Annotated in this window: 115 protein-coding genes, 8 tRNA genes and 1 pseudogene (2 of these 124 running past the window's edge); 71 read left to right on the top strand and 53 right to left on the bottom strand. The window is 39.5% G+C overall.

The genetic code is table 11. The annotated features are described in order from the left end of the window. On the top strand, positions 1 to 513 hold the final stretch of the coding sequence (locus F936_RS01500; protein ID WP_005044222.1) for a GGDEF domain-containing protein. It extends 1197 nt beyond the left edge of the window; only the last 513 of its 1710 coding nucleotides appear in the window; the start codon falls outside the window, past its left edge; the stop codon is at positions 511 to 513. A gap of 39 nt (positions 514 to 552) precedes the next feature. Here the strand turns inward: F936_RS01500 and uvrA are convergent, their stop codons facing one another. Beyond that, positions 553 to 3384 (bottom strand): excinuclease ABC subunit UvrA, encoded by a 2832-nt coding sequence (gene uvrA / locus F936_RS01495; protein ID WP_005044220.1) that lies wholly within the window; start codon positions 3382 to 3384, stop codon positions 553 to 555. A gap of 295 nt (positions 3385 to 3679) precedes the next feature. Here uvrA and F936_RS01490 point away from each other — a divergent pair, with 295 nt between their 5' ends. The 4 genes from F936_RS01490 (at position 3680) to F936_RS01475 (ending at position 6076) form a co-directional block, all read left to right on the top strand. After that, on the top strand, positions 3680 to 4282 hold the full coding sequence (locus tag F936_RS01490; protein WP_003654020.1) for a TetR/AcrR family transcriptional regulator: 603 nt from the start codon (positions 3680 to 3682) through the stop codon (positions 4280 to 4282). Between the two features lie 3 nt (positions 4283 to 4285). Then, a complete protein-coding gene (locus F936_RS01485; protein WP_005044218.1) occupies positions 4286 to 5263 on the top strand; it encodes a zinc-binding dehydrogenase in 978 nt (325 codons plus the stop codon). 65 nt (positions 5264 to 5328) lie between these two features. Beyond that, positions 5329 to 5682 carry a DUF1304 domain-containing protein gene (locus F936_RS01480; RefSeq protein ID WP_005044215.1) on the top strand — a complete coding sequence of 118 codons (354 nt, stop codon included), beginning with the start codon at positions 5329 to 5331 and terminating at the stop codon, positions 5680 to 5682. A 52-nt stretch (positions 5683 to 5734) separates the two neighbouring features. Then, on the top strand, positions 5735 to 6076 hold the full coding sequence (locus F936_RS01475) for a GlpM family protein (protein ID WP_003654014.1): 342 nt from the start codon (positions 5735 to 5737) through the stop codon (positions 6074 to 6076). Between the two features lie 42 nt (positions 6077 to 6118). Here the strand turns inward: F936_RS01475 and F936_RS01470 are convergent, their stop codons facing one another. The 3 genes from F936_RS01470 to tenA form a co-directional block, all read right to left on the bottom strand. Beyond that, positions 6119 to 6925: an SDR family NAD(P)-dependent oxidoreductase gene (locus F936_RS01470; protein WP_005044212.1), complete on the bottom strand. Its 807-nt coding sequence runs from the start codon at positions 6923 to 6925 to the stop codon at positions 6119 to 6121. A gap of 102 nt (positions 6926 to 7027) precedes the next feature. Beyond that, on the bottom strand, positions 7028 to 7399 hold the full coding sequence (locus tag F936_RS01465; protein ID WP_005044210.1) for a MerR family transcriptional regulator: 372 nt from the start codon (positions 7397 to 7399) through the stop codon (positions 7028 to 7030). Between the two features lie 66 nt (positions 7400 to 7465). Then, positions 7466 to 8140, bottom strand: coding sequence for a thiaminase II (gene tenA / locus F936_RS01460; RefSeq protein ID WP_005044207.1), 675 nt, complete (start codon positions 8138 to 8140; stop codon positions 7466 to 7468). A gap of 264 nt (positions 8141 to 8404) precedes the next feature. On the opposite strand from tenA, the gene F936_RS01455 reads away from it, so the two are divergent. The 3 genes from F936_RS01455 (at position 8405) to ssb (ending at position 11644) form a co-directional block, all read left to right on the top strand. Further along, a complete protein-coding gene (locus F936_RS01455) occupies positions 8405 to 9487 on the top strand; it encodes a DUF475 domain-containing protein (RefSeq protein ID WP_003654009.1) in 1083 nt (360 codons plus the stop codon). 147 nt (positions 9488 to 9634) lie between these two features. After that, a complete protein-coding gene (locus F936_RS01450) occupies positions 9635 to 10999 on the top strand; it encodes an MFS transporter (RefSeq protein ID WP_003654007.1) in 1365 nt (454 codons plus the stop codon). A 51-nt stretch (positions 11000 to 11050) separates the two neighbouring features. Then, positions 11051 to 11644 carry a single-stranded DNA-binding protein gene (ssb, locus tag F936_RS01445; RefSeq protein WP_004639902.1) on the top strand — a complete coding sequence of 198 codons (594 nt, stop codon included), beginning with the start codon at positions 11051 to 11053 and terminating at the stop codon, positions 11642 to 11644. 40 nt (positions 11645 to 11684) lie between these two features. Here the strand turns inward: ssb and F936_RS01440 are convergent, their stop codons facing one another. Continuing rightward, positions 11685 to 12008 (bottom strand): AzlD domain-containing protein, encoded by a 324-nt coding sequence (locus tag F936_RS01440; RefSeq protein WP_005044203.1) that lies wholly within the window; start codon positions 12006 to 12008, stop codon positions 11685 to 11687. After that, positions 12005 to 12700: an AzlC family ABC transporter permease gene (locus tag F936_RS01435; RefSeq protein ID WP_005044201.1), complete on the bottom strand. Its 696-nt coding sequence runs from the start codon at positions 12698 to 12700 to the stop codon at positions 12005 to 12007. Before F936_RS01435 ends, F936_RS01440 begins: the two co-directional genes overlap by 4 nt. A 68-nt stretch (positions 12701 to 12768) precedes the next feature. Between F936_RS01435 and F936_RS01430 the strand changes: the two genes are divergently transcribed. Then, the gene (locus F936_RS01430) at positions 12769 to 13317 is read left to right on the top strand and encodes a helix-turn-helix domain-containing protein (RefSeq protein ID WP_005044199.1); all 549 of its coding nucleotides are present in this window, start codon (positions 12769 to 12771) and stop codon (positions 13315 to 13317) included. 326 nt (positions 13318 to 13643) lie between these two features. Continuing rightward, on the top strand, positions 13644 to 15086 hold the full coding sequence (locus F936_RS01425) for an amino acid permease (RefSeq protein ID WP_005044197.1): 1443 nt from the start codon (positions 13644 to 13646) through the stop codon (positions 15084 to 15086). Between the two features lie 66 nt (positions 15087 to 15152). Here the strand turns inward: F936_RS01425 and pdxR are convergent, their stop codons facing one another. Further along, positions 15153 to 16652, bottom strand: coding sequence for a MocR-like pyridoxine biosynthesis transcription factor PdxR (gene pdxR, locus F936_RS01420; RefSeq protein WP_005044195.1), 1500 nt, complete (start codon positions 16650 to 16652; stop codon positions 15153 to 15155). Between the two features lie 155 nt (positions 16653 to 16807). Here pdxR and gabT point away from each other — a divergent pair, with 155 nt between their 5' ends. Together gabT and F936_RS01410 are read left to right on the top strand one after the other, a co-directional pair. Beyond that, complete coding sequence (gene gabT / locus F936_RS01415; RefSeq protein ID WP_005044194.1) at positions 16808 to 18100, top strand: 4-aminobutyrate--2-oxoglutarate transaminase; 1293 nt, start codon at positions 16808 to 16810, stop codon at positions 18098 to 18100. Then, entirely contained in the window at positions 18097 to 19545 is a 1449-nt protein-coding gene (locus F936_RS01410) for an NAD-dependent succinate-semialdehyde dehydrogenase (protein WP_004639889.1), read from the top strand. The genes gabT and F936_RS01410 overlap by 4 nt, the downstream gene beginning before the upstream one ends. A gap of 116 nt (positions 19546 to 19661) precedes the next feature. On the opposite strand, the gene F936_RS01405 is transcribed toward F936_RS01410, so the two are convergent. Then, on the bottom strand, positions 19662 to 20339 hold the full coding sequence (locus tag F936_RS01405; RefSeq protein ID WP_003653987.1) for an isochorismatase family protein: 678 nt from the start codon (positions 20337 to 20339) through the stop codon (positions 19662 to 19664). Positions 20340 to 20508: 169 nt separating this feature from the next. Here F936_RS01405 and F936_RS01400 point away from each other — a divergent pair, with 169 nt between their 5' ends. After that, positions 20509 to 21429, top strand: a complete 921-nt coding sequence (locus F936_RS01400) for a LysR substrate-binding domain-containing protein (RefSeq protein ID WP_005044190.1) — start codon at positions 20509 to 20511, stop codon at positions 21427 to 21429. Between the two features lie 17 nt (positions 21430 to 21446). On the opposite strand, the gene F936_RS01395 is transcribed toward F936_RS01400, so the two are convergent. Together F936_RS01395 and ycaC are read right to left on the bottom strand one after the other, a co-directional pair. Continuing rightward, positions 21447 to 22421: a LysR substrate-binding domain-containing protein gene (locus F936_RS01395; protein WP_003653983.1), complete on the bottom strand. Its 975-nt coding sequence runs from the start codon at positions 22419 to 22421 to the stop codon at positions 21447 to 21449. A gap of 19 nt (positions 22422 to 22440) precedes the next feature. Further along, complete coding sequence (ycaC, locus tag F936_RS01390; protein ID WP_003653981.1) at positions 22441 to 23067, bottom strand: isochorismate family cysteine hydrolase YcaC; 627 nt, start codon at positions 23065 to 23067, stop codon at positions 22441 to 22443. Between the two features lie 277 nt (positions 23068 to 23344). Here ycaC and F936_RS01385 point away from each other — a divergent pair, with 277 nt between their 5' ends. The 4 genes from F936_RS01385 (at position 23345) to F936_RS01370 (ending at position 27213) form a co-directional block, all read left to right on the top strand. Then, positions 23345 to 24217 (top strand): pirin family protein, encoded by an 873-nt coding sequence (locus F936_RS01385; protein WP_005044186.1) that lies wholly within the window; start codon positions 23345 to 23347, stop codon positions 24215 to 24217. A gap of 431 nt (positions 24218 to 24648) precedes the next feature. Beyond that, the gene (locus tag F936_RS01380) at positions 24649 to 25947 is read left to right on the top strand and encodes an FAD-dependent oxidoreductase (RefSeq protein ID WP_044425777.1); all 1299 of its coding nucleotides are present in this window, start codon (positions 24649 to 24651) and stop codon (positions 25945 to 25947) included. A 4-nt stretch (positions 25948 to 25951) separates the two neighbouring features. Continuing rightward, on the top strand, positions 25952 to 26779 hold the full coding sequence (locus tag F936_RS01375) for an SAM-dependent methyltransferase (RefSeq protein ID WP_016801923.1): 828 nt from the start codon (positions 25952 to 25954) through the stop codon (positions 26777 to 26779). A gap of 8 nt (positions 26780 to 26787) precedes the next feature. Then, positions 26788 to 27213: a GFA family protein gene (locus F936_RS01370; RefSeq protein ID WP_005044182.1), complete on the top strand. Its 426-nt coding sequence runs from the start codon at positions 26788 to 26790 to the stop codon at positions 27211 to 27213. A gap of 228 nt (positions 27214 to 27441) precedes the next feature. Here F936_RS01370 and F936_RS01365 read toward each other — a convergent pair whose 3' ends face one another. The 3 genes from F936_RS01365 to F936_RS01355 all read right to left on the bottom strand — a co-directional run bounded on the left by F936_RS01365 (position 27442) and on the right by F936_RS01355 (position 29370). After that, entirely contained in the window at positions 27442 to 27819 is a 378-nt protein-coding gene (locus F936_RS01365) for a hypothetical protein (protein WP_003653970.1), read from the bottom strand. 468 nt (positions 27820 to 28287) lie between these two features. Then, positions 28288 to 28363: transfer RNA gene (locus tag F936_RS01360), tRNA-Thr, on the bottom strand. Between the two features lie 92 nt (positions 28364 to 28455). Then, complete coding sequence (locus tag F936_RS01355; RefSeq protein WP_004639868.1) at positions 28456 to 29370, bottom strand: LysR family transcriptional regulator; 915 nt, start codon at positions 29368 to 29370, stop codon at positions 28456 to 28458. A gap of 101 nt (positions 29371 to 29471) precedes the next feature. On the opposite strand from F936_RS01355, the gene F936_RS01350 reads away from it, so the two are divergent. Together F936_RS01350 and F936_RS01345 are read left to right on the top strand one after the other, a co-directional pair. After that, entirely contained in the window at positions 29472 to 29804 is a 333-nt protein-coding gene (locus F936_RS01350) for a nuclear transport factor 2 family protein (RefSeq protein ID WP_003653967.1), read from the top strand. Then, the gene (locus tag F936_RS01345; protein WP_005044180.1) at positions 29801 to 30583 is read left to right on the top strand and encodes an SDR family oxidoreductase; all 783 of its coding nucleotides are present in this window, start codon (positions 29801 to 29803) and stop codon (positions 30581 to 30583) included. Before F936_RS01350 ends, F936_RS01345 begins: the two co-directional genes overlap by 4 nt. Before the next feature lie 51 nt (positions 30584 to 30634). Here F936_RS01345 and F936_RS01340 read toward each other — a convergent pair whose 3' ends face one another. Both F936_RS01340 and sxtP read right to left on the bottom strand, forming a co-directional pair. Further along, on the bottom strand, positions 30635 to 30964 hold the full coding sequence (locus F936_RS01340; RefSeq protein WP_005044178.1) for a gamma-glutamylcyclotransferase family protein: 330 nt from the start codon (positions 30962 to 30964) through the stop codon (positions 30635 to 30637). A 23-nt stretch (positions 30965 to 30987) separates the two neighbouring features. Next, the gene (gene sxtP / locus F936_RS01335; protein ID WP_005044176.1) at positions 30988 to 32232 is read right to left on the bottom strand and encodes a multidrug efflux MFS transporter SxtP; all 1245 of its coding nucleotides are present in this window, start codon (positions 32230 to 32232) and stop codon (positions 30988 to 30990) included. Positions 32233 to 32371: 139 nt separating this feature from the next. Between sxtP and sxtR the strand changes: the two genes are divergently transcribed. Beyond that, positions 32372 to 33283 carry a multidrug efflux pump transcriptional activator SxtR gene (gene sxtR / locus F936_RS01330; protein WP_005044175.1) on the top strand — a complete coding sequence of 304 codons (912 nt, stop codon included), beginning with the start codon at positions 32372 to 32374 and terminating at the stop codon, positions 33281 to 33283. Positions 33284 to 33294: 11 nt separating this feature from the next. On the opposite strand, the gene F936_RS01325 is transcribed toward sxtR, so the two are convergent. After that, complete coding sequence (locus F936_RS01325; RefSeq protein WP_005044173.1) at positions 33295 to 34179, bottom strand: DMT family transporter; 885 nt, start codon at positions 34177 to 34179, stop codon at positions 33295 to 33297. Positions 34180 to 34553: 374 nt separating this feature from the next. Between F936_RS01325 and F936_RS01320 the strand changes: the two genes are divergently transcribed. The 7 genes from F936_RS01320 (at position 34554) to F936_RS01290 (ending at position 40679) form a co-directional block, all read left to right on the top strand. After that, positions 34554 to 35234 (top strand): hypothetical protein, encoded by a 681-nt coding sequence (locus tag F936_RS01320; protein WP_003653956.1) that lies wholly within the window; start codon positions 34554 to 34556, stop codon positions 35232 to 35234. 15 nt (positions 35235 to 35249) lie between these two features. Continuing rightward, a complete protein-coding gene (locus tag F936_RS01315) occupies positions 35250 to 36140 on the top strand; it encodes an FAD-binding oxidoreductase (protein WP_003653954.1) in 891 nt (296 codons plus the stop codon). Between the two features lie 14 nt (positions 36141 to 36154). Continuing rightward, positions 36155 to 37366, top strand: a complete 1212-nt coding sequence (locus F936_RS01310) for an ATP-grasp domain-containing protein (RefSeq protein WP_005044170.1) — start codon at positions 36155 to 36157, stop codon at positions 37364 to 37366. Then, a complete protein-coding gene (locus F936_RS01305) occupies positions 37363 to 38559 on the top strand; it encodes an ATP-grasp domain-containing protein (RefSeq protein WP_005044168.1) in 1197 nt (398 codons plus the stop codon). The genes F936_RS01310 and F936_RS01305 overlap by 4 nt, the downstream gene beginning before the upstream one ends. A 181-nt stretch (positions 38560 to 38740) precedes the next feature. Further along, a complete protein-coding gene (locus F936_RS01300; RefSeq protein ID WP_005044166.1) occupies positions 38741 to 39484 on the top strand; it encodes a hypothetical protein in 744 nt (247 codons plus the stop codon). 286 nt (positions 39485 to 39770) lie between these two features. Further along, a complete protein-coding gene (locus tag F936_RS01295) occupies positions 39771 to 40190 on the top strand; it encodes a hypothetical protein (RefSeq protein WP_005044163.1) in 420 nt (139 codons plus the stop codon). 96 nt (positions 40191 to 40286) lie between these two features. After that, a complete protein-coding gene (locus F936_RS01290) occupies positions 40287 to 40679 on the top strand; it encodes a hypothetical protein (protein WP_005044160.1) in 393 nt (130 codons plus the stop codon). A gap of 46 nt (positions 40680 to 40725) precedes the next feature. Here F936_RS01290 and F936_RS01285 read toward each other — a convergent pair whose 3' ends face one another. From F936_RS01285 to F936_RS01275, 3 genes are all read right to left on the bottom strand, one after another. Next, positions 40726 to 41727: an aldo/keto reductase gene (locus tag F936_RS01285; protein ID WP_005044158.1), complete on the bottom strand. Its 1002-nt coding sequence runs from the start codon at positions 41725 to 41727 to the stop codon at positions 40726 to 40728. Between the two features lie 111 nt (positions 41728 to 41838). Further along, positions 41839 to 42741, bottom strand: coding sequence for a helix-turn-helix domain-containing protein (locus F936_RS01280; RefSeq protein ID WP_005044155.1), 903 nt, complete (start codon positions 42739 to 42741; stop codon positions 41839 to 41841). A 123-nt stretch (positions 42742 to 42864) separates the two neighbouring features. Then, complete coding sequence (locus F936_RS01275; protein ID WP_005044154.1) at positions 42865 to 43668, bottom strand: GNAT family N-acetyltransferase; 804 nt, start codon at positions 43666 to 43668, stop codon at positions 42865 to 42867. 704 nt (positions 43669 to 44372) lie between these two features. Here F936_RS01275 and F936_RS01270 point away from each other — a divergent pair. Both F936_RS01270 and F936_RS01265 read left to right on the top strand, forming a co-directional pair. Then, entirely contained in the window at positions 44373 to 44921 is a 549-nt protein-coding gene (locus F936_RS01270; protein ID WP_005044152.1) for a TetR/AcrR family transcriptional regulator, read from the top strand. Positions 44922 to 45052: 131 nt separating this feature from the next. Next, positions 45053 to 45499 carry a hypothetical protein gene (locus F936_RS01265; RefSeq protein ID WP_005044150.1) on the top strand — a complete coding sequence of 149 codons (447 nt, stop codon included), beginning with the start codon at positions 45053 to 45055 and terminating at the stop codon, positions 45497 to 45499. Between the two features lie 342 nt (positions 45500 to 45841). Here F936_RS01265 and F936_RS01260 read toward each other — a convergent pair whose 3' ends face one another. From F936_RS01260 to F936_RS01245, 4 genes are all read right to left on the bottom strand, one after another. Continuing rightward, complete coding sequence (locus F936_RS01260) at positions 45842 to 46612, bottom strand: DUF1828 domain-containing protein (RefSeq protein ID WP_005044147.1); 771 nt, start codon at positions 46610 to 46612, stop codon at positions 45842 to 45844. Next, positions 46605 to 47081: a DUF6978 family protein gene (locus F936_RS01255; protein ID WP_005044146.1), complete on the bottom strand. Its 477-nt coding sequence runs from the start codon at positions 47079 to 47081 to the stop codon at positions 46605 to 46607. The genes F936_RS01260 and F936_RS01255 overlap by 8 nt, the downstream gene beginning before the upstream one ends. 141 nt (positions 47082 to 47222) lie before the next feature. Beyond that, the gene (locus tag F936_RS01250) at positions 47223 to 47441 is read right to left on the bottom strand and encodes a DUF6500 family protein (RefSeq protein WP_005044144.1); all 219 of its coding nucleotides are present in this window, start codon (positions 47439 to 47441) and stop codon (positions 47223 to 47225) included. 27 nt (positions 47442 to 47468) lie between these two features. Next, entirely contained in the window at positions 47469 to 47804 is a 336-nt protein-coding gene (locus tag F936_RS01245; RefSeq protein WP_005044142.1) for a winged helix-turn-helix transcriptional regulator, read from the bottom strand. 116 nt (positions 47805 to 47920) lie between these two features. Here F936_RS01245 and F936_RS01240 point away from each other — a divergent pair, with 116 nt between their 5' ends. The 4 genes from F936_RS01240 (at position 47921) to F936_RS01225 (ending at position 50420) form a co-directional block, all read left to right on the top strand. Further along, positions 47921 to 48478 carry an NAD(P)H-dependent oxidoreductase gene (locus F936_RS01240; RefSeq protein WP_005044140.1) on the top strand — a complete coding sequence of 186 codons (558 nt, stop codon included), beginning with the start codon at positions 47921 to 47923 and terminating at the stop codon, positions 48476 to 48478. A 147-nt stretch (positions 48479 to 48625) separates the two neighbouring features. Continuing rightward, positions 48626 to 49405, top strand: coding sequence for a hypothetical protein (locus F936_RS01235; protein ID WP_005044138.1), 780 nt, complete (start codon positions 48626 to 48628; stop codon positions 49403 to 49405). Between the two features lie 133 nt (positions 49406 to 49538). After that, complete coding sequence (locus F936_RS01230; protein WP_005044135.1) at positions 49539 to 49997, top strand: hypothetical protein; 459 nt, start codon at positions 49539 to 49541, stop codon at positions 49995 to 49997. Positions 49998 to 50078: 81 nt separating this feature from the next. Continuing rightward, entirely contained in the window at positions 50079 to 50420 is a 342-nt protein-coding gene (locus F936_RS01225) for a DHCW motif cupin fold protein (RefSeq protein ID WP_005044133.1), read from the top strand. A gap of 65 nt (positions 50421 to 50485) precedes the next feature. Here F936_RS01225 and F936_RS01220 read toward each other — a convergent pair. Beyond that, a tRNA-Ser gene (locus F936_RS01220) sits at positions 50486 to 50575 on the bottom strand. Positions 50576 to 50693: 118 nt separating this feature from the next. Here F936_RS01220 and F936_RS01215 point away from each other — a divergent pair. Further along, complete coding sequence (locus F936_RS01215) at positions 50694 to 52571, top strand: potassium transporter Kup (protein ID WP_003653920.1); 1878 nt, start codon at positions 50694 to 50696, stop codon at positions 52569 to 52571. 54 nt (positions 52572 to 52625) lie between these two features. Here the strand turns inward: F936_RS01215 and F936_RS01210 are convergent, their stop codons facing one another. After that, positions 52626 to 53066 carry a hypothetical protein gene (locus F936_RS01210; RefSeq protein WP_005044131.1) on the bottom strand — a complete coding sequence of 147 codons (441 nt, stop codon included), beginning with the start codon at positions 53064 to 53066 and terminating at the stop codon, positions 52626 to 52628. A gap of 255 nt (positions 53067 to 53321) precedes the next feature. Between F936_RS01210 and F936_RS01205 the strand changes: the two genes are divergently transcribed. The 3 genes from F936_RS01205 (at position 53322) to F936_RS01195 (ending at position 55385) form a co-directional block, all read left to right on the top strand. Continuing rightward, the gene (locus tag F936_RS01205) at positions 53322 to 54401 is read left to right on the top strand and encodes a DNA/RNA non-specific endonuclease (RefSeq protein ID WP_003653916.1); all 1080 of its coding nucleotides are present in this window, start codon (positions 53322 to 53324) and stop codon (positions 54399 to 54401) included. 96 nt (positions 54402 to 54497) lie between these two features. Continuing rightward, on the top strand, positions 54498 to 55097 hold the full coding sequence (locus tag F936_RS01200; RefSeq protein ID WP_005044127.1) for a LysE family translocator: 600 nt from the start codon (positions 54498 to 54500) through the stop codon (positions 55095 to 55097). Between the two features lie 45 nt (positions 55098 to 55142). Beyond that, positions 55143 to 55385, top strand: a complete 243-nt coding sequence (locus tag F936_RS01195; protein ID WP_000476055.1) for a hypothetical protein — start codon at positions 55143 to 55145, stop codon at positions 55383 to 55385. 249 nt (positions 55386 to 55634) lie between these two features. Here F936_RS01195 and aqpZ read toward each other — a convergent pair whose 3' ends face one another. Beyond that, complete coding sequence (gene aqpZ, locus F936_RS01190) at positions 55635 to 56324, bottom strand: aquaporin Z (protein WP_004639814.1); 690 nt, start codon at positions 56322 to 56324, stop codon at positions 55635 to 55637. Between the two features lie 132 nt (positions 56325 to 56456). Next, positions 56457 to 57461 carry an AraC family transcriptional regulator gene (locus F936_RS01185; protein WP_005044123.1) on the bottom strand — a complete coding sequence of 335 codons (1005 nt, stop codon included), beginning with the start codon at positions 57459 to 57461 and terminating at the stop codon, positions 56457 to 56459. A gap of 109 nt (positions 57462 to 57570) precedes the next feature. On the opposite strand from F936_RS01185, the gene F936_RS01180 reads away from it, so the two are divergent. Then, the gene (locus F936_RS01180; protein ID WP_005044119.1) at positions 57571 to 58209 is read left to right on the top strand and encodes a hypothetical protein; all 639 of its coding nucleotides are present in this window, start codon (positions 57571 to 57573) and stop codon (positions 58207 to 58209) included. A gap of 41 nt (positions 58210 to 58250) precedes the next feature. On the opposite strand, the gene hisF is transcribed toward F936_RS01180, so the two are convergent. Continuing rightward, on the bottom strand, positions 58251 to 59009 hold the full coding sequence (hisF, locus tag F936_RS01175; RefSeq protein ID WP_005038191.1) for an imidazole glycerol phosphate synthase subunit HisF: 759 nt from the start codon (positions 59007 to 59009) through the stop codon (positions 58251 to 58253). Between the two features lie 112 nt (positions 59010 to 59121). Between hisF and F936_RS01170 the strand changes: the two genes are divergently transcribed. The 4 genes from F936_RS01170 to F936_RS01155 are packed head-to-tail and all read left to right on the top strand — an operon-like array spanning position 59122 to position 61449. Next, the gene (locus F936_RS01170) at positions 59122 to 60072 is read left to right on the top strand and encodes a homoserine kinase (protein ID WP_005044116.1); all 951 of its coding nucleotides are present in this window, start codon (positions 59122 to 59124) and stop codon (positions 60070 to 60072) included. 9 nt (positions 60073 to 60081) lie between these two features. Beyond that, positions 60082 to 60711: a DUF1294 domain-containing protein gene (locus F936_RS01165; protein ID WP_005044114.1), complete on the top strand. Its 630-nt coding sequence runs from the start codon at positions 60082 to 60084 to the stop codon at positions 60709 to 60711. A 36-nt stretch (positions 60712 to 60747) separates the two neighbouring features. Continuing rightward, the gene (locus tag F936_RS01160; RefSeq protein ID WP_005038196.1) at positions 60748 to 61140 is read left to right on the top strand and encodes a DUF4870 family protein; all 393 of its coding nucleotides are present in this window, start codon (positions 60748 to 60750) and stop codon (positions 61138 to 61140) included. Positions 61141 to 61143: 3 nt separating this feature from the next. Continuing rightward, positions 61144 to 61449: an antibiotic biosynthesis monooxygenase family protein gene (locus F936_RS01155; RefSeq protein ID WP_005038198.1), complete on the top strand. Its 306-nt coding sequence runs from the start codon at positions 61144 to 61146 to the stop codon at positions 61447 to 61449. A gap of 32 nt (positions 61450 to 61481) precedes the next feature. Here the strand turns inward: F936_RS01155 and F936_RS01150 are convergent, their stop codons facing one another. Then, positions 61482 to 62384, bottom strand: a complete 903-nt coding sequence (locus F936_RS01150; RefSeq protein WP_005044112.1) for a DMT family transporter — start codon at positions 62382 to 62384, stop codon at positions 61482 to 61484. Between the two features lie 96 nt (positions 62385 to 62480). Between F936_RS01150 and F936_RS01145 the strand changes: the two genes are divergently transcribed. Both F936_RS01145 and F936_RS01140 read left to right on the top strand, forming a co-directional pair. Continuing rightward, positions 62481 to 63032: an XRE family transcriptional regulator gene (locus tag F936_RS01145; protein ID WP_026055548.1), complete on the top strand. Its 552-nt coding sequence runs from the start codon at positions 62481 to 62483 to the stop codon at positions 63030 to 63032. A 30-nt stretch (positions 63033 to 63062) separates the two neighbouring features. After that, positions 63063 to 63764, top strand: coding sequence for a hypothetical protein (locus F936_RS01140; RefSeq protein WP_005044107.1), 702 nt, complete (start codon positions 63063 to 63065; stop codon positions 63762 to 63764). Between the two features lie 56 nt (positions 63765 to 63820). Here F936_RS01140 and hisA read toward each other — a convergent pair whose 3' ends face one another. The 5 genes from hisA to hisB form a co-directional block, all read right to left on the bottom strand. Further along, on the bottom strand, positions 63821 to 64552 hold the full coding sequence (hisA, locus tag F936_RS01135; RefSeq protein WP_004639792.1) for a 1-(5-phosphoribosyl)-5-[(5-phosphoribosylamino)methylideneamino]imidazole-4-carboxamide isomerase: 732 nt from the start codon (positions 64550 to 64552) through the stop codon (positions 63821 to 63823). A gap of 94 nt (positions 64553 to 64646) precedes the next feature. Beyond that, positions 64647 to 65288, bottom strand: coding sequence for a 3'-5' exonuclease (locus F936_RS01130; protein ID WP_005044105.1), 642 nt, complete (start codon positions 65286 to 65288; stop codon positions 64647 to 64649). 86 nt (positions 65289 to 65374) lie between these two features. After that, on the bottom strand, positions 65375 to 65923 hold the full coding sequence (locus tag F936_RS01125) for a DUF805 domain-containing protein (RefSeq protein WP_003653883.1): 549 nt from the start codon (positions 65921 to 65923) through the stop codon (positions 65375 to 65377). 152 nt (positions 65924 to 66075) lie between these two features. Further along, positions 66076 to 66693: an imidazole glycerol phosphate synthase subunit HisH gene (hisH, locus tag F936_RS01120; protein WP_003653881.1), complete on the bottom strand. Its 618-nt coding sequence runs from the start codon at positions 66691 to 66693 to the stop codon at positions 66076 to 66078. Continuing rightward, entirely contained in the window at positions 66693 to 67286 is a 594-nt protein-coding gene (gene hisB, locus F936_RS01115; protein WP_004639787.1) for an imidazoleglycerol-phosphate dehydratase HisB, read from the bottom strand. Before hisB ends, hisH begins: the two co-directional genes overlap by 1 nt. A gap of 102 nt (positions 67287 to 67388) precedes the next feature. Between hisB and F936_RS01110 the strand changes: the two genes are divergently transcribed. From F936_RS01110 to F936_RS01100, 3 genes are all read left to right on the top strand, one after another. Beyond that, entirely contained in the window at positions 67389 to 67772 is a 384-nt protein-coding gene (locus F936_RS01110) for a GNAT family N-acetyltransferase (protein ID WP_003653877.1), read from the top strand. A 105-nt stretch (positions 67773 to 67877) separates the two neighbouring features. Further along, positions 67878 to 67953 (top strand) — tRNA-Phe (locus F936_RS01105). Between the two features lie 126 nt (positions 67954 to 68079). Continuing rightward, positions 68080 to 68155 (top strand) — tRNA-Phe (locus F936_RS01100). A gap of 174 nt (positions 68156 to 68329) precedes the next feature. On the opposite strand, the gene F936_RS01095 is transcribed toward F936_RS01100, so the two are convergent. The 5 genes and pseudogenes from F936_RS01095 to ompR all read right to left on the bottom strand — a co-directional run bounded on the left by F936_RS01095 (position 68330) and on the right by ompR (position 72837). Then, on the bottom strand, positions 68330 to 68761 hold the full coding sequence (locus F936_RS01095; protein ID WP_004789884.1) for a GNAT family acetyltransferase: 432 nt from the start codon (positions 68759 to 68761) through the stop codon (positions 68330 to 68332). A gap of 130 nt (positions 68762 to 68891) precedes the next feature. Continuing rightward, complete coding sequence (locus F936_RS01090; protein WP_005044101.1) at positions 68892 to 70406, bottom strand: acetyl-CoA hydrolase/transferase family protein; 1515 nt, start codon at positions 70404 to 70406, stop codon at positions 68892 to 68894. 35 nt (positions 70407 to 70441) lie between these two features. Next, positions 70442 to 70570, bottom strand: a pseudogene (locus tag F936_RS18540) (hypothetical protein). A gap of 27 nt (positions 70571 to 70597) precedes the next feature. Next, positions 70598 to 72055, bottom strand: a complete 1458-nt coding sequence (locus F936_RS01085) for an ATP-binding protein (protein WP_005044098.1) — start codon at positions 72053 to 72055, stop codon at positions 70598 to 70600. 17 nt (positions 72056 to 72072) lie between these two features. Then, the gene (gene ompR / locus F936_RS01080; RefSeq protein WP_000060753.1) at positions 72073 to 72837 is read right to left on the bottom strand and encodes an osmolarity response regulator transcription factor OmpR; all 765 of its coding nucleotides are present in this window, start codon (positions 72835 to 72837) and stop codon (positions 72073 to 72075) included. A gap of 668 nt (positions 72838 to 73505) precedes the next feature. Between ompR and F936_RS01075 the strand changes: the two genes are divergently transcribed. Then, a complete protein-coding gene (locus F936_RS01075) occupies positions 73506 to 75854 on the top strand; it encodes a Tex family protein (RefSeq protein WP_005044096.1) in 2349 nt (782 codons plus the stop codon). Between the two features lie 298 nt (positions 75855 to 76152). Beyond that, positions 76153 to 78342 carry a SulP family inorganic anion transporter gene (locus F936_RS01070; protein WP_004639778.1) on the top strand — a complete coding sequence of 730 codons (2190 nt, stop codon included), beginning with the start codon at positions 76153 to 76155 and terminating at the stop codon, positions 78340 to 78342. Positions 78343 to 78412: 70 nt separating this feature from the next. On the opposite strand, the gene F936_RS01065 is transcribed toward F936_RS01070, so the two are convergent. Then, positions 78413 to 79303 carry an SDR family NAD(P)-dependent oxidoreductase gene (locus F936_RS01065; RefSeq protein ID WP_005044093.1) on the bottom strand — a complete coding sequence of 297 codons (891 nt, stop codon included), beginning with the start codon at positions 79301 to 79303 and terminating at the stop codon, positions 78413 to 78415. Between the two features lie 273 nt (positions 79304 to 79576). Continuing rightward, positions 79577 to 80854 (bottom strand): O-acetylhomoserine aminocarboxypropyltransferase/cysteine synthase family protein, encoded by a 1278-nt coding sequence (locus F936_RS01060; RefSeq protein ID WP_004639774.1) that lies wholly within the window; start codon positions 80852 to 80854, stop codon positions 79577 to 79579. A 296-nt stretch (positions 80855 to 81150) separates the two neighbouring features. Here F936_RS01060 and ettA point away from each other — a divergent pair, with 296 nt between their 5' ends. Next, complete coding sequence (gene ettA / locus F936_RS01055; RefSeq protein ID WP_003653862.1) at positions 81151 to 82812, top strand: energy-dependent translational throttle protein EttA; 1662 nt, start codon at positions 81151 to 81153, stop codon at positions 82810 to 82812. A 62-nt stretch (positions 82813 to 82874) separates the two neighbouring features. On the opposite strand, the gene F936_RS01050 is transcribed toward ettA, so the two are convergent. Beyond that, complete coding sequence (locus F936_RS01050; RefSeq protein WP_005044090.1) at positions 82875 to 83567, bottom strand: YidX family protein; 693 nt, start codon at positions 83565 to 83567, stop codon at positions 82875 to 82877. A gap of 158 nt (positions 83568 to 83725) precedes the next feature. On the opposite strand from F936_RS01050, the gene F936_RS01045 reads away from it, so the two are divergent. From F936_RS01045 to F936_RS01025, 5 genes are all read left to right on the top strand, one after another. After that, complete coding sequence (locus tag F936_RS01045; RefSeq protein WP_026055549.1) at positions 83726 to 84133, top strand: cation efflux protein, CzcI-like; 408 nt, start codon at positions 83726 to 83728, stop codon at positions 84131 to 84133. Between the two features lie 45 nt (positions 84134 to 84178). Continuing rightward, the gene (locus tag F936_RS01040) at positions 84179 to 85594 is read left to right on the top strand and encodes a TolC family protein (RefSeq protein ID WP_005044085.1); all 1416 of its coding nucleotides are present in this window, start codon (positions 84179 to 84181) and stop codon (positions 85592 to 85594) included. A 2-nt stretch (positions 85595 to 85596) separates the two neighbouring features. Further along, the gene (locus tag F936_RS01035) at positions 85597 to 86814 is read left to right on the top strand and encodes an efflux RND transporter periplasmic adaptor subunit (protein WP_005044083.1); all 1218 of its coding nucleotides are present in this window, start codon (positions 85597 to 85599) and stop codon (positions 86812 to 86814) included. After that, complete coding sequence (locus tag F936_RS01030) at positions 86804 to 89962, top strand: efflux RND transporter permease subunit (protein WP_005044079.1); 3159 nt, start codon at positions 86804 to 86806, stop codon at positions 89960 to 89962. Before F936_RS01035 ends, F936_RS01030 begins: the two co-directional genes overlap by 11 nt. Before the next feature lie 132 nt (positions 89963 to 90094). Then, positions 90095 to 91039 carry a cation diffusion facilitator family transporter gene (locus tag F936_RS01025; protein WP_005044075.1) on the top strand — a complete coding sequence of 315 codons (945 nt, stop codon included), beginning with the start codon at positions 90095 to 90097 and terminating at the stop codon, positions 91037 to 91039. An 18-nt stretch (positions 91040 to 91057) separates the two neighbouring features. Here F936_RS01025 and F936_RS01020 read toward each other — a convergent pair whose 3' ends face one another. Then, positions 91058 to 91396 (bottom strand): hypothetical protein, encoded by a 339-nt coding sequence (locus F936_RS01020; protein ID WP_004639758.1) that lies wholly within the window; start codon positions 91394 to 91396, stop codon positions 91058 to 91060. Positions 91397 to 91670: 274 nt separating this feature from the next. On the opposite strand from F936_RS01020, the gene F936_RS01015 reads away from it, so the two are divergent. Next, positions 91671 to 92618: a hypothetical protein gene (locus F936_RS01015; RefSeq protein ID WP_004639756.1), complete on the top strand. Its 948-nt coding sequence runs from the start codon at positions 91671 to 91673 to the stop codon at positions 92616 to 92618. Positions 92619 to 92708: 90 nt separating this feature from the next. Here the strand turns inward: F936_RS01015 and F936_RS01010 are convergent. From F936_RS01010 to F936_RS00975, 8 genes are all read right to left on the bottom strand, one after another. Beyond that, positions 92709 to 92784 (bottom strand) — tRNA-Glu (locus F936_RS01010). A 30-nt stretch (positions 92785 to 92814) separates the two neighbouring features. Continuing rightward, positions 92815 to 92890 (bottom strand) — tRNA-Glu (locus F936_RS01005). Positions 92891 to 93011: 121 nt separating this feature from the next. Beyond that, a complete protein-coding gene (locus F936_RS01000; protein WP_005044072.1) occupies positions 93012 to 93911 on the bottom strand; it encodes a hypothetical protein in 900 nt (299 codons plus the stop codon). A gap of 119 nt (positions 93912 to 94030) precedes the next feature. Continuing rightward, positions 94031 to 95452, bottom strand: coding sequence for an amino acid permease (locus F936_RS00995; RefSeq protein WP_005044070.1), 1422 nt, complete (start codon positions 95450 to 95452; stop codon positions 94031 to 94033). Between the two features lie 129 nt (positions 95453 to 95581). Then, positions 95582 to 95657: transfer RNA gene (locus tag F936_RS00990), tRNA-Glu, on the bottom strand. Positions 95658 to 95682: 25 nt separating this feature from the next. Further along, positions 95683 to 95758: transfer RNA gene (locus tag F936_RS00985), tRNA-Ala, on the bottom strand. A gap of 57 nt (positions 95759 to 95815) precedes the next feature. Next, positions 95816 to 97324, bottom strand: coding sequence for a glutamate--tRNA ligase (gene gltX, locus F936_RS00980; protein ID WP_005044067.1), 1509 nt, complete (start codon positions 97322 to 97324; stop codon positions 95816 to 95818). Between the two features lie 115 nt (positions 97325 to 97439). Next, positions 97440 to 97739: a hypothetical protein gene (locus tag F936_RS00975; RefSeq protein ID WP_003653839.1), complete on the bottom strand. Its 300-nt coding sequence runs from the start codon at positions 97737 to 97739 to the stop codon at positions 97440 to 97442. Positions 97740 to 98138: 399 nt separating this feature from the next. Here F936_RS00975 and F936_RS00970 point away from each other — a divergent pair, with 399 nt between their 5' ends. Continuing rightward, complete coding sequence (locus F936_RS00970) at positions 98139 to 99137, top strand: sulfate ABC transporter substrate-binding protein (protein WP_005044064.1); 999 nt, start codon at positions 98139 to 98141, stop codon at positions 99135 to 99137. Between the two features lie 88 nt (positions 99138 to 99225). Here F936_RS00970 and F936_RS00965 read toward each other — a convergent pair whose 3' ends face one another. Further along, positions 99226 to 99825, bottom strand: a complete 600-nt coding sequence (locus F936_RS00965) for a TetR/AcrR family transcriptional regulator (protein ID WP_005044062.1) — start codon at positions 99823 to 99825, stop codon at positions 99226 to 99228. Positions 99826 to 99947: 122 nt separating this feature from the next. On the opposite strand from F936_RS00965, the gene F936_RS00960 reads away from it, so the two are divergent. From F936_RS00960 to F936_RS00920, 9 genes are all read left to right on the top strand, one after another. Continuing rightward, positions 99948 to 100553: an NAD(P)H-dependent oxidoreductase gene (locus tag F936_RS00960; protein ID WP_003653833.1), complete on the top strand. Its 606-nt coding sequence runs from the start codon at positions 99948 to 99950 to the stop codon at positions 100551 to 100553. A 258-nt stretch (positions 100554 to 100811) separates the two neighbouring features. Then, positions 100812 to 101735: a 16S rRNA (cytosine(1402)-N(4))-methyltransferase RsmH gene (gene rsmH, locus F936_RS00955; protein WP_005044059.1), complete on the top strand. Its 924-nt coding sequence runs from the start codon at positions 100812 to 100814 to the stop codon at positions 101733 to 101735. Further along, positions 101735 to 102067, top strand: a complete 333-nt coding sequence (gene ftsL / locus F936_RS00950; protein WP_003653828.1) for a cell division protein FtsL — start codon at positions 101735 to 101737, stop codon at positions 102065 to 102067. Before rsmH ends, ftsL begins: the two co-directional genes overlap by 1 nt. 11 nt (positions 102068 to 102078) lie before the next feature. Then, positions 102079 to 103911: a penicillin-binding protein PBP3 gene (gene ftsI / locus F936_RS00945; protein WP_005044056.1), complete on the top strand. Its 1833-nt coding sequence runs from the start codon at positions 102079 to 102081 to the stop codon at positions 103909 to 103911. Between the two features lie 3 nt (positions 103912 to 103914). Further along, the gene (locus F936_RS00940; RefSeq protein ID WP_005044055.1) at positions 103915 to 105414 is read left to right on the top strand and encodes a UDP-N-acetylmuramoyl-L-alanyl-D-glutamate--2,6-diaminopimelate ligase; all 1500 of its coding nucleotides are present in this window, start codon (positions 103915 to 103917) and stop codon (positions 105412 to 105414) included. 8 nt (positions 105415 to 105422) lie between these two features. After that, entirely contained in the window at positions 105423 to 106823 is a 1401-nt protein-coding gene (locus tag F936_RS00935) for a UDP-N-acetylmuramoyl-tripeptide--D-alanyl-D-alanine ligase (protein WP_005044053.1), read from the top strand. Next, complete coding sequence (gene mraY / locus F936_RS00930) at positions 106824 to 107942, top strand: phospho-N-acetylmuramoyl-pentapeptide-transferase (protein WP_003653822.1); 1119 nt, start codon at positions 106824 to 106826, stop codon at positions 107940 to 107942. It begins immediately after the preceding gene. A 59-nt stretch (positions 107943 to 108001) separates the two neighbouring features. Beyond that, a complete protein-coding gene (locus F936_RS00925; RefSeq protein ID WP_005044051.1) occupies positions 108002 to 108334 on the top strand; it encodes a DUF7709 family protein in 333 nt (110 codons plus the stop codon). A 2-nt stretch (positions 108335 to 108336) separates the two neighbouring features. After that, entirely contained in the window at positions 108337 to 109161 is an 825-nt protein-coding gene (locus F936_RS00920) for a putative RNA methyltransferase (RefSeq protein ID WP_005044048.1), read from the top strand. A gap of 53 nt (positions 109162 to 109214) precedes the next feature. Here F936_RS00920 and ponA read toward each other — a convergent pair whose 3' ends face one another. Further along, on the bottom strand, positions 109215 to 111776 hold the full coding sequence (ponA, locus tag F936_RS00915; protein ID WP_005044045.1) for a penicillin-binding protein PBP1a: 2562 nt from the start codon (positions 111774 to 111776) through the stop codon (positions 109215 to 109217). A gap of 162 nt (positions 111777 to 111938) precedes the next feature. Here ponA and F936_RS00910 point away from each other — a divergent pair, with 162 nt between their 5' ends. The 5 genes from F936_RS00910 to pilQ form a co-directional block, all read left to right on the top strand. Continuing rightward, entirely contained in the window at positions 111939 to 112997 is a 1059-nt protein-coding gene (locus F936_RS00910) for a pilus assembly protein PilM (RefSeq protein ID WP_005044043.1), read from the top strand. Then, complete coding sequence (locus F936_RS00905) at positions 112997 to 113638, top strand: PilN domain-containing protein (protein WP_005044040.1); 642 nt, start codon at positions 112997 to 112999, stop codon at positions 113636 to 113638. The genes F936_RS00910 and F936_RS00905 overlap by 1 nt, the downstream gene beginning before the upstream one ends. Then, positions 113635 to 114387, top strand: a complete 753-nt coding sequence (locus tag F936_RS00900) for a type IV pilus inner membrane component PilO (RefSeq protein ID WP_005044038.1) — start codon at positions 113635 to 113637, stop codon at positions 114385 to 114387. The genes F936_RS00905 and F936_RS00900 overlap by 4 nt, the downstream gene beginning before the upstream one ends. Positions 114388 to 114397: 10 nt before the next feature. Continuing rightward, entirely contained in the window at positions 114398 to 114925 is a 528-nt protein-coding gene (locus F936_RS00895) for a pilus assembly protein PilP (RefSeq protein ID WP_003653811.1), read from the top strand. 62 nt (positions 114926 to 114987) lie between these two features. After that, on the top strand, positions 114988 to 115343 hold the start of the coding sequence (gene pilQ, locus F936_RS00890) for a type IV pilus secretin PilQ (RefSeq protein WP_005044037.1). It continues 1798 nt past the right edge of the window; 356 of the gene's 2154 nt are visible here — the first part of the coding sequence; the start codon lies at positions 114988 to 114990; its stop codon lies off the right edge, out of view.

Genomic DNA, 115343 nt, shown 5'->3' with positions numbered 1-115343 from the left:
CGCGATGCTTTTGAATTTCAATTAAAAAATATTGCTAATACAGACCCATTAACTGGTGTGTCCAACCGTCTCGCTTTATCTGAATATTTAAAAATTGTTGAAAGTTACCCTCAAAAATTTACGCAGACTTGTTTAATGATTATAGATATTGATCGTTTTAAACAGGTGAATGACCAATATGGGCATATTGTAGGTGATCATGTCATTGTTAATATTGCTGAGCAATTAAAGCAAAATATAAGAAGTTCAGATTTAATTGTTCGTTATGGCGGAGATGAATTTTTAATATTATTAGAGCAGGTGCAATTTGTAGATGCGCGACTTTTAGCAGAAAAAATTCGGATTGCGATTTCTTTACAAGAAATTGATTTGTCCGGTTCAGATGAAAAATTGCATGTGTCTGTCAGTATTGGTTTTGCGATAGGAGCGGCGAGTTGGATAGAACTCTTAGAGAGAGCTGACCGTTCACTATTAAGAGCTAAGGCCCGAGGACGAAATGCAGTTGAGGGATAAAAAAGCCGGAAATGATTTCCGGCTTTTTTATTCAATAAATTACTTCAACATCGGCTTTAAGAAACGCCCAGTATGAGAAATTTCAACATCAGCCACTTGTTCAGGTGTGCCTTCGGCAATGATCATCCCACCGCCTGAACCACCTTCAGGGCCTAAGTCGACAACCCAGTCCGCTGTTTTAATCACATCAAGGTTATGTTCAATCACCACAATGGTATTACCCTTGTTGCGTAGCTCGTACAAAATGTCGAGTAGCTTGGCAATATCATGGAAATGTAAGCCTGTCGTCGGCTCATCCAAGATATATAAGGTTTTACCCGTATCACGTTTTGCTAACTCGCGAGCTAATTTAACGCGTTGCGCTTCACCGCCTGAAAGTGTCGTTGCAGCTTGACCTAAACGAATATATCCCAGGCCTACTTGCATTAAAGTATCTAAACGACGATGAATCACAGGAATTGCATTAAAGAACTCAGCCGCATCTTCAACGGTCATTTCTAATACGTCTGAAATGTTCTTGCCTTTATAACCAACTTCTAAAGTTTCACGGTTATAACGCTTGCCATGACAAGCATCACAAGGCACATACATATCAGGTAGGAAATGCATCGCGACCTTGATCATGCCATCACCTTCACAGGCTTCACAACGTCCACCTTTCACGTTAAACGAGAAACGACCTGCGCTATAACCACGCGCTTTGGCTTCAGGCGTTTGCGCAAATAACTCACGAATAGGCGTAAACAAACCCGTATAGGTAGCTGGATTAGAACGTGGTGTACGTCCAATTGGGCTTTGGTCAATATCGACGACCTTATCCAGATGTTGCAGGCCATCAATTGAGTCAAACTTTTCAGCCGTTAACGTGGTTGCACCATTGAGTTGTGTTGCTGCCAATGGAAGCAAAGTACGGTTAATCAGTGTTGATTTACCGGAACCTGAAACGCCAGTCACACACGTCATAATGCCGAGCGGAATGGTGAGATCGACATTCTGTAGGTTATGACCACTTGCACCAGAGAGTTTGATGAATTCATCTGGACGTGGTGATTGGGTACGTTGTGTAGGTATCGCAATTTTGAGGCTGCCTGAAAGATATTGACCTGTAAGAGAGTCTTTATTGTTTGCAATCTCGTCATAGCTACCTTCCCCGATAATGACACCGCCATGAATCCCTGCACCCGGTCCGATATCAATAATATGATCCGCAGCACGAATCGCATCTTCATCGTGTTCAACCACAAGCACGGTGTTACCCAAATCACGTAAGCGAATTAAGGTTTGTAGTAGGCGATCATTATCACGTTGATGCAGACCGATAGATGGTTCATCGAGTACATACATCACGCCCATCAAACCTGCACCAATTTGCGAAGCGAGACGAATACGCTGAGCTTCACCACCAGACAAGGTTTCTGCCGAACGAGCGAGACTGAGATAATTTAAGCCGACACTGACGAGGAAGTGTAAACGCTCACGAATCTCTTTAAAGATTTTATCGGCGATTTCACCTTTAGCGCCTTCAAGATTGAGATCTTGATAATAGTTTTCTGCATCCCCAATCGACATCTTGGTGATTTGTGCAATGGTCTTATCTTTGACCCGAACGTTGCGTGAAATTTCATTTAGACGTGAACCATCGCAGGCATCGCAAGCGGCATTAGATAAATATTGAGCTAAATCGTCTCGTACATAGTTACTTTCAGTTTCACGGTAACGACGTTCAAGGTGCGGCAAAATTCCTTCAAAAGGTTGTACGCGCGTGTGTTTGCGGCCACGTTCATCGATATAACTTAAATCGACTTTTTCTTTGCCAGTACCTTGTAAAAATTTCTTTTGAGTATCTTTATCTAACTGGTTCCAAGGCGTATCAAGTTGGAAACCAAAATGGTCGGCAACTTTTTGCAGCATCGAATAATAATAAGGACGTTGACGATCCCAACCACGAATTGCACCTTCACTAATCGCAAGTTCAGGATTTGGAATGAGCTTTTCAGAGCTAAAATGACTGCGAGTACCTAAACCATCACAAACAGGGCAGGCACCAAACGGGTTGTTAAATGAAAATAAGCGAGGCTCAAGTTCTGCCACAGCACGATCACATTTAGGGCATGAGTGTTTTGCAGAAAAAACACGGTCTGGGTGTTCGCCATTCATCCATGACAAAACTGCAATATCACCGCCTAAACGTAATGCAGTTTCAAATGATTCGGCAATACGGTTACCTAAATCTTCGCGTACTTTAAAACGGTCAACAACAACTTCAATGGTGTGCTTTTTCTTTTTATCGAGTTCAGGTGGCGTATCAATATCAATGATTTCGCCATCAACACGCGCACGAACAAAACCTTGACCTTGTAGTTGTTCGAACAAGTTGCTGTATTCACCTTTACGCTCACGCACCACTGGGGCAAGCAACATCAGTGCTGTGCCTTCTTCAAGTGTTTTTACTGCATCGACCATTTCAGAAACAGTTTGCGCGACCATCGGCAAGTCGTGTTCAGGGCAGTACGGTGTGCCGACACGTGCATAGAGCAAGCGTAAATAGTCGTAAATTTCAGTAATAGTACCGACTGTCGATCGTGGGTTGTGACTAGTAGATTTTTGCTCAATCGCAATCGCTGGAGATAAACCTTCAATCGAGTCTACTTCAGGCTTTTCCATTTGCGATAAAAACTGGCGGGCATAGGCCGAAAGTGATTCGACGTAGCGGCGTTGTCCTTCGGCATAGAGGGTATCGAAGGCAAGAGAAGATTTTCCTGAACCTGATAACCCCGTAATTACCACAAATTTATCGCGTGGAATATCGAGAGACACATTTTTTAAATTATGGGTACGTGCGCCTCGAATACGGATATGACTTTGGCTCATAAAACATCTCAATTATGTATTAATGAAAATTTAGGTGTTGATTGATCAGTCTCGTGCAGTGTGACTGGTTATAAACAACAGACCCTATATATGATAACGATTTAAAATTGTTCAAGTGGTACAAAATGATTTAAAGCGACAAATTGTGACGGTTAAACGACAATCGACAAAATTTGTTTAATTAAGCAGGTTGTATTTTTAACATTCCTCTCTTTTGATTTCTACTCTTAGCAAATTTTAATGAGCAACATAATTTTACTAGACGACTGGTCTAATAGTGGAGTATTGTGTCTGTATGAAACGATTAAATAAAAGCGAAACCACACGACAACACATTTTGGATACCAGTTTTGAGCTGGTATTACACAAAGGATTTGTCGGCGTTGGTTTACAAGAAATTTTAAAGGCTTGTGACGTACCTAAAGGTTCGTTCTATCACTACTTTGCTTCGAAAGAGGCATTTGGCTGTGCGTTGCTAGAGCAATACATGGCTGACTATAAAGTTCGTATGGAACAGCTTTGGCAGCACAGTGAACAAAGTGCCCACGCCCGTTTAATGGCGTTATGGCAGGCATGGATTGATGACCCAGTAAATGGTAGCTGGGCTGAAAACTGCCTGATTGTGAAACTGGCAGCCGAGGTTTCCGATTTATCGGAAGATATGCGCCAAATTCTCAATGACGGTGTGCACAAATTAACGCAACGTTTGGCTTTGCTACTCAAAGAAGGCCAACAAGAAGGATCAATTCCAAAACACATTGACCCTTTAAAAACTGCGCAAGTCATGTATCAGTTATGGTTAGGTGCCGCTTTACTCACAAAATTGTCGCAAGACAAAGCACATCTACATCTAGCTTTAGAAACCACCCAACAACTCTTAAAACCGATAGAGGAATAAAGCATGCGAAGTATTATCCATGGTAATTTTGGCGAACCTGTAGACGTTTTAGAGCAGGCGGATATGCCAAAGCCAGAACCAAAAGCAGGCGAAGTTCGTATTAAAACAATCATGTCTCCAATCCATAATCATGATGTATGGACGGTACGTGGAAGTTATGGCTACAAGCCTACTTTACCCGCTATTGGTGGTAGTGAAGCCGTTGGTATTGTAGATGCGTTGGGTGAAGGCGTTACTCATGTACAGGTAGGGCAACGTATTGCAGTTGCAGCTGTGCATGGTAGTTGGGCTGAATACTTTATTGCACCAGCTCAAGGGCTTATTCCACTCAATAATGAAATTGATGACGAAACAGCAGCACAGCTGATTGGTATGCCAATTAGTGCCCTCATGCTGTTGGACTTTGTAAATGTTCAACCAGGTCAATGGTTAATTCAAAACACAGCGAATGGTGCAGTAGGTAAAACTGTTGCGATGATTGCACAGGCACGTGGTTTACCCGTAATTAATCTAGTTCGTCGTACTGACGCAATTGCAGAGATGCAAGCATTAGGCATTCAACATGTTGTAGCAACCGATCAGCCTAACTGGAAAGAGCAAGTTAAACAGCTTCATGGTGACCAACCTTTAATTGCTGGTGTGGACTCGATTGGCGGAAGTGCAAGTGGTGAAATGCTGAACTTGCTCAGTGAAAATAGCCTATTGGTTTCGTTTGGAAGTATGACAGGTGAAACCATGCAAATTTCATCTGGTGATCTCATCTTTAAACAAGCGACTGTAAAAGGTTTCTGGGCGAGTGTGGTCAACAAAGAAATGCCAGCAGAACGCAAAAAAGAGCTTATTGTCGAGTTATTAACGTTAGCGACTCAGAAAAAATTAACTCTGCCTGTTGAAGGTGTATTTAGTTTTGATGAGATTAAAACAGCTGCTCAAAGAGCAACTCAAGGTGCTCGTCAAGGCAAAGTATTGTTAAAGCCGTAAAACACTAAAAGATCAGTCGAGAGACTGATCTTTTTTCATATCTTTAAAATAAAAAGGAAAATTGTATGATCGGACAAGTTTTAGTGGGTTTAATTGCAATATTACATGTCTATATTTTAGTGTTAGAGATGTTTTTGTGGGACAAGCCCTATGGCATGAAAGCCTTTGGAAATAATGCAGAAAAAGCAAAACTCACCAAAGTGATGGCACAAAACCAAGGTCTTTATAATGGCTTTTTGGCTGCGGGTTTATTCTGGGCTTTATTTGCAGATGCACCGTTTGCGACATCAATTGCCAATTTCTTTTTAGGCTGTGTGCTCATTGCAGGTATTTATGGCGGACTGACAGCCAGTAAAAAGATTATTTATATTCAGGCAGTTCCAGCACTGATTGCTTTGGTCGCTGTTAATTTTTTCTGAAAAGCGCACAATACAGCGTTTTGATATGGAAATGACCAGATAGGATAAGCACATGTGGGCGTTATTTTTAAAATGTATGTTGGGGGCTGGGGTTGTTCTCATCATTTCGGTTTTATCGAAAAGTAAGGCATTTTATATTGCAGGTTTAGTCCCGCTTTTTCCTACCTTTGCTTTGATTGCCCATGTGATTGTTTATCAGCAAAAAGGAGCTGAGGCTTTACAGAAAACAGCTCTGTTTGGCCTATGGTCACTTATTCCATATGCCATTTATTTAGTGGCGGTCTATGTACTTGCAACGCGTCTGTCGATGTGGTCATGTCTAGGTTTGGCAACACTGTGTTGGGTGGTTGCCGCGGCAGGTTTAATTTATGGCTGGCAACTATTTCAGCATTAAAAGATTAAGAGATAGCCCTTAATCTTTTAAATTGAACTAGCTTTATGACGGATCGATAACGCGGGTTTTGAGCATCCCTTCAACTAAATTAATCATCTTTTGACGAGAAAGAATTCGAGGCAATTGAGACGTCAAATAGTTGCTACATCCCACCACAATCGTTGCTTTATTCTTATCTAATGCTTTAACCGTTGCAGATACAACATCCTCAACTGTAGAGCTTTTCATACCACTCGTATCGGCATTTGCCACCTGAGTAAAATTGGTTTCCGTATTGCCCGGACAAACCGCTAGAAATTTAACACCCGAAGATGAATATTCTCCTGCCAGCGCCTCAGTAAATTGTAATACGTAAGATTTACTTGCCCCATAAACAGCAATGTAGGGGAGAGGTTGGAATGCTCCTGTAGATGAAATATTAATCATGATGCCTTTTTTGTTAGCAAGCATGTGAGGCAAGAATAAATAACATAAAGACGTTACGCTGCTGATATTCAGCGTGATCATTTCTTGATAGGTAGATACAGATTGATCTAGAAATTTAGTCCATTTTCCAAATCCTGCGTTGTTAATTAAAATTTCTACCGATAATTTTCTAGCCTGCACTTCATCAAATAATATTTGAGCTGAATTCGCTTGAGCTAAATCTAAAACGATAACCTCAACATTTACGTTATATTTTTTTCTAAGTTCATCAGCTAAATCATTCAGCTTTTGTTCGGAGCGTGCAGTCAAAATTAAATGAATCCCTAAAGATGCAAGTTTTTGAGCATAGGCTTTGCCTATTCCTGAAGATGCTCCTGTAATTAATGCTGTTGAATTTTTAAATGTAGAAAGATGAGCGCTCATTTTATTTATCCGTAATAAACGAAGTCATTACGATAAACCTTTACCCTAAGGTCAGAGTCAAGCACTCATTTTGAAAGCTATTTCAAATTTTAATGAGCTGTTTTAAGCCGAAATCTTATTGGTAATATAAGTATGAATAATCTCATTCTCCAGTTGCTTTAAATCTTCTTGTAAACGCGTTAACGTTGCTTTTTGCTCAATAATTTGTTGATTCTTTTTCTGAATGAGTTGTTGTGCAACTTCTACAGGAAATCGATTATTTTTATATTTTAAAGCAGACAAGTCATACAGTTCTGAAAGGCTAAATCCGACAGCTTGCGCGAGGCGAATCATCTTAACCGACTGAACATCAATCGCTTCATAAATACGATAATTTCCCTTTCTTTTTGCCACAGGTAGCAAGCCTAATTTCTCATAATGCCGAATGGCTTTAGGAGTGGCTCCAGTTAAAGATGCTAATTCGCCGATATACATATCTGTCTCGCATTTTAGTGAAAATCGATCAGAGTATTGAACCATCTGACCGATTCTTTTGAAGTTTTAAATATGATCTAAACCTAACCATTGTCTTTTGTGGTAGGCGCTATCCCAAAATAACCACTCAAGCTTTGCACCCATGGTGTACGCGGCATGCATTTTCTCTAACGTATCAGCATCACAACGTGCTGCAACTTTATCAACTGTCGCAATGACATTACGAACGGCTGTATGGAACTCTTCGCCTGCATAGGTATCAATCCATGCTTGGTAAGGATTATTAGGAATTGATTTGTTTACAATGTCTTTACCGACTTCAGCATAGATCCAGAAGCAAGGTAACAGTGCCGCAAGCACCACAGGATAGCTTTCAGACCAAGCAGTTGCGGTTAAAAATGAAGTGTAATGGTGGCCGGCCAACGTTAATGGCGTATTTTTAAATTCTTCTTTGGTTACCCCAAAATTTTTCATGAAGTCATCATGTAAACTGCGTTCAACCACAATTGCAATTTTTGCTGCATCTGAAAATTGCATGATATCGTCAGCTTCAAAAGCCTTTGCTGCTGCAACGGCTAAAACGCGGCCATAGGCCACTAAATATTGAGCATCTTGAATCACATAATGACAAAAAGCTTCTTTGTCTAAAGTTCCACTGGCAAGTTCCTGATTAAAAGGCAGGTCTAGAATTTTTTGATATAAATTTAAATTACGTTGCCAGAGTTCTTGAGAAAAAAGCATAAAACCATTCCATTTAAAATAAGACGTGCAAAACAGGATTCTAAATCAATTTTAAAATACAAAAATAATAATGGCACTTATATATTAGGAAAATATTTAATACGATTAATGAGTTAATTGAAATTTATAAATTTCTTTATTTAACATAGGGATAAAGTAAGTGTAATAACGGCACAAAACGACATCATTTTATGGTGAATTATCGATATAATAGCCGCGTTTTTAAAGAAAGATTAAGTTTAATTCTTGGCATAGGTCTGATCCATGAAGCATTTCCGATTTTCGATATTTTTTACGGTGGTGTGTTTAGCACTATCCGCGTATTGGGGTTTTACCCATGGACCTGAAGCGGGCGTGTCTACCATGCTTAAAGCTTTAACGATTACAGCCATTTTAGCTGTAATGGAGGTTTCTTTATCTTTTGACAATGCTGTTGTCAATGCATCGGTTCTGCGTAATTGGGATCCTTTCTGGAAAATGCTGTTTTTGACGGTGGGTATTTTAATCGCCGTTTTTGGTATGCGTTTAATTTTCCCAGTGGCGATTGTTGCCGTGACTGCGGATATGGGAATGATTGAGGTGGCTAAATTGGCACTCAACGATCCAAAAACGTATTCTGAACGCTTAATGGCCCATCACGCCGAGATTTCTGCTTTTGGTGGAACATTCCTATTATTAGTTTTCTTAAACTTCTTCTTTGATGAGGAAAAAGAAACTCATTGGTTTAGATGGCTTGAAGCTAAACTTTCTAGCTTAGCTAGCGTACCTGCAATGTCTGTTTTTATTGCTCTCATTGCAATGTTAATTATGGCAGCCAATGTTGATGAATCGCAGCGCCTTGTTGTGACTATGGCTGGTATTTGGGGCATTGTGGTTTATATCGGTGTAGAAGTATTAAGCCATATGTTAGGCGGTGAACCTGAAATTGATGAAGATGGCAACGCCATTATGAAAGATGGATCAGGCGCTGCTTCTGGTGTAGTTAAAGCGGGTATCGGTGGTTTCTTATATCTAGAAGTATTAGATGCATCTTTTAGTTTTGACGGTGTGATAGGTGCATTTGCAATTACCAGCGATGTTGTCGTGATTATGCTTGGTCTTGCAATTGGTGCTATTTTTGTCCGTTCAATGACAGTTTATCTTGTTGAAAAAGGCACGCTAGATGCTTATGTGTTCTTAGAACATGGTGCGCATTATGCAATTGGTGCTTTAGCATTCATTATGATTGCAAGTGGTACAGGCGTACATGTACCAGAAGTGGTAACAGGTTTAATTGGTGTAGCATTTATTGTTTGGGCTGTATTTGCTTCAATTCAATATAGTAAACGCCATCCACATTCTTCTTAAGCTAATTTTCAGTAAAGATGTTTAAAATAAAGAGGCTAAATGCCTCTTTATTTTTTTAAGCTGAAATCGTTAATTTAAATAAGGTGTCCCGTATTTTTAGAAACGAATCGGCTTATAATTTGCCTAGTTTGATAAACGTGTATTGATATGATGAATGCTTTGGAACGTCGCTCAACTTTTGCCTTAAGTAGTATTTTTGCGCTACGCATGTTGGGTTTGTTCATGATTATTCCTGTCTTTTCTGTAGTCGGGCAGTCATATCAATATGCGACTCCAGCACTCATTGGTTTGGCTGTGGGCGTCTATGGTTTAAGTCAGGCGATTTTACAGATTCCATTTAGCTTACTTGCTGACCGTTTTAGCCGCAAACCTCTCGTGGTGCTTGGCTTGTTACTCTTTGCTATTGGCGGTGCAATTGCCGGTTTATCTGACACGATTTATGGTGTGATTATTGGCCGTGCTATAGCAGGTGCGGGTGCTGTTTCAGCAGTCGTGATGGCGCTTTTGGCAGATGTTACGCGCGAAGAGCAACGTACTAAGGCCATGGCTGCCATGGGCATGAGTATTGGTTTGTCTTTTGTGGTGGCTTTTAGTTTAGGGCCTTGGCTCACAAGCATTGTGGGTATTTCAGGCCTATTCTTTGTCACGACCATTATGGGCTTAATCGCGATTTTGATGCTATTGCTTGTACCTAAAGTGACTCGTCATCATCGTAATTATCAGCAAGGCTATATGGCGCAGCTTAAGCAAGTCATTCAAATGGGGGATTTAAACCGTTTGCATGTCTCGGTTTTTGCACTGCACTTACTGCTTACCGCCATGTTTATTTATGTGCCTTCACAGCTCATCGAGTTTGCACATATTCCTTTAGCCAGTCATGGTCTGGTATATCTGCCACTCTTGGTGATTAGCCTGTTTTTTGCATTTCCAAGCATTATCGTGGCTGAAAAATATCGCAAAATGCGAGGAATTTTCTTAACGGCAATTACAGGGATTATTGCAGGTTTGCTGTTACTCATATTTGGTTATCAATCAAAATATGTATTACTCGCAGGCCTAGGTATTTTCTTTATTGCGTTTAATGTGATGGAAGCATTATTGCCATCGTGGTTATCAAAATGTGCTCCAATCCAGTCAAAAGCAACTGCTATGGGTGTAAATGCCAGTAGTCAGTTTTTAGGTGCTTTTTTTGGTGGCACACTAGGTGGTCAATTATTGATGTTACATAATACTGCGATTGGATGGAGTGTCTTAACAGGGATTGCTATAATATGGTTGCTAATTAGTTTTGGTTTAGCTCAGCCGCGGTATTTGTCATCTATTGTGTTGCCATTGCCGCAAGTGCAACAGGTGAATGAGTGGACCACACAGCTATTGGCAATTCGTGGTATAGAAGAAGTTGTGGTAATGCCTGACCAGCAAGTTGCTTATATTAAAGTCGATAAACAGTCACTTGATGAGGCTGCGCGACGTGATTTAACGCAGTTGTTCGGTAAAGAGGTAGCCATTTAAGCATAACTCTTATAAAGTAAAACATAGAAATGTATAGGATGAAGACAGCTAATGCGTGGTGTAAATAAGGTTATTTTGGTTGGTACTTTGGGTCGTGATCCTGAAACAAAAACCTTTCCAAATGGGGGTTCGTTGACTCAATTTTCAATCGCGACAAGTGAAGCTTGGACCGATAAAACTTCAGGTGAGCGTAAAGAACAAACAGAATGGCACCGTATTGTTTTGCATAACCGTTTAGGGGAAATTGCTCAGCAATTCTTACGTAAAGGTTCTAAGGTTTATATTGAAGGTTCATTACGCACGCGTCAGTGGACTGATCAAAATGGTCAAGAGCGCTATACAACAGAAATTCGTGGCGAACAGATGCAAATGTTAGATGGTCGTCAACAAGGTGAACAAGGGTTCGCTGGCGGTAATGATTTTAATCAACCACGTTTTAACGCACCTCAACAAGGTGGCAATGGTTATCAAAATAATAATAACCAAGGTGGTGGTTATAACCAAAATAGTGGTGGCGGCTATGGCAGCAACCCAGCTGGTTTTGGTAATGGTGGCAACAGCCCGCAAGGTGGTGGTTTTGCTCCAAAAGCTCCACAGCAACCAGCTTCTGCACCAGCAGATTTAGACGACGATTTACCGTTCTAAGCAAAATTTTAAAAAAGGCGAGTTTATCTCGCCTTTTTTATTACTCAATTCCAAGCAAACGTAAAAGTGCTGTACCAGCGGCTGCCAAGCAAATTACCAATAACAGCGGTACTTTTTTCCAAACTAATAAAAGCGCAAATCCAACACCCAATATACGCGCGAATCCCGCAAAATCTTGGCCTTCAAAAAATGTCGTCGTGACCGCAATCGCACAGAGCAAAACAGTTGCGCCGTTTGACAGTAAAACTTGGTATTTTTCAGAAAAAGTAAACTTAGCACCTAAGTGAAAACCAGCAAAACGGATGCTGTAAGTACCGAGTGCAAGCAAGCCTATGCCCAAAATAATCAGTAATTGTTGATTCATTTTTTTCTACCAAATATTAAGCCAAAAAGTGAAAGCAGAATTGGAAGTCCTGAGGCCAAAAAAGGTGTGGTAATCAGTGCCAAAGTTGATCCAGCAAATGCAGCTTTTCGAGTGGATTTATTCTTTAAAGCATTAAAAGTAAGTGCAATTAAAATGGCAGGGAAAATGGCATCTAGACCAAATGTTTTTGGGTCTGGAATAGCGGTTCCAATAAAATAACCGGCCGTTACACCAAGTGGCCAACTGAGCATGATGCTGATACCACATAACCAGTAAGCAGCTTTTTTAGTCTCAAAATCGGGCTGTGCCATGCCAAACAAAACACTTTCATCGTTCATGATATGGGCCCCGAAATATCGAGAGAATTTACCTCTGATTAATTCATTGACCGCAATCCCAAAAGGTAAATGCCGTAAATTGACGAGTAGTCTTGCAATTGCAGCAGCAATCGGGCTACCACCTACGGCCAAGAACCCAATAAAAATAAATTCAGCAGTTCCTGCGAGCACAAATACGGATAGGCAAAGTGGAATCCAGAGCGCTAAGCCATAACTTGCAGCGAGTGAACCTAAAGACATACCAACGACACTGGTCGCTAGACACACAAAGAAAATCGAGCGGGTGGTGTCTTTACTAAGTTTCTTAATGAGAGAGTATGTGGTCATAGGATGATATAACGAACGATTTTCCATTATAATGAATAAGTCTGATTGTTTTGTCAAAACGAACGATCGTTTTTTTTATAGAACGGATGTGGTGAATGTCTCAGCCAATTGAAATTATTGCTAAAGGTTTAAATCGTGAACGCCAAAGAGCGGGGCTTTCTTTGGCAGAGGTTGCTCGTCGTGCAGGCGTTGCAAAATCTACTCTTTCACAATTAGAGGCAGGGCAAGGTAACCCAAGCATTGAAACCTTATGGGCACTTTGTGTTGCACTAAATATTCCTTTTGCGCGTTTGATGGAAGAGCCAAGCAATCAGGTACAAGTCATTCGTTGTGGAGATGGCCCAACCGTTAGCTCTGAAATTGCCAATTACAAAGCGATTTTATTGGCAACTTGTCCGCCACATGCGCGTCGAGATGTTTATTTACTGATTGTTGAACCGGGTGAAGACCGTCTTTCAGAACCTCATCCAGTTGGTTCTGTCGAGCACATTATTGTGGTAGAAGGTAAAGCTTTGGTTGGTCTAATTGATGAAGCCGTTGAACTCAGTGTTGGAGACTATATTTGTTACCCTGCCGACCAGAAACATATATTCAGAGCTTTAGAAAAAGGTACGAAAGCTTTATTAATTTCTGAGCAAAACTAAATAATTCCAATCTAATTAAAGTAAAACCTATTCATTTTTAAAATAAAAACTAAAAACCATTTACCTACATGCAATCTAAAAAGAGCCAATTTTGCGTATAAATTTTGCAATTGGCTCTCTCTTTTATTCCAAAAATGGCTCTCGTTTCTTCAGGGCCGAAACGACAAATTAAAGCCATTGGAAGTATGCATACGGAAGCGCCGGATAAGCTCAGTGAATTTTCTGTTTTAGGAATTGGGTAAAACGGCTAAATTTTTAGGGGATATAGTTGGCTTCGGAGGATTTCCGAGATTGGCCGATATCCTCCATATATTAAGGAAAATGATATGGCAGCTCATCAAAGTGGTTCTGAAGCCAATCACTCCCAAAGTTTAAAACATGGACTTAAATCACGCCACCTAACGATGATCTCAATTGCAGGGGTTATTGGTGGTTCTCTATTCGTGGGCTCAGGTAGCATTATTTACAATACGGGCCCTGTTGTTTTTCTAACTTACGCTTTGGGTGGTCTACTCGTTTGGTTCATCATGCGGATGTTAGGCGAGATGGCCGTTTTAAACCCTGACAGTGGCTCTTTCTCAACTTATGCAGACCGCGCGATTGGTCGTTGGGCAGGCTTTTCAATTGGCTGGTTGTACTGGTGTACTCTCGCAATGCTCATGGGATGGGAAGCCTATGTAGCAGGTAAAATTCTAAACAATTGGTTCCCATTTATACCAATCTGGGCCTATATGGTCGTGGTCATTGTCGCATTGGTCGCAGTCAATTTACAAAACGTGAAAAATTATGGTGAATTCGAGTTCTGGTTCGCCCTTATAAAAGTTATCGCGATTGTTATTTTCCTTGTGATTGGTAGTTTGGCCATCATGCATTTATGGCCGTGGGGCAATCCGGCTGCTTCTGGTATTAGTAATCTAACCTCTCAAGGCTTTATGCCAAATGGTGGTTCATCCGTTATTACCGCCTTACTTGGGGTCATGTTTGCCTATATTGGTGCTGAAATTGTTACTGTAGCGGCAGCAGAATCGGCAAATCCCTCTAAAGAAATTCGTAAAGCTTCTAACTCAGTGGTTTGGCGAATTATTTTGTTCTATGTGGGATCAATGTTTGTCGCGGTATGTTTAATTCCTCACAACAATGAACTTTTGAAAGATTCGACTTGGGGAACCTATAGCGTAACGTTAAGTGCACTTGGTATTCCGGGGGCTCGCCATATTGTGAATTTTGTGGTGTTAACGTCGGTGTGTAGCTGTTTTAACTCAGCACTTTACACGTGTTCACGTATGTTGTTCTCTTTAGCTAAACGTGGTGATGCACCGAAAAGTTTTGGTTCTGTGAACAGTAAAAGCAGCCCGTGGGTTGGCGTAATTGTGTCATGCTTTTTCTCTGTAATTGCCGTGATTTTAACTGCAACCAAGAGTATGGATGTTTATGACTTTTTCATGCTAACGACTGGTGCGGCAACATTGTATGTGTACCTGACCATTGCTTACTCTCAACTTCGCATGCGTAAAAAACTAGAAGCTGAAGGGGTGAAAATTGACTTTAAAATGTGGATGTTCCCTTATCTGACTTATGTGGTGATCTTTGCAATTATTGGGGCAATTCTCACCATGCTGATTGAAGGCACATATTTCAAAGAAGTGATTTACACCACAGCATTGTTCGGCATTATTGTGTTCTTTGGAATATTGTCGGAAAAACTGGGCTGGGGTAAAGACCGTAGAACGACCCATTTAACTCATACTCAAGAAGAAAAGTTAGTTTAATATTTTAGAAACCAAAAGAGCCTCTTTATGAGGCTCTTTTTTATTCAGTATGATGAGATTAAAGAATTAATTCAGGGTTGATACGCCTGCTTCACGCAAGCACTGGAGTAGCACACCAAAAGCCATCACCATGTCTTTTTCATTGACGCAGGCAAAGCCCATGAGCAAACCACGTTGCGCGTGGGCATGTGATTGCATGTAATACTGTGAAAGTGGGCGAACTTTGACACCACGTTCGAGCGCGGTCGCTGCAATCTCGACATCATCACAAGAGTTTGGTAGTTTTAAAACCAGATGTAACCCTGCTGCTTCATCATATTCGTGGATGAATTCAGGCCCTAGATAGCGTTTAATCAGGCTCACCAAGTAATCACGCCGTTTGCCATAGAGCAGACGCATACGACGAATATGTGCTTCGTAATGACCTTCACGAATAAATTCAGCTAAAGCTTTTTGTTCGAGCAAATGTCCACCACGATACAGTTCGGCTGCCACAATCCGTAAGGGTGAAAAGAGCGGCTTAGGTACGACCAAATAGCCAATTCTTAAAGATGGATAAATGGTTTTGCTGAACGTGCCCATATATAAAACTGGTGCATCATTTTCTAAACCTTGTAAAGATGGATACGGCTGGCCTGAGAAACGGAATTCACTGTCGTAATCATCTTCTACAATCCAGCTATTGTGCTGGCGGGCAATCTCAATCAATTTGCGTCGGCGATCGAGGCTTAAATGTGAACCGAGTGGATATTGATGTGAGGGAGTGACAAAAATGAGTTTAGGTGGTTTAACCGGATTTTCTTCGGGGATAATGCCTTCGGCATCGACTGGCATGGGTTGAATATCAACGCCATTAATACGTAAAGTATTACGCATTCCCCAATAGCCTGGATCTTCAATCCAGATCCGGTCACCAATGTCACTGAGCGCACGTGAGACTAAATCAATCGCTTGGTGAATACCTTCGGTAATAATAATCTGGTCAGCATCACACTGAACTGAACGGGCAACCCGTAAGTAGTCTGCCAACGCACTTCGAAGTTCAATACATCCGCCCGCGTTGCTATAGATAAGGCGGTTAATGTCTGGCTCACGGCTTAATTTTGCTTGAATACGACTAAAAATATGATGTGGAAACTCGGTAACGTCCGGAGCTCCTGGTACAAATGCACCCCATTGATGTGGAGACGCTGCGGCATAGCCTAATAAATTTGAACCGCGTTGAGACAAAGCATATGAGTTTTGAACCTTCGGGCTTGAAACAGCTTTTTTCTTATTTTGTGTATTTAAAAAGCTTTCGGGTAGTTTCTCTGCAACCCATGTGCCATGGCCTGTACGTGCTTCTAAATAGCCTTCAGCCTGTAGTTGTTCATAGGCAGTAAGAACTGTATTTCTCGAAACATGAATTTCACTGGCCAAATCCCGTGAAGCGGGCAAACGCGTTTTTGGTTGAACCACTCCATCAATAATGGCAGCGCGTAGACAACGAAAAAGTCGCTGATGGAGTTTACCCTCGATGTCCTGTTGGAGCCGTTGTAACAAATGATCTCCAAGTAAACTACGCAATTGGCTCTCTCCTACAGTTAAAAAATGGCTCTCGTCAGTTGCCGCCAGACGAGCGAAATTACATGCATAGGCAGTTGTTGTAAAGCACCCTGAAAATTAAGCACAGGATGTAAAAACCAAAGCTGCAACTGATGATGAAAATATGAGGGAATCAAATGGATAATCAACATTCTGCACTTAACGCACGTAAACAGCAAGCAACTCCACGTGGTGTAGGCGTGATGTGTCAGTGGTACGCTGAAAAAGCTGAAAATGCCACGCTTTGGGACAAGGAAGGCAACCAATTTATCGACTTTGCTGGTGGTATCGCGGTTTTAAATACAGGCCATCGCCACCCTAAAGTCATTGCAGCGGTGACTGAACAACTCACTAAATTTACTCATACTGCCTATCAAGTTACACCTTATGAGAGCTATGTCGCTTTAGCTGAGCGTATTAATGAGCGCGCACCAATTGCCGGACCTGCTAAGTCTGCTTTTTTCACAACAGGTGCAGAAGCAGTTGAAAATGCGGTGAAGATTGCCCGTTGTTACACTGGTCGTCACGGCATTATCACTTTTGGTAACGGTTTCCACGGTCGTTCATTCATGACCATGGCAATGACAGGTAAAACTGCGCCTTACAAACGTGATTTCGGTGTTATGCCAGCTGGTGTGTTCCATGCGCGTTACCCTGTGCCTGCAAAAGGTATTTCAGTAGATGCGGCAATTGAAAGTGTTGAAGATATTTTCAGTGAAGATATTGCACCACATGATGTTGCAGCGATTGTGCTTGAGCCAGTACAAGGTGAAGGCGGCTTTCATGTTGTACCTGCCGAGTTCTTAAAACGTTTACGCGCAATTTGCGATAAGCACGGTATTTTACTTGTAGCTGACGAAGTTCAGTCTGGTTTTGCACGTACTGGTAAATTGTTTGCAATGAACCATTACGAGACTAAAGCTGACTTGATCACGATGGCGAAAAGCTTAGGTGGTGGTTTCCCAATTTCGGGTGTGGTTGGCCGTGCAGAAGTGATGGATGCACCAAACCCAGGTGGATTAGGTGGTACTTATGCAGGTAGTCCGATTGCGGTTGCTGCTGCGCACGCAGTGATTGATGCGATTGAAGAAGAAAACTTATGCGACCGTGCAAATGAGCTAGGCACTGAGTTGGTTGTTGCGCTTAAAGACATTCAGCAAGCAACAGGCAATGTAGTGACTGATATTCGTGCATTAGGTTCAATGGTTGCAGTAGAACTAGAAACTGCTGAGCAAGCAAAAGTTGTACAAAACTATGCAATGGAAAACGGGTTGTTACTTCTTACTTGTGGTAAATACGGTAATGTAATTCGTTTCTTATATCCATTAACCATTCCTGCTGAGCAATTCCGTCAAGGCCTTGATATCCTGAAACAAGGTTTTGCGACACTTAAAGCAGGTAGTGCAAAAGCAATGGAGCAATCTGCATGATTCAAAACAATTTGCAGTATTTATTAAAACATCCTGATATTTCATTAGAAGCACCTGCTTCAAATGATTATATCGAGGTAAATGATGCTGCTACGGGTGAAACTTTGGCATGGGTTAAAACCTATGACCGTGCAGGGGTTGAAGCCGCAATTAACCGTTCAGCCAAAGCGCAAGCTGCTTGGAAAAAGCAAACTGCCTTGGTTCGTGCTGATGTGTTATTGGCATGGTACAACCTCATGCTTGAGCACAAAGAAAATCTGGCACAGATTTTAACGGCTGAACAAGGCAAGCCATTGGCTGAAGCACGCGGTGAAATTGGTTATGCAGCATCATTCATCCGCTGGTTTGCCGAGCAAGCTCGCCGTGTTGATGGTGAGGTTTTAACACCGACACTACCAAACCAACGCTTGCTCGTGATTAAACAGGCGATTGGTGTCACTGCTGCGATTACGCCGTGGAATTTCCCGGCTGCCATGATTACGCGTAAAGCAGGACCAGCAATTGCTGCGGGTTGTTCAATGTTGGTTAAACCGGCAGAGCAAACGCCGTTAACAGCTTATGCACTTGAAGTTTTGGCATTACAAGCAGGCTTACCAGCTGATGTTTTAATTAACATTAGTGGTGATGCGGCTGAAGTGGGCAAAACTTTATGCGAAAGCGATATCGTTCGTAAGCTCAGCTTCACAGGCTCAACACAAGTTGGCCGTATTTTGATGCAACAATGTGCGCCAACCATTAAAAAGCTTTCACTTGAACTCGGTGGTAATGCACCAGTTGTGGTATTTGACGATGCCAATCTTGAACAAGCTGTTCAGGGCATTATGGCAAGTAAATATCGCAACAGCGGTCAAACATGTGTTTGTGCGAACCGTATCTATGTTCAAGATGGTATTTACGATGCATTGGCTGAGCGTTTGGTTGAAGCGGTGTCTAAGCTTAAAGTTGGCGATGGACGTCAAGAAGGTTCAACTCAAGGGCCTTTAATTGATGAAGATGCGATTGCAAAAGTTCAGTCTCATATTGCAGATGCAACTGAGAAAGGTGCAACAATTCGTATCGGTGGTCAACGCTCGGCACTTGGTGGCACATTCTTTGAACCAACAGTTTTGACTGGCGTAACGCAAGACATGAAAGTGTCGAAAGAAGAAACATTTGGTCCACTTGCACCACTCTTCCGCTTTAAAACTGAAGATGAAGCAGTAGCAATGGCGAACGATACCGAGTTTGGTTTAGCTGCTTATTTGTTTACTCAAAGCACAGCTCGTCAATGGCGAGTGGGCGAAGCACTTGAGTACGGTATGGTCGGCATTAACACGGGTGCGATTTCAAATGAAGTCGCTCCGTTTGGTGGCGTAAAACAGTCAGGTCTAGGCCGTGAAGGTTCAAAATTCGGCATTGAAGAATATGTCGAAATGAAATACCTCTGCGTAGACTTATCTGAGTAAGGAACAAAGCGGGTTCGTTTTGTTCTGAACGAAAACATGCAGTTATGCTGTATGTGATGTTTCACAAAAACCGGTCATGCCCATTCATGACCGGTTTTTTTAGACAAGATTTGGACTTAGCGTGCTGAGTCTAAAACTTCGCTATTTTTAATCACTTCTTGAGCTTTGGTATAGCTTTCAATCAGTAGCTGATAGGCAGGGAAAATTTGAGTATAAACTTGTGCCCATTCAAGTGCGTCATCTCGATTCCATGTTTTTTGAATTTCAGAAGCAACTGCTGCCGTATCCATAGGCACTACACCAGCTTGAACAACACGCGCTAACGTAATTTCTTCTGCCATTTTGCTATAAGTTCCTGAAGCATCAACCACTGCAAAAACTTTATATCCTTCTGCAACCGCACTAATTGCTGGAAAAGCCATACAAACGCTGGTAATGGTCCCAGCAATAATAAGAGTCTTACGGCCAGTCGCTTTTACTGCGGCAACAAATTCAGGATTGTCCCATGCATTGATTTCACCTTTACGGGCGACATATTGTGCATGAGGTGCATTTGCGTGAATTTCTGGAATAAGGGGACCATTTGGACCTTGTGGAACAGAAGCGGTTGTAATCACTGGAATATTCGACAAGCTTGCGATTTTAGCCAATGCTGCTGCACGGGCACGTAATTCGGTCATTGGCATGTCTGCTACAGTTTGAAATAGACCACTTTGATGATCGATCAAAAGCATGACTGAATCATCTGGATCGATAACTGGACGTTGACCATTGAAGTTTGCTGGAGTTGTCATTGTTATATGCTCTGTTTGGTGAGGGTGTAATTCATATTACAAATAGGATAAAGGGTGAAAAATATCTAAAATAGAAATCATTGTCATATACAGAAAACAATATGGTATGTTTTATATTCAGCTTGCTGAAATGTACTGTAATTAATATATGATACGTCAGGATTGCAAAATGAAAGACTTAAATGACCTCTTTTTTTTCGTAAAGATTATTGATTGCGGTGGTTTTTCGGCTGCGAGTCACGAGTTGATGGTGACCAAGTCTTTATTAAGCCGACGTATGGCAGAGCTAGAAAATCGGCTTGGCGTTAAGTTACTCAATAGAACAACCCGCCAAGTTTCAATTACTGAGGTGGGCAAGATTTACTATCAGCACTGTAAGGCAATGCTGATTGAAGCAGAGGCAGCAGAAGAGGCGATTGAATATTTAACATCGGAACCACGTGGCCTAATTAAATTATCTTGTCCCACAAACTTACTGCACATTAATGTAAGTGAAATGCTTAACGAATTTCTGGCGCTTTATCCTAAAATCAAACTACATGTAGAAGCGACAAACCGAAGAGTTGACCTGATTGATGAAAGATTTGATTTGGCCATTCGAATCCGTCCTTTGCCTTTACCTGATAGTGATTCTATTGTTCGTGAGCTGGCTCTGGCACGACAGTTTGTTGTTGCTAGTCCTAATTTAACCAGTCGATATTTTTCAATCTCACGACCTGAGCAATTAGCCGATTGGCCTATTTTAATGATGGAATCTTTTGCACCTGAATATACATGGCATCTCGATTCGCAAGATAAGCAAAAAGTCACAGTAAAATGCCACCCTCGGTTCACCACTACGGATTTAACAGCTTTAAGAAATGCGACTCTACAAGGTTTAGGAGTAGCAAAATTACCAGAACTTGTGGTCTATGAAGATCTCGCTAAAGGAACACTCGTGAACGTATTGCCTGAATGGCAATTTCCTCCTGAAATGATTCATTTGGTGTATACAAGCAGGCGTGGATTGTTGCCTTCAGTAAAGTTATTAATTGATTTTCTTATAGAAAAGTTTAAAGAACTTAAACAGAATGCATCTGTTCTCTACTAAAAGAAGTACTCAATGCATTATGAAAATGAATAACCTTGATTACTTTCAGGCAAACGTCGCAATTCATCAATCAGCGTTTCAATGAGTTTTTCAACCACAAGACGTTGGCCTTTTCTAGACACATAAACCAGTTGTAGCATGCCAATATTCGATTTCCATTCAGGAAGAATATGAATAAGCTTGCCTTTACGAATTTCAGATTCAACGGTTAAAAAGGGAAGGTCTGCAATTCCTAGGCCATCCATAACGGCATAGTAGACACCTGCCAAGTCATTACTTTTTATTCGTGGTTGATAAGGCACATCAACCGATTCGCCATTGCGAATATTGCATAAATGCCAGATATAATTTTGCTTTTGGGTTCCCAAACTAATACTTGGAAAGTCCTGTAATTCTGAATAATGTTCAATCGTGCGACCTTGGAGTAACTCAGGCGCGGCAACTAAGCAATGATCAGTTTTAATCACATCACGAACAATAAGATTTGAGTCTTCATTGGGTTCGAAATTGGTCCGAATGGCAAGGTCAATATCATCATGCAAAATATCTACTCGGCGGCTTGTAAGTTCGAGTGATATTTCAACTTTAGGGTAGGTTTTTAAAAACTGATTTAAAATTTTTCTAATTTGAAAATGCATCATCAGAGGTGGGCAACTCACTTTTACCAACCCTTGAGGTTCACTTTTTTGCTTTAACAAAACGTTTTCTGCACATTCAACTTGAGCAATAACTTTGCAGCATTCCTCATAAAACTCTTGGCCCAAATCGGTCACTTTAAAATGGCGGGTTGTTCTTTGAATCAGGCTGACATTAAATTTATTTTCAAGGTCGATAATGCGTCGGCTGAGCTTTGACTTACTAATATTTTCGGCTTCGCTGGCCGCACTAAAGCCGCCGTGTTTTACGACCAAATAGAAATAATAAAAATCATCAAAAGAGCTTATCAATTTCAGATCAATCCATTTAAATGCAAGATTAGAATGCTTAAGCATTCTAATCTTGGTTATGTCATTATTTTTGCGATGTATTAAAGCTATAGCTGGTCATAAGGTTACGATAATCAGGAATATGATTTGAGAATAATGCACCTAAACCTTCTACATCATTACGCCAGTCACGGTGTAATTCACATGCCATACCGAACCAAGTCATGAGCTGTGCTCCTGCTTTTGACATACGGTCCCAAGCAGCATCACGGGTTAATTCATTGAAAGTACCAGAAGCATCGGTAATCACAAACACTTCAAAGCCTTCTGCTAACGCAGCTAAAGCAGGGAATGCCACACAAACCTCAGTCACTACACCTGCAATAATCAGTTGTTTTTTACCTGTCGCTTTTACAGCTTTTACGAAATCTTCATTGTCCCATGCATTGATTTGGCCAGGACGTGGAATAAAAGGCGCATCTGGGAAAAGTTCTTTTAATTCTGGAACTAAAGGACCATTTGGACCATTTTCAAAACTGGTCGTTAAAATAGTAGGTAAATTAAAATATTTCGCAGCATCTGCAAGTGCTAAAACATTATTTTTAAATTTATCTGGATCGATATCTCGAACTAAAGAAAGTAAACCTGCTTGGTGGTCGACTAAAAGAACTGCAGCATTATCCTTGTCTAAACGCACGTAATCTTGAGCCATTTTTTATTTCCTCGTGTTATCAAAATGAATGATGAAAAATTATTAAGTAGGTCATCATTGCCTAAAATTATGCTAATTGAGTTTTATGTTGTGGTTAAGTCTAAAAAATAGGATTAAGAATTTTAAAAATAGGACGATCTTTTAAACTGTACACCAAATTCTAAGATTGTCTCATAGATGAAATAATGTGTTGCTAATCCTGATCTATAAACTGCAATTATTGAGGCGTAAAATCAACCCTAGTTCAAGAAAATCCTACATATATAGGAGAGATCAGATGAAGAAATTTCTTGGTGCATATCAAAATAACCAGATGCATTGGGTGGGTGATGGTTTCCCTGTATATAACCTATTCTCATATGACCGTTTAGGCCAAACCCTAAGCCCATTTTTGCTACTGGATTATGCAGCGCCTTATACCTTCTCGCCAACGACTGAGCAGCAAGGCGTAGGTTCGCATCCTCACCGCGGTTTTGAAACAGTAACGATTGCCTACCAAGGTGAAGTGACGCATAAAGACTCAAGCGGTGGCGGCGGAACCATTAAAACCGGTGATGTGCAATGGATGACTGCAGGTGCAGGAGTGTTGCATGAAGAGTTTCATTCTCCTGAGTTTGCAGAGCATGGTGGTCTTTTTGAAATGGTGCAATTGTGGGTAAATTTACCTGCCAATTCAAAAATGACCCCTGGAAAATACCAAGCGATTGAAGCCAAAGATATTCCAGATATTGCACTAGACGAGCATGGTAGCCATTTGCGTGTGATTGCAGGTGAATATGCAGATGCACAAGGTGCAGCAACTACATTTAGTCCATTAAATGTATGGGATGGTAAATTGGTTAAAGGCCAAAAACATACCCTTTATGTACCTGAAGGTTATACGACGCTTGTTGTGGTGTTAGATGGGGCAGTTGTGGTTAATGACTCAAACCGTCTTGAAGGTAAAACCGTTGCGATTTTATCTCGTGAAGGCGTTGAGTTCACCCTAAATGCAGAAGAAGACACTAAATTTTTGGTGTTAACAGGTCAACCACTTAATGAGCCAATTGAAGGTTATGGTCCATTTGTCATGAATACTAAAGCTGAGATTATGGAAGCAATTAATGATTTTAATCGTGGAAAATTCGGTTCAATCATGCAAGAAGGATAAATCGCTCTCGATTAACCGTTAAAGCAAAGTAATAAAAAGCCCGCTATCAAGTGTGAATAGCGGGCTTTTTCGCTGTAAAGGTTCTGTTTTTATGATGGTTGGCATTGTTGTTTCGGCATTGTTTTGTGTGATTTGGTTCTCATTATTGTGGTCCCATGATATCCCAAAAAAAGATAGTTGTAAAACAAATGATATAAATATAGTTAAATTATCTTATTTTATTTAAAAGATTTTTTTTAAATTTTCAAAGAATATAAGGTTTTATGTGCTTATTTGTTTTTGTAAGAAAATATAAAAAAAGAGATGGGTAAGAAACTAAATATTTTGTATATAAATTCATTCAAAAAATAAAAATCTGGTAGTTTTTAATACGGTGTTTTTTTAGGGTATGAGTGATAATCAAAAAAATTCTCGAAAAATGGGACATCATTTTGAATATCGCAATTATTGGCAGTGGAATGGCAGGTCTTGCGGCAGCAAGAATTCTGAAAGATGCAGGGCATACGATCACGATATTTGAAGCACTTCCTGGCCGGGGAATGGATAGCCATAGTATTGAGTTCGACGGTGGAATTATTGATGCACCATTGCGTGTGATGAATCCACATTTGTGGAAAAATACACTCAGCCTTGCTGCTCATTTAGGTATTAAAACCTTTCCAGTTCGTACCTATATGTCATGTAGCTGGTTATTTGAAGACCGTACTGAAACATGGTTAACCACATCTCGTAGCCGTATTGGTAATTTCCCGATTATCAATAACCGTAAAGGTATCCAGCAATATGGCTGGCGTCTTGTGAAAGGGATGTTGCAATTAAAAACTGCAATCCACCAGTTTTTCAAATCTAAAAATCAAGACATTACTCTCGCTGAATTTATTAATCAGAATGATATAGAAGAAGTATTCTGGCATGGTGTGGTAATGCCAGTGCTATATACCATTTGTACTTGTAACCCAAAAACAATTGGCGACTGGCCTGCAAAAAATCTACTTGAGTTTTTACGTCACTTAACTGATGGCGACATGCTGTTACGTATGAAAGGTGGTACACCTGCATTTGTAGATAGCTTAATTAAAGATATCGACATCCATAGCGGATCAGCGATTAAGAAAGTTGAATTACAAGGCGAAAAAGTACTGGTTGAAAACAGCCAAGGTGAACAGAATTTATTTGATCGCGTGATTGTTGCAACTCCGACATCTAAGATCGATGAGTTTTTAAACCCTGAACAATTTGCTGAAGATATGAAGCTGCTGAAGCAATTCCGTTTTGAGCAAGGCGATCTTGTGATTCATACAGATGCCACAGTAATGCCACCACGCCGTAAAGACTGGTCGGTGCTTAGCTATATGATGGATCGTAAGTTTACGCGTCAGCAATTCACAGTTTGGATGAATGCAGTTGAACCAACACTCGTTGGTAAAAATCCTGTATTCCAGACTTGGCGTCCAGTCACTGATATTGACCCTAAAAAAGTTATTTCAAAAGTGACTTTAACGCGTGCAGTAGTTGACTCGCAAACAATTGCTTTAAATAAAGAATTGCAACAACGTCATTTAGACTTAAACCGTAAAGTATTCTACTGTGGTTCATGGTCATGTGATGGCTTGCCAATTTTAGAGTCAGCCGTTACTTCTGCAATGCACATTGCTGAAATTTTAGGTGCACCTTTACCATTTGTAGGTTTAAAGCCTCAGGTTGAAGTTGCTCCTGAGCTCGGTTACTAAAATTGTGAAAACAAAAGTTCGAGCAGCTCTTTCTAAACTCATTCCCCATAAATATGCAATTGATGCATCAAGCTTGGGAGATGATGGAGAGCTTGCTTGGACAAATTTGGGCTTTTGGAAAAATACCCAAAACTACCGTGAGGCTTGTTGCCAATTGGCCGACCATTTGGCACAAGCAGTCAATTTAAATTCAAAAGATCATCTATTGGATTTAGGCTGTGGGCAGGGTGCAAGTTTAATTTACTGGTTACAACGCTATCAGCCAAAAAGCCTTAGTGCAGTTGACCTGCAAGCTAAATGCGTTAATAAAATTCAAAAAATTATTCCCGAAATAAACCAGATTTACAGTGGTTCATTTTTAAATTTAAAACAATTTGAATTCAAACAATCTTTCGATGTGGTGTTGTGTATCGACGCGGCTTATCACAGTTCTTTAAATTCATTTCTTAACTCAGTTACTCCAGTTTTAAATTCAAAAGGCCGATTAGGTTTTCATTACTTAATGAAAGCTGACTCATGTCAAAACATGACAGTCTTACAAGAACAAAAGTATCGCTATCTGCTTAAAGCGGCAGACGTGGTTTGGGACAATGTGCCAAACGAGAAAACGCTAAGAAATGCCTTAGAACAACAAGGTTTTGTCGATATTCAAATTGAAGATTTATCCGAGCAAGTATTACTCGGTTTTTCGCAATATATTCATAATCAACAAGAACAAAATCAAAGCCGCGGGTTGGCAAATTTTAAAATTCAAATGACTGCAAAGTTATGCCAACAACTCTACCAAGCTGGATATGTACGTTATATTCAAATCACAGCAATAAAAAAATAGGATGAGCTATGTCAGCTAAATATCAGGGATCGTGTTTGTGTGGAGCAGTGAGCTACCAAAGCGAAGCAGAGCCACGTTATAGCTTTAATTGCCATTGTCGAGATTGCCAGAAGGCGACGGGTTCGGCATATGCGCCAATTGCTTTTTTTCATCAATCTGAATTGAAAGTGAGTGGCGAGCTTAAATATTTTGAGACATTAGGTTCTTCTGGTCGTTCCATTAAAAGAGCGTTTTGCCCGACTTGTGGTTCCCAGCTTTTTGGCTTGCCTGAAATAGCTCCTGAAATGATTTCAATACGTGCAGGCACTTTAGATGACCCAAGTCTCTATCAGCCTAGGGCGGAAGTCTTTGTGAGCCAAGCCTATGCTTGGGATACGCTTAACCCAAACCTTAGACATTTTGAAAAAATGATAGAGAAGAGAAAAGAAGGTTAAAGATATTCTGACAAGTTCGTACGCTTTTTCGTACATTCATTCGGGAAATTTGCGTCTTTCTATGACTTCATAAATTACCTATGATGCACTTAACGGGAACAGGAAGTTCCAAAACGTAAAACAACAATAATAAGTTTAAGCATCAGGACGTGAGGTATTACAGGAAGTGTACCTAGTAACGAAATACGAAAAAAGCCCAACAGGATGTTGGGCTTTTTTCATTTTGTATTAACGAATTTCTTTTCCACCTAAGGCTGCACAATCAACAGGCGTATTCCATTTTACGGCAGTTCCTGTAAGTACAGGACGAACAATACGCCACGGCCAGAAACCAAATCTTTGGCTTTGATGATAATTAATCACCACATCTGCACCATATTTACGGGCAACAATGGCTAATTTAGGTTTTATTTCTTCAAACCCACCATAGGTTCCTTTTGCGGCTTTAATACGTTTAATAGATTTATAGTGTTCTGCTGAAGGAGTACCCTCAATTAAGCAAATTGGTGGGTTTGCAACGTTTTGAATTTGAGACGTGGTGTCTTGGGCATATGTTGTTAAAGGCAACGTTAGAAATAAAGCAGGTAAAATAAAACGGAGTTTCATATTTTTCCTTGTTGGTATCTTAATGAATTAAAGTTTATAAAATAGGTCTCATTAAAATGACCTTATTTGGGGGCGCATTATAATCTTATCTTTTTAATATTTCTTATTTTAATCCTATATTTTTTAATAAATTAGCGGCATCATATTTCGCTTTTAAAATAATAAATTGGTTTTAGAAAGCTATTTTGAAGTTTAGATTTATAATAAGTGTTTATCAAATTTTAAAAACAAAGTTTTTGACAAGAGCTTTTAGTCGAAAAGGTATTCCTTAAAAATATGATTAATATGTTTTGCCTAAAATTATAGCAGAGGCAAAAGAGATGGTTACTGAATTGCAGAAATACGAAAATAATTTGAAGGGTGTAGATCATGCACTCAATTTTTTGTAATAACTATAAATCTTTGAATATTTCAAAACCTACAGGCAACAAAAAACCCCATAAATCAAATATTCATGAGGTTTAATGATGGTGCCGACACACGGATTCGAACTGTGGACCTACTGATTACAAGTCAGTTGCTCTACCAACTGAGCTATGTCGGCGACGTGGAATGAATTTTACAGTTTCTTAAAAAAAATACAAGCCAAAAAATGAGCAGTTAGATGGTTTTTCACATCTGATAATGAAAGATAGTTTAAAGAATTGGATGGGAAGGAATGAGTCGTTGTTCACGTGCTAAGTCAATGAAAGCACGTAATGCGGCACTCGGGTGTTTTCCTTGTGGGTAATATAAGCATAAACCAGCATAGAGAGGCGTCCAGTCCTCCAAAACCCGTACCAGTTTACCTTGTTCGATGAGCGGAGCTACAAACCAATGCCCTGTATAGGTCAAACCAATACCAGATAAAGCACTGTCAATGGCTAACATATAGGTGTCAATTGTGAGATGTCCTGAAACATCAATAGTTAAAGATTCATTGTGTTGGGAAAACTCCCATTTATAAATTTTACCGCTAGGCAATCGTAGACGTATGCATTGATGTTTTAACAAATCAGAAGGTATGTGGGGGATGCCATGTGTATTTAGATAAGTTGGTGTTGCAACTACTGCCATGGATTGCTTTGGGCCTATTTCAATAGCAACCATATCTTGTGGGACGGTACTTGAGAAACGTATGCCAGCATCAAAACCTTCTTTTACAATGTCAATAAACTCTCCATCAGAAACGAGATCAACTCGAACATCTGGATAGCGACGTATATATTCAATGATTACAGAATGCAGAATTTGCCGAGACATGCCTTCTTCTGCATTGATTCTTAATGTTCCTGAGGGAGTGGCACGACGGTCTAATGTCTCTTGCACAGCAAGATCAATTTGTTCTAAAGCTGGTGTAATACGCGTTAAAAACTGTAGACCTGCTTCGGTCAGTGAAACACTACGGGTTGTACGGTTAAATAATCGTATCCCTAAATTATGTTCTAGCTGAGCAATATTTCGGCTGAGTGCTGAAGATGACATATCTAGTTCAACGGCAGCTGAACGAAAATTACGGTGGTTGGCAAGAGCAATCACAGCTTTTAGGTCCGTTAGACTTGTGTTATTCATTGTCCCGATTTATGCATTAATTCATCCCATATTATCCCTCTTATAACAAGAATATTGTGAAGCTACAATCAAAAGCATCAACTCGCATAAGGCTTAGAGATATGGTTCATCAAATTTTATTGCCATCAATAATTCAATACTATTTTGAATCAGATCGGCAGACGGCAGAAGCTGTAGTTGCTTGTTTTACAGAGCATGGCGTTGTACGCGATGAAGGTCGTGAATATGTTGGTCATAAGGCCATCTTAGGCTGGAAGCAGCAGGCTTCAACTCAATATGAATATCATGTGGAACCGCTGAGCATTGATGTGCAAGATGGGCAGCATCTGGTTGTAGCACGTGTGGAGGGTAACTTCCCTGGCAGCCCGATCAATTTACATTATGCCTTCCAGCTAAACGATGAAAAAATTGAAGTATTGGAGATTACAGTATGAATTTTCCTTTACAACTGTTGGGAAAAAGGGCGTTGGTTACAGGCGGCAGCAAAGGAACTGGAGCCGCTGTTGTAAGAGCATTACATCAAGTTGGTGTGGATGTCATGACTGTCGCTCGCCATCCTGTACGGGATTTACCACAAAATGTGCATTTTATTGAAGCTGATTTAACTACAGCTAAAGGATGCAGTGATGTAGCGCAGGCTGTGCAGAAACACTGGGGGAAAATTGATATTGTTGTACATGTCTTAGGTGGTTCATCTGCCCCAGCAGGCGGGTTTGCTGTATTGGGTGATGAAGAGTGGGAGCGAGAAATCAATTTAAATTTGATGCCTGCCATTCGTTTGGATCGGGCATTGATACCTCTGATGCTAGAGCAAGGTTCCGGCGTTATTATTCATGTAACATCTATTCAAAGAGAATTACCTTTACCAGAATCAACAACTGCATACGCAGCAGCAAAAGCGGCGTTATCTACATATAGTAAAAGTTTATCTAAAGAGATTTCTCCAAAGGGAATTCGTGTTGTGCGTGTGGCGCCGGGATGGATTGAAACCGAAGCTGCTGTGGCTTTGGCAGAACGTCTTGCACTTGAAGCGGAAACAAATTATGAAGGTGGGAAGCAAATTATTATGAATGCTTTGGGTGGAATTCCGTTAGGGCGCCCAAATAAACCAGAAGAGGTTGCAGATTTGATCACTTATTTAGTGTCTGAACGCGCTTCGGCAATTACTGGTACTGAGTTTGTGATTGATGGTGGAACTGTGCCTACCGTGTAAAATACGCAAATGCGTGCGGTCTGCTTTTGTGAAGACAGCACGCTATCATATTTAGTTGGTTTTCAACATATAAATAAAAGAATCAACACGTTCGCCACTATTTAAAGTGACTTGAACAGGTACTCTTTCATATTCTTCGCCTTCAAAATCATCAAGCAATTTCCAGTTCGAATCTAAATGTTCCGAGCTAAAAACAAAACCTTGAACTTGATTAGCAGCATCATCGAGCACAATTCCCGGATAGCCTAAATCTGCGCCCCAACCTTCGTTACGTAAGGTTCCCTTTACCCAGCCTTCTGCCCATTGTCCGCCAATATTTTCAAGGATATGAGCGTTAGGTCGGCCCGGGCCTAAAGTGCCATAAACAAATAAACTCGACATGTGAGGTTCCTTTAAATTAAAAATTAATGAGCTTTCGTGTGTGAGGTAGAAACCGCTAAAAATATTCCAAGTAATGAAAGTACAACGGTTAAACCGACTATGGCACTCCACCCGCCGTGTAACCAGAACCAGCCACCTGCCGAGCCAACAATGCTCGAACCCATATAGTAAAACAGTAAGTACAGTGAACTGGCGTGGGCTTTGGCTTGTTTGCTTTCAGCACCGACTGAGCTGCTTGTGAGTGAGTGGGTAATGAAGAAACCCGTTGTAATAAATGCAATACCGATAATAATGCCAAAAAGAGAGGTGAGCAGCGTCATGAGGCTGCCTACAATCATTAAGGCAAAGCCACTCATCATCATAGTTTTTTTGCCGAAGCGGTCGGCTAGGCCACCTGCTAATGATGAAGACACCATACCAAAGCTATACGACAAGAAAATAAGGCTAATTTGCGTTTGACTCAGTGAATAAGGCGCACCGCTTAAACGGAAAGTAGCGTAGTTAAACAAGGTAACAAACACACTGGTTAGTAAGAATCCAATTGCAAACAGGCGTAGCAATTTGAAATTACTTAAATGGGTACGCCACATTTGTATATGAAAATCTAAATTCAAACCTTTTTTCTGGACGAAATTACGCGAAGCAGGAAGTAAATTCAAAAAGGCAATCGAGCAAATAAAACAGATTGCCCCAAGTAAGCCTAAAGCAGTGCGCCAAGAAAAATATTCAATCAAAACGCCCATGCCAACACGGCCCATCATTCCACCAAAAGCCGTACCCGCAATATATAAACCCATGGTTTTACCAAGGTGTTCAGGTGCGATTTCTTCAGCAATCCAAGCCATGGTGACAGCGGGTACTCCACCGAGTAACAGACCCTCTATTGCTCGCGCTATCAGTAAACTGTGCCAGTTAGGTGTAAACATCGCCACAATATTAAGAATAGCTGCACACAGCATTGAGCTGAAGATCACACCACGACGACCAATCGCTTGTGAAAAAGCGCTCGATAGTACAATTGAAATCGCTAAAAAGGCGGTCGTTAAAGACAAGGCTAAAGAGCTGCTCGCAGGGCTAATCTGGAAGCTTTGGCTAAACGCTGGCAGAAGCGGCTGTACGCAATAAATCAGAGAGAAACTAGCAAAGCCTACCAAGAATAAAGCGAAACCAGCGTGCTTATAGGCTTTAGTACCTTTGTGAATCCACTCGCGGGAAAGAACAGAAGTTGCTTCAGTGCTTAAGGTACTGGGTGTAGATGAAGAGCTCATATCATGACCATGACAGAAAAGAGGTGCAGCGCCTTTCGGCGTGCTTCATCGAGAAAATTCGATAAATTAAAATTAGCAATTTAGATGGTATTTTTCTAATATATTTAACAATGGATCATGATATGTTTTATATATAGCGATGGAACTAAGACATATACGCTACTTTTTAGCGGTAGCAGAAGAAAAAAACTTTACCAGAGCGGCGCATCGCTTAAACATGAGCCAGCCACCTTTAAGCATGCAAATAAGAGACTTAGAAGAAGAGTTAGGTGCAGATTTATTTATTCGTTCTCCGCATGGGGTGGAACTGACCGAAGCTGGGCTTGCCTTTTTAAATGCCATTCAGCCTGTACAGCAGCGTGTAGAAGATGCAGCGAACTTGGTCAAACAAGTGGCAAATGGTGAAGTTGGCCAATTGCGATTAGGTTTTACAGGCACTTCAATGTTGAATCCTCTAATTCCTAAATGCGTTCGCTATTTTCAGCAGCAATATCCTAAAGTGAATTTAAAGCTTGAAGAAGCTAACACCTTGCTGCTCATAGACTTACTGCTTGAAGATCGTTTAGATGTCGCGATTATTCGGCCTCCACGTCATATTCCAGAGAGCTTAATCGTTCAAGAGTTATTGGCTGAACCTTTAATTGCAGCCTTGCCTTCAGAGTCTTTTAAACTAGACGAGTCATCAAAAGAAATTGATTTAGCTTCCCTGCGAGAGCTTGATTTTATTGTCTCTCCACCCTCAATTAGTGCAGGGCTTTTTGATGCGATTAGACAAGCTTGCCAAAACTGTGGCTTTGAACCTAGAATTGGACAAAATGCTCCTCAAATTGTGTCAATTTTATCGTTAGTGTCTGCAAACTTGGGGGTGTCTTTGGTTCCAGAGTCGACCAAACAATTGCAAATACAGGGTGTGGCTTATCGGTCGTTGCAAGCGCCAGTACCTACGGTAGGTTTAGCGCTTGCATATAAAAAACTTGCTCCTTCACAAATGGCAATTAACTTTGCCAGTGTGGTGCAAGTGGCTTGCCACCATGCAGAGCAATATAAATGAAATTAGCCAAATTATGATTTAGGCGCTCGATTCATTAAAAAGATGCCTGAAATAATGAAAATTGCGCCATATAAAAAAGATAAAGTCGGTTGCTCATGAATGAAGACCCAAGCCATGAGTGCCGCAAAAATTGGCTCAGAAAGCTCAGTCACTTGTACTTTTGCCGCACTCATGTAAGACAAAGCTTTGGTGGTACAGAAAAAGCCTAGAATGGTAGGCAAGACTGCTAAGCCAACCAAACCTAAAATAATGTCAGTGTTAAAGTTTATGCTATGAAAGTTGATTAAAAAGGGAACGGCAAGATAAACACTACCGAAAAGTAATAAGTACTTGGTTAGAAATAAACCACCATTTAATCTGAATTTTTTAATTAATACTGAAAATAAACCATATCCAATACCTGCAATAGAAGCATTGATAAGCATTAATAAACTATTTTCACCTTTCCATGAAATTACACTAATACCCGTTACAGCTAATAATGTTCCAATAATTGAATGAATATAAATACTTTCTTTTAAAACTAATCTGCCAAAAAATAAAGCTGAAATAGCGGCTGAAGCCATTAATACCACGACCACATTGGCCGCAGCACCGTGGTTGTAGGCAATGGTCTCGAAAAAGAATAGAGAGAAAATGCCTAAAAAAGCACATATCGCAATTTGAGTAAAAACACTGAGCTTGCTCGGAGTGTTACTAATGTATGCAATCTTTTGGCTAACAGGGACTTTAAATAAAAAAACACTTAAAAAGAAAAAGGCAATAATGGTTTTTAAAAAGGCAATATCTTGTGGGTTTAAACCACTATGCATGAGTAATTTACTAATCACACCAATAGAGGCATTGAGTGCAGCTGCACAGAGCGCAAATAGGGTTCCGATAATTAAATTATTCACTTTTATAATACTTCCATATATTTAGCCACAAGGATTCTACATTATTTTTTGTAATAATATAGCCCTGTTAAATTCCTTCTTTTCCATGAAGTGTAAGTTATTTAAATTTTGTTGGTGGTGAATATTAATTGGAATTAATTTTTTTGTTTAAACAATATTGTTGCTTAATTGTTAATTAAAATTATTGCTTTTATTTTTGATTAATAATACTTCTTTTAGTTAGAAAATCTAAAAAATAATATTTTGTTGACATTTTATAAAATATATTTAAACATAATATTTGCTTGTTTTAAGTTTAATTAATAATAATCTTAATTCTAGCTAAATAAGTATTTAATACTTGGATAATAATTTAAATATAACGGAGATAAAACGTGTTTTTTTCACAGGAAAGTCTGAAAAAATTAGAAAGTGCGGTTGATCATGCTATGCATAGTGAGTTTAAAAAAGATGAAATTATGCATAAATTTCATAATGAAGACTGGTTCGATGAAAAATATTATAAACGACATATTTTAGAGTGCGTTATTCGCATTCATATGAATAATGAGTTAGATGCAAATGCTGTACGCGTTGCTGCAATCAATAATATCTCTGCTGCAAAACAGCTTTCATATTATTTATATGATGAATTTGGACACGATGAAATGTTTGGTCAAGACTTGACTAAATATGGATATTCTTCAGATCAGATTATTTCAAAAAATGCATTTCCTGAAACATGGAAACTGATGGGGTATTTAAACTTTTGTGTAGAGAAATTTGGTGCATTGCCAGCAGTCGTCTGGGACTGGTTCCTCGAATATTATGGCGACAAATTTAATAATTTTATTACGCAAAAAGCGGGTGTCCATATGGGGAATCAGGCTGTATCGGGTGCAGCTTCGCATGTTGCATTTGATGAAGCTGAAGACCATAGCGGCATGATGACAGATATGCTTTCTTCTGTAATTAAAACACAAGAAGACTTTGATCTTGCAATTAAGCATATCAATAGCTTTGTTCCGATGGTAGGAGAGTATTTTCAGGCTGTGCGTGCTGAAACCCTTTCATAGCAATGGAATTAGAATATGCCAATGGTGAATGTTCGCATTAAAGAGCATATTTTCATTGCTGATTCTGAGCAGCCTCTTATCAATGCAGTGCCTGATAGCACAGTGATGAAAGGCTGTTTAAAAGGTGTGTGCCGAGTTTGTCGATGTAAACTAAAAGGTGGAGTCGTATATGAATCGGGAAACCAAGTTGCCATAGATAAAGAGTTCTTGCCTTGTATTAGCTATGCTCAGAGCGATGTCGAAATCGCACCATTGGTTAATAATTTTAGTGTGGCTCAATTAATAACTAGAAATTTTCTTTCTGAGAATATTGTTGAGCTCACATTTAAAATTAAAAGGACCTTCTTTAGTTCTAAAGCAATTGTAAATATCAAACACCCATCAGAATCTTTAATTCGAAGTTACTCTGTGGTTTCACTGGGTGTGAAAAATTATGATTTTTTTGTTTTGCACATAAAATTAAGACCAAATGGAATATTTTCTAACTTATTTCAAAAGCTAGCGATTGGTGACCAATTAGAATACAACCTGAATAATCATATAGAACCTGAATACGAGAAGGCCATATCTACGCTTAATATTGTAAGCGGTGGAAGTGGTATGGGCGCTGCACTTACTCGGGGATTGGATCTCATCCGAAAAAATCCTATTTCTAAAGTGAATATCTATGCGATTAATCGGTCAGTTTTAAGTCATTACCATCAACATTGCGTCAATGTTTTTCGAGAGCAGGTTGAAGCTGAGGTCAATATTATAAATATCCCGTTTTGTACGTGGACGAATAATGGATTTGATTTTTCAAATTATTTGGACTCTCACGAGTTAACTGTGGGTGTCGGTTCTACCCCAATAATTAATAAAATTTTAAATCAGCCTCTGTGTGAGTTGGAAAGTTTTGGTCCCTAACGGAGACTGTAACAATGACTGTAGTAGTTATAGAACCTATTTCTTCTGGCGTCACTTATTTAAATGCCGCTCAAGAATTAGGTATAGATTTATATGTTTTTTCTACTGACGAAGGAGAGTGCAGCATTGATGGAACAATGCGACAAAAAGCAAAAGAGATAATAAAAATAGATACCAGTGATTTTCATAGCCAACTCTCTAAAATTAATGAGTTAAAGACAGTAAGAGCGATATTACCGGGGGTTGAATATGCTGTACCTATGGCAGCACAGCTAGGCAATTCATTTGCCAAAAACTCTCTTGAATATACGACAGCTCAAACGGTTAGAAATAAATTCAAATTTCGTGACAAGCTAACCAAGTCAGGCTTGAGCGATATTAAATATGCCTTGATTTCACAGGGTAAAGAGATTCGCTTACCTCAAGGTTTTAAGTTTCCTGCTGTAGTGAAGCCAGTTGATATGGCGGGCAGTATGTCTGTTAAAAAAGTCTCTGATCTTGATGAATTATTAAGAACAGTTGAAGCGATCTGGAAATCTAAACCGAATGATATTGGCTTCTATGCAAGTGGTGATTTAATTGTTGAAGAATATATTGTTGGGAAGGAATACAGTGTTGAAGGAATTGTCCATACAGATGGAAAAATAACCTTCGCTTCACTGACAGAGAAGCTATTAGGTCCTGAACCTTACTTTGTCGAAATTGGGCATATTGTGGGTAATCAATATGAGGGTCAATTTTCTGAACACGTTTTTGATTATGCCGCAAAAGTCATTCAAACCTTAGAATTAAACATCGGACCTTTTCACCTAGAACTGAGAGTAACACCTCAGGGGAAAGCGATCGCAATTGAGTTAGCTGCACGTTTACCGGGTGACAATATTGTTGAGTTAATTAAACTGGCGACTAATTTTGACCTCGCACAAGCTGTACTGAGCGAATACCTCGACCTGCCATATTCACCTTCAATAGAGAAAAATATGGTCTCTGCAATTGCCTTTATTCCGCAAGGAAACCACCGCCTTTTTAAAGGTTTTAGTGGGCTAGAGCAACTGTTAGAAGCGCCTGAATGTGTACACCATCACTTTTACTACGAAGCAGATGATGAACTCGCTTGTAACCATGATTGGACCTCACGATTAGGCTACATCATCCTCCGTTCTGAAAGTGAAGATAAGATCCGTAGTTTAGTCACACATATACATGAGCAGGTGAAAGTCATATGAAACATGTATTAATCATCAATAGATATGACGATGAATTGTCTGACTTTAATAAATATATAGATCACGATGCTGTCCATGTATCTTATATTTCATTAACAGAAACGATGCGCTATATCACTTCTTCAAACTGTTACTGCATAGCTGGTTTAGAACAGTTAAATGAAGAAGAGGTTCTCGATCAGGCTAAAAAAATCTATAAGAAAAAACCTATAGATTACGTTATTGCCATCTCAGAATATGACCTCGATGCTGCGGCTCGCATTCGAACTGAATTGAATATTGTGGGCGCAACGGTTGAAGACAATTTGTTGTGCCGTAACAAGAAAAAAATGAAGGATGCTTTAGCTCATTCTACTGTCCGTTACCCTAAATATGCAGAAGTGTCTTCACACCAAGACATTGAAAAGTTTCTGCAAGAAAGTGGCTCAGCGATTATTTTAAAACCTCAAGTGGGCGCTGCTTCTGAAGGCGTAATAAAAATCAGTGAATTGGCTGATATACCACGATTGTCTTCCTATTCGGGCTACGAAGTAGAAGAGTTTGTTGAAGGAGATATCTATCACGTCGATGCGATTATTTCTGACAATAAAATGCCTTACTTTAAAGTCTCAAAATATATTAATACCTGTTTAGACTTCAGAAATGGTGCGCCATTAGGCTCAGTCACGATTGATAATTCTGAGTTTATTCAAAAAGTAGAAAGATTTACTTTAGACGTATGTAAATTCTTAAAATTAAAAGATCAGGCGATTCATCTCGAATTTATTGAGTCTAAAGGTGAGCTGGTGTTTTTAGAGGTTGGCGGGCGAGTCGGTGGAGGGGAAATTCCGTTCATTACATTACGTAATGAGTCAGTCGATTTATATGAAATGTGGATTAAGGCGGCAATGAATATTCCGCTAGAGCCAGTGAATACGAAAATTACTGGTTTTCTGATGATGCCGAATCCGTATAGTTCTGGCTTTTTATTTAATGGCATTAAAGAATTAGAGAATGAAACGATTACTTATCAGTTAATCCAAGAAAGTGGTGACCATAACAATTTTAGTTATGAAAATATTCCTGCAAAAATTCATTTTATGGGAGAGAGTCAAATACAGGTCGAAGATGCGATTAAAAATAGTATGAAAATTTTGCAAAGCGCAATTTGTCAAAATCATCATTCTAGTTTGAGTCTAAGTGAGTCTTCTTAGTTGAGATTTGGCTAAACTCTAAAAATCAAAAGGCTTGGACTTAAACGTTCAGGCCTTTTTATATGGCGTGATGAAAGAACCTAAGCTAACCAGCATTGTAATGGACTTTTGTTGCAGAGAATTGTGATTTGTTGAACTAGCTCATATTATATAATTAGTTAATTATTAAAGAATTTTAAAAATGATTAAATCTATTATTTCAGGTTGCGCGGTTCTGACACTTTCGGCTTTGTCGGTTACTCATGCAGAATTTTCTTTTGCACAAGAGCTACAGCAAAGCTGTAATAAAGTGAAGCAATACGCGAGCTTAGGTAAGAAAAACTACGACCAAAAACAATATAAAAAAGCCCTAGAAAATTTCCAGAATCAAGCCTCTTGGACTGCGTTTTGTAAAGCCAATGCAGATGAAACTACAGTTAAATTTACCGATCGAGATATTGAAGTTGCCAATAACAACGTGGGTTTAGCCTACGCCAAACTGGGTCAGCCACTTTGGGCAAGATCGTGGTTTATGCTCGATGAAAAATCAAAATCGAGCCAATTTAACCTTAAGCAATTACCTGCACCTAAAGCATCAAATGACTTGTCTGGTGAATATGTGCGTTACTCAGGTTTTGGTGAGTGGGACCACATCACGGTAAGCCGTGAGAAGGGGCAATATGCAATCAGCTATGCTGGTTTATATATGGGACTTAGAAGCTTAATTTACGGCCCGAACATGGGTGAGTTTGGCACCACAATGCCGAGCAATAAAAAGCAAATCGTCTATAAAGATCAAGACTGCCGCATTCAGCTTGATTTTAAAACCAATGCCAAATTAGGAAATTATATTCAGGTCAAACAAAACGAGGGCAACTCGGGTTGTGGCTTTGGACATAATGTGTATGCAGATGGAACTTATTTAAAAGTTGAGTCTGGAAAATAGTAAATTCCTTACTATTCTTTTCTAAGATTTAAAAAAGGAAACTTGAATGTTAAGTTCGGCAAATATTGGCCATGGTATTATGATGGGCATTTGTAATGCTTGCTAGTATCTTGATAATTATAATTGCAGTAATTGTTGGGCTATACGGTAAAAAACGTAAAAACAAGTCTGAGACAGAAAATATAACTTTTATCATTCTATTATGTATTGGTGTAGTTGGCCTGATTTATGGTTATGTTGGATAGTAGTAATTGAATGATGAGATATAGTAGATAAGAGAGAAAACATGGGTATTGAATACTTTATTTTTTCAATGGATGATTCTGCAACTAAAGAGGAAATATTAGATATTTTTAGTCCTTATTGGACAGAAATAGATGACAATTATTACTTTTTAGATTATGGCGTGGAGTTATATGAAGGCCGGATGGCAGGTGTACACTGTCATTTTTCCATAACTTTCGGTAAGGATAACTCGAGTGTAGAAGGCTTAACTATTTTTAGGCCATGCGGATCAGAAAAAATGGAGAGAGCAGTTTTTAAACTCATTAGTGATTTCCCCATGTTTGTTACCTATCCGAGTGATCCATTGGTTGTAGTAACCGCAAGTCAAGAATGTGTTGAATTACTAAGAGAAAAGTATCCTGATTTCCTAGCAAATGATGTAACAGTGGTCTCTTCTTATGAGGAATATATAAAAACTTGAGAATCCTACTTGCTTGTTCTCTAAGACAGAGCTGAATTAAAACTAACTAATAACTTGATTAAAAAAAGAAGTTTATTGATTTTTAAAGGAAATTAAATGATGAATATATTTGCACGGTTGCTATTACTTTCTACGATTGCGATTTCTTCTCAAATTTATGCAGAACCAACCAGCACATGCAAAGAGGTGAAATTTCAGCAATCCGATCAAGCTTGGAGTGGACACTATTATTTAAATGGTGTGATGGAAGTTGGTTCGGAACTTTTACTTCAGCCAGACGGTAAGTTTAAATGGATGTTAGCTTATGGCGCTTTAGACCAATATGCCGAAGGGACATGGTGGAAAAATGGCAACTGTATTGGTTTAAAACCTGACTCTAAATTCAAAAAGAATTTAAGTATATTTCCTGAAAGCCTGACGATTTCTGAAAAATCGTTAGACGTAACTTGGAACGATGGACGCCAGCAGGGCAGTTATAGCAAAGACTAAATAAAAAAGTCCGATACTAAGTCGGACTTTTTTTACAGCTCATATTTTAATGATTTACCGCAGCAAGTTGCTCAGCGTTATAGCGTGCGCCCATGTTTGGGTATCTCTCAATAATTGCGTCGATTTCTGCCAAATCTGCTGTTGTTAAATCAAGGTCTACAGCGCCAGCATTTTCCACAAGTCGCTCGATTTTACGCGTACCCGGAATTGGAATAATGTCTTCACCTTGTGCCAAAATCCAAGCCAAAGCCAGTTGAGCCGCTGTCGCGTTTTTGCTTTGGGCAAATTCACTAAATGCTTGCGCCAAACTTTGGTTATTTTTCCAGTTATCGCCTTGATAACGTGGTAACTGGCGACGGAAATCGTTTTCTTCTAGGTTGCCCACATCGAGTGTATTGGTGATTAAACCACGTGATAGCGGTGAATACGGCACAAGGCTAATGCCTAACTCGCGAATGGTTTGCAAATGGGTTTGCTCAAACTCACGGGTGAGGAGCGAATATTCATGTTGAACCGCTGCAATCGGGTGAATCGCATGTGCTTTACGAATGGTTTCAGCCGACGCTTCACTGAGTCCTAAATAGCGAACTTTACCTTGTTGGACCAAGTCAGCCATTGCGCCAATCGTGTCTTCAACTGGAATATTCGGGTCAATGCGGTGGGCATAATACAGATCAATTACGTCTGTATTTAGGCGTTTTAAACTGTTTTCGACCGCAACTTTAATCCACTCTGGAGAACCGTCGATATAAGACTCTAAAGAGTTTTGTGGGTTAAGGTTATCTTCTTTATAGCGAAAGCCAAATTTGGTCGCCAAGAATACTTTGTCGCGGTGTTTTTCTAAAACTTTTGAGAGCAATACTTCGTTTGCGCCGTTGCCGTACATGTCGGCGGTGTCCCAAAAGTTAATGCCTAGGTCTAAGGCTTTTTCTAGAGTTGCAATGCTTTGTGTGTCGTCTGAGGCACCATAGGCAAAGCTCATTCCCATGCAACCTAAACCAAGTGCTGATACTTTTTCGCCTGTTTGTCCTAAAGTTCTATATTTCATTTTTCACACTCTTTTTTGCAAATCACTTGAGTAGAAAAACTATAAAATGCTTTGGCTCAAACTGACGTATAACATTCAAACCAATAATTATAAAATTCAAACAATATGTTTTTAGGCCACACAGTCCTCGCGGAACTTTTTAGGCGAAAAACCCGTATTTTTCTTAAAGAAATTGGTGAAATACGCTGAATATTCAAAGCCTAAGCTATAGGCAATTTCGGAAATATTCCAACTGGTGTGTTGTAACAGTGCTTTGGCTTCTTGCGTAATGCGTGAACTAATATGCTCAGACGTGGTTTTGCCTGTGGCTTCTTTTACGGCTCGGTTTAAATGGTTTACATGCACTGACAGACCATAGGCATAGTCATTTGCTGTTTTGAGTTTAAGCTGAAAATGGGGCGAGTCGATTGGGAACTGGCGCTCTAATAATTCAAAGAATAAATGGCAAATCCGAACCGCAGCATTGCTATGTTTTTCAAACTGTTGGGTCGGTTGCATTTTCATGGCTTCATGCACAATCAGGTGCAAATAGTTTCTTAAAACGTTGTATTTATGAATGTAGTCTGAATTTATTTCTGCCATCATCTTTTTGAAAATAAATGAAATTTCATCAACTTTTTGATCATTTAAAAAATACAATGGGTCGCCGTCGACTTTAAACAGCGGGGAGTCTTTTAAAAAGCTTTGTCTTGATTCGTGGTTTACAAATTCTTCGGTAAATAGACAAAACCAGCCTGCCTGTTCGGGCGAATTAATTTCCCAAGCGTAGGGAACCATCGGGTTTGAAAACAGTAAAGCAGGGCGGTCTACTCGTATCCAGCGGTTGGCGTAGTGGAGGTCGCCTGTGCCTAAAACCAGTGAAATTTTATAATAATCGCGGCGGCTGTAAGGCGTCAGAAAAGAGCAGGCATCACGTTGGAACACATTAAAATGTCCAAACGAAGTCGATGGAACCGAGTAATCGCTATCTCTGGTTAAAGAAAAGCGGCGATAAAAATCATGTATGGTTTCCATGTCTTTGCCTGCATGCGTTATCAATTTATTTAAAGTTATAAAATTCAAACTTTATTTACTGTAGCTTTTATTTATAGCGTGATCAATCGATTCATTTAAGCAGTTTTGAAAATGAATGATTTTTTATAAATACTCTGGGTAACCAATGTAAGAAGACTCTACGCATTCGAAGCCCATTTGGCGGTAAAGTGTAACGGCTGGAGTATTATCAACATCGACAATTAAGTGGGCAATCCGTCCAGTTGCAACGATTCGATTGACCGTGAATTGTAAGACGCGCTCGGCAAAACCTTTTCGACGATAAGCAGGGAAGGTATATGTGCCACCAATAGAAACCAGACGATCAGTTTCTATGCCTAAACGCACAATTGAAATGATTTGGTCGTCTGCTTCAAGCACAATAATTTTTTGTTGTTGAATTAGAGATTCCCAATCCGGTGTTTCATTTGCTGACCGCTCTTTATTGTATTGATGTTGATATTCGTTAAGACGGGAAATGTCCGAGCGTTCCGCCAAGCGGCCTTGAGCTTCAGAAAATTGGCGTGAGCAAATCATGATCCATTGATCATACTCTCGTAAAATACGTCCTTTTTGTTTGATCTCGGCATGTAATAAGTCTCGCCCGATTGCGTTCGTTACAATCCGATGCGGTTGAAGCTCTAAAATTGATGTACAGAGTGATGCCCCAGATGAAGATGTCTTTGATGGAACCCAGAAGCAGGTGCCCCCAGTAACGATGACCGCGACTCCTAAAAGTTGCTTGGAGTTCTGCGGGTGATATAACCGTAAGAGTTGCCACTCGGTATTGGTAACTCGTGTTTGATTAAGAAAAGCCATTGCCCCAATAGAATAATGGAATCGTTCATCAAGCCATTGAAAGATAAGTTGATATTCTTCTGAACTGGTGGAAGGTCCTTTTATTATCATTATTAATTACCCATTCAAATGATGAACTCAATCATAATTCACTATCCTACATTTTTATTATTACCATGATATCGTTAAATTTAAGTTGAATGACTGTTTAGCTTAAATATCTAATTGAATGAAAACAAAAATTATTTAACCAATTTCTATTCAACCTTACATTGACACTCAAAAACACGCGGATTATCCTTTGCCTGCTGGCCACATTGCCAGTCGGTTTTAGCAGACCGTTTTACATACAGCACATCAGATTTGCTCCTTCTGAGGGGGAGATCTGTGTGTGAAACCACCGTCCCCCTCACGTTGCGGTAGGGCGGAAGGGGGACACCCTCGGGTGTGCTGGTTCTGTATGTCCAGTCTGCTAACCCCTTTTCGTCCTGCCACCATTATTTAGCAGTAATTGTGGTAGAGCTTCTAATACATACAGGAGTTCGCTATGCGTACTATTTCATCTCTCCCATTGGCAACCTTTGCCAAAATCTTTACGTCTATATCGCACTGGTCTTTAAAACGGTTTAACCGACTCTAGGTTTTAAGCCATAGGTCATTACGACTAAAAAATCATAGCAACAATAAAACCCGAGATAGGCGAACACACCATTTTTGTGTCGTTTTCGCATGCCTGTTTTTAGCGCTCAATTTAGGAGCGACGGCATTTTTATCTCTTTTACATACAACAAAAAATTATTTTAAACGGTATAAAAATGCCAAATTTAGAAGCTTCATTTAGAGCATTAAGCGTGCTCCACGCAGCAAAAGATTTATTTAATCAAAATGGGTTTTACATCGGGATCGATCGAATTATTGAGGAAGCTAAAATCCCTAAAGCCACTTTTTATAACTACTTTCACTCAAAAGAAAGGCTCATTCAGATGAGCTTAACTTTTCAAATAGATGCATTAAAACATGAGGTGTTTTCAATTATTCATTCGTACCGAGAACTCATGGCATTCGATAAACTCAAGAAAATTTACCTCTTACATGCAAATTTAGATGGCTTTTATCGGTTGCCATTTAAAGCGATTTTTGAAATTGAAAAGATCTATCCAGCAGCATATAAACTCGTCATTGACTACCGAAACTGGTTCATTAAAGAAATTCATAAATTCCTTTTAACTGTAAAAGCGACTGTTACAGTTGCAGATGCACACATGTTTTTGTTTGTGATTGATGGCGCGATGGTTCAGCTTTTGGGTACCAATAACACCGATGAAAGGGATGTATTACTCGACTATTTTATAAGTCGGGTTTGATGGGGGAAGGCCCGACGGGAGTTGGGCTTTTTTGAAGTCTTTTAACAAGCTTGAAAATTGATAATTAATACTTGTATTTTATTTTAAGCTTGTGTAAAAATTGTTTTATCTATTTTTTAGAGAACATAAGCTTGAGAAAAATTTCAGAAATTTTAAAATCTAAAGAACAACGTTGGATATTAATTATTGCTGTAATAACGGGTATTGCATTGTCTATTGCTTTGCCAACAGGATATATTAAGGTTATTGAGGTTGTATTTAATTTTCTTGTTAATATAACACCCTTTGAACTTTTATCTTTTATTCCATTAACCATATTGCTTGTAAGTGTTATATTTGAATTTAAATTAAATTTAATTTTAATTAATTTGTGTTCTTATTTATCAAAGAAAATAGTTATTTCATTGAATTCTATGGTTGGGTTTTGCCTAGCTTTATTTCTGGTAAATTTAGGTTTTAATCATATCCAAGATGCTTTGTTTTTTGGAATTGTAGGATTTACTACTTACCTAGTTGCAGTTGCTACACACTGGATTGTATTAGATTTAGAATCACAATCTAATAGTTTAATTTCTTAATTTAAAGGGTATAAGAGTTTAATTTAATATTGGACTCTTATTTAATATTTATTTTGTAATTAAATTATTTAAGCTATATCTTCGTTTAATTAACTCTATTTTAATTATATTAATTTTAGAGAAACATAGATAATTTTAGTTGTTTCTATTTTATTTTTTCAAGAAATCATATTAATTGTCCTAATAAATTACTTGTGCATCTTATAAGGCTAAAGTGTTTTATGGTTTTTATTTGGAGGTTTGTTTTTATACTATATATTTAATATAAAATATATTTTAAATATATAAGCAAATTAAAAATAATAATAAATAATTTTTCTAATTTAAGAGTAAGTGTTTATTTTAAGCTATTCTGTGAAGAATTTTTTTCTTAATTGTAGCTATATCTTCAATTGATGGAACAATATCATTTGCTGCACTCATCAATCTGTCTATATCTTTTTCGGGCATGCCTTTTCTTTCAGATAGAACGACCATTGAATCGAAATTATCTGTATGAATTGTTAAGTGTTGAAGCACAATAGTAGCAAGTTTTAGCTGGCTTGGGTTTCCGGCCCCCATAATATATAAAGGTTTAGAAGCTTCTATGTAAAAATCTACAGGATAGTTTTCACCTTGAGGAATATTAGGAACTACATAATCCTCATATATACTTATTCCTTGTGGTACAGAGCTATAAATTGCAGCTTTTAGGTCTTCATAGAATGTCGAAGCTGTTCTATGTTGAGTCCACAGCCCTAAATCACTCAGACGTGATAATCCTTTTGTAAAATCAAATAATTCATAAACAAGATTATCAGCACTTACTTCTTTATATAGTTCACCATCATCTTCTTCTAGACCAGCTTCAGAAAGAATTAAATCAAATAATCTCCCACGATTTCCCTTAAGCATAGAATCGATGTCATGTTCATAACTTAAGCGCATAAGAGTGCTAGCTCCATCAGATAAACGGAAACCTGCTGGTATATCTTTTATATAAATTGAAAAACCATCGCCATCTCTATCTTTCATAGGTAGAGATACAATAGTTCCTGCTTTTGTTTCTTTCAGTCGAACTGAATGGCAAAAAGAAGAGCACAGTAGGTCTTTAAGTTTTTCATTGTTAATCAAAACTAAAACCCTCCTGTGTTATAAAATCACTTAAAGTTAATTGGTGAATATTAGATTTATCAATCAAGCATTTAATAGCGCTACTAAGATCACTATACTCATTACTTCGGGTTGCATAATGATCAATTTTGTAACCCGAATTTGCATATCGCTCAGTCGCTATATGGATGTGACATTCATAATCTATAAGTTCTCTTTCAAGAACATTCGTATGTTGATGAGCTGAACCATTATATCTTAAAAGAGTTAAATCATCTTTTCCCGAACGAACTAATTTAAGGCCACATGAAAAGTTGTCTGGATCAATTTCATTCTGGCGAGCATATAAAATGAAATAACCATCCCCTATTTCATTTGCATGTAAAACACAATCACAGCGCTTTGATTTCTTTTGGGTTTTCCATTTTAGCGTACCTCCAGCATATATCTTTTCCATAACAATTAGATGCTGTATTTCTATATCATTCATTTTTTTTCCCTTTATATTATTTTATTAAGTATCAACTTAAGAGCTGAATTCATAATTTTATAAAAATTATCTATAAAATACTTAAATGTAATTGTTTATGGAATAGCTAGGCTCTCTTTTCGAATGCTAATATCCTAATTTCTACTGCTCACTCAAAACCAACTGTTTAATCTTAACTGCCTTCTCAAAGTGATCTAGCTTATGCAACATAATCCACCAATGGGCAGCTTCCATAAGTAACTCAGGGTTATCATTCTTATTTTTAAAAAAAGCATAAAAAGATAGGCCGACATTGTCTCCCTTCTTTTCAATTTTCTCGTCGCATCCCTTAATAAAAATTTCTCTTAATTCATTTCTCATATTTAGTATCACTTCAAGTCTATAAAACTAAGACGGCTTATTGTGCTCGCCCCAAGCACACATCATATCTAACAAAGGAATTAAAGACTGTCCTCTTTCTGAAAGACGATATTCGACTTTTGGCGGAATTTGAGGATATTCCTTGCGATGAATTAGTCCATCTCTTTCTAATTCTTTGAGTGTATTGCTAAGTGTTCTAAACGAAATATTGCCAATGCAGCGTTGCATCTCATTAAAACGCATGACGGTTTTTCCATAAAGCCAATACATAATAATCATCTTATATTTGCCATTAATCAAAGAAAGGGTGTAGCCAAAACCCGTATCTTCTAATGGCGTATACGTTGGAATGCAGTCATCCATTTTTAAAATCCATACTATCTTTTAGTATAGTATATAACACAAATTACCGTACTTATATTTAGGAAAGCACACTTCTATAATCGATTTATCTACTTTTCGATAAGAGTGTTTTCATAATGAAAAAGACATTAGTCATTGTTACGCATCCTCACATAGACCAGTCTGTTGTAAATAAAAGATGGATTGAGGAACTAGAAAAACATCCCGATCAATTTACGATTCACCAAATTTATCAAGCCTACCCAGACGGGGTGATTGATGTTGCCAAAGAGCAAGCACTTGTAGAAGAACACGAAAATTTAGTATTTCAATTTCCAGTGTATTGGTTTAACTGTCCGCCGCTTTTGAAACAATGGTTAGATGAAGTTTTGGCGTATGGATGGGCTTACGGTTCAGAAGGTGACAAGCTCAAAAATAAAAAGTTTATGCTAGCTTTATCTGCTGGTGGGCAAGAACAAGTTTATTCAGAAAGTGGAGAGTATCAAATTTCTTTGGAGAAGATTTTTACCCCATTTGAACTAACAGCTTTATATGTTGGGGCAGTCTATCAACCGCTTCATGCATTTTATGGTTTAGACACAAACCCTTCAGAAGACGACGTTATTCCGACTCACCAAGACATAGACAATAATGCGATTCAGTATGTTCAGAAGTTGTTAGCGTTGTCTGAGTAAGTTTAAAGATGGGAAAGGCCTAAACGTGAGGGTTTGGGTCTTTAATATTGAATATTTTTTAAAGATTTGGGTCAGGGTTTTTAAGTTAAATATACGATTTATTTATGATATAAATATCAGCTAAATATAGATTTAATTTAAAAACTTATGACTATTCTTAGTATTAAAGAAAAAGAAAACTCCCTTATAACTGATGATGCTCATGAATTAATATGCTTCGCAACAATCAGTGAAATAAACTCATGGAATGATGTTGTTAACTTATATTCAGAAATTAAGCAGAAGTATTTACCTAAAAAAGTATTATTACTTTTAGAAGATATTGGACAATGCCAATACACTTCCATGCATGCTTCAATGGGAGATGGGCTTTATTTCGATACTTCAGAACTCGTTGAAGATGACAGTGAAGCAAGTTGGGATAATACTCGACCTTTAGAACTTCAACATCATATTGAACAATTATTAAAGCCAGAAAATTATATAGACTTTAATAACTTGCCTAAAAAAATTAGTTATTGTGATGAAGATCAATCGACTCTGCTACAGATTAATGCTGAACCCGAAAAAATTTTAGATGACGTTATTCAAGTAAAGTTAGTAAACAGTAAAAATGAAACTCAAAAATTTGCAGCATGCCTCAATGGATACTTTACTTGTGATTTGAATCCTTTTGAGTCTTTTAGCTTAATTCAGCATTTAGATCAGAACTATGGCTTAGACTATGTTGGCTTAGGTGCAAGCTTATTATACTTTATTAAAACACCAGAATTTGATGCAAATAAAACAACTCAATTGATTAATGAGTTGAGCAACTTTTATCAATTCAATCAAGAGACTCATACCCAATTAGAACAGCATTTATCTAATCATGAATATCTTATTTTGCCTTATGTAGAGTCATTAGAAGTGTTCATTTTAGATTAAGGTTGTTTAGAGAAGTCTAAATTTTATTTCAAATAAAAAAGACCTAAATCAAAACGATTTGGGTCTTTCTATCACTTAATTTTGATCTGACTAATTTTTAACATGGCATTTTAAAAATTAGAAAGGAAGCCAAATGCTAAAGTCTAGAATCTTTATAACTATCGGACTGCTTCTTGCTGGACTATGTTTATTTGCAGCCTTTAAATCATACGAGAAAAAGGCTAACGTTGAAAAAGAACAAGCGAGTCGAACAGCTATTTCCTTTTTAAATTCACTTTCTAATGGAGATTCAGCCACAGCTTTTAAGTATGTTTGGTCAGGTGAGGAATTAAACATTCGAAGTGCTGAAACAGCTCAGTACTATAAAGACTCAAAAGTTCTAGAAGTGCTAAAAGTTCGTTACGATTCAGCAAAAAATAGACCTGATTACTATCAACAATTTTATAAAATTATTTCAGTCCAAATAAGTATAAAAACAGTACATGCAGATATTGCTGGTAACCCCGCGGGTACCTATATTTTGTTTATAAATCTTGTGCAAATAGATCCTAAATCTAATTGGCTCGTTACTGAGTTAGGCAGTGGACCTTAAGAAATAATATTTTTAAATTGTTTGCAAAAATCAAATTTGTCTATAAGTTGAAAATACAATAATACGTCTTTGGAAAAAATTATGAATATCGTGCCTTTTCCATTTCAAATTACAAATTGGGAAGAAATTGAAGTCACTGAATATAGCGGTGAAACTGGAAAAGCTTATTGGAAAACCCAATTTTTTGGTGAAGAAGGAAATAAAATAAGGGTAAGACTTGTCGAGTACTCGGCTAATTATTTAGCAGACCATTGGTGTGAAAAAGGACATATCTTATTTTGCCTAGAAGGTGAGTTAGAAAGTCGATTGAAGGATGGGCGAACATTCACTTTAACTTCAGGAATGAGTTATCAGGTAGGGGATAATTCAGAACCACATCAGTCTTTTAGCCTGAATGGTGCGAAGTTACTTATAGTTGATTAGAGTGATTTTTTCTAGGCTAAATAAAAAAGACCTAAATCAAAACGATGTAGGTCTTTTTTCAATTCTGGCGGTGAGAGAGGGATTCGAACCCTCGATACGCGCAAACGTATACACACTTTCCAGGCGTGCTCCTTAAGCCACTCGGACACCTCACCAAGGCGTGGGATAGTAACTAAAAAAACGAGTTCTGCCAAGATTTAAGATGAGCTTTACAGAAAAAAAATAATAGAGGTGATAAGATTGCGATAAAAATCATGTTGGTTTAATTACACAATGCAAAATACGGCCAAAAAAGCAACCTTGCCTGCCACGGCTTTGGCAGCTCTTGGGGTGGTCTTTGGAGATATTGGAACAAGTCCACTCTACGCCTTAAAAGAGTCCTTCCATGCAGCGCATGGGTTGGGAATTAAGCCTGAAAACGTATTAGGAATTTTATCTATTATTTTTTGGTGCTTAATGCTGATCATCAGTATTAAGTATGTCGCCATCGTCATGCGTGCAGACAACAATGGCGAAGGCGGAATCATGGCCTTACTCGCACTGAACTTACGTAAAGCCAAAATTGCCGATAACAAAAAAATCTACATGATTGCCATTGGTTTTATTGGTGCATCGCTATTTTTTGGTGATGGCATTATTACCCCAGCCATTTCGGTACTCTCGGCAGTCGAAGGCTTGTCGATTGCAACCGATGTGTTTGACCCGTTCATCATGCCAATTGCGATTACTATTATCATCGCGTTGTTTTTGGTACAAAAACACGGTACGGCCTTTGTCGGTAAGTTTTTTGGCCCGATTACGATGGTGTGGTTTTTATCTTTAGGATTATTAGGTCTTCACAGTGTCATTCAAACACCTGTGGTTTTAGGCATGTTTAGTCCACATTGGGCGATTCAGTTTATCTATCACAATCCAGTCATGACCTTTTTCGTGATGGGTGCTGTGGTATTAACAGTCACTGGTGGTGAAGCACTTTATGCCGATATGGGACATTTCGGACCAATTCCGATTCGTCTTGCATGGTTCATTGTGGTGTTGCCATGTCTGGTTTTAAACTACGCAGGACAGGGTGCATTATTGCTCAGAGACCCAGCGGCGATTCAAAACCCGTTCTATTTATTGGTGCCGGAGTGGGCACTTTACCCAATGATTATTATGGCGACCATGGCAACCGTAATTGCCTCTCAAGCCGTAATTTCTGGGGTGTTTTCACTGGCGCGTCAAGCGATTCAATTGGGCTATTTACCGCGTTTAAGTATTAAACATACCTCTGAGTCTGAAGAAGGCCAGATTTATGTTCCTTTCTTAAACTGGTTACTTTTAATCGCAATTATTATCTTAATTTTGATTTTCAAAAGCAGCTCAAACTTGGCAAGTGCTTATGGTCTCGCTGTAACCTTGACGATGCTATGTGATACGATTTTGGTTGCTGTGTTTATCTATTCGGCTTGGAAGTGGAGTCTGCCAAAAGTGCTACTCCTGATTATTCCATTCTTTGTTTTAGAGTCGGTATTAGTTGGCGCAACTTCACTTAAAATCTTGTCGGGTGGTTGGGTTCCATTATTGATTGGTGCGATTGCAGTGACCATCTTAATGACATGGAAACGTGGTCGTGAGCTCACTTTTGCCAAGCTCGAACACGATACGTTATCACTCGATTTGTTTGTGAAAAGTATTGGTAATAGCGTGCACTGGGTTCCGGGTGATGCAGTCTTTATGACGGGTACGCCAAACGTGGTGCCACATGCCATGCTGCATAACATCAAGCACAACAAAGTGCTTCATCAGCGCAATATCTTGGTCACTGTGGTGATTGAAGATGTACCTTATGTTGAACCTGAAGAGCGTATTTCAACAGAAACCTTAGCTGAACATTTCTTCCGTATTAAGATTTTCTACGGCTTTAAAGATGAAATGAATGTACCAAAAGCTCTCATGCAAGCCTATGAACAGCTAGGTCTTGAATATGACTTAATGCATATTAGCTTCTTTATTTCTAGAGACCGTATTGTTCATTCGGTGGGTGATGGTATGTCTCCATGGAGAGAGAAACTGTTTATCTCTATGCAGCGCAATACCAGTCCAGTGAGTGACTTCTACCAAATCCCAACCAACCGTGTGGTTGAGTTAGGTAGTCAAATCGAAATATAAAATATTGATGCATAAAAAAACCAAGACATATGTCTTGGTTTTTTTATGCTCTGATTATTGAGCTTGAACAGGTGCATCTGCTGGCATATGACCATCATGTGCCATTGGGTCTGCCGACTGAGTTGGATCTGCCGCAGGTGGTACAGCATTCGGATCTTGTGGCGCTGGAGACGCTTGGTTTGGTGCAGGAGGGATTGCATCAGTTGGCGCTGCTGGTGGTGCCATTTCACCGCCTGCTGGAGGAGCTGGTGGAACATCTGCCGGAATAGGAGCACCAGTAGGAGCAGCATTTGTTGGTGCAGCAGAAACTTGCTGTACTTGTCCGCTATTAACTAAATCACTAATAGAACCAGGCTGGCCATTTACCGTTGTAGTAACTTTCACTTTAGACAAACTCTCTAAAGTTTCTCCTGGCTGGACTGCTGGTTCAGCCAAAGCGGCCATACTACACAATCCCGTGATTACGCCAATACCAATAATCTTTGAATGGATCATTCAATGGACTCCGTTTATATTTTTATCCAAATTTGTGGAGCTAACCATGTCATAAGCAATCAGTGCTTTTCAACGAAAGATACGCAATTGACGTAATTCAATAGCCAAAGCCTCTCAGAATCCCAACAAATTGTTACGTATAGCAGAGTAGAGTTACAAAAAATATGACCATGTTTTAACCATTTGAAAGATAAGAGATATACTTAAAAAAGCAGGATTGTTAAGCTGCGGGTGGACAGTGGTATTGATATAAACATGGCAACTAAAAAACGTAGTAAGGGTACAAACCAATTTTCGATAAGTGGACATTTCGGCAAGATTATTCTTGCTTGTATTGCGGCTGGAAGCTTTGCAATTGCTTTTGGTAGTGAAAAGATTTCACAGTGGTTTTCGCCTTTAAGTACTAACTCGACTTGTTTAAATCAGTTCTATCGTGAAGTTCCTCCTGCTTTAAATAAAGAAAGTTTAAAAAAAGACAGTTATCCGCTGTGCTTTAACGGCTTTAACGTTTTGTATTCAGGCATCTCTAAAACGCCGTTATGGTCGGCTGAGCATTTAAATGCAGAACGTTTGAGTGTCAAAATTAAGCGTGAAGATAACTTTCATGAAGAAACTCGTGTTGATCAAAAGCATCGGGCACTGTTAAGCGACTATCGTGGTTCAGGCTATGACCGTGGGCATATGGCACCGAATGGCGATATGCCAAATAAGAGCTCACAGTCCGATAGCTTTTCGTTAAGTAATATGGTGCCGCAAGCGCCTAAAAATAACCAAGAAGTCTGGCGTAAACTTGAAGAAGCCACACGTGCTATTGCGACCAAGCAAAAACAAGATGTATATGTTGTTACCGGCCCTGTTTTTGAAGGTAAACGCCTTAAAACCATTGGGCAAGGTGTAATTGTTCCAACCGCAGTTTATAAAGCGGTATATATGCCAAAAACTGGCGCTATTGGGGCTTACTACGCACCCAACAATAACTCTCTACAAGTGAAAGTGGTGAGTGTTTGCTACCTTGAAGAACGCTTAGGCGTTAACCTGTTTCCACAGTTAACTGAGCAGCAAAAGCGTAATGTCTATCGTCTACCTTTAACAGCAACGTCGGTTAAGCCAAATCAGAAGTTAGACTATTTACATTGGGATGGTGAGAGCCAATGTGAGCAGGACTTAAACGCTGATCAAATTAAAGCGTTACAAGACCAGTTTAAAAAGCAAAAAAGTGGCTCCTCAGAACCAATGGAAGCAAAAGTTCCAAGCATTGATGAAGAAACACGCCAAGCCATTGTGAAACAACTGGTGGAAGCCTTGGTGAACTATTTCTTGCAAATATTGAAGTAAGCAATTTTATAGTAGTTATTGCATTGTCTTAAATTCATACAATAAAATAAGTATACAGATCTGTATACTTATTTTATTTTAATAAGGACAATAACAATGTTTGCCTCGATGTTTCTATTTTCATTTGCAATGTCTATTACCCCCGGTCCCGTAAATACCGTAATTTTATCGACCAGTTTAAATCATGGTTTAAAAAGATCGCTTCCCTATATTTCAGGCGCCACCATTGGTTTTACCTTACTTTTAATTTTTATGGCATTTGGTCTCCAGAGCTTATTAACTCAGTTTCCGATCGTATTAAAATTTCTTGCAGTTTGTGGAACGCTATTTGTTTGTTATATCGGTATAAAAATTATTCTTTCTGCTGCCAACATTTCCATTTCAAGTGCTCCAGCAGAACAGATGATTATTCCCAATTTTAAAGATGGCTTTTTACTACAATGGCTCAATCCCAAGGCGTGGCTAGCGTGCGTGTCAGGTATTACCATGTTTACAAGCATTGAAAACCCGCAGTCGTTGCCAATCTTTATCATTATTTATTTTTTTACCTGCTATGCGTGTTTGTTCTTTTGGGGGCTATGTGGCGATAAATTTTCGGTGGTGCTTAACCATGGCAACCGTTTGAAATATTTTAATATCCTGATGGGAGCCTTTTTAATTTTATCGGCACTTTTAATTTTGATTGATTTTTTTTAAATTGGTCGTATTACACTGTCAAGATATAACAACGAGATAACACCTATGTTTAAGCCATTTGAAAAGGGTACAGAGTCTTCTTCAATTGAAGATTTAACATTAGAAAATGATGTCGATTGCGTCAGCATTTATGGCAACTTGCAAATCACTAAAGACAAAGTCGGGCTAGAACAAGCGAAGGCTTTACAGAGCTTTTTAAACGATGTAGTTGCGGCTTTGGAAAAAGAAGAATTGCCTGAGAAAATTGAACGTCCAGCTGAACAAGAAATTAATAATCCGTTTTTATAAATGATTTATCAGTGGAATTGGATCTGACCAAGTTATCTACGATTTTGAACGATGCGTGAAATCTGATTCGTGATAAAGCCATTCACAACCTGCCCATTTTAAGATCAGAATTGTTACTGTGTGGGATCAGATACATGATCCCAGAGAACAGGTTTTGTGAATGGTAATGGTTTTGGTTACTTTTGCCGAAACAAAAGTAATGAGAATTAGCTGATTACTTTCGATTTTACGAAGTAGAACTCCGTCGTGTTAATCCTTATCCCCAGCAACTACCTTATAAATAATAGCACCCAGCACAGCACCCAAAATCGGCGCCACCCAGAATAACCACAACTGACTTAAAGCAGCAGTTTCAGCAAAGAACGCGACACCTGTACTACGTGCAGGGTTCACAGAAGTGTTCGTGACTGGAATACTGATTAAGTGAATAAGCGTTAAGCCTAAGCCAATCGCAATAGGGGCGAAGCCAGCAGGTGCTCGACGGTCAGTTGCGCCTAAAATAATGATTAAGAAGAAAGCTGTAAGTACCACTTCAATAATGAAAGCAGAACCTAAGCCAAACTTGTTTGGTGATAAATCACCGAAACCATTTGAAGCAAAACCACCAACACCGCTAAAGCCAGCTTGACCTTGAGCAATAATGTAAAGAACAAATGCCGCAGCAGTGGCACCAACCACTTGAGCAACAATATAGGGAATGAGATCTTTAACATCGAAGCGGCCGCCGACCCAAAGGCCAACACTTACCGCGGGATTAAAATGTCCACCTGAGATATGCCCTAGAGCATAGGCACCTGTGAGTACGGTTAAACCAAAGGCAAGGGCTACACCTGCAAAGCCAATACCAAGTTCAGGGAAAGCTGCGGCTAATACTGCGCTACCACAACCACCAAAGACTAGCCAAAACGTACCTAGAAATTCAGCAAAATATTTATTCATTCTGATTACTCATTTATTTAATCTATTTTAATTAATGTGAATTACGTCACATAAATTTGAAGCATGTGACTATATGAAATTTTTGTTTTCAGTGTTGTTTTAATCAAGAAAAGATTTGTAAGTTTTGGTTGGTTATTCTTTGTCTAAAAATTGATCTCGCCATTGTTGCGGTGTTTGATTGGTCCAATGTTTAAATGCTCTTTGAAAAGCACTTTGTTCTGAATAACAAAGCAAAAGAGCAATCTCTTGTAAGCTTAAATGCGGATCTTTTAAATATTCAGTCGCGAGCATAAACCGTACTTGCTGAACACGTTCCTGAAAGGTGGTGTTTTGTTGTTGTAAGTGGCGCTGAAGCTGTCGGACTGAAAGGCCTAGCTGAGCTGAAATATATTCAATTTGATATTGATCCTTTTGTAGCCCAGTCAAAATTGAGTGCTGTAAGCGTTGATCAAGTTGTGTCGAATTTGGTAATTGCTCTAAAAGCGCTTGGGCTTGTTGAACCAATAATTGTTGTAGGGTGTGGTCGGCACTACTAAGTGGTTTATTAATTTCAGTAATTGGAATGAGTAATTGGGTACGGGGCTGGCTAAAACGGACCGGACATTGAAAGTATTGTTCATAAACCCTGATGTTTTTAGGTGCGTTATTTAAAAAATGCACTTCATGTAAATGCACATCTTGGTGAGACATAAAAAGGCGTAAAAATTGAATAACCAGAGCAATGGCAATTTCATCGGTAAGTTGGGTAGGGTGCAACTCTGTAGCTTCCCAGCGAATAGAAGCATATTGCCCATAGAGCTCAACCACTAACGGACTTCCGTCATAAATTAGGCGGTGAAAATCATGATAGCGAATTAAAGCTTCACCTAAGTTATCGCAAGAGAGTGCAAGGTAGGCAATAATTCCTAAGTGTTTGGGTTGTACATATTTGGCAATTTCTAGACCTAAACCCGGTTTGGGGGCTAGTTTATAAATCACTTCTAATAGGTCGCGCCAAATCACATAGTCAAAGCGTTCCAGATTTTGAATTTGTTCTAATTGCTCTGGTACTGCTAACTGATTGGCTTCGCAGTAAGCTTTTAATAGGTGTCCGAGTCCTCCATAGACCGAACCCGTATAATTTTTTAGTTGTGGCATCCCTGACCACCTCTTTCTTGTCGTGATTTGTCAATGAAACCATAAATTCTGGTCAATACATAGCATATCGAATTTTATATTCTGAATAAAAAGAAAAAGGAGTAAAGCGATGTTAAAAGGGTTTATTGCTGGAATTGCGGTTGCCAACGCATTTGAATGGGTAGCTCATAAATATATTTTGCATGGGGTACATCGTGCTGGACAACCGCGCTATAGCCCTGTGCCAAAAAGCATGGAGTCACATTGGGCACATCATCGTGAAGTACGCAAACAGCAATTTCATGATGATTGTTATGTGGAAGGTGTTGGAAATTGGCGGACTAAAAATGAGTTAATTTCACTAGCAGTGGTGGCAACTGTTTCAAGCGCTATTTTTTACCCATTTTCAAAAGGCATGGCACTCGCAGCTTGGTACAGTGCTGGAAATTATTATTATATTCATCGCCGTGCACATCTGGAGCCTGAATGGGCAAAGCGTAAAATTCCATGGCATTACGACCACCACATGAACTCTAATCAAGACGCCAATTGGTGTGTGACCAAGCCTTGGTTTGATTATGTGATGGGAACACGTGTGGTGTCTTCGGCAGATTTAAAAGAACAAAATCCTTTGGGCATATGGTTACCGACAGTAATTGCTAAACCTTTATCTCAAGCTGTAGAAAAAATCTTTCCTGCAAAATGGGTCGAGAAAAAAGAAAACCCTAAACTCATCGGTGATCTGAATGTTGTAGACGATGCTGCATAAAAAAATAAAGGGGCATATAGCCCCTTTAAATATCAATAAACTTACAAGCGCATTTCGATGCCTTGTTCAGCTAAATATTGCTTAGCTTCTGGAATGGTATATTGGCCAAAGTGGAAAATACTTGCTGCCAATACTGCATCGGCGCCACCTTGTAAAATACCGTCTGCAAGGTGTTGTAAGTTACCTACACCGCCTGAAGCAATTGTTGGAACGGTAACACGGTCATTAATGGCACGCATTAAAGCAATATCGTAACCCGCTTTAGTACCGTCGGCATCCATACTGGTAATGAGTAACTCACCCGCACCAAAGTCAGCCATTTTTACAGCCCATTCAATCGCATCAATACCGGTTGGTTTACGCCCACCGTGGGTAAAGATTTCCCATTTGTTGTCGCCGGTTTTTTTAGCATCAATTGCAACCACAATACATTGCGCGCCAAAGTGCTGTGAAGCTTCTTGAACAAATTCAGGATTAAATACGGCTGCTGAGTTAATACTCACCTTATCAGCACCTGCATTTAATAACGAACGAATATCTTCAACCTTACGTACACCACCACCGACAGTTAATGGCACAAATACAGTCTCGGCCATACGTTCAACAGTACGGTAAGTGGTATCGCGTCCATGATGTGTAGCGGTAATATCTAAAAAGGTAATTTCATCTGCACCTTGTTCGTTATAGCGACGCGCCACTTCAACAGGGTCGCCAGCATCACGAATATCGAGGAATTGAACGCCTTTAACTACGCGTCCGTTATCAACGTCTAGGCAAGGAATAATACGTTTAGCAAGCATAGCTTTTTCCAAAAATAATCGCCGTTGGTGAAAGTTCCTACACAGGCGCTACACCTTCATGGAGGGAAGAGGTATTCTATCAAACTTCACAGATGTTTTTTGCAGGTTTTCCATGTCGGTTTATACCCCGTTGAGTTTAGATGAAGTTCGCGCCTTTGCTGCACCTTATGGATTAGAGGTGTTGGAGCTGAACCCAATTCAGGGAGGTATTCAAAACACCAATTATTTTCTGGTTGATGTAAACCGCAAACAATATGTATTGACTGTATTTGAAGAGTTAGATGCACAAGGGGCAGGCGAGCTGATTCCTGTTCTTGAACAATTGGGGACTCATGATGTACCCGTTGCTGTGCCTTTAAAACATAGTGGACAAGCGGTTCATGTTATTGCAGAAAAACCTGCACAAATTGCTCCACGTTTAATGGGGCACCATCCCATGCAAACGACAGTTGCACAAGTTGCCGCAATTGCAGACGCACAGGCAAAACTGCATGTTGCTTTGCAAGATTTTCCGCTTGAGCGTGAATATCGACGTGATCATCAATACTGGACAGGTGTTGCAGAGCAGCTTAAACCAAACATGACTCAAGGTGACCAAACGTTACTTGAGCAGGTCTATCAAGCTTTTAATACTAAAACAGCGCAGTATTCAAACCGACCAACAGGTTTTATTCATTCAGATTTGTTCCGAGACAATACGTTGTTTGAAGGCGAGCAATTACAAGGTATTTTAGATTTTTACGAGCTCAATCAAGATGAATTGCTATTTGATATTGCGATTACCATCAATGATTTCTGTACTGAATACCCAGCGGCGCATTTAAATTCAGACAAAGTAGCAGCTTACTTAGCGGCATATCAAAAAGTTCGCGCACTTACTTTAGATGAACTTGAGTGTTTAGATGTATTCTTGGCAATGGCAGCATGTCGTTTCTGGTCAATGCGCTTGCAAGTTGCTCAAAAAAATAAAGAAGAAGGACGTACAGGCGACGACATTTTGCAAAAAGATCCGCAAGAAATGCGAGCAATGATGCAAGATCGTTTAAGCCATGTAAAAGGATAAGGAATAAAGATGCGAGATCAGGGGCGATTAGTCGAATGGTTCGACGAAAAAGGTTATGGCTTTATTCAGCCAGATGATGCTGAAAAAGAGCGAGTCTTTTTGCATATCAAAGATTTTGCACGCCCCGGTCCTCGGCCAATTATTGGCTGTGCACTGGAATATCTGATTATCCTTGATGAACGTGGTCGCTTCCGTGCCCAGCAGGTGACCTACCTAAAAGCATCTCAAACTCGCAAAGCTTCAAAGTCAGCAAAAACAGAATCTTCATTTCAAGCAAAACCATGGTCTGCCATGCAAATGGGGATCGTATTTTATTTTGTTTTAATGGGCATTATGAGCTTTATGCATACTTTGCCAGCTTACGCCTTGTTGTTTGTTTTAATGATGAATGTGCTGAGTTATTGGCTCTATTCACAAGACAAAGAAGCTGCACAATTGGGTAATCGCCGTGTGCCTGAACAAACATTGCATATTGTCAGCTTTTTAGGGGGCTGGCCTGCTGCATGGTGGGCACAACAAAAACTGAGACATAAAACACAAAAACAACCCTTTCGTAAGATTTATTTTTGTACCATATTCCTTCATTTACTTTTGATTTTGTGGCTAATTTCTCCCTTAAATGTGTTGCGGGGCTCATAAAAGTAAATCGTTTTATTAAACTCGAGAGGTATAAAAATGAATAGTTCTATCGACCAAGATTCAAATCGTACTTTAACGCTTATTTTATATGTACTTTATATTGTTGCCATTTTTACAGGTGGCTTACTTGCGGTTATTGCTCTAATTATTAACTACGTGAAACGTTCTGATGTGCAAGGTTCAATTTTTGAGAGCCACTTTACATGGCAAATCAGAACATTCTGGTGGTATCTGGCTTGGAATATTATCGCCTTTTTGCCGTTTATTTTCTTGTTCTTTACTGGTGAAAATCCTGATCTGTTTGCAGGGGTTGCAGTCTCATCGACCGTATTCTGCGTAGGCGTAATTGCTGCTGCGTGGATTTGGATTGTATATCGTGCAATTCGCGGTTTGATTGCGTTAAATGATAACCGCCCGATGTATCAATAAACCATGATTATTGAACATGTGCATTTGAGCATAAAGGCTGGGCAAAGTGAGGCGTTTCTTGAGGCATTCGAGCAGGCCAAACATATTGTCTATCCAATGGAAGGCTTTAATGCTGTCCAGCTGATTAGACATGCAACTGATCCTCATCATTATATTTTAATGATTTTTTGGGATGAGATTGAAAATCATACCGAAGGGTTTAGAAAGTCTGAGGCTTATCAGGAGTGGAAGGCATTGCTCCATCCATTTTATGATCCAATGCCGACAGTTGAGTATTATCAACCCTGCATATTATTGAAGAAAAAATAATTGATAAAAAAGAGAGCATTTCGCTCTCTTTTTTATTCTTGAATTCCTTTGACTTTTTTGGTCGGTAACTTAATTTTTAACTCACTCACTAAAACACCTAATACCACTAAAGCACCACCAAAAAGAGCAATGACTGGTAAACGCTCACCAGCAATTCGACCAATAATGCCCGCCCAAACGGGTTCTCCTGCATAAATAATTGCAGCACGTGAAGGGTCAACCACACGTTGAGCCCAGTTCATCACAAATTGAATGAGTGCGCTGGCTAAGCCTAATGCAACCGCAATCAGTACAAGAGGCCATGAAAATGCTGGAATCGTATGTTCACCAATCACAGGCATAATGGCAAAAGAAAGTAGAGAGGCAACACCGAGTTGAATGATGGTGACGCGGCGTAAATTTACTTTTCCAGCAAAGTAGCTAATAAAAATAATCTCTAAAGCAATCGCAAAGGCGCCCAGTACTGTTAAAAGCTGCCCAAAGCTTAATGAAATCTGTTTAAAACCATTGCCTGTCAACAAAACAAGACCAGCAAAAGCCAGAGTTGCTCCAACCCACGTCATGATGTGTGGAGTTTTTCTAAAGATGAGCCACATTAAAAGAGGAACAAGTGGCACATAAAGTGACGTTAAAAACGCCGATTCACTACTTGGAATGGTTTGAAGACCAATCGTTTGAGTTCCATAACCTGCCGCAATTACAAGGCCAATCGCGCTACCTGCACCTAAGTCTTTTAACGTTATGCCTTTCATACTTTTTAATGAAATAACCAATAACGTTAAGGCAGCTACCGCAAAGCGACAGCCTACGAAAAACATAGGTGACGAAAAACTCAGTGCATACTGCACAGTAAGGAATGTTCCACCCCAAATAATGGTAATTAGGATAAGAGCTAGCTGTGGGGCTTTGCTTGAGCTCAGAGAAATTGGTGACATATCTGATTAGGAGAAATTGTGCAATATACTGCACATATTGCAGTATTCCTATGTTCTGTGCAATATATTGCTCATATTTTCTTTGCTACTTATTTTATGACCCAGTCCAGCACCGTTTTACAGCATGTCGGCACAAACATCCGTTCATTAAGAGATGAGCGAGGTTTAAGCCAACAGGATTTAGCCGATCAGGCTGGTGTGAGTAGACGAACAATCGCTGCTTTAGAAACAGGGCAAGTGAATATTAGCTTGGCTAAACTCGACGCAATTGCGGCAGTGTTAAGTGTAGATTTTAGAACGATTGTGAGTGCACCAGAGCTCAAAGAGCAAACCTTAGTAAATGTACTTGCTTGGCAGGGAGACAAAGAAGAAAGCAAAGCAACTTTACTGGCTTCAGTTCCATCTCGGTCTCAAGTTGAGCTTTGGACATGGTCGTTGGCAGTGGGGGAATCTTATATTGCCGAAGCAGATGCGGAAGGATGGCAAGAACTTATTTATGTATTAGAAGGTGAGTTGACCATACAATTTACCCATAGCATAAAAATAATTCCTGCTGGTTCATCTTTTAGTTTTGCTAGTTCAGTGACTTATACCTATATCAATAGTGGAAATCAGGTACTTAAATTTATGCGTAATGTGGTTTATTGATTCTAATAAAAAATTTGAAGAGAAATATAAATGCCCAAATGGCTGAGAATATTAATATTATTTATTTTTAGTTTATATGTCGTGATCACAACTAAGGGATTAGTGGTGGATGCATATTATGTGTATAAAAATTTTCATGAAGTGAAGCAACAGAATTGTGAGCTTATTGGGAATATAACAAAACAAAATTATTGTAATCAATTAATTGCATATAAATACAAAATGATTTTGTTTGAAGATTCGCGTTTTAAGTCTAATGAATACTATATTTCTTTCTATAAACTGAATCCTGAAGCGATCCAACGTTTATCAGGATGGTTAATAAGTGCAAAAAATAAAAATTTCCTATCGCTAGTGGATAATGAAAAAGATGAGTTCTTTTTTGCACAACCACCAGCAAAAAAAGTTTGGCTTCTTCCTCATTTGAAAAAATACTGTCTTAATTCCAATGAGCCGTGTTTAAGAAAAAGATTAAGAATATCGGATAATCAGATTAATCAGCAGCATTCATATATAGTTTATGGTCCAGATGACTTGTATTGGCAAATTATTCAGAATAAGAAAATAAGCTGTAAACAAAATTTTAGTTTTAATAAAGAAATAGCTCTATATCAAGAATCAAAGCTATATGTGCCTAAAAATTCTATAGAGAATAAATACTTAATTTGTTATGACTCTACAACTGGCATAGTTCGGCTAACTTTGAAAACAACTTCTAGCTACCTTAGATAAAATTATATAGTTAATAAAAAAAGAGCCTAAAGCGGCTCTTTTTTACATCTTAAAAATTAAAGACGATTTTCATCTAACAAAAGCTGAGCTTCACGAAGGCTCAGTGTGCCTTCATAAATTGCACGGCCTGTAATCGCACCTAAAATGCCCGGTTGGCCTATTAAGTTGCGAACGTCATCAAGGTTAGTTACACCACCTGAAGCAATTACTGGTAAGCCTGAGTATTGAGCCAAGTTGACAGTTTGCTCGACATTTACACCTTGCATCATGCCATCACGAGCAATGTCTGTGTAAACAATGCTAGATACGCCTGCATCAGCAAAACGTTTTGCTAAATCAGTTGCTTTAACGTCAGTTACATTAGCCCAACCATCAGTTGCAACCATACCATTCATGGCATCAATACCAACAATGATGTGGCCTGCAAAGCGTTTACAAGCTTCTTCTACAAATTCAGGCTCTTGAACTGCTTTAGTGCCGATAATGACAAAAGTCACGCCAGCTTCTAAATAGTGCTCAATTGTTTCTAAAGAGCGAATACCACCACCAATTTGAATTGGTAATTCTGGCTGAGCTTTAGCAATTGCTTCAACAATAGGTTTATGAATTGGAGTGCCTGCGAAAGCGCCATTCAAATCGACCAAATGCAAACGACGTGCGCCTTCATTTACCCAATGCTGGGCAGTTGCAACTGGATCGTCAGAGAAAACTGTATCGTCTTCCATACGCCCTTGTTTTAAACGCACACATTTACCATCTTTCAGGTCAATTGCAGGAATGATTAGCATGCTTCCGCTCCTTGCTTCATCATGATTATGAAATTTTGCACATCTTAGCAAAGTATTGATCAATCGCTAAGCCTTAGAAAAGACTTTTATAACTTTACGCTTGAAGTGCGGTTTGAATAGTTTGATAAATGTGAGCGGGTAATAGTTTTTGTTTTCTGAGCGCTTGAAATACCAATAAAGCAGCATAAGCATCGGCAGCAGCGTAACTTATTTGTTGTGACGTAAGCGGTTTTCGTGCCCAGTTTGACGTTCCGACTTTTTTCGACTTTGCAAGATATTGCTCAAATAACAGCGCCACTGCTTTTTGTACTCCCAGTTGCTGTTTAAAACCAAAATGGCTAAAGCCTTTTGCGAGGTCGACACAACCTTCTAGTTCAATCCCTTTTTTATGAAAAATATGCTTATCGTTTTTTAAGCCAAAACCGACTTTAATTTGTTTGGGGTTAGATAAAATGGGTTGCAAAAATTTTAAAGTGAATGAATTTACATGAAACAGATATGCTTTTTGTTCAGTCGCTAACTGAATCAGATGTGGGCCTGTCGAGACTTCGCCCACTCGAAACGTGGGTTTTGATTCGGAATCAAATCCTAGAAAATGGGCTGCTTTTAATTCATTTTCAATATTTTTACATTGCTCGATATTTTCAATCACCACAATATTTTGGTGGGTAAGATTTTCGAAAGGAGGAAGCTGCTGAATAGAGGCTTTATCAAGAAGGGGGGAAGCTTCAGACATATTTATAGTGTAGAAAAGAATTGAGCTATTAGCTTTATATATGAATAAAGCCTAGAGAACTAGGCTTTATAAAGGACTACAAGAAATTATTGAGACTGAGAAGGAGTACCAATGACAACACTTTCGCTTTTCTCAACATAACCTTCATAGGTTGGAGCCATGATTGTGGCAACAATAGCAAAAACAAAAGCAAGTGGAATTAGGACAATATAAATCCAGCCTAAAACACGCTCCCAGCCAAGAGTTGGGCGCTGTGGACCATAATCATTAGTGCCTTCTGTACCTTTTGCAGCAAATAGATAAATCATAAAAATAAAGTTTACAGCAGGGATGAGCATCAGTAATGACAGCCATCCCGTATTATTACGATCATGTAAACGGCGGATAGTAAATATAAAGCTAACATAGATACAGGCAATATAAACAATACCTATAACAATCATTCCTGTGGTGGAAAGACCGCTTAAATCTTCACTATTTGTTAGTCCAAAAGTAAAAGCGACAATAAGAACGGCGATCACAATTACGAGTGAAAATAAGAGGGTCCATGCCGCATAAGAGAGTCGTCCAAAACGGCCACTTGCTTTAAAGGGGGAATCTTGTTGAATCGGTTGATTTTCAAAAGGTGAATTCATTTTGTTTTCCTGATCATTTGGTTTTATTTAAAAGTATAAATATTCAATATTTTGTTGAATAAAATATCATTCTGTAAATGATTGGTTGTTATTATAAATAAAAAAATAGATCAGGCCATCTCGACCTGATCTATTTTATTTTTTAAAGGAAATTAAATATTCCATTCCACAAAGTTTTTCAGTAACTGCAAACCGGCAGTATGACTTTTCTCTGGGTGGAATTGAGTCGCAAATAAATTATCTTTGTGAATTGCTGTGCAGAAGTTCACACCATAGTCACAGGTCGCAGCCACAACGCTTTCATCTTTTGGCTCGACATAATAACTATGTACAAAGTAGAAACGTGCATCTTGTTCGATGTTGTTCCACATTGGGTGGCTTGGGTCCAATTGATGAACCTGATTCCAGCCCATATGAGGCACTTTTAACCCTTCCATTTGAGGGAAGTGCTTTACTACACCGTCAAAAATACCTAGTGCGTCTACACCGCCATTTTCTTCAGAACTTTGTAGTAATGCTTGCATGCCGACACAAATCGCAAGAACTGGCTTATTAAAAGCAGCTTTACGTACGACTTCATCAATACCTGCTTCACGCATACCTTGCATACAGTCGCGCATTGCACCAACACCCGGAAAAACAATTTTGTCGGCTTGTGCAATTAATTTTGGATCATTGGTCACATCGACTGTGGCGCCCACATACTCAAGTGCTTTAGCTGCTGAGTGTAGATTGCCCATGCCATAATCAAGTAACGCGATACGTGTCATTAGAGGCTACCTTTTGTCGATGCAATCGTGTTTTCGGCACGTGGATCAACTTCACATGCCATACGTAAAGCACGAGCTAGTGCTTTGAACACACTTTCAATTTGATGGTGGCTATTTTTACCTTTCAAATTATCGATGTGTAAGGTCATAAGCGCATGGTTTACGAAACCTTGGAAAAACTCAGAAAATAAATCGACATCAAACGTACCGATACGTGCGCGGGTAAATGGAATATCCATAAATAAACCCGGACGACCAGATAAATCTACAACAACACGAGATAAAGCTTCGTCTAATGGTGCATAAAAATGACCATAGCGTTTTAAACCTTTTTTATCGCCTAAAGCTTGTGCAAAAGCTTGCCCAAGCGTGATTCCACAGTCTTCTACGGTGTGGTGATCGTCAATATCGAGGTCTCCGTCACAATGAATATCGATATCAAATAAGCCATGTCGCTTGATTTGATCAATCATATGGTCTAAAAATGGAACTCCAGTGTTTAGTGTGCCTTGACCAGTACCGTCGAGATTTAATCGAACTCGAATTTTGGTTTCATTGGTATTTCTAACCACTTCACTGATACGTTGCGTCATGGACACGTTCCTCAAAAAAACGTCAAAAATGATTGGATGTAACGATAATTTCGCTGTGACGAATTCGTGACAGCATCATAGTTTGCTCAGGAGGGTTAATCAATGCCTATTACCGTACATGCTTATAGTTCTCTAGATAATTCAGAGATTCGCGATCAGCTTGAGCGACTGTATGATACAAGTCCGGAGTTTGGTGACGGGCACGATGCGATTGAACAACTTGAACAAGATTTACAACAGTATACCACGCTATACACTGCCGAATTTAACACCAAAATTATAGGGGCAATGTGGTCTTCAGGACAAGGTGAAAGCAAGGTTCTTGAATATATTGTTGTGCATCCTGCCAACCGTGGTCGTGGGGTAGCAGAGCGTTTAGTTGAAGAAGCTTGTCGTATAGAAGAGTCAAAAGGCGTGAAAATTTTTGAGCCGGGTTGTGGTGCTATTCATCGCTGTTTGGCTCATATTGGTAAATTACACCATTAAAAGTCCAGTTCGTATGTGATGGTGATTTAAAAATAATCACTTGTTACAAAAAACACGGAAGTTGCTTGACGTGATCATATAAACATTGTTTAATACGCCCACTTCGGCGTGATAGCTCAGTAGGTAGAGCAACGGATTGAAAATCCGTGTGTCCCCAGTTCGATCCTGGGTCTCGCCACCATTATATGTGTTTTCAATCCCTGATCCCATCAGGGATTTTTTTTGAGTATAAAAAATACTCATTTAAATCAAAAACTCAGGATAATAGTTGACTATTGTTCTGAGATACGGCTTAATACAGGCCATCGGCGTGATAGCTCAGTAGGTAGAGCAACGGATTGAAAATCCGTGTGTCCCCAGTTCGATCCTGGGTCTCGCCACCATATTCGAAAAAGCCTCATACATAACGTATGAGGCTTTTTTCATGCCTATTGTTTTTATCTGAACAAATCATTTTCTTACTTGTGGGTAAAATGAGATTTATCCACAAGCACTGTCACTTATCCCCAAGTTCTGATTATTTTTCTTATTATGTCAAAGCTATAACAAGTAAGGGCTTAATCATGTGAACTATCGTTAATTAGACGTTTTCCTAAACATACCGCTTCTACTTCGTCATAGCCGAGCTGTTCATAAAAATTCAGTACATTTAGGTTATCTTTACGCACCAATAATTGTAGTTTTGGGCAGCCCCGAGCAATCAGTCGCTTTTCAAGCTGCTGAACGAGCGCTGTAGCTATTCCTAAGCGTTGTTGGTGGGGGTGAACAGCCAAATAATTAATCCAGCCTCTATGGCCGTCGTAGCCGCCCATAAGCGTGCCAATGAGTTGCTCATCTTTAATAGCAACCAAAAATAAATCATCTTGTTGTGAGACTTTTCTGAAAATATCGGTTTCAGGATTATTCCAAGGACGAGTCAGGCCGCAGCTTTCCCATAAAATAACGACATCTTCCAGATCCGCATTTGTAAATTGACGAATAATAAACATATAGATTTCTACTTTTTGTTTTGATGTGCTGAAAAGATAAAATAAAAATTCGGGCTTGAGCAGTATTTTATGAATAATTTAAACAAATAAAAAAGCACCCCCGTAGGAGTGCTTGAATTAAACCAGTTATTTAAGCTGATTTTGCAACTGGTGCTGCTTGAAGCATTTGACCTGTTTCTTCGAAGTTTGCATGCCAAGACAATGCTTCACGAAGTAAATGAGGCGTATGTCCACCTTTAGCGCATGCACGATCAAAGTAATCATTTAATGCATCACGGTAAAGTGGATGTACACAATTGTCGATAACAGCGCGAGCACGTTCACGAGGTGCTAAACCGCGTAAGTCTGCTAAACCTTGCTCTGTCACTAAAATATCAACATCGTGTTCACTGTGGTCAACGTGACTCACCATTGGCACGATAGAAGAGATATCGCCGCCTTTAGCAATTGATTTAGTCACAAAGATCGCCAAGTGAGCGTTACGAGCGAAGTCACCTGAACCACCAATACCGTTCATCATTTTAGTACCGCAAACGTGAGTCGAGTTCACGTTACCGTAAATATCAAACTCAAGGGCAGTGTTAATGCCGATAATACCTAAACGGCGAACCAGTTCAGGGTGGTTAGAAATTTCTTGTGGACGAAGTACTAATTTGTCTTTGTAAGCTTCGATATTGCCAAAAACTTTTTCGCCACATTTTGCAGAAAGTGTAATTGAGCTACCAGAAGCAAATTTCATTTTGCCTGCATCAATTAATTCAAAAGTACAGTCTTGTAATACTTCTGAGTACATGATGAGGTCTTCAAAGTCAGAATCTTTTAAGCCAGTCAATACAGCATTGGCAATAGAACCGATACCTGCTTGTAATGGGCCAAGGCTTTTCGGTAAGCGACCTTCAGCAACTTCTTTATTAAAGAAAGCGATCAGGTGGTTTGCAATGCCTTGGGTTTCATCATCTGGCGGAGTTACTGTTGATGGTGAGTCATGCGTATCGTTAAATACAATACCAACAATCTTTGCAGGATCGATTTGGATTGCTGATGTACCAATGCGCTCATCCACTTTTGTTAATGGAATTGGGGTACGTGTTGGACGATAGGTTGGAATGTAGATGTCGTGCAAACCTTCAAAGCTTTCGCTTAAAGATGTGTTGATTTCAACAATTACTTTCTCGGCAAAAATAGCAAAACTTGCAGAGTTGCCAACAGAAGTCGTTGGAATAATGCCGCCATCTTCAGTAATTGCAATTGCTTCAATCACTGCAACATCAGGACGTTTAAGCTGTTGGTTACGCATTTGCTCAACAGTTTCAGACAAATGTTGGTCAATAAACATAACTTCGCCATTGTTAATGGCACGACGTAAGGTATTGTCCACTTGGAATGGCATACGACGAGATAAAACACCTGCTTCCGTGAGTTGTTTGTCTAAGTCGTTACCTAAGCTGGCACCCGTAATTAACGTGATTTTTAACGGATTTTTCTTTGCAAGTTCTACAAGTGCTTGTGGAACAGCTTTAGCTTCACCAGCACGAGTAAAACCACTCATACCTACGGTCATTCCATCTTCGATGAATTGTGCAGCTTGTTCAGCACTGATGACCTTGTCATGAAGAGAAGCTAGGCGAATACGACTTAAAGACATTGGACATCCTCAGAATTGTCAAAACATAGGGGATTTTAGCTATGAAAAATTGAAAAGTGCATAGGTGTTAGGCTAAGGTCTAATTTTGTAAATAAATGGTGGTATAAAATATATTTATGGTTTTTATTTTATTGATTTTTAATTATTTTATTTGTCTTTAAAATGAGGCTTTTAATAACTAACTGGTTAAATTAAAAGCGCTCACTCAAAGTTTGTTTTATTTTTTCTAATGGATTGATCGAGCTGTTTTCTTCAGTGATTGGTTTCGGGATAGGTAAAGAAATAATAACTTCTAAACCGCCTTGTTCACGGTTATGAATTTGAATTTCACCATGGTGAATATCAACAATACGTTTGACAATCGCAAGGCCCAGACCGCTTCCTTGAACTGTTCTTGCCGAGTTTCCTCTAACAAAAGGTTGCATTAACTCTTCTATTTGATCTGCTGGAATACCTTCACCATGATCGGCAACAGTAATTAAAATATGTTCATTTTCAACTTTTGCACTGAGTTCTATTGGTTCGGCACCATAGCGTTTTGCATTGTTAATCAGGTTGGCAATAAGTCGCTTTAAAGAAAGACTACGTGCCGGAATAATTGGCACATCCTGCATCTCGAAGTGAATATCAAGTGGCTTAAACTGGATAACAAGTTCTTGCAAAAGCATATTGATATTGGTGTCTTTCAATTCTTCATCTGAGCCATCACGCATATAAGAAATAAACTGATTAAGAATCGCATCCATATCATCTACGTCATAGACTAGACCTTCACGTAAAAACTCATCAGGTAGCATTTCCGCCGTTAAGCGAATACGCGTAAGAGGAGTTCTTAGATCATGTGAAATGCCGGCCAGCATAATACGTCGTTCACGCTCAGTTTGGTCAAGCGTATAAACCATGCGGTTAAAGGCTTGGTTCACCTGACGAATTTCTAAGGGACCGTGATTGGTATCTAAATAAGGTGCCGTTCCAGCTTTACTATATTCATTTGCAGCATTTTGCAAACGACGTAAAGGGCGGTTCATCTGCCTAACTAAAATCAGAATAATAATAGCTGAAAGTAATGGAACACCAACAATCCAACCAACCAGTAATTCAGGACTATAGTTGGCGTAAGTTTTTAGAGGCTCACGGACCCAGTTCCCATGCATTTCAGGTGTTTGAATCCAGATGCGTGGGCTAGGCTTAAACTGGAAGTAAACCGTAACATCCTTCGTCCCAATCTCATTTGCCAGTTTTTGTTCGATCTGATTGGTAAAAAACTCAGCAATAACTTTATCGCGGACGCTTGGATATTCTTTGGGATTGGTAACGTATTCAATACCAACACGATTACGTAACCACGTATCAACATCAACTTCGTTATCACGATGGAAAATTCGTATATCTGGATTGTTGACGAGTTCAAGTTCAACTGCTAGATAACGGGCGTGTTGTTGAATTTCAGGTAAATAAAGAGTGCGCCAAAAGAACCATAACGACATAAATAAGCTAAAAAATACCACCAGCAGTACCAGAATGGTGGTACGCATGGCAGCAGAGCGTGGCTTAATCTTGTCGAGAAAACGTTCCCACCGAGTTCGTTTCCGTTCAGAGTAGGTGGCGTAGTCAGTAAAGTTTTGTGGCGCGATTGGTTCTAAACTCACTCTATTTTATCTCAAGCTTATTCCGCACCATCTGGAACAAATACATAACCCACGCCCCATACAGTTTGGATATAACGTGCACGTGCAGGATTATCTTCAATTAAACGACGTAGACGAGAGACTTGAACGTCAATTGAACGTTCCATTGCACCCCATTCACGACCACGAGCCAAATTCATGAGTTTGTCGCGCGTTAATGGTTCACGTGGGTGTTGTACCAATGCTTTTAATACTGCAAATTCGCCAGTCGTTAAGGTAACGATTTGTCCTTCGCGTGTCAGCGTGCGGGTAGACAAGTCTAAAGACCATGGTCCAAAGCTCACAACTTCAACTTGTTGGCTTGGAGCACCTGGAACTTCACGAACTTGGCGACGTAATACAGCACGGATACGGGCTAAAAGCTCATTTGGATTAAATGGTTTTGGTAAGTAATCGTCTGCACCAGCTTCCAGACCTGCAATACGGTCTGAATCGCTACCACGCGCTGTTAACATGATAATAGGCGTATCAATATTTGATTGGCGTAAACGACGGCAAATACTCAAACCATCTTCAACTGGCAACATAAAGTCGAGTACGATAAGTGAAAATAACTCACGTTGTAATAAACGGTCCATTTGCGAAGCATCGTGGGCAGTTTTTACAACAAAGCCTTTATCTTCCAAAAAACGTTGCAAGAGGGTACGTAAACGCACATCGTCATCGACCACTAAAATACGTTCGACACGATCCGTTTCGTTGTGTACGGTTTCAGGATGTTCAGCAGGTACAACTAAACTCATGATGTACTCCCTTTTAAAGTCATAATTTATATATTATTGGGTCGGTCAGGCTTATTGCCAGCAAGCCCTCAGTATAATGCTGATGTTCTCGTTAAGACTATGTATCAATTTGCTCAAAATTACAATTTTCAAGGTGGTTTGAAACCAAAAAACAACATCTTAAGCCCATAATTTAGCAAAGACTGATTTAAAAAAACAAATACTTAAATATTTGATAAATTTTTAATAATTAAATAGTAATAACTAATTGTTTCAAATAAGTTATTTTAGGTAGACCAACTTGGTTGTTATAAAGCTTTTAATTGTTGAAGTAAGCGGATAGTTGAGTTGGTTAAAAGATTGGACGAATAAAACCTTGTTGAATGGCTATATTTTTATCTTTTGAGGAATGTATCAATATGATCATTTTCTCATAATTTATAATAAAATTTTGTCACTTTCATGACACAAGGCCTACGTTTATATTTTATAAAGATTAAAAAACAGAGTTCAGCCTCAACTTTTTCATACTTGAACTCCTGTTTTTATGTGCTCTAGTAGTCGTAAAAACTATAAATATTCAGAGTCAATACAAAAAAACGTTTTGAATACGCAAACAAGTGTGGATTTTATGGGCTTGGTCTTTATAATCAGTGCTTTTAAACTTTATCCTTGTGGGATCAAACACGATGACTGACTTAGTTCAGCAGTTGGCAAGTGAGCTTGCCGTACGTCCAAACCAAGTAGAAGCTGCCATCCGCTTAATTGATGAAGGTGCCAGTGTTCCATTTATTGCCCGTTACCGTAAAGAAGTAACACAAGGTTTAGATGATACGCAGTTACGCCAATTAGATACTCGTTTAGCGTATTTACGTGATTTATATGAGCGCCGTGAAAAGGTTATTCAGTCATTGCAAGAACAGAATAAATTGAGTGATGACTTGTTGGCGCGGGTGAATGCGGCCGAAACAAAAAATGCTTTAGAAGAAATTTATGCACCGTATCGCCCTAAGCGTACAAGTAAATCTTTTAAAGCAAAAGAAGCAGGTTTAGGACCAATTGCTGAAAAAATTATTGCAGAACAAGTTGACCCGACAGAAGCATTAGCTGGATTCAGTCATGAAGACTATCCAGATGTTGAAAGTCAGTTAGATGCAATTCAGCATATTCTGATTGATGACTGGGCACAAAATATTTCACTTACTACAGAATTAAAAACAACTTTTGCAAAAAGTGCGGTTTTAAAAAGTGCAGTTGCATCTGAAGAAAAGAAAGAAGTTGGTAAAAAATTCCGTGATTACTTTGAATTCTCTGAAGGTCTAAACAAATTACCTTCACATCGTTTATTGGCGATGTTACGTGGTCGTCAAGAAAACGTATTGGGTTTGAAAGTAGATGGTGAAGATGATGCACCATTGGCGCGTATTGAAACTGAATACAACCTTGAGCAAATTCAACCTCAAGCACGTCAGGATTTCTTAAAGCAAACTGCAAAATTATTCTGGTTAGGTAAGATTCGTCCTCAAATTGAGCATTCATTGCTGACAGAAAAACGTCTTACTGCCGAAACAGAAGCAATGCAGGTATTTGCTGAAAATCTTCGTCATTTATTATTGTCAGCGCCAGCTGGCAGTCGTACGACTTTGGGTGTTGACCCTGGTATTCGTACAGGTGTGAAACTTGCAGTGATCAGCGATGCTGGTGATGTACTTGCTCACAGCACGATTTATCCATTTGCTCCAAAAGAAGACAAAGAAGGCTCAATTGCTGAACTTGCACGCCTATGCCGTGAATATAATGTAGAGCTCATTGCAATTGGTAATGGTACAGCTAGCCGTGAAACAGAAGCTGTTGTTGCTGAAATGATGGCTGCGAATACTGATCTGAATTTAACACGAATCACTGTAAGTGAAGCGGGTGCATCTGTTTACTCTGCAAGTGAACTTGCGTCGGCAGAACTTCCAGAACTTGACGTTTCAATTCGTGGTGCAGTATCTATTGCTCGCCGTTTACAAGATCCACTTGCTGAACTTGTGAAGATTGATCCGAAGTCAATCGGTGTGGGCCAATATCAACACGATGTGAACCAGACTGGTTTGGCAAAAACACTTGATGCAGTGGTAGAAGACTGTGTGAATGCTGTCGGTGTTGATGTAAATACCGCTTCACCAGCAATCTTGGCTTATATCGCAGGTTTAAATAAAGCAATTGCTCAACAAATTGTTGAATACCGCAAAGAGCATGGCCGTTTTGATAACCGTCAAGCGTTGAAAAGCGTACCACGTTTAGGTGATCGTACTTTTGAGCAGGCAGCTGGTTTCTTGCGTATTCAAAATGGTTCTGAACCTTTGGATGCTTCTTCTGTTCACCCTGAAAGTTATGGTCTTGTTGAGAAAATTGTTGCAGCAAAAGCAACAACTGTTAAAGACATCATCGGTAATACTGAAATCATTCGCCAAGTCAAAGCTGATGAATTTGTTGATGACAAATTTGGTTTACCAACAATTCAAGACGTTTTAGCTGAACTTGAAAAACCGGGTCGTGACCCACGTCCAGAGTTCCGTACTGCTAAATTCCGTGAAGATATTACTGAAGTTGGTCAATTGACAGAAGGTATGCAGCTTGAAGGTGTGATCACTAATGTCACAAACTTTGGTGCCTTTGTTGATATTGGTGTGCATCAGGATGGTTTAGTTCATATTTCTGAACTGGCAAATGAATTCGTATCTGATCCGCATAAAGTTGTAAAACCGGGCCAGATTGTACAAGTGCGTGTTATGCAGGTTGATGTTGAACGTAACCGCGTGAACTTAAGTATGCGTGCTGAAGGTTCTGCACCTGTTAAAGCGGCGCGTCCACCACGTCGTGAGCAAAATACAGAACAGCGTTTTGAGCGTAAACCTCAAGGTAAACGTCCTCAACCGCGTAAAGATCAAGCTGAACGTCCTCAGCGTAGCAAGCAAGATAAACCACAAGAACAAAAGATTGGCGGTTTAGGTGCATTGTTACTACAAGCAGGGATTAAAGGCTCTAAATAAGAGTTTTTAATTGATAAAAAGGCCTCCAGTCGGAGGCTTTTTTTATGGGTTAAGAATTATTTTTTTAACAGTTATATAAAAGCAGATAAGAAAAAAAATCGCAGTCGTAAAGATGAGGTGAATCTTAAGATCAACAAAACGTTGTGAAACCTACAATCAAATATACAACGTTATAGCATAACTCAACTTTAACGATATTCAGTTGTCCGACACCATCAACCAAGCCTTGAAGCAATTAATCACTTTCAGGCTGTAATAGTACAACTTTGCTTATTTCTTTATTATAAATGGTTGTTTTATGTCGGTTTTAAACCTGAAAAATAGATTTCATTTAAAAGACCTCCTGTCAGGAGTTGTCGTATTCCTTGTGGCATTACCGCTGTGTTTGGGTATCGCTTTAGCCTCAGGAGCTCCCATTATCTCTGGCATTATTGCTGGTATTGTTGGTGGTATTATTGTTGGCTTACTGAGTGGCTCTCACATCAGTGTAGCCGGACCAGCAGCAGGACTAACTGCTGTAATTCTTGTACAGTTAGAACAATTAGGCGGCAATTATGCCGCCTTTTTATTGTGTATTATTTTCGCAGGTGTTCTGCAAATTCTCTTTGGATTATTTAAGTTAGGCTTTTTTGCAAACTTTATTCCAAATAATGTCATTTTGGGATTACTGGCGGCCATTGGTGTCATCCTGATTGCGACACAATTACCTTATCTGTTCGGGCTTTCTGATTTTTCATGGAAACAGGTTTGGACTTCAACGCCAGATGCATTTCTTCAGCGTTTTGATGGAGGAGCTGCACTCATTGGTTTGCTCAGTTTATTCTTAATTTTAGCGTGGGATAGCAGCCCACTCAAAAAACTAACTTTACCTTCTGCTCTGATTGCAGTTGTGTTGGCAGCGGTTTTAAATTTTATTTTGGTGAGTATTGGTTCTCCATGGGCAGTGCAAGTTGATAACCTCATTCAATTGCCGAATATATTGCAAGCACCCGAAGAAGTATTAATTTTCCCTGATTTTAGCTATTTAGCTGAGCCTATGATTTACACAGGAGCAATTACGCTTGCTGTCGTTGCATCGTTAGAAACATTATTGAATCTGGAAGCGGCAGATAAAATCGACCCTCAAAAACGCTCTTCTCCTCCTAACCGTGAACTCTGGGCACAAGGCACAGGTAATATTATTTCAGGCTTAATTGGTGGAATGCCTGTGACTTCGGTTATTGTGCGTAGTTCGGTGAATGCAAATGCAGGGGCACGTAGTAAATGTTCCACCATTATTCATGGTGTATTGTTGCTGTTAGCGGTTTTGTTCTTCGTACCATTAATGAACATGATTCCTTTGTCTGCGTTGGCTGCGATCTTAATTGTGACAGGCTTTAAGCTTACTCATCCAAAACTATTTAAACAGCTCTATCAAAAGGGTTGGAAACAGTTTTTACCTTTTATTATTACCTTAGTTGCAATTTTGCAGACTGATCTTTTAATGGGAATTTTAATTGGTCTGTTCACCAGTAGCGCTTTTATTCTTTATGGGAATTTTAATAAAGGTATTCGTGTTTATAGAGAAAAGCGTTTGCATGGTGTGGTTACTCGTATTGAACTCCCGTCACAAGTAACCTTCCTTAATCGTTCTGCGCTTATTTCTGCATTGGAACATGTGCATAAACATCAACAACTCATTATTGATGCAACTCAATGTGATTCGATCGATCCTGATATCTATCAGGTTATTCAAGATTATCAAAATGAAACTGCCATTAAACGTCAGGTAAACCTTAAACTTGTTGGGTTTAAGCAGCACTATCAAGATGTTGATGATGCAGTACTTGATATTGATATTAGTACAAGGGATTTACAACAAAAACTGAGTCCACAGCAAGTCGTGAATTTGCTTAAAGAAGGTAATGAGCGTTTTGTAAGAAATGAACGCCTTCAACGGGATATTTATCGACAAATTCGAGTTACCGCAGATGAAGGACAACATCCGATCGCAGCAGTCCTTGGTTGTATGGACTCACGTGCACCTACCGAAATGATTTTTGACGTGGGTATTGGTGATCTGTTTAGCTTACGAATCGCAGGTAATATTGCTGGGCAAAAGGTATTAGGCTCGCTTGAGTTTGCTTGTCAGGCTAAAGGCTCTAAAGTGATTGTAGTCTTAGGGCATACCGATTGCGGTGCGGTTACGAGCGCATGTCAATTACGCTTAGAGCATAAGCAAGTGGCTGACGTGAAGGAAATGCCACATATTCAATATGTGCTTGGGCCGTTAATGCATTCAGTTGATAGTGTGTATGACATTATGCAGCCACGTGAACTAAGCAAAGCCTTTATCAATCAGGTGACTGCCATGAATGTTCACTACAACATTCAATACATCATTAACCAAAGTAACGTCTTAAAAGATATGGTTGAGCGAGGTGAAATTGCAGTTGTGGGCGCGATTTATGATGTAAAAACAGGCCATGTTCAGTTTCTGGATGGGTAATATTTTTAGTTAAAAAAAGCGCCTTACTTGAGGCGCTTTTTAAATCCTAAATTATATTTTTAGCCGAAAATTACCAGTGTTCACCTGGGAAAATTCGTGCATATGCTTTTTGTGCCCAGTTCAACTTCTCGGTTTCTTGACCTTTTGCCGCATCCGAACTTGGGAATAAGCGGAAGCCAATCGACATAAACATATTGTTGATACCAGGCGCAACCGAATAAGTCATTGAAGCTAAACGCCCTAAGTTGGTTGCCATACGTTTTGGACGTTTCACAATTGCATAAGCAATTAAGTCAGCAGCCTGCTCAGGTGAAAGTGTTGGTACGTATTTATAAATTTTAGTTGGTGCAATCATTGGGGTGCGAACCAACGGCATATAGATTGAAGTAATCGCGATTTTATGTGCATGAACCTCAGCTGATAGGCAGCGGCTAAATGCATCAAGAGCAGCTTTAGACGCGACATAGGCAGAGAAGCGAGTCGCATTTGCTAACACACCAATCGAGCTAATATTAATAATTTGCCCATCTTGACGTTGAATCATATGAGGCAAAATATTGAGAACTAAGCGCACTGCGCCAAAATAATTTAACTGCATCGTGCGTTCAAAGTCATGGAAACGATCATAAGACTCATGTACGGCACGGCGAATAGAGCGACCGGCGTTATTAATTAAAATATCAATGTGATCAACCGTAGCTAAAATTTCTTTAGACACTTGATCAATCGTATCCATATCGTTGAGATCACATGGGAAAATTGATGCCTTACCGCCACGACTTTCAATACCTGCTTTTACTTCTTCCAAAGTTTCTTGAGTACGGGCAACAAGTAAAACATGAGCACCCGCATCAGCAAGTTTGTTTGAAATCGTTAATCCGATTCCACTCGAGGCGCCTGTCACTAAAATGACTTTATCTTGTACCTTTTCCTGGAACAGAGCTTCTAATTTTTTATTCACAGCATTTTACCTAAGTAGGGGCAGGGACTATTTATTCCGGTATGTAATTTTTATTTTTTACAACCGTAGGTTCATCCAAATGAACTCATAAATATAGCTCTTATCTTAATAGATGTTTAAAAATTGTCTAGTCAGTAAATATATGAAATTTAACAATTTATTTAGAGTAAAAACTCTAAAATAGTATCTTAATCTATTAATTGTTTTTAGTTATATTATGAGCAGAAAATAAAAAAGCCTCTGTTTCCAGAGGCTTGTTAGATAGTTTAAAAGTTATACAGCTGAAAGCGCTTGTTTTAAATCGGCGATTAAGTCATCGATATGCTCAATCCCAATTGAAAGACGCACCATATCTTCACTTACGCCCGCAGCTTTAAGTTCTTGTTCATTGAGCTGGCGATGAGTTGTCGTTGCAGGGTGGCAAGCTAAACTTTTGGCATCGCCAATATTTACGAGACGAGTAAACAGTTGTAGTGCATCGATGAAACGAGTACCGCCTTCGAGACCATCTTGCACGCCAAAAGACAAAATTGCAGAAGGCTTGCCTTTTACATATTTTTGAGCCAGTTGGTGCTGTGGGTGATCTTTGAGGCCTGCATAATTCACCCATTTTACTTTTGGATGATTTTGCAAATATTCCGCAATTTTTTGAGCATTTTCAGTATGGCGTTCCATCCGAAGGTTCAAAGTTTCTAAACCTTGTAGAATCAAGAACACACTTAAAGGGCTAATTGCAGCACCTGTATTGCGTAATGGAACTACGCGTGCGCGTGCAATATAAGCTGCTTCACCTAAAGCTTCGACATAATTAACCCCGTGATAACTCGGGTCAGGCGTGTTCAAAACTTTAAAGCGTTCTGGATATTTACCCCAAGGGAATTTACCGCTATCTACAATCGCACCGCCAATGCTATTGCCATGACCCCCGATATATTTTGTAAGAGAATGAATGACGATATCGGCACCATATTCAAATGGTTTTAATAAAGCAGGGGTGGCAACGGTATTGTCTACAACGACTGGAACACCATATTCATGAGCAATTTTAGCAATCGCCTCTAGATCAATAATATTTCCGAGTGGGTTGCCAATCGACTCAACAAAAACAAGCTTGGTTTTATCATCAATTAAGTTACGCAAGCTTTCAGGCTTTTGGTAATCAAAAAATCGGACCTCAATACCTTGTTTCGGTAAGGTGTGAGCAAATAAGTTATAGGTTCCACCATATAATGTTGAGACCGAGGCAATATTGTCTCCCGCTTCGGTAATCGTTTGAATAGCATAAGTAATTGCGGCCATACCAGAAGCCAATGCTAAAGCACCAATTCCACCTTCTAGAGCAGCAAGACGTTGCTCAAGTACAGAGGTTGTTGGATTCATAATACGGGTATAGATATTACCTTGAACCTTTAAATCGAAAAGATCGGCACCGTGTTGTGTATTATCAAATGCATAAGATGTGGTTTGATAAATAGGGACTGCAACAGCTTTTGTGGTCGCCTCTGGTGAATAGCCTGCATGAATGGCTAAGGTTTCATCTTTATAAGTCATGATTACTTCATCTTCGTGAGTTAAATATTGAGCGAGTCTAGCCTAAAATTCATCTTGAAAATTGCAGAAATTCTGGTTTGTTTTCCAATTTTAGGAATAAAGATAGAAAAATATACGCTGAAACCTTGTATAAATTTTATACATAAACATTTTGCAACTTATTGAAAAAGAAAATTGTTTGATAAATCCGTACGATGGAAATCATAACTTCAAGTCAAAGAGGTTTTCAGCGTATAATAAGCGCGATTATTTATCGCTTATTGCGATGTACTGGTTTTTCAATTGAGGAGTCCTGCGTGGCCCAATATATTTATACGATGAACCGAGTGTCTAAGATGGTTCCGCCAAAGCGCGAAATCTTAAAAGACATCTCTTTATCATTTTTCCCGGGTGCCAAAATTGGTGTGCTCGGTTTGAACGGTGCAGGTAAATCTACCTTGCTTCGTATTATGGCTGGCGTAGATAAAGATTTCTCTGGTGAGGCTCGTGCACAACCTGGAATTAAAATCGGCTATTTAGAGCAAGAACCACCGCTAGATCCAACTAAAGACGTTCGTGGTAACGTTGAAGATGGCGTGCGTGAAGCTTTAGATGCATTAGAACGTCTTGATCAGGTTTTTGCAGAATATGCAGATCCAGATGCAGATTTTGATGCACTTGCAAAAGAGCAGGAAAAATTAGAATCAATTATCCATGCTTGGGATGCACATAACCTAAACAACCAGCTTGAAATTGCTGCGGATGCTTTGAATCTTCCAGCTTGGGATGCAGACGTATCATTACTTTCTGGTGGTGAGCGCCGTCGTGTTGCACTTTGCCGTTTATTGCTCTCGAAACCAGATATGTTACTTCTGGACGAACCGACGAACCATTTGGATGCAGAATCTGTAACTTGGTTAGAACGTTTCTTGAAAGATTTCCCTGGCACTATCGTTGCGATTACGCATGACCGTTATTTCTTGGATAACGTGGCTGAGTGGATTCTTGAACTTGACCGTGGTATGGGTATTCCTTATCAAGGTAACTATTCTTCTTGGTTAGAACAAAAGAATGCTCGTTTAGAGCAGGAAAATAAACAAGAAGAATCTTTTGCTAAAGCATTGAAAAAAGAACTTGAATGGGTTCGTTCAAATGCTAAAGGTCAGCAAAAGAAAAACAAAGCGCGTATGGAACGTTTTGAAGAGCTTAACTCTAAAGAATTCCAGCAACGTAATGAAACGTCTGAAATCTATATTCCACCTGGCCCACGTTTGGGTAACAAAGTTGTGGAAGTGGAAGGCATCAGTAAATCATTTGACGGTCGCTTGTTGTACGAAAACTTAACGTTTACCGTACCTCCAACAGCGATTGTTGGTATCGTTGGTCCAAACGGTGCAGGTAAAACGACTTTATTCCGTATGATGACTGGCGAACAGCAACCTGATACAGGTACTGTGACCTTGGGTGAGTCGGTTAAAGTTGCTTATGTTGGTCAGATCCGTGACACTCTAGATAATAATAAAACTGTTTGGGAAGAAGTTTCTGGCGGTTTAGATATCTTAAAAATCGGTGATTACGAAATCGCATCACGTGCTTATATCGGCCGTTTTAACTTTAAAGGTCAAGATCAGCAAAAACGTGTAGGTGAATTGTCTGGTGGTGAGCGTAACCGTTTACAACTTGCGAAGATCTTACAGTTAGGTGCAAACGTAATCTTACTGGATGAGCCATCAAACGACTTGGATATTGAAACTTTACGTGCGCTTGAGGATGCAATTCTTGTATTCCCAGGTACGGTAATGGTGGTATCGCATGACCGTTGGTTCCTTGACCGTATTGCGACACATATCTTGTCATTTGAAAATGAACAGCCAGAATTCTACGCAGGTAACTATGCTGAATATGAAGCATATCGCCAGTCACGTTTAGGTGATGACGCTGCTCAAAAACGTACCAAATACAAAAAAATTAGCGGTTAATCTCTGTTAATTTAAAAAACCAGCCTGAGGGCTGGTTTTTTTGTTTTAGGAATCTCAGTGTTTTATTTATTAAAGTCACCATGTAAATCTGCCCATATTAAAGAGGGTGCAAAGACAATTACATCAAAGGTCATTGCTAAAGGGTATAAAACCTTGCGGGTAGCACGCTTGAATGGATGTTTCTTAGTTGTTTCAATTTTTTCCTGTAATTCAACCACGTATGGAGTTGCTAGTTTTTGTTGAATATCTTTTAGGTCCTTAGATTCATAAAGTTGCCCTTTGAAAAGAATATTAATATAGGGATATGGGGTATTTTCTTGAGCTTGGAGCATGGCAAAATTCTGTTTAAAACCCAAACCCTTTAACATATCTTTTTGTTTTTCATTTAGATTTCCCATGCGTGTATTATAGCGAACCTGTATTACTCCGTGAAAATGATTTGGATCATCCATAGTGAGTATAAGTGGAGAGGGGATATTAAGCGTTCTTTCGGTAGCCGGAATGGTTTTAATAATTTTTAGAAACTCTGCGCTACCATCAGTCATTAAATAATTATAGTCTTGACCTATAAATACTAATCCTTGTTCCTGCTGATTTTTAACTGCCTGCCCTAGGGCAATAATTTGATCTGTTTTTAAGGTATTCGTCTGAACTTGGGTTGTTTCATCGGGTAAGGCTGATGATAGCATTGATGTTGCACAGCCAGTTAAGCTAAGGCAAATTGTTAATATAGATGCAGAAAAAAGCTTGTACATAATGATTACTCAATAATAAGTTATTTTTGTCTCGTCTAACGTGAGATAAGTTCTAAATTAAAAGGTGGGGATTCGTGATTCGAGGTTTTGTAATTTTATTACATGCCTAGTGCCTGTTATAGTGGCTTTGTTCAACTTTTTAGCTTAATGGTGCGCTTTTGCCACGTTCCGCAATTTTTATGTCCATCTTGTTTAGTTTGCTCATATTCCAGAGTTTATGGAATGTGGCAGCGGCATTTTGCGCGCATGAAAATCAGGAAAAAGCATTGCATCATTTCGGGCATCATGCAGTTTTGAATGTTTATCAATCTTCACATCAAGCTCATACTGAACAGAACGATGCTGGAAACACTTCTCATAAAGCTCCTTTAAATTTGCAAGATCACCATGATCATTTGCCTTCATGTTTTCATATTGTGATGACTGAAGTTACAAAGCAAGCTGAAGCACCTGTAGTACATGTGCAGGAACTCGCACAAATTTATCACTGGTCTAATTCTTACCAGTCACCCCATCTTACTGCTTTAAAACCTCCTCCTGTTTTAACCCCGCTACAGGTGGGGTAGCCAAAAAAAGCCCACCGCATCTCTTATTTATTGCGGGGCAAAAACATGTCTTCTATTTTTTCAACTCGAGTGAGTTCTCCTTCTCACTTAGAGAGTAACGTTAATAAAACGTTAAAAAAGGTTTTAACCATCTCAAGCCTATCTGTTGCCATGCTATTGGCTGCACAAGTAACGATGGCTCAGTCTGAGATTCAACAAGAACGTTATATTCAAAAAGCAGCGTTTACTTTTGAGCAAGCGTTAGAACAGGTACAAAACTATCAAAGTCAGCAAGGTGTTTGGCAAGCACAGCAGCAAATGGCTGAGGCTAATTTAAAGCAAAGTCGTTTATGGGCCAACCCAAGTCTTTCCATTGAGCAAACGGGCTTCCAAAGTGATCAAGAAAAAGAACTCGCAATTGGTATCTCTCAGCCTTTGGATATTTTTGGGCAGCGCAAAGCTGCACAAAACTTGGCAAAAGTGGAGATATCAAAAATTGATTTGGCTGAGCAGCGTTATACCGCTGAGCTTGGATTAATCGTTAAATATTTTTGGTCGCAAGTGGCTTTGCTTGAGCTTGAAAAATCTCTCATTGGAGAGCAGCTAGAAGTGAGCCAAGAAAATTTACTAGCATCGGAAAAACGTTATCAGGCAGGAAGTATTGCGCAAGTTGATGTAGACCGAGTGCGTATGTCTCACTTGGAAAATCAGCGTTTATATCAACAAGTCGATTTAAAACTCCAAGTTGCGAAACAGCAACTGGTGAATTTATGGGGTGGTGGTTCAAGTCAATTTCAGCTATTCCAAAGTCCAAACCAATTATGGGCGCTGGCAGCAAATGTAGAACCAAACCAAGATTCACAAAATAATTTATTGGAGCGCTCTTTCCAATTAGATTCCCTTGTACAGCAAGCCAATATTCAACAGCTTAAAGCAAAAGCAAGACCACAACCTACCGTAACTTTGGGTGTTAATAACACTCGCTCTCCAGAGCAGAGTACAGATAACCAAATTCGTTTAGGTGTAGAAATTCCTTTAAATCTTTTTAATCGCCAACAGTATGGAATCAAGATTGCTCAAGCCAAGCAAGAGCTGTCTCAACGCCAACAAAGCTTTTATCGACAGCAGAATCAAGCAGATATTGAGACTTTGATGTCTGAATTGAAAGGTTTACGCATCCAGTTTAAACAACTGAATGATCAACAAGTTCCTCTTGCGGCTCAAGTTCAGCAAAAAACATTACAAGGTTTCCGTTTGGGTAAGTTCGCTGTTACCGATGTCCAGCAAGCCACAATGCAACTACAAGATGTCCGTTTACGTAAAGTCGAGCTATTAAAACAGGCTTGGCAAAATTCAATTGAAATTCAAAGTTTGCGTCTCGGTCTAGAGGCGGAACAAATCATGGCGAAAGATGCCTTAATGCAATTGAATCAACGTGCTTGGCAACAAAGCCAATCATTCCCAACTCAGGCAGGAGAATAAAAATGTCGGTAAATTTAAAGAAAAATTCTCAGTGGCTTTGGGTGGGAGTGATTGCTGCAATCACTGCAATATTAATCGGGCTACTCGTTTTAAATTCAAAAAATAAACCTGCCTCTTCTGAAGCCTCAGAAGGGCATGAGCATGCTGAAGAAGAGGGTGAAGAACACCATGATGAGGGTGAAAAACCATTGATGCTCACTGTTCAACAAATGCAGGAACAAAATTTAAAAATTGAACAAGCTGAAGTAGGTGAAGTTGCTCAGCTCCAAACTTATCCAGCCAAACTGGTTGTAAATACTGACCGTCAAGCCCATGTCTCACCAAGTTTTAGTGGTCGTGTCGAAGCGGTCTATGTTGAATTGGGACAACAAGTTAAAAAGGGTCAGGCTCTCGCAAGCTTATTGGTTCCAGATCTAGTCGATCAACAAGCCAATTTACAAATTGCACAGTCTAATCTTGATTTAACGCGTCAGGACTATGAACGTGAACGTAGCTTATGGTCTCAGGGAATTTCTGCTAAACAAGACTATCAAAGAGCTTATAACGCTTATCAGCAAGCCCAGATACAAGTTAAAGCAGCTCGCTCACGTCTAAGTGCATTCGGCGCGGGTTCAGGCTCAGGAGGACGCTACACCTTAACAGCTCCAATTGCTGGCATGGTGAGTAATAAAGATATTGTAGTGGGAGAAAACGTACAGCTAGCAGACCAGCTTTTTATTATTAATCAACTTGATCAGTTGTGGCTGGAATTTATTTTACCAAGTACTGCAAATATCAATGTGCAGCCAAATCAGCAAATTGAATTTAAATCTTTGCAAACTGGGAATGTATTTACGGCACAGGTTCAAAGCTTAACTACAGAGGCTGATGCTCAAACAGGGCGTTTACAAGTCCGTGCAAAGGTCTTGGCAAATAGTAGTGAATTGCGTCCAAACCTAATGGTTAATGTTGAGCTAAATTCAGGTTCAACGCAAAAAGTAACACGTGTAAAAGCACAAGCGATCCAGCAAGTCGAAGGTAAAGACGTTATCTTTACTCCAAAAATGGTCAAAACAGGCTTTGAGTTTGAACCTGTCACGGTACAGTTGGGGCAACGTTCTAAAGATGGTCAGTGGGTCGAAGTTGTAAAAGGTATTAATCCAAGCCAGCGCTATGTTGCAGAAGGCAGCTTCTTGCTGAAATCCGAATTGGAAAAAGGAGAGGCGGAGCATGGACATTAATAAACCTGAGCTGCCCAAACCTGAAGGGCTATTTGACAGAGTTATTCAGTTTGCTATTCAAAATGCCATTTGGGTCATGCTATTTGTACTGACGTGGATTGGAGTCGGTATCTGGAGTTATCAAAAGCTTCCTATTGATGCGGTTCCAGACATTACCAATGCTCAGGTCCAGATTAATACTCAAGCAAATGGATATACGGCTTTAGAGGTCGAACAACGCATTACCTATCCTATTGAAAATGCGATGGCCGGAATTCCTAATCTGGAACAGACTCGCTCTATTTCCCGTTATGGACTTTCTCAAGTCACCATCATTTTTAAAGATGGAACAGATATTTATTGGGCAAGACAACTGATTAACCAGCGTTTACAAGAGGCGGACGGACAACTACCCGAATCAGTTGATCCAGTTATGTCTCCTGTTTCAACGGGTTTGGGGGAGATTTACCAATGGGTCGTAAAAGCAAAAGCTGGTGCTAAAAAAGCTGATGGTACAGCCTATACAGCTATGGATTTACGCGAAATTCAGGATTGGATTGTACGTCCTCAATTACAGCGGGTGAAAGGCGTAGCCGAAATTAACAGTATTGGTGGCTACAATAAAACCTATATTGTTTCTCCTGATTTAAAACGTTTGCAGCAGCTGCAAATTTCAATTAATGAATTTCAAACTGCTTTGCAAGAAAACAATGAAAATCGCGGTGCAGGATTTATTGAAGAAAACGGGGAGCAGCTCACTGTTCGTGTTCCGGGTATGTTAAGTAGTGTTGAGGATATTCAAAACATTACCGTAAGCACTAAAAATGGTTTACCAATTCGTGTGGCAGATGTGGCGAATGTCTCTATTGGGCATGATTTAAGAACGGGTGCTGCAACTTACAATGGTGAAGAAACTGTTCTTGGCATAGCCATGATGATGATGGGGGAGAACAGCCGTACCGTTGCTCAGGCGGTGGATGGCAAAATTAAGGAAATCCAATCTACCTTACCTAAAGGTGTAGAAATCGAAACGGTTTATGACCGGACGAGTTTAGTAAATAAAGCAATTGCAACAGTACAGAAGAACCTTGTAGAAGGGGCGATTCTGGTTATTGTGATTTTGTTTATTTTCTTGGGAAATTTCCGAGCAGCTTTAATTACTGCCTGTGTTATCCCGCTTTCGATGTTATTTACCCTTACGGGGATGGCTGAGCAAAACATTAGTGCCAACCTGATGAGCCTAGGAGCGCTTGATTTCGGGATTATTGTAGATGGGGCAGTTGTTATTGTAGAGAACTGCATTCGACGTCTAGCAGAAGCACAGCATGCTTTACAACGGCCACTTACACGCACTGAGCGATTTAAAGAAGTTTTTCTCGCCGCGAAACAGGCCCGTCGACCGCTTATTTTTGGGCAAATGATTATTTTAGTGGTCTATTTACCTATTTTTGCCTTATCTGGCGTTGAAGCCAAAATGTTTCATCCAATGGCAATGACCGTGGTTATGGCGTTATTGGGAGCCATGATTCTTTCTGTGACATTTGTACCTGCGGCAGTTGCTCTTTTTGTTACGGGTGAAGTGAAAGAAAAAGAAACACGTTGGATGCTGCTTTTAAAGCAGAAATATCGAGATATTCTCGATCAGGCTTATCAACTTAAGATCGTTGTTCTTAGTTTTGCATTAAGTATTTTAGTGCTCACAGGCGTGTTAGCTACCCAAATGGGCAGTGAATTTGCTCCCCAGTTAAGTGAAGGTGACTTCGCCTTACAGCAAATGCGTTCACCTAGCACTGGACTCGAGCAATCTCTGCGAATGCAAGAAAATACCGAAAAGCTCATTTTGAAAAACTTTCCAGAGGTAAAGGCTGTTTTTGCTCGAACAGGAACAGCTGAGGTTGCAACTGACGTGATGCCACCTAATATCTCTGATGCAGTTATTTTACTTAAACCTCATGATCAATGGCCAAACTCTAAAGAAACGCTAGATGAACTACGTTCGCGTATGCAGGCTTTCTTGGCGACATTACCGGGCAATAACAGTGAGTTCTCTCAACCGATTGAACTACGTTTTAATGAGCTGATTTCAGGTATCCGGAGCGATATTGGCGTCAAGATTTTTGGCGATGATATGCAAGTGCTTAATGAGCAGGCTCAGGCATTTGCTCAAAAAATACAGACGATTTCTGGTGCTACAGCGGTTAAGGTAGAACAAACGAGCGGTTTGCCTGTGCTAAGTATCGAAATTAATCGTCCTTTGGCTGCGCAATATGGATTATCTGCCAAAGCCATTCAAGATATTGTGGCGGCAAGTGTCGGTGGACAAAATGTAGGGCAGATTTTACAAGGTGATAGACGATTCGATTTTGAAATTCGCTTAGAGGATCAGCAACGTACCATTCAAAACTTAGCCCAACTTCCGATTCAGCTACCTAATGGTGGTCTAATCCAGCTTCAAGATGTCGCTAAAGTTGAACGTACCTCAGGCTTAAATCAGGTAGGACGTGAAAATGGTAAGCGCCGTGTCATTATTACCGCTAACGTAGAAGGCCGTGATTTAGGATCATTTGTTCAAGAGCTAAGAACAACGCTCGCAAAAGAACAACTACCAGCAGGGTATTGGTTGGAATATGGTGGTCAGTTTGAAAATCTAGCTTCAGCTGCTGCACGAATGAAAATTGTTGTTCCATTAGCGCTTGCTATGATTTTCATTTTACTCATGGCTGTATTCCATAACATTAAAGAAAGTCTGTTGGTGTTTAGCGGCGTTCCGTTTGCTTTGTCGGGTGGCATTATCGCGCTTTGGCTGAGGGATATTCCACTTTCAATGTCGGCGGGTGTCGGGTTTATTGCCTTATCGGGTGTTGCTGTTTTGAATGGTCTGGTGATGCTGAGCTTTATTAAAGAGCTTAGAGAAAACTTTGATATTCAAACAGCCACGTGGAATGGGGCGATCTTGCGCTTAAGACCTGTACTCATGACGGCTTGTGTTGCTTCGCTTGGTTTTATTCCAATGGCTTTGGCAACAGGAACCGGTGCAGAAGTGCAACGACCTTTGGCAACGGTTGTTATTGGTGGCATTATTTCATCTACGATATTAACTCTGGTTTTATTACCAGTAATTTATCGATGGATGAATGAAAGCAAGGTGAAAAGCGCTGAGCATTCATAATGTCATCGATTTGAGATATCTTTTTTGATTACAGAATCTAAGTCAAAAAAGTGTTTGAAAGAGGTAAAAATAATGATGCATTCATTGTTACTTTTACCTCACCATAAAGATAAATAATAAGGAGTCCGCAACATGGGTGGACAACATGATCATAGTCATGCCGTAGTCACTGAAGGTAATGCTAAAAAATTAACAATTGCCTTAGCTCTTACTACAACGTTTTTAATTGTTGAGGTCATTGCAGGTTTAATCACGCAAAGTTTGGCATTGCTCTCTGACGCTGCACATATGTTTACAGATGCAGCTGCTTTGGCAATTGCTTTGGTTGCCATTCAAATTTCAAAACGTCCCGCCGATAATAAGCGTACTTTTGGCTATCAGCGCTTTGAAATTTTGGTAGCTTTATTTAATGCGCTCATGCTCTTTGTGGTGGCAGTTTATATTTTATATGAGGCCTATATTCGGTTCTCTAAGCCACCTGAAATCCAAAGTGTGGGGATGCTTATTGTGGCAACGGTTGGCTTGGTAATTAACCTCATTTCAATGAAAATTTTAATGTCGGGCGCTAACTCTAGTCTAAATGTTAAAGGTGCTTATCTAGAGGTCTTAAGCGATGCATTGGGTTCGGTAGGAGTGATCATCGCGGCAATAACGATTTATTTCACTAACTGGTACTGGATTGACACGCTTATTGCCGTACTCATTGGCTTTTGGGTGTTACCAAGAACATGGATTTTGCTTAAACAGAGCATTAATATTTTGCTCGAAGGTGTACCAGAAGAAGTCGATATTGAGAAATTACGTACAGATCTACTTTCTTTAAATGGTGTGGAGAGTATTCATCAACTTAAAGTATGGGCCGTTACGTCTAAAAATATTCATTTAACGGTGCACTTGTTTGCGCCAGAAGCAGAGCGTACAAGGCTTTATAATGAAGCAGTTGAAATGCTATCTCATGAACATGGGATTGCAGAGGTTACTTTGCAAATTGAAGATGACGAGGAGATTAACTGTCAGCACACTGCCCAGCATGCTCCCCATGAACATGCTGACGAAGCACATTCACATCAGCATTAAACTGATGTGAATAATTGATTAGATTTCCCACTCGTTATTGCAGTCACGGCATTTCCAATGTTTTTGTGACTGCATAAATGCTTGCATAGACAGTTTAAAGTCTGGTAAATCACGCCAGAACATAAACCCTGCCCCTACAGTCACAACAAAAACAACTACTGTTGCAATTTGAAGAGAGCTGCTTGCACCATTGCCAAAAATCCACATAAAAATGCTAATAATAACCAAGAGTAAAAGCATAAAAATTGCAGGAATTAAGATAGCAAGGCTTTTAGGAACTGCTGGTTTTACGCTGTTAATGCCTTGGCTTACAGGCATAATTTTAACACTTTGACATTGAGGGCAACGGTATTGCATAGGAACTCCACATTCAGTTTGAATCTATTCTAACGGAAATGTTGAAAAAGAAAAAAGTTTGTAAGATATCGATGAAGTGCTTTGAGCTAGCAAAAAATTAATTTTGAATAAACAAGGAAATACAAAAAGCAGATGATTTATGCGTACACATAAAAATTAAAATAATATTGTAGAGCATGCTAATCTACAGAAAAATGAAGTGTGATTAGCACTATAAATGAGCTTAAATACTCATAAATAGGATGTGAAATAAATATAAAAAGGAGAGAGGGACTTGGGTCAACAAGATGACAATGAGTCGAAGCCTACAACAACAGCATCGGCTGTAGATACCCCAGATACCGCAAAACAGTCATTATCTCGTCGATTACTGCATAAGACATTGCAACATGCCCAAGATGCGGTCGGGTTCGCTAGTGATACGACACGTAATATTGCAGGGGTCGCGGATGCTGCATTAGATGCGCTCGACCAAGTGACCACTCACACCAGACGTGGAGTTGTCGGAATGACAAATCTGGCAGCAGGTACTGTACGAGATATGGTGTCTGAAACCAGTGAAACTGCACGTCAAGTCGCGTTGATCATGGCACGTACATTTTTGGGGAAGAGTACCTTAACGCTGTATTTACCGGAAATGCTATTAAATAATCAAATTCGTAAGCGCATCGACCGTTCTGAAATTGATGATATTAAAATCAAGTGTGGCAATGATAGTTTCCAAGTCGAGATCGATGGGCATTACCATCGTTTCATGTATCGTTTAAGTTTAGATTTTAAAGTATTGGAATGCCGTATTGGGCAGGAAAAATTTTTGCGCCTACGTCAAATGGATGAGAGCCTCGATGTTCAGATCCGCCATGGGGGAACGCTGTCAAACTGGGCTGTGCGCCGTATTGGCCGAGTTGGTTTTGAAGTGGTGAATATGTTACCGATTCCATCACTCATTAATCACTTGATTGGCGATATTCCTGGCATCCAGCGCGATGGTCACCGTATGTGGTTTATTGACCTAGAGCAAGCAGGATTTATTGACTTTATTAATAACCGTTCATGGATGGTTGAAAAGCTTCTGAGTTTGACTGATTTTAGTATTTTACCGGGTTTGAATATTTTGAGAGAAAGCCGAGAGTTGGTCCAGCAATTGGTAGATCAATTTGAAATTAGAGGACTACGGGTACAGTCGGGTCGCCTTGAAGTACAAGTGGGCATTGCGAGCTAATGGAGCATATGAAAAGCTAATCATTGATTGGTTTTTCATTTTTAAGGCAAGAAAAAAGCCACTGACATTATGCAGTGGCTTTTTAGAATTTGGCGTCCCTACGGGGATTCGAACCCCGGTTACCGCCGTGAAAGGGCGATGTCCTAGGCCTCTAGACGATAGGGACTTATATGAGGCATACATCTGAAAAAATTACTGGCGTCCCTACGGGGATTCGAACCCCGGTTACCGCCGTGAAAGGGCGATGTCCTAGGCCTCTAGACGATAGGGACGTTTCAGAGGTGGGCGTATATTAGGTCGATTTAATAAAAGTGTCAAATAGTTTTCTGAATAAATATTAAAAAAAGCTATCAAGCGCTTAAAAATAACTCAAATTGTAGAAAATATATACATTTAGCCCTCATTTTTTTGAAAAGGTTCAATAATTGCCTTTATCACGGAGGGATGTTGTAAATATCCTAAAATCTCATGTGGCTGGTTGGCGAAGGTAAAAATTTTCTGATTAATAATAGGCGGATCAAAGTTAAAAGGAGCCTCAGATAATGGAAATGCAGTCAGAAAATCATCTTGAGAATAAAAATTAAACCATTCACCGTGAATACAGGGTGGTCTGGCAATTGGGTTCGGGAGCTTACTTTGAATGACGCGAAAAGATAAAGGAGAGGCTAAAGTTATAAATCGTTTAACTGAAAATTGATAAGAAGTATCGGAAAATAGCCGATAAGCAATAACTGAGCCGAGAGAGTGCGCAACGACAATATAATCATCATCTTCTCGCATTTTCTTTAAAATTCGCTCATTTACTTCTTGCATAAATTCAGGATTAGATAAGTACATATAAGTTTCAATCAGAAACTGCTGTATCAAGCTCTCATGCAATTTTGGAAAGTTGTTTAAAAGAACAACCAATTCTTTGAGTACTCGATCCTTTACGAGCTGAGAGGTCAGATAGAGTCGTTCTGAAAAGCTTTTTTCAGCTTGATCCGTTGATGGCGACAATAAGGGAATAAATGGGGTGTGTTCTTTCGTTGGGGGATTATTCTCATGTAAATGAATAGGTAAATAATTATTTAAAAATGTTTTAGGTAACAAGGTTGTAAGATCTAATTGATTACTTAATTGATATTTATTCATCAAATCGCCATAAAATGGCATATGAATATGAAGATCGCGTACGTTAACTTTGCAAGGCATTTGCTTTAGACCGAGCTTAAATACTTTTAACCAATGCTCTTTTAAGCGGTGTGATGTGTAATTCTGTTGATTCATCCCGTGGATAAATATAATTTTCATTCTATACAAGGAATTGTTTTTAATATAAATTTTAATCTACAACGGTATGTTATATAAAACCAGTATGTAGACAAAAAAAAGTGTAGCTTTTTGCTACACTTTCATTGAATAAGAGTGGTTTAGACTTTATTGCGGTAAAAAATAAAATAGCTGACATAACATAAAGCTGTAAAAATGAGGCAGCCTACAAAACCAGCACGCATTTCAGGGTCTGCTGCCATACTTAAACACGTAATAAAGCAGAAAATAAAACCTAAAATTGGGACGATAGGAAATAATGGAGCAGCATATTGTAAGTCTTTAACTGTATGGCCAGATTTGTACCATTGGCGACGGAAATTAAATTGACTTAAACAAATGCTCATCCAGACAATAACCATAGTAAATGCTGCAACGCCAAGCAGATTTTTAAAAATAGTCTCTGGGGCAAATTGCTCTGATAACAAGCCTGGAATTGCTCCAAACATTGTTACAACTAAGGCAACAATAGGTGTTCCACTTTTTGAGAGCGTAGCAAATACGCGAGGTAATAATTTTTGTTCTGACAGTGACCACATCATACGTGAAGCGGCATAAAGTCCTGAGTTTGCTGCCGAAAGCAGAGCTGTAATAATTACAAACCGAATAATGTCATCTGCATATGGAATACCAATATAATTAAATACGGTAACGAAAGGACTACTACTTACGCTTTCACTGCCTAAACCTGCAAGCTGGAAGGGAAGCAAAGCACTAATAACAATAATGGTTCCGACAAAGAAAATAAGAAGGCGCCAAATCGCAGCGTTAATTGCTTTGGGTACATTCTGAGCCGGATCTTTGGTTTCACCTGCTGCTACGCCAATTAATTCAGTGCCTGAGAAAGCAAAGTTAACAATTAGCATGGTGGTAAAAATAGGAATTAAACCGTGTGGGAACCAGCCTTGAGCTGTAAGATTGCTAAATAGCGGTGCAGTTTGGCTACCATGAAAAGGAATTAAACCAAAAATTGCTAATAGGCCGAGCACAATAAAAGCAATAACGGTAATGACTTTAATAAGAGCTAGCCAAAACTCAGACTCGGCAAAAATGCGAGTTGAACTAATATTTAAACCAAAAATAGTGATTGCAAAAACAATTGTCCAGATCCACATTGAAATATGTGGGAACCATTCCTGCATGAGTAATGCTGCGGCTGTGAATTCAGTTCCAAGCGTTGCAGTCCAGGTCAGCCAGTACATCCAAGAAATCATATAGCCTGTACTAGGACTAATATATTTTTTGGCATAGGCACCAAAAGAGCCTGAAACAGGCATGTGTACAGCAAGCTCTCCTAGGCAAAGCATGACCATATAAGCGATCGCGCCACCAAGAATATAGGCAATAATTGCGCCAATAGCTCCAGTTTGTGAAATGACTTCCCCTGAACCTAAAAATAAACCAGTTCCGATTGCCCCGCCTAGTGATAGCATAACAAGATGGCGAGTACTCATGGCTCTTTTTAAAGGTGCAGTACTGTTCTGATGCTGATGAGCATCTAGTTGATTGTCAGATGGCTGCATATTACACATTGAGAGAATTAAGAAAGACGCTATTTTAGATAAAATAGACAAATGTGCAATCTAGAAAGAGATAAAGAATAAACAGTAAGGTGACGATAGAGTCTTTTTATAATTTTATAAAGCAGAATATGGCGTCCCTACGGGGATTCGAACCCCGGTTACCGCCGTGAAAGGGCGATGTCCTAGGCCTCTAGACGATAGGGACTTGATGAGGCAAACACAAAGGAGCGTGGTGGAGTCAAGCGGGATCGAACCGCTGACCTCTACAATGCCATTGTAGCGCTCTACCAACTGAGCTATGACCCCAGTTTGTGTGAGCGCAATATTAGGTTGAATGCGCTCACACGTCAACTAAAAAATGAATTAAACTTCGCTAGTTGCTTCATTTTTCGGCAATTTTAAGCTCTCATTGAGTTTTTCCCAATTTTTAACTTCTTTCTTGCTTGGTCCACCCACAATTTCTAAAGCGCGACGTAAACGAGCGAAAGTTAAATCAGGCCCAAGGGTGACCATTGACTGCATTACAGGTGTTGAACTGGTTGAACCCGCAATTGCGATAAAGAACGCTGGCATGAAATCGCGTAATTTAATGTCCATCTGGTTCGCAAGATCCATTAGGGTTTGGCTCACAGTGTCATTGTTCCATGTAAACTGGCCTTCAAGACGCCAAATTGCAAATTGTAAACTTTGACGAACCTGTTCTTGAGTCAACTTTTTACTTTCAAACATTTCTGCTGTGATTTGTGGCATATGGTTAAAATAGAAACCAGCCCAATTCACTGCTTCTGAAAGCAAATTAATACGCGGTTGAATGGCAGCAGCGATATCTTCTAAAGTGCTACGATCACTCTTCCAAGTTAATAAACGGTCTAACAGTTGACCAGGGGTTAAACCTTTGATCCATTGACCGTTAAGCCAGTTTAATTTTTCAACATCAAAAATTGGTCCGCCGAGTGATACACGTTGAATATCAAAGTTATCCATCATGTCTTGTAATGTGAACACTTCTTTTTCGTCTGGCATTGACCAACCCATACGGCCTAAATAGTTTAACAAGGCTTCTGGTAATACACCGATATCGCGGTAGTAGTTAATTGATGTCGGGTTTTTACGTTTAGATAATTTTGATTTATCTGGATTACGTAACAACGGCATGTGGCAGAGCGTTGGCATTTCCCAGCCAAAATATTGGTAAAGCAACTGATGTTTTGGCGCAGATGGAAGCCATTCTTCACCGCGCAATACATGAGTGATTTCCATTAAATGGTCATCGACAACATTGGCCAAATGATAAGTTGGTAATCCATCATTTTTAAGAAGAACTTGCATGTCGACTTGCGCCCAAGGAATTTCAACTTCCCCGCGTAATAAGTCATTAAATTTACAAATACCTTCTTCAGGTACTTTCATACGGATGACATGAGGTTCACCCGATTCTAAGCGACGTGTCACTTCTTCTTGAGAAAGTTTTAACCCACGCCCGTCATATTTTGGTGTTTCACCACGTGCTTGTTGTTCTGCACGCATTTGGTCTAGTTCTTCAGCTGTCGCGAAACAATAAAAAGCATGACCTTTTTCAACAAGTTCTAATGCGTATTGCTTATAAATTCCCATACGTTCAGATTGACGATACGGTGCATGAGGCCCCCCCACATCTGGACCTTCCGACCAATTTAGGCCTAACCAACGCAATGAATCCAAAATCATTTTTTCAGACTCTGGTGTAGAGCGAAGTTGGTCTGTATCTTCAATCCTTAAAATAAACTCCCCACCATGTTGTTTCGCAAAACACATGTTAAATAAGGCGATGTAGGCGGTGCCGACATGAGGGAAACCGGTAGGGGAAGGTGCAATACGAGTACGAACTTTCATAGGTAATGGGTCAAAATAAAAATTGAAACTATTATAACGAAAAAGCCCAGTATTCTGACGTTTTATTTAAGGTCAGACTGGGCTAAAGCTGAAACGGTGAGGGGTGTTTCAGAATTTAAGATGCATGCGGCTGGAAGATCGCCTGAACAAAACGTGAAAAACGTTCGTGCTGAGCAGCAAGAAAGTTTTGAGTGGGAGTAACGCGAATTGAATTGAGTACTTTAAGTTCATCATTTGTGGAAGGTAATACGATAGGATTACGTTTCTGTTGATCTAAAGCTTTTTCAATAAGTGAAGTCTGCTTATCTGCCCCAGTTTTGTTTGGAGTATCTTTAAGTACTGCTGCTGCAGAAAACTGTGATGCCAAACCCAGCACCAAACTTAAGCTTAACGCTTTTCCATAATGAATTTTCATTATTAATCATCCCCTCTGTTCATTACATTTCATCTATTTTTTGAGTTTAACGAAATGTAAAATTACGGTAATGCTACGATTTAAACATAAATCTTAATAAAAAAGTGGAACTGTGTCACACTTTTTACAAAAATTATCTATATTTTAATCTGGTCGACCCAAATGTAGGCCATATGTATCCTTTGCGCTTCATTATTTAACAAATTAATGTGTAGATAAAGTGAAGGCCCTCATTAAGTTGTAAGAATAATTACAAAACTTTTCAAAAATGAAATAACTTAGACATCTTAATCTATATATTTTAAAGAGATTAATAAAAAATATATTAATATAAGTAATTGATTGTAAATTATAAAATTAAAAATATAGTAAAACTAAAACCAATGATGGATTTTGTAAATGAAAAAAATATCAATAATGGCTGTAGCTGTGTATTTGGGAATGGCAACAGCAGCTCAGGCTGCTACTTCTTTTTTAAACGTTTCTTATGATCCGACTCGAGAATTTTATCAAGAATATAATCAGGCTTTTGGTAAGTTCTGGAAACAACGCACAGGGCAAGATGTTGAATTTAAACAGTCGCATGGTGGATCTGGTAAACAAGCTCGGGCGGTGGCTACTGGTTTAGAAGCTGATGTTGTAACGTTGGCGTTAGCGAATGATATTGATGAGATTGTGAAAGCAGGTTTTATCCAGCCGAATTGGCAAAAAGAATTTCCGAATAATTCTGCACCTTATACTTCTACTGTTGTATTTCTAGTACGAAAAGGTAATCCGAAAAATATACGTGACTGGAATGATCTAACAAAACCAGGTGTTGAAATTATCACTCCTAACCCTAAAACAGGTGGCGCACCTCGTTGGATTTATTTGTCTGCGTGGGGTTATGCTTTGAAACAACCGGGTGGTAATGATGCCAAGGCTCGTGAGTTAGTTAAAAAGCTTTATCACAATGTAAAAGTACTTGATTCGGGAGCACGCGGTTCGCTAACAACATTTGCCGAACGTGGTATTGGTGATGTTTTATTATCATGGGAAAACGAAGCTTTATTGGCGACGAAAGGACCTGATAAAGACAAATATGAAATTGTTTACCCATCAATTTCAATTTTGGCAGAGCCATCAGTCGCAATTGTAGATAAAACCGTTGATAAAGATGGGAATCGAACTTTAGCAAAAGGGTATTTGAATTTTTTATATTCACCTTTAGGGCAAGAGCTGGCTGCTAAGCATTATTTCCGACCACGTAATGCTCAAGTGGCAGCAAAATATGCAGCCCAATTTCCAAAAATTAAATTATTTACCATTAATGATGTGTTTGGTGGTTGGGCGAAAGCTCAGAAAACTCACTTTGCTAATGGAGCTGTCTTTGATCAAATTTATGATGGGAAGCAGTAATTAACTAAGTTTTTCCATGTGGCCGCTTATTTAATAATTAAGCGGCTTTTTTGAATTTTAAGATTTTCACATCTAATTTTTGATTAATTTAGAAATTACCCAATCTTTTTAATAAGGTGCTGATAAAGATATTAATGTAGTGGTCTACATCATCTTTAAAAATCATATATTGTAAAGCTAGCCCATAACTTAATGATACAAGCTCTATAACAATAGAATCATAGTCATCAGGCTCAGCCATCTGCATTAAAGAAAAGAATTGTTTCATGATCTTGGTTACTTCTTGCTGATGAGTTTTCCAAACCTTTTGATACTCCTCGGCGAAGGTAATATCACGTGCAGCAAATAGTTGTAGTTCTATTGATATCTTCAGCCATTCATCGTTTGTAAAAAAAACTGTCAGCCATTGGCGCAACGAATCGATTAATTGCTCGGTATTTGAAGGAGCACTGGTAAATATTTCTTGTAATTGTAAATTTTCTTTAGCGAATTGAAGTTCCATCAGCTCAAGTAAAAACGCTTCTTTATTGTTGAAATTAGAGTAGAAGGCACCTTGAGTATAACCTGCTTGTTTAGAAAGATTCCTGATTGATACTGCGTTATAACCATATTCAGAAATGAGTGCAAACTCAGCTTCGATGAGATGCTGTCGAGTTTGTACCTGTTTTTCATTGCGAGAAAGAGTCATAAGAGCCAGATCAAATAATAGTTGAGATATCACTTGTTATCTTAATTTTTATAAGATATTTTCGCTACTTATTTATTTCAGATATCACTTGATATTTGAATGTGCGACAATAAAGGCGATATATGTCTCAACTCTCTAAACGTATTGTAGTTATTAATGGTCATCCATCCGATATCAGTTTTAATCATGCATTAGCTCACAACTATGTAGCACAAGTAAAAACATTAGGTGTTCACGTAGATCTTATAGAAATTGCTAAGTTGGATTTCGAGCCTAATTTAAAATATGGTTATGAGAAACGTATGGATCTGGAACCTGATTTAATGAATGCGTTGGAAAAAATTCAGGCTGCTGATCATTTAGTATGGTTCTTTCCAGTTTGGTGGGGAGGACTTCCAGCCATAGCTAAGGGTTTTATTGATCGACTCTTTTTACCGAATCTTGTATTTAGTTACCGAGAAAACAGTAATCGAGTTATTGGTCATTTACACTCCAAATCAGCACGACTCATTACTACTTTAGACCAGCCAGGCTGGTTTTATCGTTGGTACTATGGTGAACCAAGTACACGTCAACTTAAAAAAGCGACTTTGCAATTTTGTGGGGTCAGTAGAGTCAAAGTTAATTATATTGGAACAGTGCGGGGAGCAAGCTCAGACCAACGGCAAAAATGGTTAAATCAAATCGGTAAATATGCCGAGAAAGATTGCCAGCTCATCTCGTCCTGAGGTAAATCTGGGAGAGTCTCTAACGGAATAAGCGTAAAGGGAAAAGAGAATTTTTTAGGTAAAGCGTTTAATAATAATTTTTATAAATTCGTATTTAGCTATAAAAAATTATTCTTGGTTTCTTATTTTGCTTAAAAAGTGCTAACAAAACGGTTTTATCTATGAAAAATTAATATTTTCCTACAAAAAGCCGTTTGGTGTTGGTCATAAACAAGGTGATAATGTGCAGTTACATTTTCACGCTATGATTTAACACCTATGTCGCATATTTCTGTCTTACTTTCCGAGACCATTGAGAGCTTATTGGCAGATCGCACAACTGGGGTGTATATCGATGCAACCTTTGGAAGAGGTGGGCATACCCGTTTATTGCTTTCTAAACTTGATGAAAATGCACGAGTGTATGCATTTGATAAAGACCCTCAAGCATTGGAAGTTGCTGCTGCTTTGGCACAAGAAGATTCAAGATTTACCATCATTCATGCCAGTTTTGCTGATATCAAAGAGAAGATGCAGGAAATTGGCGTGATGAGTGTTGATGGAATTATGGCTGATCTAGGGGTTTCATCTCCTCAACTTGATCAGGCAGAGCGTGGTTTTAGTTTTATGCAAGATGGTCCGTTGGACATGCGAATGGATAATTCTAAGGGTTTAACTGCGGCTGAGTGGTTACTTAAAATTGAAGAAGAACAATTAGCAAATATTATTTATCAATATGGTGAAGAGCGTTATAGTCGACGTATTGCTAAAGCCATTAAACTAGCTGGAAAACTAGAAACGACCGCTCAATTGGCGGAAGTTGTTAAAACTGCTCATCCAAAATGGGAAAAACATAAACATCCAGCGACACGTGCATTTCAGGCTATTCGAATTGCTATTAATAAAGAGCTAGAAGATATTGAACTGTTTTTGCCGCAAGCTGTAGACTTGCTAAAACCGGAAGGACGTTTGTCTGTTATTAGTTTCCATTCTCTTGAAGATCGACTGATTAAGCAGTTTATTCAAAAAGAATCTACGTTAGCAGAAGATTTCGGTTGGGGAATGCCTGAGCAGCGGGTAGATACAAGAAGATTAAAGAAAATTTCACGGGTTCGTGCGAGTGAAGAAGAAGTAAAAGCGAACCCTCGTTCACGTAGTGCATGGCTTCGGGTTGCTGAACGCTTGGAAGAAAAAGGCGCGTAATGAAAAGCAGTGATGAAATCGCAACCACAGAAAATAACGTGGTGAAAAAAGTTGTTGTGTATACAGTATTGGTGGCGCTTGTTTTTATAAGTGCCATGATGGTGGTATTTCAAGTATTTGAATATCGTCATGATTATAGAGAGCTTAGCTCTTATATGCGTGAACGTGATGATCTCAATGCTGAATGGGGGCGTTTGCTCATTGAGCAACAAACCTTTGGTGCAACAGCACAGATTGGTACGCGTGCTGTAACTCAGCTACGGATGTTTTCTCCACCGGCTGCAGAAACGGTGGTAATTTCTTTACCAATGACCTCAGAGCAAAATAAGTAAGGCCTTGCTGTATGGTAGATAAGCGAACAAAACAAACACGGAAAAAACAGCAGTCTATTTCGGAAAAACCAACTCTTGCCTTTGATATGTGGCGGTTTTATCTGCTCTGGGCAGTGGTGCTGCTCTGTTTTGTTGTTTTAATTGCACGTGCATTTTATGTACAAGTAATTAATAAAGATTTTTTACAAAACAAGGCCAATGCCAATATTTTGCGTACTGAGCGTGTAGAAGCTATGCGTGGCGTGATTAGTGACCGCCATGGAGTACCTTTAGCAATTAGTACACCGATCATGAAAATCGTAATGGATCCACGTGATTATTTCGATACGAAGCACTTATATGATCAAATTACAGAAGAATTAAAGAAAGATCCGAATAATCGTAAATTAAAAAGACAATTACCCGATAAAAATTTGAATCTTGATGAGTTGGCGGATGTAGTCGGTTTAGACCGTGCCGATCTTAAAAAACAGATGAATGCACGACCGCGTTCTCGTTATCTGGTTTTGAAGAAAGAAATACCACCGCAACAGGCAGACCTCATTACGAAGGGTAACTTTCAAGGGGTATATGCCGAGAAAACGTATAAGCGTTATTATCCTCAACCACAGCCAAATGCCCAGATTATTGGCTTAACCAACAGTGAAGGCCAGGGGATTGAAGGCTTGGAAATGCAGCTCAATAAACAGCTGTCGGGTGTGGATGGTGAGCAAAAAATTATTCGTGATAAGCGCGGAAACCGTTTAAAAGTTTCAGAGGTTATTCGTGAGGGTGAACCGGGCGAAAACATCACTTTAAGTATTGACTCACGTTTGCAGTACATTATGTACCGTGAATTAACGGCTGCTGGTGTTGCAAATAACGCTCGTTCGGCAACAGCTATTGCTGTAGATGTTAAAACTGGCGAAATTTTGGCAATGACAAGTTGGCCGTCATATAACCCAAATGACAAAAACGGTTTATCTAATAAAGATGCCATGCGTAACCGCGGTGCGATTGATATGTTCGAACCGGGTTCAACCATGAAGCCATTTACTGTTTCTGCGGCACTGGAAACTGGACAATATACGCCAAATACCATTGTAAACACTTCTCCGGGTTCAATGCGTTTAGGTTGGCATACGATTCGTGATACCCATAATTATGGTGCTTTAACTGTAAGTGGCGTAATTATCAAGTCTTCAAACGTGGGGTCGGCGAAAATTGCATTGTCACTTCCAAAAGAAAAATTGCCGAGCTTCTTTAATCGCGCTGGCTTTGGTAAACGTTCGGCTGTGAAGTTCCCAGGTGAAAGCTCAGGCTTGGTACTACCGGTAAGTAAATTAAATTCTTCCCAAATTGGTACCATGGCTTATGGTTATGGTCTAAATGCGACTATTCTCCAGTTGGCGCAAGGCTATGCAATGCTTGCAAATCATGGCGAGAAAATGCCTTTAAGCCTACATAAGTTAGATCAGGCACCTAAAGGTGAACAAGTTCTTGCTCCAAAAATTGCCGATCAGGTTTTGCTTATGCTAGAGCAGGTGACTATGCCTGGTGGTACTGCAAAACAAGCTAATATTCCGGGTTATCGCGTGGGTGGTAAAACCGGTACGGCGCATAAACTTCGTGCAGACCGTAAAGGTTATTCAAATAATGAATACCGTGCTTTATTTGCGGGTGTAGCTCCAATTAGTGACCCGCGTTTAGCTGTTATTGTTGTGGTTGAAAACCCGCAAGGCCGTTATTACGGTGGTTTGGTTGCTGCCCCTGTTTTTGCACGCATTATGCAAGAATCATTGCGCTTAATGAACGTACCGCTTGATAAGCCCCTTGATACTCCAGAAAACCCTATTCGCAGGTAAGCTATGTCTGTTTCTTTTCAAGAAATTAATCCAGTCGAGATTGATGTACAGTGGTCTAAGCAGCCTTTTCATGGTTTTAGTTTAGACAGCCGTAAAGTTGAGTCAGGCCAAATCTTTATCGCCTTGACCAGTTATAGCCAACCTGAAAAAACGCGTATATTTGCGGAGTCAGCTTTAGCCAATGGTGCACTTGCTATCATTAGCGAGACTGAGTTGGGCGTTTCGAATGAGTGGGTATGCCCTGATGTACGTCAGCGCATGGGTGAGTGGCAACAGCGTTATTTGCAGCGTATAGATCCTGTCACGCCAGCACGTATTGTTGCAGTGACAGGCACAAACGGTAAAACGACAATTTCACGTCTAATTGCTGAGTTAATTAGTTCGCAACAACAGCAATGTGCAGTGATGGGAACTACGGGTAATGGTATTTTGCCAGACTTAACACCATCAACGCATACCACACTTGATGCTTTACAATTACAAAATGCGTTACATGACTATGCTAAACAAGGTGCAACTTTTGCATCTTTGGAAGCAAGCTCACATGGTTTAGAGCAGGGCCGTTTAAATGGTTGTGCTATTGAAATTGCCGTTTATAGCAATTTGAGCCGTGATCATCTGGATTATCATGGCACTTTAGAGGCTTATGCTGAAGCTAAGGCTCTTTTATTCCGCTTCAGCTCTTTAAACGTGGCTGTTATTAATCTGGATGATGAGTATGCTGCTCTAATGATAAATGCAGCAAAACAAAATCCTGCTCAGCCAAAGATTCTGACGTATTCGCTTACTCAAAATACAGCAGATTATTATATTAGTGACCTAAGTTACAGTTTGGCTGGGGCGACTTTTAATTTAGTTAGCCAGCAAGGTTCTTTTACTGTTCAAAGTCCATTATTGGGACATTTCAATGTCGAAAACTTGATTGCAGCACTTATTGCTGCTGAGCAAGCAGGTTTTGATTTAGAAGCATTAGTCGCTTTTGTCCCTCAATTGATTGGTGCACCAGGACGAATGCAGGTCATTCGTGATGGTGAGCGTTTATTTGTTGTGGATTATGCGCATACGCCAGATGCTTTGATTCAGGTACTTAAAACTCTAAAACGTCATGTATCTAATCAACTTTGGGCTGTATTCGGATGTGGTGGAGATCGTGACCGTGGGAAACGTCCACTAATGACTCAAGCAGCTTTAGACGGCGCAAATCCGATTATTTTGACTTCAGATAATCCAAGAACCGAAGACCCTGAACAAATTTTTGCTGATATGAAGCAAGGAATCGATTTTTCAGGGCACCGTATGCATGAAATTCATGACCGCCGTGAAGCAATTAAATTTGTTGCACAGCAGGCTCAGGCTGGTGATATTGTTGTTATTGCTGGTAAAGGTCATGAAAACTATCAAGAAATTAATGGTGTGCGTCACTGGTTTGATGATGTTGTTGAAGTTCAATCAGCGATTGCTGCGCAACACCATACTGTAGACGCTGCTTACCCTGCACAATAGGACAAATTATGCATACTTCAACCACCAGTACCGTGCCTTTGGAACCGTGGACAGCTCAGCAATTACAACAGGCAACACAGGGCTACTGGCATAAAGACCAGATCCCTCAAACTGAAATTAAACGTATTTTGACGGACTCACGTCATGCGGAAACTGGGGATGTTTTTTTAGCACTTAAGGGTGAACGTTTTGATGCGCACGACTTTGTAGCTCAGGTTGCAGCGAATGGTTGTCAAATCGCAATTGTTGAACGCCCTTTAGATGTAGATATTGCCCAACTAGTTGTTGCCGACACTCGCTTGGCTCTCGGGCAACTTGGCGCTTATCGCCGTGAGCAAAATACACAACTAAAAGTGATTGCATTAACAGGAAGTAGCGGTAAAACCACAGCTAAAGAAATGTTGGGAAGTATATTATCGCGCTTAGCACCGACACTAATCACCCGTGGTAATTTAAATAATGACCTTGGTGTGCCGATGATGTTGCTTGAACTGAGAAAAGAACATCAGTTTGCTGTAATGGAACTAGGTGCAAGTCATCAGGGTGAAATTGATTATACATCTAAGTTGGTTCAGCCTCATGTTGCGGGCATTTTAAATATTGGGACAGCTCATTTGGGCGAATTTGGTGGGCGTGAAGGTATTTGCCGCGCTAAATCAGAAATTTATCGTCATATTTTACCAAATGGCGTTGCAATCGTTCCACAACAAGATGATTTTACTGCTGAAATTCATAAAGCTGCGCAAGCACATCGCATTTCTACATTTGGCGTAGGGGGCGATATTTATGCAACAGATATTGAGTTACTGCCTCAATCAACAAATTTTACCCTACATACACCGCAAGGGGCGAGTACCGTTAAACTCCCTTTTGCAGGTGAGCATAATGTGCAAAATGCCACTGCGGCTGTAGCCTTTGCTTTGGCGCTTGGTATTGGACTTGAAGATATTGTCCAAGGTTTAGAGCAAGCTCAGGGGGCTAAAGGTCGTCTAAACTTTATTCAAAAATCTCCTTACTTATTTATTGATGATACTTACAACGCCAATCCAAATTCTATGCGTGCTGCTGCGCAAGTATTGTTGCAGCAACAAGGCATAAAAGTGATGGTAATGGGTGATATTGGTGAGTTGGGAGATAGCAGTTGGCAAGAGCATCACGATTTAGGCCATGATCTCGCCGAACTTCCTTTAGATCATATTATTGCAGTTGGGCAGTTTGCTTCAGCCGCTCTCGAGGGTGCAGACTCTCATTCCAATAAAGTGAAAGCATTTCAGACACAAGCTGAGGCGCTTCCATTTCTAATCAATCTAATCCAAACACATCAACCCCAGTCCATGAGTTTCCTGTTTAAAGGTTCTCGCTTTACTCATATGGAAACGTTGATGGCTGATTTGATGGAGAAACTTTAAATGCTGTTATGGTTGTTTGAACAACTTGCGGGCTATCACAGCTCGTTTCAGGTCGTTCGTTATTTAACATTACGTTCTTTACTCAGTGTATTAACGTCCCTGACCATTGGTTTGGTCCTCGGACCGATCATGATTCGTAAATTACAAGCGTTAAAATACGGTCAGGCAGTAAGTTCATTTGCTCCTGAAAATCATGCTAAAAAGATGGGTACGCCAACGATGGGCGGGATTTTAATTCTGCTTTCAATTGGGATTAGTACTTTACTCTGGGCTGATTTATCTAACCCTTATGTCTGGATTGTGCTTGGTGTAATGGTTGTGTTCGGTGCTGTAGGTTGGGCAGACGACTGGATTAAAATTCGCTATAAAGACAATGCAGGTTTACCTGCACGTAAGAAGTTTTTCTGGACTTCTGTTGCATCCCTTGGTGCTGGTATTGCGTTATATTTAATCGCAACTCAACAGTCCAATGCAGAACATACTGCAAATATGCTGGATTTATTGATTCCTTTCTTTAAGAATCTTTCAATTCCACTCTCAATTGTTCCTTTAGGCTTGGCATTTATTGTATTTACCTATCTGGTGATTAATGGTGCCTCTAACGCAGTTAACTTAACCGATGGTTTAGATGGCTTGGCGATCATGCCTGTTGTAATGGTAGCTACAGGCTTAGGTGTATTTGCTTACTTGTCTGGTGACATCCGTTTCGCTAACTATTTACATATTCCATATGTGAAATATACCTCTGAGCTTGTTGTGATCTGCTCTGCCATGATTGGCGCAGGTTTAGCATTTCTTTGGTATAACGCGCACCCTGCCCAAATCTTTATGGGTGATGTTGGCGCTTTAGCTTTAGGCGCGATGCTTGGAACAATTGCTGTCATGGTACGCCAAGAAATCGTATTTGCGATTATGGGTGGTGTGTTTGTTATGGAAGCAGTATCTGTCTTCTTGCAAATTGGATCGTTGCGAATGCGTAATAAACGCGTGTTCTTAATGGCGCCGTTGCATCATCACTATGAAAAGCAGGGCTGGAAAGAAACCCAAGTTGTGATTCGTTTTTGGATTATTACAATTATATTAGTAGTTTTAGGTCTAATGACTTTAAAATTGCGATAGATCTTATTTTAGTGTCAATATAAAGCCAGTTCTACTGGCTTTTTTTATTGGAGAGATGAATGACAAAAGTTGCTGGTCTAGACCAATTATCTGTAATTAATCAAAAAGTGGTTGGTGAGGGTGAGGTGTTACCTCAGGTCGTACTTAAAGATGGAAGTCAGGTACAAACAGGAACTGTCGCTACAATGTTGCATAATATTGAATTATATAATGCAGGGCAAAGAGGACAGATTGAAGAGAAATTAAAGATCGCAATTCCAACTTTAGTCAAGGTTGGTCTATTTGATTTATTTCAGGTGGACGAATGGATTAACGGAACAAATGCGGGGCGTACATTTGTGGGAATGCACGCAAAGACTTATTTACAACAAAAAGAACAAGAGAATAATTAAAAGTGACTAAGCAAATTTTAATGTGTCCTGTGTGTCGTCAATCTCTGGATTTAAATGAAAAAACTTGGCGATGTGAGCTGGGGCATAGTTATGATGTGGCTAAACAAGGTTATGTCAATTTACATGTTGTGCAACATAAACACAGTAAAAACCCCGGAGATACGCCAGAGTCAGTCGATGCGAGACGAGCTTTTTTACAAGGTGGTTATTACCAACCCTTACAACATGCTGTAGTCGCTTTATTAAAACAACTCGATGTAAAAACTGTACTTGATATTGGGTGTGGTGAAGGCTATTACACAAGTGCCATGCAGCAAGTGGTTGAGCAATGTGTTGGTGTTGATATTGCAAAAAATGCGGTGCAGCGTGCAGCAAAGCTCAATGCTGAAGTGACTTGGGTCGTTGGAACTGGTGCGACTTTACCTGTGCTTGATCAAAGCATGGATGCATGTACCAGTTTGTTTAGCCCAATTCCACAAGCAGAAATTGCGCGTGTTTTAAAAGATGATGGCTATTTAATTGTTGTCACGCCTGCCTTTGAACATTTATATGCAATGCGTGAAGCTTTATTTGAACAAGTTAATCCTCACACGCCAGAAAAGTTTGTAGAGCAGTTGCAAGATTTGTTTGAGCTAAAGCAAGAGCAAATTATTGATGCCCCCTTTGTGCTTGATCAACAAGCCTTAAAAAATCTAATTGCTATGACGCCTTATGCTTATAAAGCTTCTCCCGAACGTCGTTTGCAGTTAGAGCAGCAGTCGCAATTAGAATTAATGGCTTCTTTTCAAATTTATGTCTTTCAGAAGCGTAATAAAGAAGCTAGCTAATAGACTATTTTTAAAGCGCAAAAAAAAGCCATCGTTAGATGGCTTTTTATTATTTATTCAATCTGATTAATCAGATTTTCTAGTTCATCTTTTTCTCGCTTAGGCGTGGGTTCCTGCGAAGGTTTCATAGCAGGAGGCGCAGCTTTTGATGGAATAACAATTTCTTCGCCAGGTAAATCGGCAAAGTCATTATTATTGTTGAGCTTCGGTTGCGGTGGTGCTGGGCGATATAACGGACGAGCCAATGGTGGAGCCGCGCGATAGGTTTTCTTATCGCTAACTTCTACTACCGCTTGATTTTTGTCACGTGAAATAGGTGCTTGAGCATCTTTGTCGAGGCTAACCCAAGCTGATGGTGTACCTTGCAAAGCTTGACCCATAAAGTTGATCCAGATCGGTAATGCAGCAATACCACCATATTCACGACGACCTAGTGTCGTCGGTTGGTCAAATCCAACCCACGTCACAGTAACTAACTTGCCGTTGAAGCCAGCAAACCATGCGTCTTTTGCATCGTTGGTTGTACCTGTTTTACCGCCTAAGTCATTACGACCAATTTTAAGCGCGGCACGGCCTGTACCATGTTCAATAACGTCTCGTAAAATATTAGCCATGTCATAAGCAGAACTTGATTTTAAAATACGCTGTGCCTGACGATATTCACTGTTCGCTTTATCAGTCTGTTTAAGATTAAGTTGCTTAGCAGCCTTTTCTTTCTGCTCTACATCTTTGTTTGTAACTTCAATCACTTCATCATCTGTTGTCGTAACTTTCTGCTCGTCATCAGTTGTTTCAGGTGCGTTAATACATGGAATACATGCATATTCTGGCTTAGCTTCATAAATCACTTTACCGTATGCATCTTCAATACGTTGAATAAAGTGTGGTTGAATGCGATAGCCGCCATTGGCAAAAGTCGAATATCCAGTTGCCATTTGAATTGGCAAGACTTGAGGAGTACCTAAGGCAATAGTGTAGTTACGTGGAATTTGATCTTCTTGTAAACCAAAATCCATAAATAACTGGCGAGTACGTTCAATACCGACTGTCTGTAAAAGACGTACAGATACGGTGTTACGAGATAAATACAACGCACGGCGTAATGGAATCATCCCTAAATAACGTCCGTCTGAGTTTCTCGGTGTCCACTTACCAATCGTGATAGGGCTATCATTAACCATACTGTACGGTGTCATACCGCGCTCTAGTGCCAATGCATAGACAAAAGGTTTAATCGTTGAACCCGGTTGGCGCCAGCCTTGCAAAGCACGGTTAAATTTCGATTGATAGAAATTATAACCACCTACAATTGCTTCAATTGAGCCATCGTTAGGATTGATTGCAATTAACTGACCTTGAACTTTTGGAATCTGAATTAAAGACCATGCCGTTTTTGCCTCATTTGGACGTAAGCAAACAATATCTTTAACTTGAACAATCTGAGATGCGCGGGAAGGAGCACCACCTACACTATTTGCATTGCGATAGGGACGGGCCCATGACATACCGGACCACTGTACAGTAACTGTTGTGCCATCTTGCATTAATGCTTCAAAAGAGCTGCTATTTACCTTGGTGACTTGTGCAGGGTAGGTGTTGGCATATGCTCTAAATTCACTTAATGGTTTGTCGTGTGCTTCCGCGCCACGCCAGCCATGACGACGGTCATAAGCTTCAAGACCATCTTGCACAGATTTCTCTGCAATCGCTTGGCGTTTAGAATCTATGGTTGTATAGACTTTATAGCCAGAATCAATTGCTTGTTCGCCAAAATGTTTTACGAGTTCTGAACGAACCATTTCACCTGCATAAGGGTGAATATTATTTAAATCCCGATTGGGCATGTTGAGGTTGATCGGTTCAGCTACAGCTTTTTGATATTCTGCTTGAGAGATATAACCCAGCTGCAACATACGACCTAAAATCCAGTTACGTCTTTCAAGTGCACGCTCTGGATTAACCACAGGGTTGTATTTAGAAGGCGCTTTTGGTAAACCTGCGATCATTGCCATTTGAGCAATGCTGAGTTCATTAATACTTTTGTTGTAATAAATTTTGGCTGCTGCGGCGATACCGTAGGCATTTTTTCCTAAGAAAATTTTATTTACATAGAGACTGAGAATTTCTTCTTTAGATAAATTTTGCTCAATTTTTCGAGCCAAAAAGATCTCGGTTATTTTGCGTTTTAAAGTTCTTTCTGGACTCAAATAATAGTTCTTTGCAACCTGCATGGTGATGGTTGAACCACCAGTTTGGACATCAGAACCAGTCACACTTTCACTTAAAGCACGCCCTAACCCCTTAAAACTGATCCCGCTATGTTCAAAGAAAGAAGAGTCTTCTGCTGCTAAAAATGCATGAATAAAAGCAGGAGGAATTTGTTTGTATTCAACCGGAATAGACAGCTTACCACCATACTCGGCAATCAGTTGATTATCTGATGTGTAGACCTGTAGTGGTTTTAAAAGCGGAGCTTTTTTTAGTGAACTCATTTCTGGGAGCGATGGGGCGATATAGAGATACATGCCATAAAAGCCCATCGGAAGTGAGACTAAGATAATAATAATGATCAAAAAAATTGGACGCACGAAGCCCAAACTGGATAGCTTTTTCATGATAAGTAAGCTTTAATAAGATCGAATACAAACTAATTGTGGTCAGTATAGCCTTTAGACATGCGGATTGTTAGATGAGATATTGTATCCGTGTAAAAATAAAGACCTAGATTATTAGTTTGTAATTTTTTTTTGGGGATAAAAAAATAATAGGACAATAGTGTGCTCAGGTTATATCGTAAACCGAATAAGGGGTTAATGGGTGTCGATATTAGTTCGACTTCTGTTAAGTTGTTAGAGCTCTCTGTTAAGAACGGTAAATATTGGGTAGAAAGCTATGCTTTGATGCCTTTACCCGAGAACAGTGTAGTTGAAAAAAATATCTTGAATCCAGAGGCAGTTGCGGAAGCTTTGGAACGGGCGATGAATTTAGCAAATCCCCAAACCAGTAACGCTGCAATTGCTGTTCCAACATCGACGGTTATTCATAAAACCATCGAAATGGATGCAGATATGAATGATGATGAACGAGAAGTTCAGATTCGTTTAGATGCGGAGCAGTATATACCGTTCCCTTTGGATGAAGTGAGCCTTGATTTTGAGGTTTTACCAGATCGACTGCCTAATCCAAACCGTGTGAATGTACTTTTAGTTGCAACAAGAACAGAAAATGTTGAAACACGAGTAGAAGTATTGGAACTGGTGGACTTAACTCCTAAGCTTGCAGATGTAGAAAGTTATGCTGTCGAGCGTGCTTTTAGTGTATTTGCTGATAGTTTACCCATGGGTGCAAATACCATTGGGATTTTAGACATCGGCCATACCATGACGACATTATCGGTTATGCAAAATGGCAAAATCATTTATACCCGTGAACAAGTCTTCGGTGGTAAACAGCTGACTTTGGAAATTCAAAGCCGTTACGGTTTGTCTTTAGAAGAAGCGGGACGGGCTAAAAAAGAGCGCTCTTTACCAGATGATTATGACATCGAAGTCTTAGAGCCATTTCTTGATGCTGTCGTGCAGCAAGCAGCTAGATCTCTACAATTTTTCTTCTCTTCATCACAATTCAATGAAATTGACCATATTTTACTCGCTGGTGGGAATGCCAATATTCCTGGGCTTGCTAAATTGTTGCAGCAAAAACTTGGTTACCGTGTAACCATTGCCAATCCGTTTTTACAAATGGGTTTTTCTCCTCAAGTCGACGTTCAAAAAATTGAAAATGATGCCTCATCGTTAATGGTGGCATGTGGCTTGGCTTTAAGGAGTTTTGATTAATGGCAGCAATTAATTTACTCCCTTGGCGTGATGGGCTTAGGGAACAGCGCAAAAAACAATTTCTTATTTTCTGTTTTGGGGTAGTTGTTCTGGGGATCACCACTGTATTTTCTGGGTGGTTTTATTTGAATCAAAAATTAAATGATCAAGAACAAGCTAATCAACTCATCACCAGTACAAACCAGAGTCTAGATCAACAGCTTAAAACCTTAAATGGTCTGCAAGAACAACGTGACGCTATTATCGAGCGTATGAAACTTATTCAGGGATTGCAAAGTCAGCGCCCTGTTGTCGTGCGTTTGGTAGATGAATTGGTACGTGTTACTCCTGCTGCGATGTATTTGACCAAATTTAGTCGAACTGGAGATAAATTTACTATTGAAGGTAAAGCGGAAAGTCCAAATACGGTTGCGGAGTTATTACGTAATCTCGAAGCATCGCCATGGTATCGCAACGCTTTTATGAACTCTTTCTTGGCGACTGAAGAGAAAAAAGATAAGACTGCGAGTTCGCTGCTTCCTCGAGTGGAAGATAGCTATGGCAGTTTTGTTGTGACTGTTGATTTGGGCGAAGTGGGGGTGACTACAACAGATGATACCGCCAATACGACTGTAAGTACGGATAAGGGGGCGGTTAAATGAGTCCGGATGAACTTCATGAGTTGTCGTTAGAACAAGCTCCATCTAAGAAAAAAAAGATCACTTTAGAAAAATTTCTTCAGCAATTTAACACACTAGATATGAACAGCTATGGTAGCTGGCCATTATCTGTAAAAATTACTTGCTGGGTTTTTATTTTCTTTGCTGTGTTGGCTTTGGGATATTTTGTTGTTATTCAGCCAAAGCTACAAGCAATTGATAATGCACAGGCACAAGAAAGTAATTTGTTGAATGAATTTCGAGAAAAAGATTCAAAATTGCGTAACTTGCAGCAATATCAGCTTCAACTTCAAGAGATGCAAGCAAACTTTAATCAGCAGTTAGAGCAACTGCCAAAAGAAACCGAAATTCCAAGCTTGGTTGAAGATATTAACTTAACTGGGGTGAATTCTGGCCTGAAGTTTAAAAATATCCGTTTAGAAGATGAAGTGAAGCAGGAAATTTTTATTGAACAGCCTATTACGATGGAAGCAACCGGCGATTATCACGCTTTTGGTGCTTTTGTCAGTAGTATTGCGGCATTACCACGTATTGTGACAATGCATGACTTTGTTGTAGAAGCTGCAGCTGTTAATAAAGATAGTAAGTCAGATATTCCTGTACTTAATTATTCTATTAAAGCAAAAACTTATCGCTATATGGGCGCCGTAGAAAATGCTGAATATCCGGAAAATAACGCTTCGGCTTCAGTAGCACCTGTTTCCTCTACTGCTAATACACAGTCGAAATAGGAGCATTACAATGAAACTTAAGCAAATTTCTTTTTCTATTTTGGCATGTTTAGTTTTAGTCGGATGTGACTCGAGAATCGACGCTGTAAATCAGCAAATGGCAGATATACGTAACCAGCCACCACAGCCGATAGATCCAGCACCTGTTTTCACACCTGTGCCACAGTTTAATTATGCGGCTCATCAGCTAAAGAGTCCATTTTTACCAAGCTCACTTGCTGCTGAGCTCAAAATTATGGCAGGAAAACGGGTATATCCGAATTTCTCACGTGCACCTCAGCCTCTAGAAAGTTATGCATTAGAATCCTTAAACATGAAAGGAAGCATACGTAATAACCGTGGGCAAGTACTGGCTCTTATCCAATCACCTGATCAGCAAATTGAGCGAGTGCAGGTGGGGAACTATATCGGGATGAATCAAGGGCGTATTACCCATATTGGTCCAACCCAGATTGATCTAGTAGAAATTGTCCCTGATGGGCGCGAAGGCTATGTGGAGAGACCAAGAACCTTAGTGTTAATTGGACCCGCACCCTAAAATTTAGGGAATAACAAAGAAAAAGTATTTTTAAAGATTATTTAATTGGGGATGGTCAGACAATGAATCACGTATTCCGTCAGTTTTCTATGGGGGCTGTAGCCATTGCAGTTATGCAGGTTGCATCTGCACAGGTCAGCATGACCAATATTGTACCGACACAAATTGCAGGTCAGGGTACAGAAATTAGAGTTATGTTTAATGGTTTACCGCCGCAACCACAGGCATATCAACTTGAAAATCCTTCGCGTTTGATTTTGGATTTTAATAAAGCTCAGCAGACTTTAACACAGTCAAAAGTGGCGATTGGTACTAATGAAGCGAGCTCGGTCGATGTAAGTTCTGACGATCAGCGCTCACGTTTAACTGTAAATTTAAAAGAGGCTGGCGCGTTTACAACGCGCATAGAAGGCAATAC

Source organism: Acinetobacter calcoaceticus DSM 30006 = CIP 81.8, assembly GCF_000368965.1.
GTDB classification, from domain to species: domain Bacteria; phylum Pseudomonadota; class Gammaproteobacteria; order Pseudomonadales; family Moraxellaceae; genus Acinetobacter; species Acinetobacter calcoaceticus.
This window is presented reverse-complemented; position numbering and strand designations above follow the sequence as displayed.

What these genes read in the sequence shown, in the direction of transcription:
- uvrA (WP_005044220.1), bottom strand. Translation starts at nt 3,384, where the DNA reads ATGAGCCAAAGTCATATCCGTATTCGAGGCGCACGTACCCATAATTTA.
- F936_RS01490 (WP_003654020.1), top strand. Translation starts at nt 3,680, where the DNA reads ATGAAACGATTAAATAAAAGCGAAACCACACGACAACACATTTTGGAT.
- F936_RS01485 (WP_005044218.1), top strand. Translation starts at nt 4,286, where the DNA reads ATGCGAAGTATTATCCATGGTAATTTTGGCGAACCTGTAGACGTTTTA.
- F936_RS01480 (WP_005044215.1), top strand. Translation starts at nt 5,329, where the DNA reads ATGATCGGACAAGTTTTAGTGGGTTTAATTGCAATATTACATGTCTAT.
- F936_RS01475 (WP_003654014.1), top strand. Translation starts at nt 5,735, where the DNA reads ATGTGGGCGTTATTTTTAAAATGTATGTTGGGGGCTGGGGTTGTTCTC.
- F936_RS01470 (WP_005044212.1), bottom strand. Translation starts at nt 6,925, where the DNA reads ATGAGCGCTCATCTTTCTACATTTAAAAATTCAACAGCATTAATTACA.
- F936_RS01465 (WP_005044210.1), bottom strand. Translation starts at nt 7,399, where the DNA reads ATGTATATCGGCGAATTAGCATCTTTAACTGGAGCCACTCCTAAAGCC.
- tenA (WP_005044207.1), bottom strand. Translation starts at nt 8,140, where the DNA reads ATGCTTTTTTCTCAAGAACTCTGGCAACGTAATTTAAATTTATATCAA.
- F936_RS01455 (WP_003654009.1), top strand. Translation starts at nt 8,405, where the DNA reads ATGAAGCATTTCCGATTTTCGATATTTTTTACGGTGGTGTGTTTAGCA.
- F936_RS01450 (WP_003654007.1), top strand. Translation starts at nt 9,635, where the DNA reads ATGATGAATGCTTTGGAACGTCGCTCAACTTTTGCCTTAAGTAGTATT.
- ssb (WP_004639902.1), top strand. Translation starts at nt 11,051, where the DNA reads ATGCGTGGTGTAAATAAGGTTATTTTGGTTGGTACTTTGGGTCGTGAT.
- F936_RS01440 (WP_005044203.1), bottom strand. Translation starts at nt 12,008, where the DNA reads ATGAATCAACAATTACTGATTATTTTGGGCATAGGCTTGCTTGCACTC.
- F936_RS01435 (WP_005044201.1), bottom strand. Translation starts at nt 12,700, where the DNA reads ATGGAAAATCGTTCGTTATATCATCCTATGACCACATACTCTCTCATT.
- F936_RS01430 (WP_005044199.1), top strand. Translation starts at nt 12,769, where the DNA reads ATGTCTCAGCCAATTGAAATTATTGCTAAAGGTTTAAATCGTGAACGC.
- F936_RS01425 (WP_005044197.1), top strand. Translation starts at nt 13,644, where the DNA reads ATGGCAGCTCATCAAAGTGGTTCTGAAGCCAATCACTCCCAAAGTTTA.
- gabT (WP_005044194.1), top strand. Translation starts at nt 16,808, where the DNA reads ATGGATAATCAACATTCTGCACTTAACGCACGTAAACAGCAAGCAACT.
- F936_RS01410 (WP_004639889.1), top strand. Translation starts at nt 18,097, where the DNA reads ATGATTCAAAACAATTTGCAGTATTTATTAAAACATCCTGATATTTCA.
- F936_RS01405 (WP_003653987.1), bottom strand. Translation starts at nt 20,339, where the DNA reads ATGACAACTCCAGCAAACTTCAATGGTCAACGTCCAGTTATCGATCCA.
- F936_RS01400 (WP_005044190.1), top strand. Translation starts at nt 20,509, where the DNA reads ATGAAAGACTTAAATGACCTCTTTTTTTTCGTAAAGATTATTGATTGC.
- F936_RS01395 (WP_003653983.1), bottom strand. Translation starts at nt 22,421, where the DNA reads ATGCTTAAGCATTCTAATCTTGCATTTAAATGGATTGATCTGAAATTG.
- ycaC (WP_003653981.1), bottom strand. Translation starts at nt 23,067, where the DNA reads ATGGCTCAAGATTACGTGCGTTTAGACAAGGATAATGCTGCAGTTCTT.
- F936_RS01385 (WP_005044186.1), top strand. Translation starts at nt 23,345, where the DNA reads ATGAAGAAATTTCTTGGTGCATATCAAAATAACCAGATGCATTGGGTG.
- F936_RS01370 (WP_005044182.1), top strand. Translation starts at nt 26,788, where the DNA reads ATGTCAGCTAAATATCAGGGATCGTGTTTGTGTGGAGCAGTGAGCTAC.
- F936_RS01365 (WP_003653970.1), bottom strand. Translation starts at nt 27,819, where the DNA reads ATGAAACTCCGTTTTATTTTACCTGCTTTATTTCTAACGTTGCCTTTA.
- F936_RS01355 (WP_004639868.1), bottom strand. Translation starts at nt 29,370, where the DNA reads ATGAATAACACAAGTCTAACGGACCTAAAAGCTGTGATTGCTCTTGCC.
- F936_RS01350 (WP_003653967.1), top strand. Translation starts at nt 29,472, where the DNA reads ATGGTTCATCAAATTTTATTGCCATCAATAATTCAATACTATTTTGAA.
- F936_RS01345 (WP_005044180.1), top strand. Translation starts at nt 29,801, where the DNA reads ATGAATTTTCCTTTACAACTGTTGGGAAAAAGGGCGTTGGTTACAGGC.
- F936_RS01340 (WP_005044178.1), bottom strand. Translation starts at nt 30,964, where the DNA reads ATGTCGAGTTTATTTGTTTATGGCACTTTAGGCCCGGGCCGACCTAAC.
- sxtP (WP_005044176.1), bottom strand. Translation starts at nt 32,232, where the DNA reads ATGAGCTCTTCATCTACACCCAGTACCTTAAGCACTGAAGCAACTTCT.
- sxtR (WP_005044175.1), top strand. Translation starts at nt 32,372, where the DNA reads ATGGAACTAAGACATATACGCTACTTTTTAGCGGTAGCAGAAGAAAAA.
- F936_RS01315 (WP_003653954.1), top strand. Translation starts at nt 35,250, where the DNA reads ATGCCAATGGTGAATGTTCGCATTAAAGAGCATATTTTCATTGCTGAT.
- F936_RS01310 (WP_005044170.1), top strand. Translation starts at nt 36,155, where the DNA reads ATGACTGTAGTAGTTATAGAACCTATTTCTTCTGGCGTCACTTATTTA.
- F936_RS01305 (WP_005044168.1), top strand. Translation starts at nt 37,363, where the DNA reads ATGAAACATGTATTAATCATCAATAGATATGACGATGAATTGTCTGAC.
- F936_RS01300 (WP_005044166.1), top strand. Translation starts at nt 38,741, where the DNA reads ATGATTAAATCTATTATTTCAGGTTGCGCGGTTCTGACACTTTCGGCT.
- F936_RS01295 (WP_005044163.1), top strand. Translation starts at nt 39,771, where the DNA reads ATGGGTATTGAATACTTTATTTTTTCAATGGATGATTCTGCAACTAAA.
- F936_RS01290 (WP_005044160.1), top strand. Translation starts at nt 40,287, where the DNA reads ATGATGAATATATTTGCACGGTTGCTATTACTTTCTACGATTGCGATT.
- F936_RS01285 (WP_005044158.1), bottom strand. Translation starts at nt 41,727, where the DNA reads ATGAAATATAGAACTTTAGGACAAACAGGCGAAAAAGTATCAGCACTT.
- F936_RS01280 (WP_005044155.1), bottom strand. Translation starts at nt 42,741, where the DNA reads ATGGAAACCATACATGATTTTTATCGCCGCTTTTCTTTAACCAGAGAT.
- F936_RS01275 (WP_005044154.1), bottom strand. Translation starts at nt 43,668, where the DNA reads ATGATAATAAAAGGACCTTCCACCAGTTCAGAAGAATATCAACTTATC.
- F936_RS01270 (WP_005044152.1), top strand. Translation starts at nt 44,373, where the DNA reads ATGCCAAATTTAGAAGCTTCATTTAGAGCATTAAGCGTGCTCCACGCA.
- F936_RS01255 (WP_005044146.1), bottom strand. Translation starts at nt 47,081, where the DNA reads ATGAATGATATAGAAATACAGCATCTAATTGTTATGGAAAAGATATAT.
- F936_RS01250 (WP_005044144.1), bottom strand. Translation starts at nt 47,441, where the DNA reads ATGAGAAATGAATTAAGAGAAATTTTTATTAAGGGATGCGACGAGAAA.
- F936_RS01245 (WP_005044142.1), bottom strand. Translation starts at nt 47,804, where the DNA reads ATGGATGACTGCATTCCAACGTATACGCCATTAGAAGATACGGGTTTT.
- F936_RS01240 (WP_005044140.1), top strand. Translation starts at nt 47,921, where the DNA reads ATGAAAAAGACATTAGTCATTGTTACGCATCCTCACATAGACCAGTCT.
- F936_RS01235 (WP_005044138.1), top strand. Translation starts at nt 48,626, where the DNA reads ATGACTATTCTTAGTATTAAAGAAAAAGAAAACTCCCTTATAACTGAT.
- F936_RS01230 (WP_005044135.1), top strand. Translation starts at nt 49,539, where the DNA reads ATGCTAAAGTCTAGAATCTTTATAACTATCGGACTGCTTCTTGCTGGA.
- F936_RS01225 (WP_005044133.1), top strand. Translation starts at nt 50,079, where the DNA reads ATGAATATCGTGCCTTTTCCATTTCAAATTACAAATTGGGAAGAAATT.
- F936_RS01215 (WP_003653920.1), top strand. Translation starts at nt 50,694, where the DNA reads ATGCAAAATACGGCCAAAAAAGCAACCTTGCCTGCCACGGCTTTGGCA.
- F936_RS01210 (WP_005044131.1), bottom strand. Translation starts at nt 53,066, where the DNA reads ATGATCCATTCAAAGATTATTGGTATTGGCGTAATCACGGGATTGTGT.
- F936_RS01205 (WP_003653916.1), top strand. Translation starts at nt 53,322, where the DNA reads ATGGCAACTAAAAAACGTAGTAAGGGTACAAACCAATTTTCGATAAGT.
- F936_RS01200 (WP_005044127.1), top strand. Translation starts at nt 54,498, where the DNA reads ATGTTTGCCTCGATGTTTCTATTTTCATTTGCAATGTCTATTACCCCC.
- F936_RS01195 (WP_000476055.1), top strand. Translation starts at nt 55,143, where the DNA reads ATGTTTAAGCCATTTGAAAAGGGTACAGAGTCTTCTTCAATTGAAGAT.
- aqpZ (WP_004639814.1), bottom strand. Translation starts at nt 56,324, where the DNA reads ATGAATAAATATTTTGCTGAATTTCTAGGTACGTTTTGGCTAGTCTTT.
- F936_RS01185 (WP_005044123.1), bottom strand. Translation starts at nt 57,461, where the DNA reads ATGCCACAACTAAAAAATTATACGGGTTCGGTCTATGGAGGACTCGGA.
- F936_RS01180 (WP_005044119.1), top strand. Translation starts at nt 57,571, where the DNA reads ATGTTAAAAGGGTTTATTGCTGGAATTGCGGTTGCCAACGCATTTGAA.
- hisF (WP_005038191.1), bottom strand. Translation starts at nt 59,009, where the DNA reads ATGCTTGCTAAACGTATTATTCCTTGCCTAGACGTTGATAACGGACGC.
- F936_RS01170 (WP_005044116.1), top strand. Translation starts at nt 59,122, where the DNA reads ATGTCGGTTTATACCCCGTTGAGTTTAGATGAAGTTCGCGCCTTTGCT.
- F936_RS01165 (WP_005044114.1), top strand. Translation starts at nt 60,082, where the DNA reads ATGCGAGATCAGGGGCGATTAGTCGAATGGTTCGACGAAAAAGGTTAT.
- F936_RS01160 (WP_005038196.1), top strand. Translation starts at nt 60,748, where the DNA reads ATGAATAGTTCTATCGACCAAGATTCAAATCGTACTTTAACGCTTATT.
- F936_RS01155 (WP_005038198.1), top strand. Translation starts at nt 61,144, where the DNA reads ATGATTATTGAACATGTGCATTTGAGCATAAAGGCTGGGCAAAGTGAG.
- F936_RS01150 (WP_005044112.1), bottom strand. Translation starts at nt 62,384, where the DNA reads ATGTCACCAATTTCTCTGAGCTCAAGCAAAGCCCCACAGCTAGCTCTT.
- F936_RS01145 (WP_026055548.1), top strand. Translation starts at nt 62,481, where the DNA reads ATGACCCAGTCCAGCACCGTTTTACAGCATGTCGGCACAAACATCCGT.
- F936_RS01140 (WP_005044107.1), top strand. Translation starts at nt 63,063, where the DNA reads ATGCCCAAATGGCTGAGAATATTAATATTATTTATTTTTAGTTTATAT.
- hisA (WP_004639792.1), bottom strand. Translation starts at nt 64,552, where the DNA reads ATGCTAATCATTCCTGCAATTGACCTGAAAGATGGTAAATGTGTGCGT.
- F936_RS01130 (WP_005044105.1), bottom strand. Translation starts at nt 65,288, where the DNA reads ATGTCTGAAGCTTCCCCCCTTCTTGATAAAGCCTCTATTCAGCAGCTT.
- F936_RS01125 (WP_003653883.1), bottom strand. Translation starts at nt 65,923, where the DNA reads ATGAATTCACCTTTTGAAAATCAACCGATTCAACAAGATTCCCCCTTT.
- hisH (WP_003653881.1), bottom strand. Translation starts at nt 66,693, where the DNA reads ATGACACGTATCGCGTTACTTGATTATGGCATGGGCAATCTACACTCA.
- hisB (WP_004639787.1), bottom strand. Translation starts at nt 67,286, where the DNA reads ATGACGCAACGTATCAGTGAAGTGGTTAGAAATACCAATGAAACCAAA.
- F936_RS01110 (WP_003653877.1), top strand. Translation starts at nt 67,389, where the DNA reads ATGCCTATTACCGTACATGCTTATAGTTCTCTAGATAATTCAGAGATT.
- F936_RS01095 (WP_004789884.1), bottom strand. Translation starts at nt 68,761, where the DNA reads ATGTTTATTATTCGTCAATTTACAAATGCGGATCTGGAAGATGTCGTT.
- F936_RS01090 (WP_005044101.1), bottom strand. Translation starts at nt 70,406, where the DNA reads ATGTCTTTAAGTCGTATTCGCCTAGCTTCTCTTCATGACAAGGTCATC.
- ompR (WP_000060753.1), bottom strand. Translation starts at nt 72,837, where the DNA reads ATGAGTTTAGTTGTACCTGCTGAACATCCTGAAACCGTACACAACGAA.
- F936_RS01075 (WP_005044096.1), top strand. Translation starts at nt 73,506, where the DNA reads ATGACTGACTTAGTTCAGCAGTTGGCAAGTGAGCTTGCCGTACGTCCA.
- F936_RS01070 (WP_004639778.1), top strand. Translation starts at nt 76,153, where the DNA reads ATGTCGGTTTTAAACCTGAAAAATAGATTTCATTTAAAAGACCTCCTG.
- F936_RS01060 (WP_004639774.1), bottom strand. Translation starts at nt 80,854, where the DNA reads ATGACTTATAAAGATGAAACCTTAGCCATTCATGCAGGCTATTCACCA.
- F936_RS01050 (WP_005044090.1), bottom strand. Translation starts at nt 83,567, where the DNA reads ATGTACAAGCTTTTTTCTGCATCTATATTAACAATTTGCCTTAGCTTA.
- F936_RS01040 (WP_005044085.1), top strand. Translation starts at nt 84,179, where the DNA reads ATGTCTTCTATTTTTTCAACTCGAGTGAGTTCTCCTTCTCACTTAGAG.
- F936_RS01035 (WP_005044083.1), top strand. Translation starts at nt 85,597, where the DNA reads ATGTCGGTAAATTTAAAGAAAAATTCTCAGTGGCTTTGGGTGGGAGTG.
- F936_RS01030 (WP_005044079.1), top strand. Translation starts at nt 86,804, where the DNA reads ATGGACATTAATAAACCTGAGCTGCCCAAACCTGAAGGGCTATTTGAC.
- F936_RS01025 (WP_005044075.1), top strand. Translation starts at nt 90,095, where the DNA reads ATGGGTGGACAACATGATCATAGTCATGCCGTAGTCACTGAAGGTAAT.
- F936_RS01020 (WP_004639758.1), bottom strand. Translation starts at nt 91,396, where the DNA reads ATGCAATACCGTTGCCCTCAATGTCAAAGTGTTAAAATTATGCCTGTA.
- F936_RS01000 (WP_005044072.1), bottom strand. Translation starts at nt 93,911, where the DNA reads ATGAAAATTATATTTATCCACGGGATGAATCAACAGAATTACACATCA.
- F936_RS00995 (WP_005044070.1), bottom strand. Translation starts at nt 95,452, where the DNA reads ATGCAGCCATCTGACAATCAACTAGATGCTCATCAGCATCAGAACAGT.
- gltX (WP_005044067.1), bottom strand. Translation starts at nt 97,324, where the DNA reads ATGAAAGTTCGTACTCGTATTGCACCTTCCCCTACCGGTTTCCCTCAT.
- F936_RS00975 (WP_003653839.1), bottom strand. Translation starts at nt 97,739, where the DNA reads ATGAAAATTCATTATGGAAAAGCGTTAAGCTTAAGTTTGGTGCTGGGT.
- F936_RS00970 (WP_005044064.1), top strand. Translation starts at nt 98,139, where the DNA reads ATGAAAAAAATATCAATAATGGCTGTAGCTGTGTATTTGGGAATGGCA.
- F936_RS00965 (WP_005044062.1), bottom strand. Translation starts at nt 99,825, where the DNA reads ATGACTCTTTCTCGCAATGAAAAACAGGTACAAACTCGACAGCATCTC.
- F936_RS00960 (WP_003653833.1), top strand. Translation starts at nt 99,948, where the DNA reads ATGTCTCAACTCTCTAAACGTATTGTAGTTATTAATGGTCATCCATCC.
- rsmH (WP_005044059.1), top strand. Translation starts at nt 100,812, where the DNA reads ATGTCGCATATTTCTGTCTTACTTTCCGAGACCATTGAGAGCTTATTG.
- ftsL (WP_003653828.1), top strand. Translation starts at nt 101,735, where the DNA reads ATGAAAAGCAGTGATGAAATCGCAACCACAGAAAATAACGTGGTGAAA.
- ftsI (WP_005044056.1), top strand. Translation starts at nt 102,079, where the DNA reads ATGGTAGATAAGCGAACAAAACAAACACGGAAAAAACAGCAGTCTATT.
- F936_RS00940 (WP_005044055.1), top strand. Translation starts at nt 103,915, where the DNA reads ATGTCTGTTTCTTTTCAAGAAATTAATCCAGTCGAGATTGATGTACAG.
- F936_RS00935 (WP_005044053.1), top strand. Translation starts at nt 105,423, where the DNA reads ATGCATACTTCAACCACCAGTACCGTGCCTTTGGAACCGTGGACAGCT.
- mraY (WP_003653822.1), top strand. Translation starts at nt 106,824, where the DNA reads ATGCTGTTATGGTTGTTTGAACAACTTGCGGGCTATCACAGCTCGTTT.
- F936_RS00925 (WP_005044051.1), top strand. Translation starts at nt 108,002, where the DNA reads ATGACAAAAGTTGCTGGTCTAGACCAATTATCTGTAATTAATCAAAAA.
- ponA (WP_005044045.1), bottom strand. Translation starts at nt 111,776, where the DNA reads ATGAAAAAGCTATCCAGTTTGGGCTTCGTGCGTCCAATTTTTTTGATC.
- F936_RS00905 (WP_005044040.1), top strand. Translation starts at nt 112,997, where the DNA reads ATGGCAGCAATTAATTTACTCCCTTGGCGTGATGGGCTTAGGGAACAG.
- F936_RS00900 (WP_005044038.1), top strand. Translation starts at nt 113,635, where the DNA reads ATGAGTCCGGATGAACTTCATGAGTTGTCGTTAGAACAAGCTCCATCT.
- F936_RS00895 (WP_003653811.1), top strand. Translation starts at nt 114,398, where the DNA reads ATGAAACTTAAGCAAATTTCTTTTTCTATTTTGGCATGTTTAGTTTTA.